At 28.8% G+C, this 115,343-nt stretch carries 116 protein-coding genes, 1 pseudogene and 1 riboswitch (1 of these 118 cut by a window edge); of the genes and pseudogenes, 114 read left to right on the top strand and 3 right to left on the bottom strand.

Annotation, left to right across the window (positions count from 1 at the left end; translation table 11 throughout):
* Positions 1 to 557 precede the first annotated feature (557 nt).
* From GXK56_RS28495 to GXK56_RS03020, 5 genes are all read left to right on the top strand, one after another.
* Entirely contained in the window at positions 558 to 680 is a 123-nt protein-coding gene (locus GXK56_RS28495) for a hypothetical protein (protein WP_279283039.1), read from the top strand.
* A gap of 637 nt (positions 681 to 1,317) precedes the next feature.
* Entirely contained in the window at positions 1,318 to 2,751 is a 1,434-nt protein-coding gene (locus GXK56_RS28030) for an HNH endonuclease (RefSeq protein ID WP_160684779.1), read from the top strand.
* A gap of 142 nt (positions 2,752 to 2,893) precedes the next feature.
* Positions 2,894 to 3,031 (top strand): hypothetical protein, encoded by a 138-nt coding sequence (locus GXK56_RS03030; protein ID WP_160684777.1) that lies wholly within the window; start codon positions 2,894 to 2,896, stop codon positions 3,029 to 3,031.
* Between the two features lie 115 nt (positions 3,032 to 3,146).
* A complete protein-coding gene (locus GXK56_RS03025) occupies positions 3,147 to 3,341 on the top strand; it encodes a hypothetical protein (protein ID WP_160684775.1) in 195 nt (64 codons plus the stop codon).
* Positions 3,342 to 3,352: 11 nt separating this feature from the next.
* Positions 3,353 to 3,556, top strand: coding sequence for a hypothetical protein (locus GXK56_RS03020; protein WP_160684773.1), 204 nt, complete (start codon positions 3,353 to 3,355; stop codon positions 3,554 to 3,556).
* Between the two features lie 76 nt (positions 3,557 to 3,632).
* Here GXK56_RS03020 and GXK56_RS03015 read toward each other — a convergent pair whose 3' ends face one another.
* Positions 3,633 to 3,848: a helix-turn-helix transcriptional regulator gene (locus GXK56_RS03015; RefSeq protein WP_160684771.1), complete on the bottom strand. Its 216-nt coding sequence runs from the start codon at positions 3,846 to 3,848 to the stop codon at positions 3,633 to 3,635.
* A gap of 237 nt (positions 3,849 to 4,085) precedes the next feature.
* Here GXK56_RS03015 and GXK56_RS03010 point away from each other — a divergent pair, with 237 nt between their 5' ends.
* The 10 genes from GXK56_RS03010 to GXK56_RS02965 all read left to right on the top strand — a co-directional run bounded on the left by GXK56_RS03010 (position 4,086) and on the right by GXK56_RS02965 (position 14,869).
* Positions 4,086 to 4,424, top strand: coding sequence for a hypothetical protein (locus tag GXK56_RS03010; RefSeq protein ID WP_160684769.1), 339 nt, complete (start codon positions 4,086 to 4,088; stop codon positions 4,422 to 4,424).
* A gap of 395 nt (positions 4,425 to 4,819) precedes the next feature.
* Positions 4,820 to 4,963: a hypothetical protein gene (locus GXK56_RS03005; RefSeq protein WP_160684767.1), complete on the top strand. Its 144-nt coding sequence runs from the start codon at positions 4,820 to 4,822 to the stop codon at positions 4,961 to 4,963.
* A 458-nt stretch (positions 4,964 to 5,421) separates the two neighbouring features.
* Positions 5,422 to 6,072 (top strand): hypothetical protein, encoded by a 651-nt coding sequence (locus GXK56_RS03000; protein WP_160684765.1) that lies wholly within the window; start codon positions 5,422 to 5,424, stop codon positions 6,070 to 6,072.
* Positions 6,073 to 6,088: 16 nt separating this feature from the next.
* Complete coding sequence (locus tag GXK56_RS02995; protein WP_160684762.1) at positions 6,089 to 6,487, top strand: hypothetical protein; 399 nt, start codon at positions 6,089 to 6,091, stop codon at positions 6,485 to 6,487.
* A 145-nt stretch (positions 6,488 to 6,632) separates the two neighbouring features.
* The gene (locus GXK56_RS02990) at positions 6,633 to 7,586 is read left to right on the top strand and encodes a hypothetical protein (RefSeq protein WP_160684759.1); all 954 of its coding nucleotides are present in this window, start codon (positions 6,633 to 6,635) and stop codon (positions 7,584 to 7,586) included.
* Between the two features lie 86 nt (positions 7,587 to 7,672).
* On the top strand, positions 7,673 to 10,960 hold the full coding sequence (locus tag GXK56_RS02985; protein WP_207710252.1) for a hypothetical protein: 3,288 nt from the start codon (positions 7,673 to 7,675) through the stop codon (positions 10,958 to 10,960).
* Between the two features lie 74 nt (positions 10,961 to 11,034).
* The gene (locus GXK56_RS02980) at positions 11,035 to 11,247 is read left to right on the top strand and encodes a hypothetical protein (RefSeq protein WP_160684753.1); all 213 of its coding nucleotides are present in this window, start codon (positions 11,035 to 11,037) and stop codon (positions 11,245 to 11,247) included.
* A gap of 27 nt (positions 11,248 to 11,274) precedes the next feature.
* Entirely contained in the window at positions 11,275 to 13,191 is a 1,917-nt protein-coding gene (locus tag GXK56_RS02975) for a hypothetical protein (RefSeq protein ID WP_160684750.1), read from the top strand.
* A 641-nt stretch (positions 13,192 to 13,832) separates the two neighbouring features.
* On the top strand, positions 13,833 to 14,540 hold the full coding sequence (locus GXK56_RS02970; protein ID WP_160684747.1) for a hypothetical protein: 708 nt from the start codon (positions 13,833 to 13,835) through the stop codon (positions 14,538 to 14,540).
* A 2-nt stretch (positions 14,541 to 14,542) separates the two neighbouring features.
* A complete protein-coding gene (locus GXK56_RS02965; RefSeq protein ID WP_160684744.1) occupies positions 14,543 to 14,869 on the top strand; it encodes a hypothetical protein in 327 nt (108 codons plus the stop codon).
* A gap of 152 nt (positions 14,870 to 15,021) precedes the next feature.
* Here GXK56_RS02965 and GXK56_RS02960 read toward each other — a convergent pair whose 3' ends face one another.
* Positions 15,022 to 15,174 (bottom strand): hypothetical protein, encoded by a 153-nt coding sequence (locus tag GXK56_RS02960; protein WP_160684741.1) that lies wholly within the window; start codon positions 15,172 to 15,174, stop codon positions 15,022 to 15,024.
* Positions 15,175 to 15,545: 371 nt separating this feature from the next.
* Between GXK56_RS02960 and GXK56_RS02955 the strand changes: the two genes are divergently transcribed.
* From GXK56_RS02955 to GXK56_RS02635, 66 genes and pseudogenes are all read left to right on the top strand, one after another.
* Positions 15,546 to 16,316, top strand: coding sequence for a Bro-N domain-containing protein (locus GXK56_RS02955; RefSeq protein WP_160684738.1), 771 nt, complete (start codon positions 15,546 to 15,548; stop codon positions 16,314 to 16,316).
* A gap of 172 nt (positions 16,317 to 16,488) precedes the next feature.
* Entirely contained in the window at positions 16,489 to 17,052 is a 564-nt protein-coding gene (locus GXK56_RS28025) for a GIY-YIG nuclease family protein (protein WP_243155994.1), read from the top strand.
* A gap of 13 nt (positions 17,053 to 17,065) precedes the next feature.
* Positions 17,066 to 17,302 carry a hypothetical protein gene (locus GXK56_RS02945; RefSeq protein ID WP_160684735.1) on the top strand — a complete coding sequence of 79 codons (237 nt, stop codon included), beginning with the start codon at positions 17,066 to 17,068 and terminating at the stop codon, positions 17,300 to 17,302.
* Positions 17,295 to 17,495, top strand: coding sequence for a hypothetical protein (locus GXK56_RS02940; protein WP_160684732.1), 201 nt, complete (start codon positions 17,295 to 17,297; stop codon positions 17,493 to 17,495). Before GXK56_RS02945 ends, GXK56_RS02940 begins: the two co-directional genes overlap by 8 nt.
* Complete coding sequence (locus GXK56_RS02935) at positions 17,476 to 17,859, top strand: DUF1064 domain-containing protein (RefSeq protein WP_160684729.1); 384 nt, start codon at positions 17,476 to 17,478, stop codon at positions 17,857 to 17,859. The genes GXK56_RS02940 and GXK56_RS02935 overlap by 20 nt, the downstream gene beginning before the upstream one ends.
* 190 nt (positions 17,860 to 18,049) lie before the next feature.
* Complete coding sequence (locus tag GXK56_RS02930; RefSeq protein WP_160684726.1) at positions 18,050 to 18,343, top strand: hypothetical protein; 294 nt, start codon at positions 18,050 to 18,052, stop codon at positions 18,341 to 18,343.
* Between the two features lie 40 nt (positions 18,344 to 18,383).
* Positions 18,384 to 18,581 (top strand): hypothetical protein, encoded by a 198-nt coding sequence (locus tag GXK56_RS02925; protein WP_207710251.1) that lies wholly within the window; start codon positions 18,384 to 18,386, stop codon positions 18,579 to 18,581.
* A 122-nt stretch (positions 18,582 to 18,703) separates the two neighbouring features.
* On the top strand, positions 18,704 to 19,240 hold the full coding sequence (locus GXK56_RS02920) for a hypothetical protein (RefSeq protein WP_160684720.1): 537 nt from the start codon (positions 18,704 to 18,706) through the stop codon (positions 19,238 to 19,240).
* A 66-nt stretch (positions 19,241 to 19,306) separates the two neighbouring features.
* Entirely contained in the window at positions 19,307 to 19,489 is a 183-nt protein-coding gene (locus GXK56_RS02915; RefSeq protein ID WP_160684717.1) for a hypothetical protein, read from the top strand.
* Between the two features lie 10 nt (positions 19,490 to 19,499).
* Complete coding sequence (locus GXK56_RS02910) at positions 19,500 to 19,964, top strand: hypothetical protein (RefSeq protein ID WP_160684714.1); 465 nt, start codon at positions 19,500 to 19,502, stop codon at positions 19,962 to 19,964.
* 188 nt (positions 19,965 to 20,152) lie between these two features.
* Positions 20,153 to 20,533: a phage terminase small subunit P27 family gene (locus tag GXK56_RS02905; RefSeq protein ID WP_160684711.1), complete on the top strand. Its 381-nt coding sequence runs from the start codon at positions 20,153 to 20,155 to the stop codon at positions 20,531 to 20,533.
* Positions 20,530 to 22,188: a terminase TerL endonuclease subunit gene (locus GXK56_RS02900; RefSeq protein WP_160684708.1), complete on the top strand. Its 1,659-nt coding sequence runs from the start codon at positions 20,530 to 20,532 to the stop codon at positions 22,186 to 22,188. The genes GXK56_RS02905 and GXK56_RS02900 overlap by 4 nt, the downstream gene beginning before the upstream one ends.
* A gap of 238 nt (positions 22,189 to 22,426) precedes the next feature.
* Positions 22,427 to 23,674 carry a phage portal protein gene (locus GXK56_RS02895; protein ID WP_160684705.1) on the top strand — a complete coding sequence of 416 codons (1,248 nt, stop codon included), beginning with the start codon at positions 22,427 to 22,429 and terminating at the stop codon, positions 23,672 to 23,674.
* On the top strand, positions 23,664 to 24,260 hold the full coding sequence (locus GXK56_RS02890; protein ID WP_160684702.1) for an HK97 family phage prohead protease: 597 nt from the start codon (positions 23,664 to 23,666) through the stop codon (positions 24,258 to 24,260). Before GXK56_RS02895 ends, GXK56_RS02890 begins: the two co-directional genes overlap by 11 nt.
* A gap of 53 nt (positions 24,261 to 24,313) precedes the next feature.
* On the top strand, positions 24,314 to 25,408 hold the full coding sequence (locus tag GXK56_RS02885; RefSeq protein WP_160684699.1) for a phage major capsid protein: 1,095 nt from the start codon (positions 24,314 to 24,316) through the stop codon (positions 25,406 to 25,408).
* Positions 25,409 to 25,469: 61 nt separating this feature from the next.
* A complete protein-coding gene (locus tag GXK56_RS02880; RefSeq protein ID WP_160684696.1) occupies positions 25,470 to 25,751 on the top strand; it encodes a head-tail connector protein in 282 nt (93 codons plus the stop codon).
* A complete protein-coding gene (locus GXK56_RS02875) occupies positions 25,748 to 26,074 on the top strand; it encodes a phage head closure protein (RefSeq protein ID WP_160684694.1) in 327 nt (108 codons plus the stop codon). The genes GXK56_RS02880 and GXK56_RS02875 overlap by 4 nt, the downstream gene beginning before the upstream one ends.
* Positions 26,075 to 26,425 carry a hypothetical protein gene (locus GXK56_RS02870; RefSeq protein WP_160684691.1) on the top strand — a complete coding sequence of 117 codons (351 nt, stop codon included), beginning with the start codon at positions 26,075 to 26,077 and terminating at the stop codon, positions 26,423 to 26,425. It begins immediately after the preceding gene.
* A complete protein-coding gene (locus GXK56_RS02865) occupies positions 26,422 to 26,814 on the top strand; it encodes an HK97-gp10 family putative phage morphogenesis protein (RefSeq protein ID WP_160684688.1) in 393 nt (130 codons plus the stop codon). The genes GXK56_RS02870 and GXK56_RS02865 overlap by 4 nt, the downstream gene beginning before the upstream one ends.
* Before the next feature lie 18 nt (positions 26,815 to 26,832).
* On the top strand, positions 26,833 to 27,408 hold the full coding sequence (locus tag GXK56_RS02860; RefSeq protein ID WP_160684684.1) for a major tail protein: 576 nt from the start codon (positions 26,833 to 26,835) through the stop codon (positions 27,406 to 27,408).
* Between the two features lie 59 nt (positions 27,409 to 27,467).
* Entirely contained in the window at positions 27,468 to 27,821 is a 354-nt protein-coding gene (locus GXK56_RS02855; protein ID WP_160684681.1) for a hypothetical protein, read from the top strand.
* 59 nt (positions 27,822 to 27,880) lie between these two features.
* Entirely contained in the window at positions 27,881 to 28,024 is a 144-nt protein-coding gene (locus GXK56_RS27945) for a hypothetical protein (protein WP_207710254.1), read from the top strand.
* A 20-nt stretch (positions 28,025 to 28,044) separates the two neighbouring features.
* A complete protein-coding gene (locus tag GXK56_RS02850; protein WP_160684678.1) occupies positions 28,045 to 31,266 on the top strand; it encodes a phage tail tape measure protein in 3,222 nt (1,073 codons plus the stop codon).
* Entirely contained in the window at positions 31,259 to 31,957 is a 699-nt protein-coding gene (locus GXK56_RS02845; RefSeq protein ID WP_160684675.1) for a distal tail protein Dit, read from the top strand. The genes GXK56_RS02850 and GXK56_RS02845 overlap by 8 nt, the downstream gene beginning before the upstream one ends.
* A 60-nt stretch (positions 31,958 to 32,017) precedes the next feature.
* A complete protein-coding gene (locus GXK56_RS02840) occupies positions 32,018 to 34,081 on the top strand; it encodes a phage tail spike protein (RefSeq protein ID WP_160684672.1) in 2,064 nt (687 codons plus the stop codon).
* 17 nt (positions 34,082 to 34,098) lie between these two features.
* Positions 34,099 to 34,311, top strand: coding sequence for a hypothetical protein (locus GXK56_RS02835; protein ID WP_160684669.1), 213 nt, complete (start codon positions 34,099 to 34,101; stop codon positions 34,309 to 34,311).
* Positions 34,312 to 34,351: 40 nt separating this feature from the next.
* On the top strand, positions 34,352 to 35,383 hold the full coding sequence (locus tag GXK56_RS02830) for a hypothetical protein (RefSeq protein ID WP_160684666.1): 1,032 nt from the start codon (positions 34,352 to 34,354) through the stop codon (positions 35,381 to 35,383).
* A 13-nt stretch (positions 35,384 to 35,396) separates the two neighbouring features.
* The gene (locus tag GXK56_RS02825; protein WP_160684663.1) at positions 35,397 to 36,326 is read left to right on the top strand and encodes a hypothetical protein; all 930 of its coding nucleotides are present in this window, start codon (positions 35,397 to 35,399) and stop codon (positions 36,324 to 36,326) included.
* Between the two features lies 1 nt (position 36,327).
* A complete protein-coding gene (locus GXK56_RS02820) occupies positions 36,328 to 36,594 on the top strand; it encodes a hypothetical protein (protein WP_160684660.1) in 267 nt (88 codons plus the stop codon).
* A gap of 3 nt (positions 36,595 to 36,597) precedes the next feature.
* Positions 36,598 to 36,738 carry a hypothetical protein gene (locus GXK56_RS02815; RefSeq protein WP_160684657.1) on the top strand — a complete coding sequence of 47 codons (141 nt, stop codon included), beginning with the start codon at positions 36,598 to 36,600 and terminating at the stop codon, positions 36,736 to 36,738.
* 125 nt (positions 36,739 to 36,863) lie between these two features.
* Positions 36,864 to 37,559 carry a peptidoglycan recognition family protein gene (locus GXK56_RS02810; RefSeq protein WP_160684654.1) on the top strand — a complete coding sequence of 232 codons (696 nt, stop codon included), beginning with the start codon at positions 36,864 to 36,866 and terminating at the stop codon, positions 37,557 to 37,559.
* Positions 37,553 to 37,759, top strand: a complete 207-nt coding sequence (locus GXK56_RS02805) for a hypothetical protein (RefSeq protein WP_160684651.1) — start codon at positions 37,553 to 37,555, stop codon at positions 37,757 to 37,759. The genes GXK56_RS02810 and GXK56_RS02805 overlap by 7 nt, the downstream gene beginning before the upstream one ends.
* An 11-nt stretch (positions 37,760 to 37,770) precedes the next feature.
* Positions 37,771 to 38,043, top strand: a complete 273-nt coding sequence (locus GXK56_RS02800) for a hypothetical protein (RefSeq protein WP_160684648.1) — start codon at positions 37,771 to 37,773, stop codon at positions 38,041 to 38,043.
* Between the two features lie 231 nt (positions 38,044 to 38,274).
* Positions 38,275 to 38,487 (top strand): hypothetical protein, encoded by a 213-nt coding sequence (locus GXK56_RS02795; RefSeq protein ID WP_160684645.1) that lies wholly within the window; start codon positions 38,275 to 38,277, stop codon positions 38,485 to 38,487.
* 773 nt (positions 38,488 to 39,260) lie between these two features.
* Entirely contained in the window at positions 39,261 to 40,652 is a 1,392-nt protein-coding gene (trpE, locus tag GXK56_RS02790; RefSeq protein ID WP_160684642.1) for an anthranilate synthase component I, read from the top strand.
* The gene (locus tag GXK56_RS02785) at positions 40,649 to 41,236 is read left to right on the top strand and encodes an aminodeoxychorismate/anthranilate synthase component II (RefSeq protein ID WP_160684639.1); all 588 of its coding nucleotides are present in this window, start codon (positions 40,649 to 40,651) and stop codon (positions 41,234 to 41,236) included. Before trpE ends, GXK56_RS02785 begins: the two co-directional genes overlap by 4 nt.
* Positions 41,237 to 41,385: 149 nt before the next feature.
* Positions 41,386 to 42,396, top strand: a complete 1,011-nt coding sequence (gene trpD, locus GXK56_RS02780) for an anthranilate phosphoribosyltransferase (RefSeq protein WP_160684636.1) — start codon at positions 41,386 to 41,388, stop codon at positions 42,394 to 42,396.
* 14 nt (positions 42,397 to 42,410) lie between these two features.
* The gene (gene trpC, locus GXK56_RS02775; protein WP_160684633.1) at positions 42,411 to 43,214 is read left to right on the top strand and encodes an indole-3-glycerol phosphate synthase TrpC; all 804 of its coding nucleotides are present in this window, start codon (positions 42,411 to 42,413) and stop codon (positions 43,212 to 43,214) included.
* Between the two features lie 43 nt (positions 43,215 to 43,257).
* Entirely contained in the window at positions 43,258 to 43,956 is a 699-nt protein-coding gene (locus GXK56_RS02770) for a phosphoribosylanthranilate isomerase (protein WP_160684630.1), read from the top strand.
* A gap of 22 nt (positions 43,957 to 43,978) precedes the next feature.
* The gene (gene trpB, locus GXK56_RS02765; protein ID WP_160684627.1) at positions 43,979 to 45,154 is read left to right on the top strand and encodes a tryptophan synthase subunit beta; all 1,176 of its coding nucleotides are present in this window, start codon (positions 43,979 to 43,981) and stop codon (positions 45,152 to 45,154) included.
* Entirely contained in the window at positions 45,154 to 45,930 is a 777-nt protein-coding gene (trpA, locus tag GXK56_RS02760; RefSeq protein ID WP_160684624.1) for a tryptophan synthase subunit alpha, read from the top strand. The genes trpB (GXK56_RS02765) and trpA overlap by 1 nt, the downstream gene beginning before the upstream one ends.
* A 54-nt stretch (positions 45,931 to 45,984) precedes the next feature.
* Positions 45,985 to 46,461: a GNAT family N-acetyltransferase gene (locus GXK56_RS02755; protein ID WP_202127811.1), complete on the top strand. Its 477-nt coding sequence runs from the start codon at positions 45,985 to 45,987 to the stop codon at positions 46,459 to 46,461.
* A gap of 38 nt (positions 46,462 to 46,499) precedes the next feature.
* The gene (gene trpB, locus GXK56_RS02750; RefSeq protein WP_160684621.1) at positions 46,500 to 47,681 is read left to right on the top strand and encodes a tryptophan synthase subunit beta; all 1,182 of its coding nucleotides are present in this window, start codon (positions 46,500 to 46,502) and stop codon (positions 47,679 to 47,681) included.
* A gap of 439 nt (positions 47,682 to 48,120) precedes the next feature.
* A complete protein-coding gene (locus tag GXK56_RS02745) occupies positions 48,121 to 49,464 on the top strand; it encodes an ABC transporter substrate-binding protein (protein ID WP_160684618.1) in 1,344 nt (447 codons plus the stop codon).
* A gap of 198 nt (positions 49,465 to 49,662) precedes the next feature.
* A complete protein-coding gene (locus tag GXK56_RS02740; RefSeq protein WP_160684615.1) occupies positions 49,663 to 50,631 on the top strand; it encodes a sugar ABC transporter permease in 969 nt (322 codons plus the stop codon).
* Positions 50,631 to 51,458, top strand: a complete 828-nt coding sequence (locus tag GXK56_RS02735) for a carbohydrate ABC transporter permease (protein ID WP_160684612.1) — start codon at positions 50,631 to 50,633, stop codon at positions 51,456 to 51,458. Before GXK56_RS02740 ends, GXK56_RS02735 begins: the two co-directional genes overlap by 1 nt.
* Before the next feature lie 32 nt (positions 51,459 to 51,490).
* Positions 51,491 to 54,649: a hypothetical protein gene (locus tag GXK56_RS02730; RefSeq protein WP_160684609.1), complete on the top strand. Its 3,159-nt coding sequence runs from the start codon at positions 51,491 to 51,493 to the stop codon at positions 54,647 to 54,649.
* 16 nt (positions 54,650 to 54,665) lie between these two features.
* Positions 54,666 to 56,009 (top strand): glycoside hydrolase family 30 beta sandwich domain-containing protein, encoded by a 1,344-nt coding sequence (locus GXK56_RS02725; protein WP_160684606.1) that lies wholly within the window; start codon positions 54,666 to 54,668, stop codon positions 56,007 to 56,009.
* Between the two features lie 35 nt (positions 56,010 to 56,044).
* A complete protein-coding gene (locus GXK56_RS02720) occupies positions 56,045 to 57,061 on the top strand; it encodes a LacI family DNA-binding transcriptional regulator (protein WP_160684603.1) in 1,017 nt (338 codons plus the stop codon).
* 157 nt (positions 57,062 to 57,218) lie between these two features.
* Positions 57,219 to 59,921 carry a cellobiose phosphorylase gene (locus GXK56_RS02715; RefSeq protein ID WP_160684600.1) on the top strand — a complete coding sequence of 901 codons (2,703 nt, stop codon included), beginning with the start codon at positions 57,219 to 57,221 and terminating at the stop codon, positions 59,919 to 59,921.
* 32 nt (positions 59,922 to 59,953) lie between these two features.
* The gene (locus GXK56_RS02710; protein WP_243155993.1) at positions 59,954 to 61,687 is read left to right on the top strand and encodes a methyl-accepting chemotaxis protein; all 1,734 of its coding nucleotides are present in this window, start codon (positions 59,954 to 59,956) and stop codon (positions 61,685 to 61,687) included.
* Positions 61,688 to 62,198: 511 nt separating this feature from the next.
* Positions 62,199 to 62,915 (top strand): NAD(P)H-dependent oxidoreductase, encoded by a 717-nt coding sequence (locus tag GXK56_RS02705; protein WP_160684597.1) that lies wholly within the window; start codon positions 62,199 to 62,201, stop codon positions 62,913 to 62,915.
* A 124-nt stretch (positions 62,916 to 63,039) separates the two neighbouring features.
* Positions 63,040 to 63,915, top strand: a pseudogene (locus tag GXK56_RS28020) (ABC transporter ATP-binding protein); the annotation flags it as partial.
* The gene (locus tag GXK56_RS02695; RefSeq protein ID WP_243155998.1) at positions 63,907 to 64,824 is read left to right on the top strand and encodes an ATP-binding cassette domain-containing protein; all 918 of its coding nucleotides are present in this window, start codon (positions 63,907 to 63,909) and stop codon (positions 64,822 to 64,824) included. The pseudogene GXK56_RS28020 and the gene GXK56_RS02695, both read left to right, overlap by 9 nt.
* Complete coding sequence (locus GXK56_RS27660) at positions 64,817 to 66,550, top strand: ABC transporter ATP-binding protein (RefSeq protein WP_202127810.1); 1,734 nt, start codon at positions 64,817 to 64,819, stop codon at positions 66,548 to 66,550. The genes GXK56_RS02695 and GXK56_RS27660 overlap by 8 nt, the downstream gene beginning before the upstream one ends.
* Positions 66,551 to 66,650: 100 nt before the next feature.
* Positions 66,651 to 67,301 (top strand): DUF1905 domain-containing protein, encoded by a 651-nt coding sequence (locus GXK56_RS02685; protein WP_160684590.1) that lies wholly within the window; start codon positions 66,651 to 66,653, stop codon positions 67,299 to 67,301.
* A 31-nt stretch (positions 67,302 to 67,332) separates the two neighbouring features.
* Positions 67,333 to 67,980 carry a cyclase family protein gene (locus tag GXK56_RS02680; protein WP_160684588.1) on the top strand — a complete coding sequence of 216 codons (648 nt, stop codon included), beginning with the start codon at positions 67,333 to 67,335 and terminating at the stop codon, positions 67,978 to 67,980.
* A gap of 693 nt (positions 67,981 to 68,673) precedes the next feature.
* Entirely contained in the window at positions 68,674 to 70,380 is a 1,707-nt protein-coding gene (locus tag GXK56_RS02675; RefSeq protein WP_202127809.1) for a methyl-accepting chemotaxis protein, read from the top strand.
* Between the two features lie 63 nt (positions 70,381 to 70,443).
* Positions 70,444 to 70,743 carry a hypothetical protein gene (locus GXK56_RS02670; RefSeq protein WP_160684586.1) on the top strand — a complete coding sequence of 100 codons (300 nt, stop codon included), beginning with the start codon at positions 70,444 to 70,446 and terminating at the stop codon, positions 70,741 to 70,743.
* Positions 70,744 to 71,188: 445 nt separating this feature from the next.
* Complete coding sequence (locus GXK56_RS02665; protein ID WP_160684584.1) at positions 71,189 to 72,862, top strand: peptide-binding protein; 1,674 nt, start codon at positions 71,189 to 71,191, stop codon at positions 72,860 to 72,862.
* Positions 72,863 to 72,932: 70 nt separating this feature from the next.
* The gene (locus GXK56_RS02660; protein WP_160684582.1) at positions 72,933 to 73,895 is read left to right on the top strand and encodes an ABC transporter permease; all 963 of its coding nucleotides are present in this window, start codon (positions 72,933 to 72,935) and stop codon (positions 73,893 to 73,895) included.
* A 14-nt stretch (positions 73,896 to 73,909) separates the two neighbouring features.
* The gene (gene opp4C / locus GXK56_RS02655; RefSeq protein WP_160684580.1) at positions 73,910 to 74,749 is read left to right on the top strand and encodes an oligopeptide ABC transporter permease; all 840 of its coding nucleotides are present in this window, start codon (positions 73,910 to 73,912) and stop codon (positions 74,747 to 74,749) included.
* A gap of 12 nt (positions 74,750 to 74,761) precedes the next feature.
* The gene (locus GXK56_RS02650; protein WP_160684578.1) at positions 74,762 to 75,754 is read left to right on the top strand and encodes an ABC transporter ATP-binding protein; all 993 of its coding nucleotides are present in this window, start codon (positions 74,762 to 74,764) and stop codon (positions 75,752 to 75,754) included.
* Positions 75,747 to 76,733, top strand: coding sequence for an ABC transporter ATP-binding protein (locus tag GXK56_RS02645; RefSeq protein ID WP_160684577.1), 987 nt, complete (start codon positions 75,747 to 75,749; stop codon positions 76,731 to 76,733). The genes GXK56_RS02650 and GXK56_RS02645 overlap by 8 nt, the downstream gene beginning before the upstream one ends.
* 23 nt (positions 76,734 to 76,756) lie before the next feature.
* Positions 76,757 to 77,470, top strand: coding sequence for a gamma-glutamyl-gamma-aminobutyrate hydrolase family protein (locus GXK56_RS02640; protein ID WP_160684575.1), 714 nt, complete (start codon positions 76,757 to 76,759; stop codon positions 77,468 to 77,470).
* A 184-nt stretch (positions 77,471 to 77,654) separates the two neighbouring features.
* Positions 77,655 to 78,074, top strand: a complete 420-nt coding sequence (locus tag GXK56_RS02635) for a hypothetical protein (protein ID WP_160684573.1) — start codon at positions 77,655 to 77,657, stop codon at positions 78,072 to 78,074.
* A 46-nt stretch (positions 78,075 to 78,120) separates the two neighbouring features.
* Here the strand turns inward: GXK56_RS02635 and GXK56_RS02630 are convergent, their stop codons facing one another.
* Positions 78,121 to 79,002 (bottom strand): LysR family transcriptional regulator, encoded by an 882-nt coding sequence (locus GXK56_RS02630; RefSeq protein ID WP_160684571.1) that lies wholly within the window; start codon positions 79,000 to 79,002, stop codon positions 78,121 to 78,123.
* 114 nt (positions 79,003 to 79,116) lie between these two features.
* On the opposite strand from GXK56_RS02630, the gene GXK56_RS02625 reads away from it, so the two are divergent.
* The 33 genes from GXK56_RS02625 to moaA all read left to right on the top strand — a co-directional run.
* Positions 79,117 to 79,680, top strand: coding sequence for a 2-dehydropantoate 2-reductase (locus tag GXK56_RS02625; protein WP_160684568.1), 564 nt, complete (start codon positions 79,117 to 79,119; stop codon positions 79,678 to 79,680).
* A gap of 167 nt (positions 79,681 to 79,847) precedes the next feature.
* Positions 79,848 to 81,755, top strand: coding sequence for a sigma 54-interacting transcriptional regulator (locus GXK56_RS02620; RefSeq protein WP_160684565.1), 1,908 nt, complete (start codon positions 79,848 to 79,850; stop codon positions 81,753 to 81,755).
* A 220-nt stretch (positions 81,756 to 81,975) separates the two neighbouring features.
* The gene (locus tag GXK56_RS02615) at positions 81,976 to 83,142 is read left to right on the top strand and encodes an iron-containing alcohol dehydrogenase (protein WP_160684562.1); all 1,167 of its coding nucleotides are present in this window, start codon (positions 81,976 to 81,978) and stop codon (positions 83,140 to 83,142) included.
* Positions 83,143 to 83,370: 228 nt separating this feature from the next.
* Positions 83,371 to 84,261: a sulfide/dihydroorotate dehydrogenase-like FAD/NAD-binding protein gene (locus GXK56_RS02610; RefSeq protein WP_160684559.1), complete on the top strand. Its 891-nt coding sequence runs from the start codon at positions 83,371 to 83,373 to the stop codon at positions 84,259 to 84,261.
* Between the two features lie 2 nt (positions 84,262 to 84,263).
* Positions 84,264 to 85,649 (top strand): NADPH-dependent glutamate synthase, encoded by a 1,386-nt coding sequence (gltA, locus tag GXK56_RS02605; RefSeq protein WP_160684556.1) that lies wholly within the window; start codon positions 84,264 to 84,266, stop codon positions 85,647 to 85,649.
* A 326-nt stretch (positions 85,650 to 85,975) separates the two neighbouring features.
* The gene (locus tag GXK56_RS02600) at positions 85,976 to 86,923 is read left to right on the top strand and encodes a MoxR family ATPase (protein WP_160684553.1); all 948 of its coding nucleotides are present in this window, start codon (positions 85,976 to 85,978) and stop codon (positions 86,921 to 86,923) included.
* Positions 86,924 to 87,003: 80 nt separating this feature from the next.
* Positions 87,004 to 88,119 carry a DUF58 domain-containing protein gene (locus GXK56_RS02595; protein ID WP_160684550.1) on the top strand — a complete coding sequence of 372 codons (1,116 nt, stop codon included), beginning with the start codon at positions 87,004 to 87,006 and terminating at the stop codon, positions 88,117 to 88,119.
* Positions 88,119 to 89,378, top strand: a complete 1,260-nt coding sequence (locus GXK56_RS02590; protein ID WP_207710250.1) for a hypothetical protein — start codon at positions 88,119 to 88,121, stop codon at positions 89,376 to 89,378. The genes GXK56_RS02595 and GXK56_RS02590 overlap by 1 nt, the downstream gene beginning before the upstream one ends.
* 84 nt (positions 89,379 to 89,462) lie before the next feature.
* A complete protein-coding gene (locus tag GXK56_RS02585) occupies positions 89,463 to 89,831 on the top strand; it encodes a desulfoferrodoxin (RefSeq protein ID WP_160684544.1) in 369 nt (122 codons plus the stop codon).
* Between the two features lie 175 nt (positions 89,832 to 90,006).
* On the top strand, positions 90,007 to 90,459 hold the full coding sequence (locus tag GXK56_RS02580) for a MarR family transcriptional regulator (protein WP_160684541.1): 453 nt from the start codon (positions 90,007 to 90,009) through the stop codon (positions 90,457 to 90,459).
* Positions 90,460 to 90,593: 134 nt separating this feature from the next.
* Positions 90,594 to 91,295, top strand: coding sequence for a pirin family protein (locus GXK56_RS02575; RefSeq protein ID WP_160684538.1), 702 nt, complete (start codon positions 90,594 to 90,596; stop codon positions 91,293 to 91,295).
* Positions 91,296 to 91,589: 294 nt separating this feature from the next.
* Complete coding sequence (locus tag GXK56_RS02570) at positions 91,590 to 91,769, top strand: hypothetical protein (protein WP_160684535.1); 180 nt, start codon at positions 91,590 to 91,592, stop codon at positions 91,767 to 91,769.
* A 75-nt stretch (positions 91,770 to 91,844) separates the two neighbouring features.
* Positions 91,845 to 91,982 (top strand): hypothetical protein, encoded by a 138-nt coding sequence (locus tag GXK56_RS27655; protein ID WP_202127808.1) that lies wholly within the window; start codon positions 91,845 to 91,847, stop codon positions 91,980 to 91,982.
* 53 nt (positions 91,983 to 92,035) lie between these two features.
* Complete coding sequence (locus tag GXK56_RS02565; RefSeq protein ID WP_160684532.1) at positions 92,036 to 92,959, top strand: ribonuclease Z; 924 nt, start codon at positions 92,036 to 92,038, stop codon at positions 92,957 to 92,959.
* 560 nt (positions 92,960 to 93,519) lie between these two features.
* A complete protein-coding gene (gene cplR, locus GXK56_RS02560) occupies positions 93,520 to 95,169 on the top strand; it encodes an ABC-F type ribosomal protection protein CplR (protein ID WP_160684529.1) in 1,650 nt (549 codons plus the stop codon).
* 59 nt (positions 95,170 to 95,228) lie between these two features.
* On the top strand, positions 95,229 to 96,083 hold the full coding sequence (locus tag GXK56_RS02555; protein ID WP_160684526.1) for an AAA family ATPase: 855 nt from the start codon (positions 95,229 to 95,231) through the stop codon (positions 96,081 to 96,083).
* 337 nt (positions 96,084 to 96,420) lie between these two features.
* Positions 96,421 to 97,827: an amino acid permease gene (locus GXK56_RS02550; protein ID WP_160684523.1), complete on the top strand. Its 1,407-nt coding sequence runs from the start codon at positions 96,421 to 96,423 to the stop codon at positions 97,825 to 97,827.
* 430 nt (positions 97,828 to 98,257) lie between these two features.
* Positions 98,258 to 99,322, top strand: a complete 1,065-nt coding sequence (locus GXK56_RS02545; protein WP_160684520.1) for a CAP domain-containing protein — start codon at positions 98,258 to 98,260, stop codon at positions 99,320 to 99,322.
* A 303-nt stretch (positions 99,323 to 99,625) separates the two neighbouring features.
* On the top strand, positions 99,626 to 100,441 hold the full coding sequence (locus GXK56_RS02540; RefSeq protein ID WP_160684517.1) for a hypothetical protein: 816 nt from the start codon (positions 99,626 to 99,628) through the stop codon (positions 100,439 to 100,441).
* Between the two features lie 227 nt (positions 100,442 to 100,668).
* A complete protein-coding gene (locus GXK56_RS02535) occupies positions 100,669 to 101,346 on the top strand; it encodes a response regulator transcription factor (RefSeq protein ID WP_160684514.1) in 678 nt (225 codons plus the stop codon).
* Positions 101,343 to 102,848, top strand: a complete 1,506-nt coding sequence (locus GXK56_RS02530; RefSeq protein WP_160684511.1) for a HAMP domain-containing sensor histidine kinase — start codon at positions 101,343 to 101,345, stop codon at positions 102,846 to 102,848. The genes GXK56_RS02535 and GXK56_RS02530 overlap by 4 nt, the downstream gene beginning before the upstream one ends.
* Positions 102,849 to 103,397: 549 nt before the next feature.
* Entirely contained in the window at positions 103,398 to 104,030 is a 633-nt protein-coding gene (gene spoIIM / locus GXK56_RS02525) for a stage II sporulation protein M (protein WP_160684508.1), read from the top strand.
* A gap of 208 nt (positions 104,031 to 104,238) precedes the next feature.
* Complete coding sequence (locus GXK56_RS02520) at positions 104,239 to 105,117, top strand: tyrosine-type recombinase/integrase (protein ID WP_160684505.1); 879 nt, start codon at positions 104,239 to 104,241, stop codon at positions 105,115 to 105,117.
* Between the two features lie 318 nt (positions 105,118 to 105,435).
* Positions 105,436 to 107,520: a molybdopterin oxidoreductase family protein gene (locus GXK56_RS02515; protein WP_160684502.1), complete on the top strand. Its 2,085-nt coding sequence runs from the start codon at positions 105,436 to 105,438 to the stop codon at positions 107,518 to 107,520.
* Between the two features lie 3 nt (positions 107,521 to 107,523).
* Positions 107,524 to 107,940: a 4Fe-4S dicluster domain-containing protein gene (locus GXK56_RS02510; protein WP_160684499.1), complete on the top strand. Its 417-nt coding sequence runs from the start codon at positions 107,524 to 107,526 to the stop codon at positions 107,938 to 107,940.
* Positions 107,941 to 107,944: 4 nt separating this feature from the next.
* Positions 107,945 to 109,177, top strand: a complete 1,233-nt coding sequence (locus GXK56_RS02505; protein WP_160684496.1) for an FAD-dependent oxidoreductase — start codon at positions 107,945 to 107,947, stop codon at positions 109,175 to 109,177.
* A 35-nt stretch (positions 109,178 to 109,212) separates the two neighbouring features.
* A complete protein-coding gene (locus GXK56_RS02500; RefSeq protein WP_160684493.1) occupies positions 109,213 to 110,163 on the top strand; it encodes a TDT family transporter in 951 nt (316 codons plus the stop codon).
* 18 nt (positions 110,164 to 110,181) lie between these two features.
* Entirely contained in the window at positions 110,182 to 110,754 is a 573-nt protein-coding gene (locus tag GXK56_RS02495) for a molybdenum cofactor guanylyltransferase (protein WP_160684490.1), read from the top strand.
* Positions 110,754 to 110,891: riboswitch (molybdenum cofactor riboswitch) on the top strand. Its footprint overlaps the gene before it by 1 nt.
* Positions 110,892 to 111,208: 317 nt before the next feature.
* Entirely contained in the window at positions 111,209 to 112,234 is a 1,026-nt protein-coding gene (locus GXK56_RS02490) for a molybdopterin-binding protein (protein ID WP_160684487.1), read from the top strand.
* Between the two features lie 3 nt (positions 112,235 to 112,237).
* Positions 112,238 to 113,443 carry a gephyrin-like molybdotransferase Glp gene (gene glp, locus GXK56_RS02485; protein ID WP_160684484.1) on the top strand — a complete coding sequence of 402 codons (1,206 nt, stop codon included), beginning with the start codon at positions 112,238 to 112,240 and terminating at the stop codon, positions 113,441 to 113,443.
* 265 nt (positions 113,444 to 113,708) lie between these two features.
* Positions 113,709 to 114,191 (top strand): cyclic pyranopterin monophosphate synthase MoaC, encoded by a 483-nt coding sequence (gene moaC / locus GXK56_RS02480; RefSeq protein ID WP_160684481.1) that lies wholly within the window; start codon positions 113,709 to 113,711, stop codon positions 114,189 to 114,191.
* Entirely contained in the window at positions 114,181 to 114,693 is a 513-nt protein-coding gene (mobB, locus tag GXK56_RS02475) for a molybdopterin-guanine dinucleotide biosynthesis protein B (RefSeq protein WP_160684478.1), read from the top strand. Before moaC ends, mobB begins: the two co-directional genes overlap by 11 nt.
* Positions 114,686 to 115,343 carry the 5' portion of a GTP 3',8-cyclase MoaA gene (gene moaA / locus GXK56_RS02470; RefSeq protein ID WP_160684475.1) on the top strand. Its footprint extends 323 nt past the window's final position, so 658 of the gene's 981 nt are visible here — the first part of the coding sequence; it begins with the start codon at positions 114,686 to 114,688; its stop codon lies beyond the right edge, outside the window. Before mobB ends, moaA begins: the two co-directional genes overlap by 8 nt.

Below are 115,343 nucleotides of genomic sequence, written 5' to 3'. Positions count from 1 at the left end.
CTTGAAAAAATAGGGAATTGCAATAGTTTTATTTGCTATACACTTTTTTTGTATGGTTTACTTGCTATGCACTTGGACAAGTATAATAATCCTAGTAAGTTTGGTTAGCTGATGCATAAAATAACCATGTCATATAAGGCTAGTATTAATTATCTTTGTTATAAATGCTAGGAAGGTGTTTATATGACGTAGGTGAGTGCCAACCAATACCCTTATAAATAAATAGGCATGGTGGTTACTTGGTGTCTAAAGGCAGGTAAAGAGTAGTAATTCAACAACTAGGACAAGTATTGGTTGGTAAAACTGCTTATACAGAAATGTAATTAATAACAAAGATTTAAAGCGATTCCTATTCAACTCAAAACATTAGCTTTAGAGTTAATTTACTTATGAGCTATCAAGAATTGATTTTTTTGGTAGCTTATAGGTAAATTAATTTTTTGCTCAAACCTTTCAATCTAAAACATTGTTTCCTTGGCAATAACCAAAGTCAAGTAGAAAATTAGAATATAACAATTCTAATATGTAAATACTTAAACTAAAGCGAGGTGTTTGATATGAGAGCGATAGAATTAGGATGTATTTTTACCATGGGAATAATATCTGGATGTGTTATAGTTCAAATGATTAAGATATGGGCTAATAGAAATAATAAAAAGGATAAACTTACTAGGGAGTAATAAGCTTATCCTGAATACTGGGTTATATTTAAGGGGTAAATAATAATGCTTTAACTACTTTATGTTTTTATTATAAAAGTCTTTTGTGACAGTATTATGGCAAGAATCTTAACTTAATATAAATGTTTTCTTAAAATATAATTAATAGTTTAGACTGAGGAGATAAATTTCTTGGTCTTTTTTGTTTTGTTTGAATTTTTGAACTTAATTATATTTTGTTTATATTCTTTTGGATGATACACATTAGTAAAACACAGGAATGCGGTTTTAGGGTGCGTCAAAATTAATAAATGATGCAAATAAAATATAATTAAGTTTGAAAAATTACTTTATGAACTTGAAACTGGCATAAATACTAGCGTTACAGGCAATTTTACTGGGTTTTTAGTACAAAAATTAAGATTGTGTTAATGATCTCTGATACTTGTAATAATCAACAATGGCTAAAATAGAGAAATTGTTTAAGAAAAGATAAAATATAATGTGATAAAATGAAAATCGAAGATATATTGAGCAAATAAAATATATAACGATTATAATGGAGTTAAAATTATTAAATGAAACTAAATGTATAAATATGATGGGATTTCATAATATATAGCTATAAAATTAAAAAAGTACTCGGAGGTTATATGTTATGGAAATTTTCTCATTTGATGAAATTAATAAAAGAATGGAATCACTTTATGGAAAGGAATATTCTTTACTTAAATATTTTGATGATACTAATAAGATAAAACTTAGACATAATGTTTGTAAGAGTATTTGGATTATGAATTCTAATAATTTTTTTACGAGGAATATATGCCATTGCCCAACTTGTAAAAAGAATAATAAAAATATAGAATTTAAAGAAAAAATAAATTTATTAGTTGGGGATGAATATAAAGTATTATCTGATTATTATTCATTAACATCATATGTTAAATTTTACCACAAAAAATGTAATTTGATTTTATATATTAAACCAAAAGATTTTTTTGATGGTAAACGTTGTGGAACATGTTTTAAGGATATTAATAAAAAAGATATTATATTAAAGAGAAAATGTAAAATATGTAATTCGGAATTTTGGATATCAGATAAGGAAATAAAAAGTTCAAATATGGAAATAACATGGTGTTCAAAAGAATGTAAAAAAAATATGAAAGAAAATGTCTGCAAAACATGTGGAAAGAAATTCATGAGTAAGGGATATCAAGCCTATTGCAGTAAAGAATGCAAAAAAGATATTTGTAAAGTTTGTGGAAAAATTTTTTTTAGGAAAGGCAACGAAGGTTATTGTAGTGATGAATGTAAGAATATTTTATATAGACGTGTTTGTAAAAGTTGTGGAAAAAATTTTATATCAAAAAACAGTAGGCAGTTTTGTTCTCCTGAATGTAGAATTGCTTATGGGTCAGTAAAGAGTGAAGTAAGTATTTGTAAGAATTGCAAGATGCCTTTTAAATATAAAGGAATGAAAGAATATTTTTGTAGTTTAGATTGTAGAACAGAATATCATAGTAGACAAAAAATATATAAAAAAGACAAAATCGATGAAAAAAATCTTAAAGATATAATATCAGATAGAGTAAGTGTATTGGTAAATAAGAGGAAAGAAGCAGTTGCAAATCTTGATAATACGATTGATTACAGACTCGTTAATGGATTTACTGATTCACTTAAAGAAAAAGTTAAGAATAGAGATAATAGAAAATGTTTTGTTTGTGAATATGATGTAAATCTTGATGTTCATCATATTATTCCACAAAGAATGGGAGGTTCACATAAAGAAGAAAATTTAATAACTTTATGTAAAAAGTGTCACATGTATATAGAAACTGGAAATGAAGTGTATGCAACATTTAAATGTTTAAAAAACGCTAAAGAACATTTTGGATTCATTGAGTTTGATTCTAAGTCTTTTGAAAAAAAGCCAATAAAAACACAATTAGCTATGATAGAACAAGAATTATCGGATTTTTGGTATAAGTTTGAAGCAATAGAAATTGATGATTCGTTAGAATTAAGAGAAAAACTTGCAGATATTATTGATGATATCTCTAGTTGTATTAAAGACTGTAAATAGAATGTTAAAAGCAATCAAAACTATAATATTCTAAATACTTCTATAGAAAATAAAGGGATTTTAGTAATTATGTTGAATTTATAAAGTGTAAAAAGTGATAAATTGTCATTGATCAATATTTATATGGGGAGGTATGAGATATATGGCTGGTAATCCGTGGGATTTTGGTAGTTATGAAAAAGAAATAATAAATAAACAACCTAAAAAAGCTAAGGTGATAGATTTTTCTAAAGCTAAAGAAATTGAAGCTGAAAAGAAAAAGAATGAAGAGAAAATATAATATAATCAATAAAATATTCTGATGTTAATACTTTATAAGAGAGAAGGTGAGAATATGATAGGTTCAGGTAGAGGATAATAACATAATTAATATTATATGAGAGGTGGTGAGGATTATGAAATATAGTAAAGAAGTTATGGATTTAGTTATAGCTACTATAAACAACAACTCAGTATCCATAGAACATAATACCAATAACGGCAATTTAATGTATGTATTTCAAGGTTTTTCTTTTCCTAAAGATCAACGCAAGACTGGATGGGAATTTGAAAGTTTATGTGAATTTTATAAAAAGAAAATTGAAGGGTAGGTTTTGCTGATATGCAACGAGTATTTGAATTAAAGGATGGTACATTTATTTATTGTAAAGATGTGAAAAAATTAATTATAAATGGGAAAGAAGAAGTCTACGATAGTCATAAAAAGCTGTTAGATGCGGTTAAACAAACACAAACAGTAGGAGCGATACTTATTGATGATACTGAGATTACTCCAGGAGATATAAAAAGATTTATTATTGAATAATTAAAAAAAATAAAGTACTTCTCTATGAGTTGTCCTTTTTCTGTGTAAGAAAATAGGAGCCTCGATCTCAAGGCTTCTATTTTTCATTTTCATCGTTTATATATTCGATTATACCATCAAGCCCACAATCAAAATATTCACAGAACTTATTCAAATGCTCTATAGGAATATGTTTAGCTTTGTTATTTATATATGCACTTATAGTAGGAAGTCTTATATCTAATGCCTCAGACAATTCTTTTTGACTCATTCTTTTTTCAGCTAATCTGATATGCAATTTAAAGTTTATCATATTAATTACCACCTCATAAGTTATTATATACCATTTGCAAAATAAAATCAATAGAAAACGAAAAGATATTTTAAATAAAACGTAAAAAGTATTGACTTATAACGATATTCGTTATAAAATAATGAATGTAGACAAGGTAAAATAAAAAAGGCAGTAACAAAATTGCTACCGCCATCCCTCAACAAGATGATTGTAGCATAGTTATTACTTAAAATCAATATTTAGGAGGATGATATTATGTTAAAAGAATTAAGTGAAATAACAAAGCAAAGAAAAGAACGTAGGTGGATGGAGTTAACTAGTCTAATTGTTAACGAAATTGAGTGGGAAAATGATATGGCTTTTTGTAAGTTGGAGCACTATAAAAGTGGAGAGTGCTTTAGTGAAGATGATGATTCTAAAATTTTATATGGATTTTCTGAAGAAGAAATTTGGGATAGGTTGTTTGAAGTGAGTGGAACAAATGACTATGATGATCTATATAACAAATTTAAAAATGCAAAGTGGTGTGACCATGAAAATTTAATGCTTTTTGAATTAGTAGACGGTGCCAAGTTATGTGCTTTAAGATTGTAAAAAATAGTCTGAAATAGCAATTAAACAGTATTTTATAAAATATTTTTCATTTTATGTAAAAAAATTGTTGACTTATTTAAATTATTGTAATACAATAAATCCATAGTGATGTTACAGAAATTAAGTGTAACAACGATTTGCATTAATTTGCATACATAGAAGAAAAATTTTAGTTTAATATTATACATTATTGTTTATTTAAAATTTAACAGGTATAACTCTATATTTAAAGCTATAGGTGTATTACGTTTAAAATTGCGTTATGCTCTATCTATGTTATAGCTAGGAGTCTATACAAAAATAAACTTTAAGGTTAATATTATATGTCTATGTAAAGTGTTGTTGTTATTAAATTTTTGTAGCTTTTTTTGTTGCTTAAAATAGGAGGTGAGAATATGTTGTTAAAAATTTTAGATAATATGATTTTTCTCTTGGGCAGTATTAGAAATAATATAGTAGACAAGTATTATTCATCAGAAGAAGATGATTCTTGGATGGATGAATTAGCAGAAGCTTATGAAAAATATGGTATGCTATAGTCGTAAAAAGTACCCAAATGGAAGTTTGAATTTGTATTATATATGTGGAGTAGACATAACAAAAAAGCTAACGATATAATTAAAATTAGCTTAGGTTTATTTCTTATAGACTTTTTTAAGAAATGTTAATTATTCGCACTAATTAACATGACATAACGATCTTGGAAAATTGAATATTGTGACATTAAATACTTTGTTATCTGTATGCAGTTCCGATACAAAGTAAGAAAAGTGGATAAAATGTTTATTTGATAATCAAATTATACATCTAAAGGTATACTGAGTCAACACTTTTTGGGCAATATTATTTCTTTAATATGCGTCTTAAGTCTTGAAATAACAAAGATAAGAGAATCGCATGTGCTAAAAATGGGTTGTTTTCAGTGTTTTAAGAAAATTATTTCCCAAGATATTTACCAAAAAAAATTAAAAAATAATTAGAAAGAAGGAAATATAAAATGAAAGATTTATTAATAAATGATCTAATGAACAATATAAAAGGATATAAACTATTATTTAACAATGAAACAAAGGAAAATTCAGTGAAACTTGAAGATGGAGAAACTATTAATGATTTAGTAGTGGAATTAATTCATAGCTGCAGTGATCCATCTATTGTATTAGTTATAGATAAGGATAGAAAATTTATAACATATACAGTATATAGTGAAGAAGAAAAAGATTTTTTAAAGTTTAGAAATGTAGAAGCTTTTGAACATAAAAATGATGAAGAAATGATAGATGAATTAAATGGATTTGTAACAGAAGCATTGGATGCATATGAGCCAGTATGTGTTGGTATATTCCAAGAAATTGATAATGACAATTATAAATTATTAAGTGTTAAGAAAGATCCTACAGATGATGAAGTGTGGGAAGCATTGTTGTCAAAAGAAATAAGATGCAGATATTGTGAAGAACTTATGGACAAGGATAGAGGGGTTACTTGTATAAATGGTGATGGCTACAGAGAACAAGATTGGTATGTTAAATTCAAGAATGGTGAAATTATGAACTTGTGGGATTACTTTGAGTTTAATATAAATTGTAAAGAAATAAGCAATTATCAAGCAATAAGAATTTTAAAATATGAATTAATGGATAGATAAAAGGGAGAGATTAGAAATGATAAATAAAATATTAAATAATTTAGAAAAACAACTTGAAGAAGTACAAAAGGGTGCTAGAGAGAGAATATTATCCAAAGAAGATATAATAGATACCGTTTCACAAGCTGAATTTATAACAAAAAAATTAAAGGGATGTGGTCTGGAATTTGAATATATCTATCAATCTGGAGATAAATGTGGCGGATATGCTTACGTAGGAACTTGTTTTAAAGCTAATTTTAATAAAAATGGTGAATGTAACAAAATTGAAATATCAAGAGATAAGCATAGCTGGAATATAGATACTTTAGAATATAAAAAAGAAGATGGTTCTAAATTTACAAAATTAGAAGAAAAGTTATTAAGAGAATGTTTTGGAGCAGATACTGGTCATAATAGAATAAATATCAGATAGGAAAGAGTAGGACAAGTTCCTACTCCACACCACTTAAAACATAAATTTTATCGAGACATTATATAGTTCGCTACGTTCCACTACGCTTCACTGCTTTTGGTGGAAGCAATAAAAATAATATGAATGAAGAAAGAAGGAAATAACTATGACAAAAAATGAACTGATAAAAGTAATATTAAATGATAAGGTATATTACAAATTAAATGATATTTTAAAATTGGAAGAATTAAAACAATTAAAGGTTAAAAAAACAGAAGCGAAGGGGATTTTAAAACCTTTAGCAATTAAAATAGCAGGACTTGGAGCATCATTTTGGATATTGGAAGAAGAATTAGAAAAAGTTAAAATCCTTAGAAAGACAATCACATATGAGGTTATGGATAACATAAGAAACAGTGTCTCAAGTGCTAGTTTTGCAATAGCATTAGCAACGGCAGGAAAGCAAGATCGATTACCAAAAGATTTTATTAAAGAACAAAAAGAAAAAGCAATCAATGATGCTATAAAGGCTGCTGAAAATAAGGAACAAAGAGTTATAGAAGATATAGATAAGGTTATAACAGATATAGAAGACATTGAGCAATTGAACCAGAAAATAAAGGACTATAATGCAGAAATAAAATATGAAATAATTCAAAAATGGAGTGGATTCGCTTTAGATTGTAAAGTGATAGCTCCTAATTATATTAGAGATATAAGCACATTCGGAAAAGATAAATATTCTAGAAACTTTGAAATATTAGAAAATGGAGATTTGTCATATTATGATAGCGGATTTGAAGAAGAAATTATATTCAAAAAGGGTCAAATAGGAGAAATGATTTGGGATCAAAGCAAACCATTTATAGAAAATAAATTAACCTTACTACAGGATAAAAGTAGATTTAAATTGGATTGTAGCGATTATGAATGGATTGGTGTTCAAAGTAGAGAGAATAACAATCTAGATATAAATATAGACATTAAAACGGATGATATATTCAGTTTAATAGAGGATAAGGAAATTATAACATTCAGCGTGGATGATTTAAAAAAGGTAAAAGAAAAGTTGTTAATTTTAAAAGAACAGAGTCAAGAATTTATTAAAAAATTAAAATAGTGTGTCAGTTATGGACATACTGTCACTATCAAATAGAAAATTACTTGCAGATTTAAAATAGAATGAATAGAAAGAAGGAATTATTAATGCAAATAAAATTATTAAAATTAGAACAAAAAAATATAAATGAGATGACTAATATCGTTATAGAGAAAACTCTAACTGATGATAACTATATAAAACAAGACAAATACACATTTTTAATAAAAGCATTAGAAACATATAAAAACAAGACATTTGAAGAAGATGAATTTGTGAGCGACATTATAAAAGTAACACTTAATAGCGATGAAAACACAGCAAAATCACAGTGGTTTGATGGAATAGAATTAGAAGAAGAAAAATATCTAGGTTGGTTTGCAACTCCTTCGGGAATGAAACAAGAAGATGAAAAAGAAAACCAAAAATGTGAAGCTTTCTTTATTAGAGAAGATCTAAAAGGTTTTGTAGAATGGTTTGAGAACATAGTGTCTTTAGAACAATTTAATATATTAAATGATAAAAAAATATATGTAAATAAGCAAGTTTTAAGTAGATTAGGATTAACAACAAGCACGCTCATAACTCAGATTGATATGCCTAATGTAATCATATTACCTAGTGCTAGTATTAAATTTGCTAGAACCTATAAAACTGTTATTCCTAAAGAAATTGAAGTTGAAATAACAAACGAAAAAACAGGTGAAATTACTAAAGAACCTACTATAGAATATGACCTAGAAGACTATGATTTTAATGGTGATATAGACGTATTTGATGGCGGTGGAATAGCTACCCCATCAGTATTTGAACAAATAGGACAATCCTTAAACAGAACCGACATAGATTTTGCAATAATAAGAGGTTATGGTATTGGAATAAAAGGACTTATAACTCGATTTGATATTATAAAATACTTAGACGTATTCTATAAGGAAGATACAACAATTGCTGATGAAAATAAATATTGCAAAAAAGTTGATGGGCATTATGAATTAAAAGATATGTACGGGAAATGGAGAGAAGTTACAGACAACACACTCCTATTAAATGAATCTATGGTTAAACTAGCTGATTTATTTGCAGAAGAAGTAAAGGATGCTAAGAAAGATATAATAGTTAAAAATGACACATATGGTATGGAACTTATAGAGGAAAAACTAGAAAAATATAATACTGAGATAGACATAAATACATACAATCTATTAAATAAATTATACATAACTAAAGTGAATAAGCCAGAAGCAGATTTAACAGACTATAGAACATTATGTTATCAATTATTCAATGTATTAGCACTAACCGATAAAGAATATCATCAATTAGCAAACCAAGACTATATATTGTATAGAAAATTAGTTAAACCTTATTCTGTTAAAGACGCAGATGCAGAGAAGAAAGAATTTAAAATAAATGCCGACTATGTAAATCTATTCTTTAGAAACATAACTAAAAATAAAGTTGAATATGACGAGGAAAATCCAGCAGAGTATGATGTGGATTTCAATGAAAATGAACTAAATCATACGGATAAAACAGCTATGTTAATACAATTAGATGAAAATAATGTAGAACTTAAAACAACAAAAATGCAAATAAAAAGGATGATAGAAAAGAAAGTAAGAAGTCTTGCGGCTGGAAAAGTAACAACAAAAGCACAATATTGTTACGTTGCAATAGATCCAATTTCCTATATGAATTTTGCTATGACTCGAGAACTTGGTACAAATGGACTAGCAGAAGGACAATTCTATAATAGAAAATGTGAAAATGGAGATGTTAGAACAATTTATAGAAATCCATTAATGGCATTTTCAGAAGTTCATAACATAGAATTTGTTAGAAATAATTTCTATGATAACTACTTTTGTAAATCTAGCGAATTAATTTACTTTAACCAAAAAAGTGATATATACAGCCTATGCGGGTCTATGGATTCAGATGGTGACTCTGTAACAGTTATAGACAATGAGATTATACAACGAGGTGTTGTAGAAACAGACAAACCATTCTTCTTTAGTTCTGATGGTGTAAAAGTACCTTATGTTTATAATGATGAAGCAAAATTCTATTGTAGTTGGAAACCAAGTGGTAATCTAATCGGTAGTGTATCTATGCTGGCATCAACCGTAAATACTAATAGCCAATGGTTACCTAAATACTATAGTCCTGATAGCAACAAATTTTATTATTATAACCAAGTATTAGAAATATTAGCTGAAAACAATTTTGAAGGAATTACTAAAGATTCTACCGATACAGAAATTAAAGAAGCAATTAAGAAATTAATAGAAGCAGGACATTTAATGTATTCTACTAATAGAGAGATAGATGATGAAATAGTTAGAGAGCAAATAAAGAAACAATTCTTAGAAGATATTGTGTATATTTATCCATTGCTACATACATCTTCGCTAGTTATAGACACACCCAAGACTATGAACATTATTGATAGAGATATGTACATTAAACCAATTGAAAGAGTATTCCAGAACTCTGAAACAGATACTAGAATATACAAACCCATGTTTTTAAAATATAGAAAATATAAATGGGAAATTGGTAAAAGGGAAACTTATTCATCATTCTCAAAAAATTTCATGGATAGAACAGCAGAACTAATACAAAAAAATATATTAAATTACTTAGAAAACTATAATAAAGAGTTAAGTGATAAAGGAAAACAACTTAAAAAATTATTAGAAAATAACAAATATGATGCAGATAAATTAGAAGAATGTAAAGAAAAAATGATTATATGTTATAACGATTATTCAGAGAAATCTAGCAAAATTAGAGAAAAGCATAAAAATGATAGAGCAGAAAAATCTAAATTATTTAAAGAATTAGATGCAGAATACTTACTAATTGCAGATGATGCAAGAAAACAATATGACACTTATACAATAGCACAAGTTTTAGCTACAATGGATAACTGCTCAGAAAGCTTTTTAATTAACTTATTCTTCCCACATTTCTTAGATATAGATAATATTAAGCCAAGCCTTAAAATTGTATTTATAGAAGATGAGAATGGGACATTAGAGTATTTATATAAAAAGTACAGTAAGATTGAAAAGTTAACAAATTATAATGAAAATACTGCTAAGAATGTGCATCTAAGAGATTTAAAAGACAAAGATATAATTAAAGAAATTAGATTCGATTGTAGAGAAAATCCAGATATAGTTAAAGAAATTACAGATAAAATTCAAGCTGGTTTAGATAAAAATGGATTTTATGAACTAGATTTAACTGACATGAAAGTGTTCGATGATTATGAAGAATTAATAGTAGGAAAAGATAAAATTAAAATTGATGGATTTATGTTAAATAAAAATAATAAAGTAGCAATTACAGCAAAATCATTTGGTTGTTATTACTATGCTATGTAGTAAGGGTTCGTGGCACTGCCACTCTCCCTTCTGTTTATGACAATATAATGAATTTAGAAAGGATTTGATTAATAATGGAAAATGTCAATGACAATAATAATGATTTTAAAGTAATAAGAAGTAAGAATTTAGCAGTAACAGTTAGTTATATTTCACATGAAGACTTTTTTACATATGAAGATAAATTTGATGATAGTAAGAAAGTATATAGCTTTAGAAATACAGAAAAATTTCAAAAAGCATTAGATTTAGTATTAAAACTTAGAAATAAAGAAATAGAACTATAGAATAGTACATAGAAAGGATGAAGCAGAATGAATAACAGCATTAAAGAATTTAAAATAAATAGAACGGTAAGAAAATATAAGGAAACAATACAAAATGTACATGAAAAGCAAGTAAAGTTCGCTGAGGATTTAACTAAAATAGTTTATAATGATGATAATTTTGAAAAAGTAAATATTTATCCTGCCCGTTGTGGTATGGGTAAATCAGTAATTATAAAAGCATTATTAGATAATTTAGTAAATAATTATGGATTTATTGGAAAAGTTAAAAGAGAAGATATGCTAGAACCATATGGAGCAATTGTGATAACAGACATTATTGATAGATTAAAAGAAATAATGGATTCAGAAGGATTACAAGATAGATGTTATTTATTTCAAGGTGTTAGCGAAGAAGAATTAGAAACAAATTGTGTAAAAGAATTTAAAGAAAAAGTTCAAGAACAATTCAAATACCCAATATTATTAATATCTACTCAAAAGTATTTTAAAATGAGTAAAGAAGAAAGAGAATTTATGTATAAATGGGCAGAAGGAAAAAGAGAAGTTGCATTTATAGATGAAAAACCAATCCTTACAAATGAAGATATAATAAACGAAAAATTCTTATCTGAAATTAATATTGCATTAGATGGTTGTCGTGAAGGTGATGATAAAGATTATTTACTTAAAACATTTAAGAGAATAAAAGATAATTTAGATGATATTAGAACAGATTATTCAAAACAATATGATACTATGTGGATTAAAAAATCTAAAGAAACATTATTGATTAATGCTGATGCAGACAAAAAATTCTATGAAGTATTGGAAAATAATGTTAGTAGATATATATTTGAGAAAGTTAAAATATTACAAAGAATCTATTCAGAAGGTTGTTTATTTGTAAATAAGAAAGATGAAGACCAAGATAATAGCAGACAATTTATGTTATTAAATGATAATTCAGATAAATTTGATACAGACAAATGTAAATATCATATATTAGATGCTACGGCTTATTTTGACATTGATTATACTATAGATAAAGAATTATTTAAATACATTGAAATTGATGATAAAAAAGAAAAATCAGATATTAATATACATCATATTCCATTTAGTGCTAGTCAAAGAACATTTAAAAAGAATCCACAAGCTATTGAAGCAACTTGCAAATGGATAAATAATACTTGTGGTGATGATGTATTTGTATCTACTTATGGAAAAAAGAAAGGTCTATTTCAAAAGTTTGAAAAACAATTGGATACTAAAGATGTTGCATACTATGGAGCAATTAAAGGTAGAAATGATTGGAATAATAAAAGTACAATGGTTCATGTTGGATTTAATAGACAATCAGACATAGTTTATTTATTAACTTATTTGTATATAAATATGAAACAAGCAAAAAAACACAAGTTTAATTGGAATGAAGAACCCGAAGAAAAAATAAAGGAAATGATAGATACATTATTAAAAGTTCATTCAGAAGGTTCTCAGAAAGGTATGTTTGAAGATATATTAATGGGTTATATTATGAGAAGTAAAATAGTAGTAGATGCAGAACAAAATATTATGAGAATTAAATGTAGACATTTTGCTAATGAAGATATTTGTAATGTATTTATTATCGCAGGAAAAACATATACAAGCTATGTACAAATGTTATGTGAAAGATTAAATGCTACTCCTATGTATTATGATACTTTACCTATTGAATTTGAAGAATATAAATTAGAAAGTAGAAAATCTAATGTTGAAGGAAAAGAAAAAACTAATCCACAGATATTAAAAGAATGTTTAGAGAAATTAGAAATAGGTAAGTCAGTTAAAATGAAAGATATAATAGAATTAAGTGGACTTAGTAGAGATCAAATAAAAGGATGTATAAAGAAAAATACATATATTAAGACTTGGTTTGATGAACATAAGGGAGAAAAAAATGGACAGTATGTTGCTTAGTAATATAAAAATGGGTTACTTTCTCTAATACAATTCTATTAGAAGATGTACCCCAAAAAAATAAAATATAAAATAAAATTAATTAATAATTAGTTAGTTGAAAAAAGAGATAAAAAATCAATTGCCCTTGGGGTTTTGCCTAGTGGCTTAGGGGTAGTAGGGTGAATTATTTCTTAGGCTGTTAGTGGAATAGGTGAACGAATGTGAACCGTTATGACACTTACAAATAAAAATAAGAGGGCTACCCCTAAAAGAACGTATTATATTAGTCATAAAATATATTATATTATATTTTTGTTTAATCTATTTATTAACTTAATTAGAACAGGTAAGGTCGTTTCGGCTCTGCCTGCACGCCCTCTTTTTGTGGAAAGTGATAAATAAAAAATATGAACAAGTGAAATTTACAAAAAGGAAAAATATATAATTATTTATTATTTTCTAACTGGATAAATTAAATAGGCAGTAAATCTGTCTAATTCCTTCTTTTATTAATTTATTTTTAGATGGATAGATTACTTTATGTAGTCTGTCTTTTTAATTTATCCAAGTGAAGATATTTGGAAACTCTTGTACGGAATTACTAAATAAAAAAATATTATGGGTTATGCTTTATCTTAAAAGCAGGAAGGAGAATTATTATGAGTAAATTAGCAAAGGTATTAACAAACAAAGAAATTAAGGAACTATTAACTGACATTAGCAAAGTTATGAATGACTATGATCAATTTGAAATTGACAACGGGGATGCTTGGACTTACAAATTCAACTTGAAGAAAAATGGGGATATTGAATGTAGAATTTATGATGGCGAATGGTGTGAGTATTCTATGGCAATTCCCAAAGATGTTACCTGTGTAAAAGATGTGTTAAAGGGATACATTAATTTTTTATATGAAAATGAGATCAATTTTAGACAATCTTATCTTAAAGCCAATAAAGGCTGGTACTCTAGGAAGCACAAAAGTTTGAATTTACATTTTCAAAAACAAAATCAGACTAAAATAGATGCTATAGTTGAGGATATTTCTGAAAGATATAGTACCACTAAAAGATTAGAGAATGAGGTTGAACATTACAAGATTTTTATAAGTAGGCTCTACTGGGCATTAAATTGTATCGTGCCTAGCTGGAAAATCGAAGATATAAAAGAAGCTGCATTCAAAAGATGCGAGGAATTTGGTATTAGTAATGTAGGAATTAGTTACATAGATAATACTTTAATTGTGATGAAATCTGATGATAAAGCTACAAAAATACTGGATAAATTTGATATAGAAATTGATTCATATTCAAATATCAGTATGGTTGCAAATCAAATTGTCAGCAGATTAAGAAAGGTGGCTTAGTTATGAGTAATAGAGAAGAAATAAATAAAATGGTTCGTGGAGAATTAACATATAAAGAAGCTGAAGAATTAGAAAATAAGCTACATAGTAGATCCGATTTGGAAATTATTCAGGACTTGAAATCATTAGAATTCAAATCTCTCTTAAATACAGAGCAAGAATTGGAGAATTTCATTGATACTATGAGTGAATTGGAAGACAATGAACAAAATAGAAATACTATTAAGCAATGTAAGAAATCACTTGAACTTATAGAAATATCTATTTCTGAAAGAATTGATGATATGCTTCAAGCTGAGAAAAAGTTAAAAAATATAATTTTTGATTAAAATATTGTAAAATTGAAATAATAACTATATAATAAAAATAAGAAAAGCCTAGTGGTGGAACACTAGACTCGTCCTATAAAGTACTACGTTTTTACTTTTTTCAAAGGACTATTGAATTGATATGTAAGTTAATACTAAATCACTGAAAGGCACTACTTGGTTGGGGTGCTTTTTTCAGTTGTCTCGAAGCTAAAATCTTTGTAATGTATCTTTACTAGGTTTTTTGAATTTAAAGCTGTAAATAAAACAAGTACAACACCTAGTACTATAACTATATTAATAACAACATTTCTTGACATTTTCAATAGCAACACCTCCTTCGGACTGTATTTTCAACAATCCTTTGAAGGTGGAAAACGTAATCAACCACCGATCCCACCATATCGGCAAAATAAAATATAATTAAGTTGCACTACTAAAGAAGATTATAAAAATATAATCTTTTTATTTCATCTCGTTTGTGCAATTACAATTATACCATATAATCCTATAAATGGATATGCAATAATTTTAATTATACATTGTAATGGGTATTCACAACCCAATAGTAGTATATATAGAGCCACTTGTTTAATTACAGGTGGTTTTATTATGTACTATTTTATTGATTGTGAAAGCTGATTAGAGTGTATAAGAGATTATATACTACTATAAACTGTGAAAGGGGCATGATTATATGTCAAAACAAGTTGTAAAAATTATTAATGAACAAAAAATACTAGGAAAGGATTTTAGAGTTTATAGGTCTATAGAAGAACCTTTATTTCTTGCAAAAGATGTGGCTGAATGGTTGAATAACAAAAATACTAGTCAAATGATTAAAGATGCTGAAATTGATGAAGATGAAAAAGGTATATTTTTAACTGATACCCTTGGAGGAATTCAAAAACAACTATTTGTTACAGAAGATGGATTATATGAATTGCTTATGCAGTCAAGAAAACCTGTAGCAAAACCTTTAAAAAAAGAAATAAAATCTATTTTAAAGCAACTTAGAAAAACAGGAGCTGTAATATTGGAATATGCTTCGGAAGAATCAATTGATTTTGAAAAGAGATTTGGTAAGTACAGAATCAGAAAAACTTTCATGAATTCAAAAAGCATTGAAGCTGATTACAAGGAATTTAAAGAATTATCGCAAGGAGAATGGAAAGCTAAAAGATTGGATAACAATGATAGAATTAAACTGTGTAATATTATTTGTAGTGCTTTGGAAGAAAGATTAAAAATAAATATGGCTGATATGAAAGGTTCAGAAATGTTGTCTTTAAGAGAAGCTATAACAGATATTAAGGACGATATTATAAAATTAGCCAATAAAAAGCATGGTGGAATTAAAGCAGGACAAACAAAAGAAATCAATAGGTTAGAAGAGCAGAATGATAAATTAATTGATAGGTATGTTAAATTTGTACATAAAGAAATTGACAAAATGAAATCTAGATAGGATACATAGGGATATAAAATATTTTTACTTGACAGTTTTATATTTTATATCCATCTTCTATTAAATTATAACACAATGCAAGTAAAATGCAATAGAAATATTAAAAAAACCAAAATAAATTATTAAGTGGACAACCGACTAAACAGGTTGTTGAAAAAGAAGGGAATTAATAATGTGTAAAATTAACGGTGTATATTTAATTAAAAACTCAATCACAAAAAGAATACGTATAGGGTCTGCAACAGATATTGATAAGAGATTTAGTCACTACAAAAGCTCATTAAAAGCAGGAAAAGGCAATGCTAAAATGGTTGAAGATGTTGTGAATTATGGATTAGATTCATTTGAATTTATTATTTTAGAAGAATGCAGTATTGAAGATTTATTTATAACTGAACAAAAGTATATGAATTTATATTCTGATTGCTTTAAAAAGGATTATGGATATAACAGTAATAGAGTTAGAAAAAGAGAAAAATATATTAGGGATTTAGAGGAAGCAAGAGAATACAAAGAAAAAAGAAGCAAGGTAACTTCAGGGGAATTAAATGGACATTGTACTTGCTTGGATCAGCAAAAAGCAAATGAGATTTTATGGTTAAAGCTGAATACAAATATTAAATATAAAGATATAGCTGAATTGTATGGTTGTAGTTCTAATATGGTTAGTAGAATTATGAAGGACAGATGGATGAATAGTATTCCTGTAGCTCCAAAAGGTTATGGAAGAGTGTAGGAGGTGTATGTTAATGATAGATTTAATATTAATATTAGTTTTAGGTGGTATAGCGTTATTTCTTAATGTAAAAAATGATGTGCTGAATCAACAAAATAAAAATTTAAGAGACAGAATTGAATTCGATAAAAAGTGGTATGAGATGGATAAAAAGACAAGTGTTAATTTAGCTAGAGCGGAAGAACGTTTGAAAATAAGTAGAGAACGATATATGAAGTTTTGTGAAGGAGGAGAAAGGGTAGATGGATAAAAAAGCATTAGCAAAGCATATAAATATTGCAACTTTTATTTTAATGCTAGGTGTATTAGTAAAAGTAGTTGCTATTACAGATATTGGTGAATTAAGGCTTAGTTGTATTCTTTGTATATTTATGATATTGATAGGTTTATTAAATGACATATGGGATAGTAAAGGTAAAAATAATGGGAAAGAGATTTTATAGTAAGAAGTTTACTGATTCAGAAGGGAATAAATGGGATTCGGAAACAGAATATAACTATAATCAATACATAATTGCTAATAAGGATAAGCTTGGAATTAAATCTATTAGTAGACAAGTCAAATACATAATTCAGAATAAATTTAGAGATAAGAATAATAGGGCAGTAAGGGAAATAACTCTTACTGTCGATTTTGTTTTACTGCTTAATTCAGGAGAAATAATTATAGTGGATTGCAAAGGCTGTAAAGAGACAGTTGAAGAAACTTTTAAAATTAAATGGAAGATGATGAGGTTAAAATATCCAGAGTATGATTATAAAGTTGTGGTTTGGGATAAGAAAGCGAAGGAGTTCGTGGAAATATAAAAATAAGAGTGGCTTTTCGCTACTCTTTTATAATCAAAGTTAATTATATTTTATCTTTATTTTTATCTATATTTGTCTTTTGATAATACAAAATTATAGCATAAAAAAACAGAGTTGTAATCATTTATTTTTACTGTATTATTAGTAATGGAAGTAGCTACTCCAATAAAGAAATTTGGAGGATAAAAAAATGGAAAAACAAAAGATTACACCAAAACAAATAAGTGAAACATTAGGATTAGTAGACAATGCAATAGAGGGAATAAATAACTGCATTAGATATGTAACTAGATATAAGCATAATGTTGAAGGTGCTGAATTTGGTATACTAGCATTAGAAAAAGAAAAAAAGAGATTAGAAGAGCAGTTAGAGACTTTTGAGAATACAGATGTAGAAATAATAAAAAATACTGTATATGATAAAGAATTCGCAACTATGATTCAAGATACTTTATACGGTAGAAATGAAATTGTTGAAGAATAAATAGAAGGATTTACCACTTTACCGTAGAATAATATATTTTATGGAAGGCGGTAAATATATGGAAGAAGATAAAAATGTAAAAAAATTAAGAAAATATTTGAAAACAATAGAAGAAAGCTATATAAAACTTTTAAATGATGGAGCAGAGATACCTGAAAAAGAAAGAGATAATTTGCAATTTAAAATTGAAATTAATTTAGAAAGAGCAGAAACTCTGACGAAAGAAATATTTATGTAAGAATCCTATTAATTTAGGGTTCTTTTATCATGCAACAAAAATGTTATCAATTCTAACTAATTTACATTTATTGCATTTTTAAGCCACCTTTTATATAATTTGTATGAAGGATGGTGAGGTTTATGAAAATTATAGGCTCTTCAATTGATGTTAGATATCTTGAAGATAAAAAAAACTTTAATTTAGAAATAGATAAAAGAATGAAAATAATATCTCAAAATTTGAATGAATTTAAAAGCAAAGAAGAAAAATTATTATACATAAAAAATGAAAAAGATAGGTATGGTATTTTAAAAGAATGTAATAATATATCATGGTTGTCAGCAGGGATAAGTGTAATAACATTATTAACTTCTGCATTAGCTAGCTTTGTCAACAAAGATGATTTTGTTGAAAAGGTAATTTACTCTTTCATGTCTTGTTCATTTGGGGTATTAATATTTGGAGTATTAATACCTTGGCAACGTAGAAATACAGAATACGCTTTATATGCACAGGCGTTAAAATACGTGGAAATAGAGTTAAATGATATAAAAGATGAAAAAGATGAATTATATTATTCGTTAGAAGAATTAAAAAATAGTTTAGATATTATTAATGATGGGACAAACTACTTAAAAGGACAAATGGATACGCTTGTGATATTACATAAAAAGTAATTTATTGAGAACAGTTGAAATATACTGTTCTTTTATTATGCTCAAAAATAGATTGGAGGATTAATTATGGATAAGTTTTTAGCTATATTAAATGTAATTGTTTTTGGAATATTATTTGTACAGGCAGTAAATATTGTATTTATAAAGAAGAGTTTTAAAGTTGATAAGGAAGTAAGTAATAGCGATTTGATTGGATTGTTTGTGCTGTTTGCTTTACCTGTGATGCTTGGATTAAGTTCATTGGTATAGGTTAATAGTAATGGCTATATTAAAGCAATGTAGTTGGCATGGATGTACTAAGATTATTGCTGATGGCATTAGTTATTGTGATTATCATGCCAGTAAATATGATAAGGAACAGAAGGAAAGATATAAGGAATATAGCAATAGACGTAGACGTGATGCAGAGCAAAAGAAGTATCAAGACTTTTATAGTAGCAATGATTGGGAAAGAGTTAGGCAAGCTGTTATAAGTGATTGCCTTGGTATGGATATATTAGAATTTTATAGGACAGGACGAATTGTTGAAGGTGAGAGAGTTCATCATATAATTTGTTTGGAAGATGATTTTAATTGTAGGCTTGATATTGGTAATCTAATTCACTTAACGGAGCAGAACCATAGACGAGTTCATGCTGAATACGATAGATCAGACAAGGATAAATTGAATATGCAAAAGATTTTATTTGAATTGTTGGATAGGTTCAATAAAGAGTTTAAATAATTTTTTTATTAAAGTCAAAGTTAAATTTATCATGGTGATTATTGAATTGAAAATATGGGGGGAGTCAGAAATTAAAAAAATGAGTTGAGGGAAGTCACGTTGGGTAAGGTTACTTAAGAATTTGCACAGTTTTTTACATAGGGTGGTTTAGTATTTCAAAATATGAACATAGAGAGGAGATGATATGAGTGGTTCAAAAAGTACCTGCAAGTTTGGGGAATATAGGAAAAAAAGAGTGGAAAAGAATGTATGAAATTATTAATAATGAAAATGTAGATTTTACTGACAAAGATTTGGCTATGTTAGAAATTTACTGTAAGAATTATGAAAAGTGGATTAAGGCTGAGAAGTTCTTGGATAAGAATGGCATAAGTTATGTTTGTTCAACTGGATATCCTTCGCAGTATCCAGAAGTTACAGTTTCAAATAATGCTCAAAAACAAATGATGAGTGCTATGCGTGAATTAGGATTTAGTCCAGCATCAAGATCAAAAATATTTAAGCAAGTATCATCTTCCGAGGAATTATCAGAAGAAGATTCCGAAATGAATGAGATGATTAGCAAGTGATAGATTTAAAATTAATTGAAGAAAACAAAATATATCAAACTAATTATAAGCTTGAAGAAGTTATAAAAGAACAACAGAAGAAATACGACAATGATAAATATTATTTTGATGTTGAAGAGGCACAAAAACTTTATAAATTCATAAGTATGCTGACCCTTGATAAGGGGAAAAAAGGACAAAAAGTAAAATTACTTAGGTTTCAATTCAAAATATTAAGTGGAATATTATGCGTTAAAAATAGAGAAACTGCCTTCAGAAGATTTAAAGAAGCACACTTAAATATTGGGCGTAAAAATGGAAAGGGAAGTCTAGTTTCATGGATTATAATCTACTTATTCTTTACAGAATCCGTTTATGGTGCTGAATACATAATTGTTGCGAATACAAGAGATCAAGCTACTAACCTATATAACAGTATTCTTATAACAATTAAGAATAACAAGATGTTGAAGAAGTATGTAAAAATTACTGAATCAAAAAAGATGATAGAACGTAAGAAATTTAATACAACGTTAAGAGTATTATCTAATGAGGGCGGTAATTTAGATTCATACGCAAGCTACATAGTGGTTTTGGATGAGTGTCATGAATATAAATCAGATGAATCATATTCAAAATTAATTACAGGAATGGGACTTTGGGACGAGCCTATCATGTTCACAACTACAACTGCTTCAAGTGGAGAAGATAATACTAATTTAGAATATCAAATGTATTCTTATGCTAAATCCATAGAAGAAGGTAAAGTAGAAGATGATACATTTTTCTATGATATTTATGAAGCAGATAAAGGCTGTGAGATAATGGATACAAAACAATGGATAAAAGCAAATCCAGCATTATCAGTATTTAAAAAGCTTGATGATTTCATAAAATTAGCTAAGAAAGCTGAAGTGATGAAAACATTTGAAGCTAAATTTAGGAGATTATATCTCAATCAACACGTAGCGACAGATGATATTAAGAACGCTATCAACATGGAGTTATGGAATAGATGCTTGCAAGACATAGATTTAAATACATTAAAAGGTATGAAATCTTGGTGTGGTCTAGATTTATCTAGTAAAAATGACATAACTGCTTTTGTTCAAGTGTTCTATAATGAAATATCAGACAAATTTATTGTAGTTCCGCATCTATTTACAGCTAAAGATACCATGATAGAACGTGAAGAACAAGATAAAAATCCTTATTCTATGTGGGTTAAGCAAGGATTAGTAAATGGATTTGAAGGTAGATATGTAAAATTCAATGAGTTATTAGAGTTTATTCAGAATAAAGACAATGACTATCCTATAGAAAAATTAGGATTTGACAGATGGGGGAGTCCAACTATATTAAATGTACTTGAAAATGAATGGGACATTGTACCACTTGGACAAGGAGCAGTTACAATGACTACTGCTATAAATAGCTTTGAAAATTTATTAAATGATAATAGATTGATAATAGCTAATAATGAAGTATTTAATTTTATGGCACAAAATTGTATAGCAATAGTAAGTGAAAGTGGAGTTAAATATAGTAAGCTTAAATCTAAATTTAAAATTGATGGAATTATAGCTATGTTAATGGGATTACTGTTGGCAGTAGAAGAAAATGATGTAGAACATTATAGTGCAACAAAAGCATTAGATGCTTTAGACTGGGATTAATGAATAAAAAGAGGTGAAATAATTGAAAAATAGACTAGAAAAATTAAATAAATGGGTTAAAAAAGCTGTTTCTTATAAGTACTTTATTGAAGAAATGGCTCTTTTTATTGGGATATTTTTATTCATTATCACCAACTTTTTAATAAATTTTTATTTTGGAATGTATTCTTTAAGCATTTTATTAATTGTTTTTAGTATATTTTCCTTTAAATTTAGTAGAAAGTGAGGTGAAAAATAGATGATATTCAATAAAATTGAGAAGAGAGAAACTGTAGGTGATGCATTCGACTGGTCTGCATGGGTTAAAGGTGATGACTATATAATAGAAAATGCTTTAAATGAGCAGAATTACTTGGCTGGATTGAATATTTTAGGCAATACAATAGCAAAATTGCCTTTGGTAGTAAAACAAACAACAGATAAAGGGGAGATTGAAGCTGAAAACTATTATTTGTATGATTTATTAAGATTAAGACCGAATCCAAGTATGAATACATTTCAGTGTTTAAAATCTTTAATTATGTTATATAAGCATCAAGGAGCTAGTGGGCTTTTTATTGACAGAGATATTAAAGGAAAGGTTATAGGGTTGTATCCTTGCAAGATTTTACAATTTACTATTGATAATATTGGACTTATTAAGTCAAGTAAAGAAAATAAAGTTTTAATTGATTTTGATTGTGCAGGAGTGCAAGGCAGTTGCTTCGATAAAGATATGATTATTCTAAGAGATAATAGTTTTGATGGTATTAATTGCAAATCTACTAAGTCATATATTAAGGATACATTTGATACTAATTTACAGGCACAAGCATATCAAAAAGATTTATTTGCTAATGGTTTGACTAATAAAGCTGTAGTTCAATTTGTTACAGATGAAAGAGATGAAAAAGAACTAAAAAAAGCACAAGAAAAATTTAATAGGTTATATTCATCAAAAGGAAGAATATTTACTGTCCCTGTAGGATTCAATGTACAACCATTAAATTTAAGCCTAGTTGACTCTCAGTTTGCTGAATTAAAATTAGATGGGAAAAAATCAATTGCTACAGCTTTAGGAATTCCATTTGGGTTATTAGATAATGGCAGCATTACCGAAGCAGAAAATATATCATTTCTGACTAATACTATTAGTCCGATTTTAACTCAATTAGAACAAGAATTTGATTATAAAGTATTAGGTATGGATAGAAAAAAAGGATATAAAGTAAGAGCAAATGTTAATGCGATGCTTAGAACATCTGCTGAAAATCAATCTGTAATATTAGATAGATATGTTCGTGATGGTATTTATACTTTAAATGATGCAAAACGAATACTTGGTATGCCAACTGTAGAAGGTGGTGATGAAACAACGCTTCCAAGTGGTCAAATAAGTTTATCTGATTTAATATTAGGGAATGCAACTTGGCAAAAGGCATCGAATAGCAATAATAAAAACAATGATTTTAATGGCGAAGGGGGTGATAATAACAATGGAAAATAGAGAATTTAGGCAAGTTAAAGATTATGAAATAAGGCAAATTAAAGATACAAATACAACTGAAATTGATGGATATATAGCTAAATTTGACAGTCAAACAGAATTATTTGAAGGATTCTATGAAAAAATTGATAGAAGTGCATTCGATAATACTTTAAAAGATGGACATAACATATTTTTGCTATATCATCATCAGTGGTATAAGCCTTTAGCGTCAACTCAAACTGGAACATTAACATTATCTGTAGATAACATTGGCTTAAGATTTAATGCAGTTATTAATGATAATTTATCATATGGTAAAGATGCGATTGAATTAATAAAGCAAGGGTTAATCCAAGGTTGTTCATTTGGATTTTCATGTGTCCGAGAAAGTAATGAATATAATTCTAACGATGATAGTATTATGAGGACTTTATTAGAGGTGGAATTATATGAGGGGAGCATATTATGCATACCCCAATATCAAGATACTTCAGTATTTGCTAGAGCAAAAGAAATAGCTGAAGAAGAAAGAAATAAATTACAACAGCAAAAAGATTTAGAAATTAGAAAAAGAAAATTAGAAATTGAACTAGAGTTACTTTAATTAGTAGCTCTTTTATTATGCAAAAAATTATTAAGAAATGGAGTGTAAATGATATGAAAATAGAAGAATTAAGACAACAAAAAGCTGAAAAGGTGGAAGAAGTTAGAAAGTTAAATCAAGAAAATAAGATTGAGGAAGCTGAGAAAATTTTAGAAGAAGTTAGAAATTTAGACAAGCAAATTAAAATTTCTGAAGAACTGGAAGCAGAGGAAATGAGAGATTTACAAAATCAAAAAGCTAAAAAAGAAGAAAGAGGAGATGTTAATAATATGGAAAAAGTCAATGAAATAAGAGCGTTTGTAAAATCAGTTTTAGGGAATAAAATGACTGAGGAAGAGAGAGCTGTTGTAAAAACTACAGATAATTCAGCAGTACTACCACCACAATACATAAATAAATTACAAGAACTTAAAAAAGGATTTGGTTCATTAAAACAATATTGTGATGTGATTCCTGTAACAAAAAATGAAGGCTCTATGCCTATATTTGATCCAGAACAAAATGGAATGTTAAAAGATATAGCAGAAGGTGATGTTATACCTGATGGTAAATTAGTTACTACTGATATGCAATTCAAGTGTAAGAAAGTAGGTATAAAAGTACCGTTATCTTCAGAATTAATTGATGATGCGGAAATTGATATTGAAAACGCAGTTAATTCAACTTTTGCAGAATCTACAACATTAACAGAAAATTATTCTATTGTACAGGCTGTTAATACAAATGCAACAGAAGTTACAGCAATAGATTATACTACATTAGAAGATATAATGGCTAAAGCTTTGCCTACAGTAAAAGCTGGATTAATTACACTAACAAATGTTGAAGGTTATGCTTTATTAAAGAATATGAAAGATAAACAAGGTAGAAATATGAACTTAATTACAGTTGGGGTAGATGGAAGAGAGTATTTTAATGGCAAAGAAATTGTTACTTTTGATTCATCTTTAGTTACATTACAAGAAGGAAAAACAATAGTATTCTATTCTTTAAATATGAAGGAAGCTATTAAGTTCTTTGATAGAAGCAATGGAACAACAGTAAATAGATGGAACGACTACGATACAGATACAAAGAAAGCATCTATTTTAGAAAGATTAGATATAAAAGCTGGTGCTACAAGAAGTATTAAGAAAATTCAACTTTAGGAATTGGATAGGAGTTTTCTCCTGTCCTTTTTAATATTGAAGAACAGGAGATGATAAAAAAATGACATTAGAAGAAGCAAAGAATTATCTTAGAATAGACGATACATTTGATGACAATTACATACAAAGCATTATTGATACAACTCAAATATACATAGATTCGTGTGTTGGAGAGGCTTATAAAACAGATGAAAAATTAGTGAAATTAGCTACTTTAGTTCAATATAAGTTGATAAATGATTTATATGACAGTAAAAGTTCTTATGTTCAGAATAATATGGTTAGAGATAGAATTGTTGAGACTATATTTGAGAAATTATCTAATGCAGGTGATGAAATATGAATATAGATAATTTTAATCAAAGAATTACAATACAAAAAAGAACAATAACAAAGGTAAAAGGTATTCAGACAGATAAATGGGATATCTTTTATTCATGTTATTGTTCAGTTAATAGTTTATATGGGACTGAATTATATAAAGCATTAGAAATTTCTCAAGAAAATGTATTAAATTTTACTGTTAGATATACAAAAATTTTAGAGAATTTAAATACTAAAGATTTTAGAGTTGTATGGAAAGATAGAAATTTTAATATGATTGCTACAGATTACTTTGGATTCTCAAAAGAAAAGATAATAATCAAGGCGAAGGAGGTTTTGTAGTTGGATATTATAGAAAAGATTGATGCTGTATTATCTAATGTTTTAGAACCTTTAGGTATTTCAAGTTTTTATGGTTGGTATGATGAGGAAATTGATAAAACTCATGTGACTTTTACATTAATTAGTGATAATGAAGATGATTATTCTGATGATGAAGCTGAGTCAGTGGATTACCTTGTACAAGTTGATATTTGGAGTAAAGAAAACATGGAGGACTTGAAGAAAACAATTAAATTTACTATGAAAACTATAGAGAATTGTACTTATAGTGATGGTGCAGATTTATACGAAGATGATGTAAAAATATATCACAAAGCTTTACGTTTTAATGTACTGGAGGCTATAGAATGAGTGATTTTGAAGTGACTGGATTAGATAGTCTATTAAGGAAATTAGAGAATATGGGTAAAGAAGGTGCTTTAATACAAGATAAATCTTTAATTGAAGCAGTGCAACCTATATTAGAAGATGAAAAAGATGCAACTTTATTTAAAGACAGAAGTGGAAAGCTAAGAAAATCATTGAAGATAAGTAAAGTTAAAAAATCTAAAAATGGAAAAGTAGTATGGGTTGGAGATGTAGATAAAATAGCACAACATGGATGGTACGTTGAGTATGGATCTACCAAATCAAAACCACGTAAATCTAGACCATTTATGAAACAAGCTTATAACAAAAATAAAGATGAGGTTTATAAGAATTTAAAAGAAGCAATAGAAAATAATATAAAAAATATTTAAGAAAGAGAGTGATAATTAATGAGTAGAACAGTAGGACTAAGAGACATAAGTTTTGCACCACTATTAACAGATACAAAAGAAGGTGCAACATATGGAGCAGTTAAAAAATATGAAAGGTCAGTAGGTGCTAAACTTACACCTAAAACTAACAGTGACACAAGTTATTCTGATGATACGGTAGAAGATATTATAACAACATTTAGTCAGATTGATGTTGAAATTGAATTAAATCAATTATCTGTTCCAACTAGAGCATTTTTACAAGGTTCTAAGGTGGTAAATGGAATATTAATTGAGAATAAAAATGACCAAGCACCTTATGTATATATGGCTTTCAAGAGTAAAAAGGCAAATGGAGCTTATAGATATATTTGCTTGTATAAAGGAAAATTTGAACTTGTATCTGATGAATACCAAACTCAAGAAGATAAGGTTAAGCAAGGAACAGCAAAACTTAAAGGAACTTTTATATGTAGAGATTTTGACGAAAACTATAGATTGATTGGTGATAGTGATGATGAATCACATACAGTTACAGAATTAGAATCATGGCTAAAAACTGTTCCACCTGTACCAGTAGAATCAACACCTTAATTAATAGAGTAGGTTAAATGCCTACTCTTAAATTTATGAATAGAAAGAGAGGAAATAATATGGCAAAGAAAGTAACAGCAAAGCAATTAAAGAGTAATAAAAAAGAGCAAACTATAAAAGTTGATGGTAGAGAATATGTAATATCATTTAACTTCGGTGTAATGGGAGAATTAGAGGATATTTATGGAGATATAAACACAGCATTAAACGAATTACAAAAAGGTAAAGTAAAGGCTTTAACAAATTTAATGTATGCAGTTATGGTTCAAGAAGAAGGGAATGAAGATTTAACACCTAGAAAAGTAGGAAAAATGTTAGATATGGATTTTATTAATGAATTGACTGGTAAAATGGGAAAAGCTATGGTTGACGGATTTGGAGAAACAGAAGAAACTGAAGATTTGGGGGAATAGAAAGCCAAACTGGTTCTAACAATGGTTGGGATTGGGGATGGCTTTTTTATTTAGGAACTGTGATTTTAAGAATGACAGAAGAACAATTTTGGAAAAGTACACCACTTAAACTTAATGAATTATTTAGGATTCATAAGCAAGTTGAGGGTGTTGATAGTGAAAGTGAAAATAATAAAGGTTATATAGATAACATAATGTTTTAGCAGAAGGGAGGTAATAGTAAATGAGTGATGATATACAGGGATTAACCATCAAGGTGGGGATAACTGATGAACAGTTTACAGGTGGAGTTACTAAAATAAATAAGGCTATGTCTTTACTGCAAAGTGAATTTAAAGCTTCCAGTGAGAGTTTAAAAGCATTTGGTGATGGTAGTCAACAATTAAGTAATAAATCTGAGTACTTAAATAAGGCTATTGAATTACAACAACAAAAAGTCAAGGCATTGCAGGAAGCTTATGCTAAAAGTAAGCAAGAAACAGGAGAATTTTCTAATTCAACTATGAGTGCTGGAACTAAAGTAAACAATGCTGTTGCACAATTATCACGTCTGCAAAATGAATTAAAACAAGTAGATCAAGCATTACAAAATGATGGAAAAGAAATTGAAGAAGAAGGCAATGCTTGGACTAAGTTGGGTGATAAAATAAAATCTGCTACATCAGGAATGGGAGAATACATTAAGAAAGGTGTAGGATTAGCCATAGGTGGAGACATATGGAATAGTGCAAAAGAAGGATTCACTAGCATGATAACTTTTGGTTCAGACTTGCAAAAATCTTTAAATGGTGTTCAAGCCGCAACAGGCTATAACGAAAATGCAATGTCTAGCATGAGAGATGTAATGGTAGGAATCTATAATGATAATTTTGGTGAAAATTTTGAAGATATCGGAGAAGCAATTAAAACTATAGGACAACAAACTGGTGCTACTGGGGACGAATTGAAAGCATTAACTGAAGATGGGCTATTACTAAGAGATACATTTGGATTTGAAGTTAATGAATCTGTTAGAAGTGCAAATATGATGATGCAACAATTTGGGATGACTGGAGATGAAGCATACAATCTTATAGCTCAAGGTGCTCAATATGGTTTGGATAAAAATGGTGACTTGCTTGATAGTATAAATGAGTATTCGGTGCAATTTAAACAAGCTGGATTTAGTGCGGATGAAATGTTTAATATGTTAGTAAATGGTTCTGCTGGAGGTACTTTTTCAGTTGATAAATTAGGAGATTCTATTAAAGAATTCGGTATTAGGTCAAAAGATGGAAGCAAATCAACAATGCAAGCATTTACTGATTTAGGATTTAACGCTGATGAGATGTCAGCTAAATTCGCCCAAGGTGGGGACGTTGGAAAGCAAGCATTTGAAGAAGTTAATACTAAATTGTTATCTATGCAAGACCCTTTAAAACAAAATCAAATTGGAGTATCACTATGGGGAACTATGTGGGAAGATTTGGGTGTTAAAGGTATTGCTTCATTAACAAATACTCAAGGAGAAATAAGTAATACTAATAATGCTTTACAAACTATAAATCAAGTGAAATACAACGATTTAGGTAGTGCTTTTGAAGGTATCAAACGTAATATTGAAACTGGTATATTATTGCCAATTAGTGACAACGTATTACCTAAATTATCTGAATTCAGTAACTGGTTTGTATCTAATATGCCAAATATAAAAGATTCGATAAGTGGTTTAGCAGATAAATTATCTCCAGTATTTGACGTTATAGGTCAAGTATTTGCAGGTTTAGTAAGTAATTTAGATACAATAATTCCACTTGTAATTACATTTGGGGCAACGTTTGGAGCGTTGCAAATAGCTGGAGTTATAACTGCGGCAGTAGTAGCGTTCAATACTTTTAAAACAGCAATTATAGCTGGTCAAGGTGTTATGGCTGCTTTCAATTTGGTTTGTAGTGCAAATCCTATTTCATTAGTGATTATAGCTATAGGTGCATTAGTTGCTGGAATAATACTTATGTATAACAAAGTGGAATGGTTTAGAAATGGAGTAAATGCAGTAGGTGCATGGTTGAAAACATTCTTTACAAATACTTTACCTCAAGCTTTTAATTCTGTAGTAGGATGGTTTAAATCTTTACCGACCAAAGCAAGTTCTTTATGGGAAAATATAAAGGGTAAATTTAATCAAGTAATTAATTTCTTCGTAAATAACTGGAAACAAATATTGTTGTTTATTTATAATCCCTTCGCTGGGGCATTTGCATTACTATATAAAAACAATGATACATTTAGACAAAAAACGAATGAGTTTATAGAAGCGATAAAAAGCTTTTTCATTAATGGCTGGAATGCAATTGCTAATTTCTTTACATCAACAATTCCAAATTTTATCAATTCAGTGGGTCAATGGTTTGCTGAATTACCTAATAAGATTATGTTTGGATTAGGTCAATTAGTTGGAATGTTAGCTACTTGGGGAGTTGAAGTTTGGAATTATTTTTCTACGAATGTACCAATGTGGATTAATAATGTTACAACGTTCTTTAGTCAGTTACCTACAAATATTTGGAACTTTCTTGTAGATATTGTGACCAAGATAGGAGAATGGGGAAGTAATGTATTAAATTATATTACAACAAATGTTCCTGTTTGGATTTCATCTATTACAACTTTCTTTTCAGAACTTCCAAATAAAATATGGGAGTTTTTAGTTTCTGTGGTAACTAAACTAGGAGAATGGGGCGGTAATGTTGTAAGTTGGATAAGTACAAATGTATCACAATGGATAGAGAGTATCGTAAAATTCTTTTCAGAACTTCCTAATAAGATATGGACTTGGTTAGTAAATGTAGTTACTAAAGTGACTGAATGGGGAGGTAATATGCTCACAGAAGCCAAGAATGGTATGGAAAAGGTCGTAACTGGTATTGAAGATACCTTTAAAAACTTACCAAGTAAAATGATGGATATAGGTAAAAATATAGTCCTTGGAATTAAAGATGGTATTAAAAATGCTTGGGATTCTATGACAGGATGGATTGGAGGACTTTGTGAGAGTTTTACGAAAGGTGTTAAGGATAAATTTGAAATACATAGTCCAAGCCATATTTTTAGAGATGAAATTGGTAAAATGTTGGCTCAAGGTATTGGTGTTGGTTTTGAAACTGAAATGCCACAGATTAACACTAATATTTCTAAAACATTAAGCGGAACTGTAAGTATAGCTAATTTAGATAATTTGAAAAATGTAAATAGTGCTTATTCTAATAGTTCTAAAGAATCTTCAAACGGTAATTTATTAGGGCAAATATTAGATAAAATGGATAGACTTGAAAAAGCATTAGATATAAGCATAGATGGTAAATCTATTGTAAAAGCAACTGCTAGAGATATGAATAAAGAACTTGGAAAAATGACTAAGAATAATAATACAAGCAAAGGAAGGAGTAATTTAGCTTATGTTTAAAATGTATTTTAATGAAAAACATAATACAGATTTAAAATTTGTAATAGTAAAAAGACCTTCCATTCCTTCGGCCATAAGAAATTATAAAGAGATCTCCATGAAAGGGCATGATGGTAAGCTGTATAAAGAAGAAAATTATAATGACATAGAATTTTCAGTTCAATGCAGTTTTATATCTAAAGATGCTAATACATGGCAAGAAGAATATCGAAAGATAAAACGCTGGATAAATAATATTAAGAATAATAAATTAAGCTTCAGTGATGATAAAGGCTATTACTATAAAGTTTGTAAAGTTAATATTGATTCTATAGAACGTATTTATAAAAGGTTGGGTAAGTTTAATATTAAATTTACAGTAGAACCATACCAATATATTGAGGAAAATGAAGAGGCTGTATTAACTACAGTAATCAATAATAATTGGGATGTATGTCAGCCTATTTATAGGATTGTAGGTAATGGAGCTTGTGTATTTAACATAAATGGAAATACGGTTAATTGTACTGTAGAGGGTCAATTAACAATTGATACTGCAAATGATAAGATATTAAATTCTTCTGGAGCTTTAGCAGTTGGTAAAACTGATATTAAAAAGATGCAAAACTTATATTTGAAGGAAGATGAAAACACATTTAGCTGGAGCAATGGCTTTACAATATATATTACTCCGAATTGGAGAACTATTTAGACTAGCAAATACTAGTCTTTTATTATATCCAATTTTATGTTTTGGCAGAATGGGGGTGATATGATGATACAAATTTATACTGGTAATAAACCTGATATAAGTAAAAATGGAATAATAATAAATCCTATAAGCTGTGAAATTAATCCCATACTGAATGGAGAAAATGAGTTAGTAATGGAGTTTGCAATAGATGATTATGGGCTACATAAATATGTAAAAGATAATAATTTTATATCTGTTCCTACACCAGACTTTGAAGAAAATCAATTATATAGAATTTATAATACTAAAAAGAGTATGAGCAATGATAGTATTACTGCTTATGCAAGACATATTCAATTTGATTTAGCTAAAAAGGTTATTTTTAATAAAACTTTGAATAATGCCAATGGTCAACAAGCTTTAGTCACAATATTAGCCGATACAGGTTTTACAGGATCAAGTAATATAACAATACAAAATACACTTCAATATAAATTAAGGAATGCAATGAATGCTGTAAATGGATCTGAAGCAGATAGCTTTACAAGGTGCTATGGTGGAGAAATAGTTTGCAATAATTATAATCTTACCATTAATACAAAGCGTGGATCTGATAAAGGTGTTAGAGTAACTTTTGGATATAACCTTGAAGACGTAGAAGAGGACTTGAATTTTGATGATGTTGTAACAAGGCTTTATCCATATGCCGGTGACATAACATTGAGCACTGATAAGCCATATGTAGACAGCCCATTAATAAATGCTCTTGGAATAATCGAAAATACAATAGAATTTAGAGATATTAAAGTTAAAGGAAGTCCAGATGATACAGAAGGATATAATACTATTGCTGAAGCTCAAGCTGAAATGGTTAGGCGTTGTAATAAGATGTTTGAAAAAGGTTTAGATAAAATAACTGCAAACTACGTTGTAAAAATGCAAGAATTATCTAAAACAACTAAATATAAGAGCCTTGGATATGATGTATTAGAAAAAATATGTTTAGGAGATACAGTTCATTGTTATAACAAAAACATTGATATTGAAGTTGAAGTAAGATGTATAAGTTATAAATGGGATTGTATTGAAGAAGAATATATTGAAATAGAGCTGGGGCAATTTACATCTAATTATGTAGAGCTACAAAATAGTAAATTAGATAATTTAGATAAAAACATTAAAGATACAGATCAAAAAGTTGATGATAATAAAAAGGAAGCAGATAAAAAATTTGATGACCAAGATTCAAAAATCGAGAGCAAAGTATCAAATAGTGACTTTACATCATATAGAACTCAAACAGACAAAGAGATTTCTGATAGAGTCTTAAGCAGTGAATTTTCTTCATATAGAACTCAAACAGATAGAGAAATTTCTGATAGGGTATTAAGTAGTGATTTTGCTTCGTATAGGACTCAAACAGATAAAGAAATTTCTGATAGAGTATCAAAAGGTGATGATTTTTATGCAGAAATGAAAATGCATCCAGATGCAATAATTCAAACTATTCATGCTGCAACAGATAATAAAACTATATTAAATTCAAGTGGATTTAGAGTAGTAAGAGGTGGATTTACATTTGAAGATGATAAAGGAGATGAAATATTAAGTGCCTACAGTGGTGGTGGAGTAAGAATAGGTGATGATTCTTGGGACATGCAAAAATGCAAGGAACGTGTATATCTTGGTGGGAAGCAGCTAGCAAGTTACCTTCAATTGTCTCATATTTTGATTAATACAGAGCTGCAAATGGATGGATATAACATATATACGGATGGAACTATTTATACAGCAGATCTAGAGGCAAGTGGATCAAAAAACTGTGTTCAAGATACTCAAAATTATGGGAAAAGATTAATAAATGCATATGAAACAGCAGATTATTATTTCGGTGATATTGGAAGTGGAATTATAGAAAATGGAGAATGTTTAGTTTTAATAGATACTATTTTTCAAGAGTGTGTAAATACAGAAGTTGAATATCATGTTTTTACACAGGTTTACAATGGTGCAATAACTAGGATAGAAAGATATAAAAATTATTTCGTTGTATATGGTGAAAGTAATACTAAATTTAGTTGGGAATTAAAAGCAAAAAGAAGAGGATTTGAAAAAAGTAGATTAGAAATGAGTAAAAATTAGAGAAAGAAGGGCTAAAGATGTTAAACACAAATTTATTAACTCAAATTGCAATTGTAAATGATACAACAGGAAAGAAAAGAATAGCTTTTTCATATGACGTAGTAGATGAAACTGGAGAAACTGCTAAGAGTAATCAAAGAAAAAGTTTTCTTGTGATGGATTCTGAAACTCAAGAATTGGTTGATAAATTGGAAGAAAAAGTTCTAAGTATAATGAATTCTAATAGTTAATTATAACTAATTTATTAATAGATAAAAGGTGGTGATTAACGTGAGAAAACCTATTTTAGTTAGATTAGATACAATAACAAATTTAAGTGAAACTCTGTATAGCAATATAGTTTATTCAGATACATTACAAATTCGGTTCAAGCTGTTTGAAAATGGTTCTGCTTTAAATTTAGCCAATCAAACTATAACAGTTGTAATAGAGAAGCCGAATGGTCATGGTATAGAAAAAAGTATTGATTCTATAACAGGCAATGAATTTACACTTAATTTTGATGCACAGGCTACATGTGTGTGTGGCGAGGTATTTGGACAGGTTATATTAACAGATGGAACTGGAATATCAATATCAAATGAATTTAGCTATTTTGTCAAAAAGGGAAGGCAAGACAATCTTATTAAAAGTACAGATGATGTACAAACTTTGGTAAACCTAAGGCAATTAGTTGTAGATTCTCAAAATACTTTAGATAAGTATAAAGATACTGTATTTAAGGTTGCTGGGACTACAGATACACTGCAAGCCTTGATTAATATTAAATCTTATATAGATACTTACTTAACACAAATAAAGGATCAAAATGCAGATGCTATTATAAAAATAGATGGTTTAAAAAGTGCTAAAGTTGATGTAAATGCAGTAATAAATAATGCAAATTTAACTAAGCAAGATATGCTAAATGTAATAGATCTATCTGATGCAACAAAAGCAAATCTTAATTCAAAAATAAATTTAGCGACAAGCAAAGAAGGTGATTTAAATAATGCTGTAAATAATGCGAATTCTGCTAAAGAGTCCTTATTATTGGCTAAACAGGAAACAGAGCAGTTAATACAACAGATACAGCCTATATCATCTAAGATTGCTCAAATAGATAAAAACACACAGGATATAAGTAATCATGTTCAGGATAATATAAGGCATTTTAATGTTGGTGAAAAAGAGGCATTACAATTACAGCTTAATCAAATGAAAGATCTATTAAATTTAGTATTCAATGCAAATGCATTCTATTGGATATTAGAACCAGGGGTTTATGTTACTGATGATTCAGGAAATAGAATAATTCTATAAAGGAGATGATAAAATGCCAGAAGTAAAACTTCCACAATTCCCAATGGGCGTACAAGTTTCAGGAGAAGATATGATCCCAGCAGCTCAAAATGGAGTTAGTGGACTTGTAAAAGTTAAAGATGTGAGGAATATAGGTTCAACAATAGAAGAAGGTGGAACTGAAAAAACTGCAAGTAATGAAAATTTAAAAAGTGTAAATAAAAAAGTAAATGATCTAGCAACACATGTGGATGATAGTTTTAATGCTGTAAACCAGAATTTTACTAATTTAGAAAATGAAATTTCAAGTGCCAATACTGCAATTGGGACAGCAAATCAAAATATAAATAATCATCAGGGAGATGCAGATATTCATGTGACAAAAGAAAAGCAAGCTAAATGGGATGGATATGGTACGCAATTGTCAGAAAAGGCGAACAACACAGATAATTCAAGAACAACAACAGCGAAAACTGTTACTGGAGCAATAAATGAACTAAATAGTAATAAGGTTAATCAATCTAGCTTAGATGATATATCTGGTTACTATATGCTTGGATATAAATCTGTAGCTTTATCTGTACCTTCAGGAAGTGAAACGATAATTGCTTTTGATCAAGTGATTGGAACAAAAACATCTTTACTTACTGATAGTGGGAAAACAATAACATTGCCAGCAGGCACATATTTAATAAATGCAAAAGTAACACTAGAATCGAATGCAACAGGATATAGAAAACTTAGATTATGTGGTACTGATGGGACATTTGTTGCTGGGTGGCAACAAGCAGTAGATAATAAAAATGCAGTATCTGGAAGTGAGTCTGTATTAGAGATAAATAGGATTGTAAGTATTACTAATACATCGAAATTTGCATTGTATGCTTTTCAAAATAGTGGTGTTGCATTAAATTTATATAGTGGTGATAACTTATGCTCAGTAACAGTTAGGAGGATTGTATAAAATGAAAAATAATTATATTAATGTGAATCCAAGTAAAATACATGATGAATTATTAACAGTTGGGATTGTACCAATATCGGTAGAAAGTGATGTGAAAATAGGAGAATATATTGCAGAAAACACATGGATAACATTTGAAGAAGATGTTGATATCACTAAAGTTGATGAAATTGTTACGAATCATAATCCAATACCAGTAGCATTGCCAACTTTAGAAGAAAGACTTGCTAGTGCAGAAGAAATTCTGACAATGTTAATGGGGGTGTAGAGTATGAATTTTATATTAAATCGATGGATAATGAGAAAATATGATGCGACTAATATAGCTAACTGTGTAACTAAAAAGTATATAACACAAGCACAAGCAGATGAAATATTAGCCACACCACAAATAAAATTGTCTACACAATAGGAATAATTGGCGAAGGATTACAGATAATTGGAAATAGAAATAGAATAAATAATTAGGGCAATATTAGATAGAACTTATGAGGTTCTTTTTTATTGCCCTTTTTTAATAGGAGAGTGATAAATAAAATGAATATAATTGAAACAAATTTAAGTTTTGGCTCAATGAATATGAGTAACAATCCCAATATGTTAATAGTTCATCATTTAGAAGCTGAAGGTTCAAATTGGACAGTGGAACAAATACATAACATGCATAAGAATGAAAATGGTTGGGCAGGTATAGGATATCATTACTACATAAGAATTGATGGTTCTGTATATAAAGGCAGACCAGATTTAGCAATAGGTGCTCATTGTCAAGGTTGTAATAGTAACACATTAGGAATATCGTTTGAAGGTAATTATGATAATAGAACTGAGATGCCAATTAAGCAATACAATTCTTGGTGTGAACTAAAAGCTTACTTATGCAATAAGCATGGGGATATGCCTGTTTATGGACATAGGGAAAAAGGCAGTTCAGAATGCCCAGGCAAAAATTTTCCATTAGATAAAGTTAAAAGTGCTACTAATTCAAATGCTGAGTGGAAACAAGATGATAAAGGCTTTTGGTATGTTAATAGTGATGGAACATATCCTCAAAACAAATGGTTTCAAGTAGAAAATTATTGGTTTTATGCTGATGAGCAAGGTTATTGCTATCAAAATAGATGGCTAAAATACAAGGATAAATGGTATTACTTTAAGAATGATTGCAAGATGGCAACAAATGAAACATTAATATATAAATTTAATGAACAAGGGGAGTGGATAGAATGTTAGATAGAATAGTAAATAAATTAACTTCAGGAAGATTTTTAATAACTGTTATACTTACCATAGTATTTGCAGTATTAGCAATTAACAATAGATTGAGTACAGAATTTCTTACAATTTATACAATGTTAGTTGCTTTTTACTTTGGGAAAGAAAGACAAGATAGTCCAATAAATAAAACAAAAGAAATTGATATAACAGAATAGGGGTGACAACAATGGATTTAACAACTATGGGTAGTTTAATAGGAAGTGTTGGATTTCCAGTTGGATTAGTATTAATAATTATTTATGGAGTTTATAGAGGCTTTAAAACTTTATGTGATAAATTCTTTAAACCAATATTAGATGAGTTTTTACAATCATTAAGGACTATAACAGAAAATAATAAGGTATTAGTAGAAACTAATGCAAGTTTTGTGGGTAATGTAAATACTAAGATGGAAGACATAGAACAAAAAGTTGATAGGATAATGGAAAAGTTAGTATAGTATGCAAAAGAAATATTTTTAAATTGATATAACATAATGATTATTTAATATGCTATAATGTTTAAGGCTAAATTGCACAGCTAGCCAATACATAAGGGTAATAGAGAGATTAAAATCTTTTTATTACCCTTTTTTTTGTTCTTATATAGATTAATTTTCTACAAAATATTTACTACACGTTTAAAAGGTTGTAAAATGTTAGTAGTTTGTATTTTGTGGGAGGAATTAATAATGGATGAATTAAGTAAAGACTTAGAAAAATTATCAAGCGTAGATATGAAAGAAGACAGGGAACATTTTAATAAATTAATTGTAGAGATAGCAGAAAAACATAATATGACTCCTGATGAAATTGCAGAAATGGTAATTACAGATAACAAAGAAGACAATTCTATGGAACGTAATAAAAATTCTTTTGGTGAAGGCTATAAAATTACTTTTTAATAATATTATAGTTAAATAAAGGGAAAGTAATTTATTACCTATGAAAAATATATCTGCTATATGAAGTGAGATAAATATTAACTAGATTGATAAAATTTAAGGACTTAGTAAAAGCGTACAAGCTTTGCTGGGTTCCTTTTTGTTTTTTATTTGAAAAATATTCAAAAAAACTATTGTAAAAAGTAATGGAATATGTTAATATTTTTATAATTTAAGAAGAAGTTATATATTAAATAAAGCCAGTGATAAGAATAGTAGATAATATAGCTTAGTGTAAAGAGAGTTCGAGAATGGTGAGATTCGAATACTGTAGATATTATTGAATGGGTCTTTGAGGTGACATTTTGAAATAATTAAGAGTAGGAATGTACGGGGAGTCAGCCGTTAAAATGACAGGATATAAATTATGAGATTATTTATAATAGGATCTTATTATTAGTATCTGAATAGAGTATATACATTAGGTGGTATAGCGAATTTGTAACATTTCGTCCTATTTGGGATTAAATGTTTTTTTATTATAATTTTATATTTATTTATATAATTATATTGTAGTAATTTCTTAAATTTAGTAGGTAAAAATATTTCACTATAATATTTTTTATTTAATTATCTACATATAATATAATTAAAATATAGAATTATACTTAAAAAGTATCACTTGATTTGTATTAATTTGGGTGGCATAGCGAGTCACTTCGTCCCAAACTTTAGGACGGAGTGGCTTTTTTTGTATATAAAATTTAGAGTAGTACTTAAGGGGGCTTGTATAAATGATAAATATATCAAAAGAGGTTTTTAAGGAAAAGAAAAAATCAGGGAAGGTATTTTCTTTGATTAGTGAATTTAGAGGAGATGAAATCACTCCCATAAAAATTTTTGGAGGTTTTAAAGGACGTAGAAGATTTATATTTGAAAGTGGAACTAAGGAAGACTTTTTTGGAAGATATTCTTTTTTAGGTGAAAATCCATATAAGGAGATTTCAGGTGAGGGACAGGCCGAAATTGATGAACTTAAAAAAGAAAGCAGAATTAAATTTGATGTAAATACAAATTCGTTTTCTTTTAAAGGTGGAGCTATAGGATATATGGGGTATGATTCAATACAGCTGTATGAAAAAAAGCTTAATTTCCAAAATGAAGATGAGTTAAAGGTTCCAACAATAAGATTTAATTTTTATAACAGATATCTTTGCTATGACCATTTTATACACAAAGTTTATGTTATAGATAATATTTTAGAAGATGATGTAAGAGAATATGATGAAATAATTTCTTCACAAAATGAATATATAAATAGTCTTCTTTATAAACCAACCTTAACAGAACCTTCAGAACCTAAAAAGGACATAACTTTTACATTTCATACTTCGGAAAAGGAATATGTTGAAAAAGTTAAAAAAGCAAAAGAGCATATTTTAGCTGGTGATATTTTTCAAGTTGTAATATCCCAAAGGATGACTTGTAAAACAGAAAAAACTCCCTTAGAAATATATAGAAGACTCAGAGAAGAAAATCCTTCTCCATATATGTTTTTAATTGATTATGATGAATACCAAGTTGTGGGGTCATCGCCAGAAAGTCTTGTTTCTGTTATGAATGGAAAAGTAATTACTAATCCAATAGCAGGTACGAGAAAAAGAGGTGAGACACCAGAGGCAGATATTGCTCTTGAAAAAGAACTTATGGAGGATAAAAAAGAACTTGCAGAACATATTATGCTTGTTGATCTTGGAAGAAATGATATAGGAAAAGTAAGTAAAATAGGTACAGTTAATGTAAGTGAATTTATGAAGGTAGAAAGATTTTCTCACCTAATGCATATAACAACTAAGGTTGTCGGTGAAATAAGAGATGAACTGGATAGCTTTGATGCTTTAGCAGCCTGTCTTCCAGCAGGAACAGTATCTGGAGCACCTAAAATAAGAGCAATGGAAATCATTGAAGATTTAGAAGACTATAAAAGAGGAATTTATTCTGGAGCAATTGGATTTTTTTCATATGGAGGGAATATGGAAATGGCAATAGCAATAAGAACAGTTATTTTGCAAGGTGAAATAGCATACCTTCAAGCAGGTGCAGGAATTGTTTATGATTCAGTACCAGAAAAGGAGTTTGAAGAGGTTCAAACTAAATTAATGGCATTAAAGGAGGCTTTAAGATGATAGCTTTAATAGATAATTACGATTCATTTACATTTAATTTATATCAATATTTAAGTGAGTTTGCAGAAACCAAAGTGTTTAGAAATGATGAAATAACTATAGAAGAATTAAAAGCACTTAATCCTAAGGGAATAGTTATTTCACCAGGACCTGGAGTACCAGAAGATGCTGGTATTTCAATTGAAGTAATAAAAAAATTAGGAGATCAAATACCAATTCTAGGTATATGCCTTGGTCATCAAAGCATTGCAGCAGCTTATGGAGGAAAAGTAATAAGAGCAAATGAAATTTTTCATGGAAAAACTTCGAAAATTCAAGTTAAAGGTAAGGATATATTTGAAGGAGTGCCAAGGAAATTAGAGGTAATGAGATACCATTCCTTAATTGTTGAAAATAACTCTCTTCCAAGTTGCCTTGAAGTAATAGCTTTCACTGTTGAAAATAATGATATTATGGCACTAAAACATAAAGAATATGACGTATTTGGCCTTCAATTCCATCCAGAGTCCATATATACACCAAATGGAAAGCATATGATAGGAAATTTTGTTATTAATATATGTAATGATGACCTTGAAGCGTAAAGAATTAAATTGAAAGTGGTGACAGCCACCAAAATTCGTAACTAAAACAATAATAGCAAAAAGCAAATAAATAAAAAAAATAAATTAAGAACTCAAAATGGTTTCAATCAAAAATATTAACTGTTAACTGAAATAAAGGGGGCATTAAAATGACTATCGATAATGCAATAAAAAAATTATCATTAAGAGAACCACTAACTGAAGATGAAGTAAGAACTGTAATTAATCAAATAATGAGAGGAGAAGCTACTTCAGCTCAAATTGGAGGATTTTTAATAGGTCTTAGAGTAAATGGAGAAACACCAGATCAAATTTTAGGTGCAGTTAAGGCACTAAGAGATAATTTAACTCCTGTTGAAATTGAAGACAAAGCAAATTTAATAGATACCTGTGGAACTGGTGGAGATGGTTCTAAGACCTTCAACATATCTACAGCAGTAGCAATTGTTGCAGCTAGTGGAGGAGCAAAAGTTGCAAAGCATGGCAATCGTGCGGTATCAAGCAAAAGTGGAAGTGCAGATGTACTTACTGAACTTGGAATTAAAATTGATTTTGATAAAAATGAAAGTAAAAAAATCATCGAAGAAAATGGAATGGCATTTTTATTTGCTCCTAAATACAATGGTGCTATGAAAAATGTAGCTAGTGAAAGAAAAGAACTTGGTACAAGAACAATCTTTAATTTAATTGGGCCTCTTTCAAATCCTGCACCACTTACAGGACAATTAATGGGAGTATATGATGGTTCCTTAATTAAAATTGCCGGAGAAGTTTTATTAAATCTTGGATTAGAAAGAGCAATGGTTGTACATGGTGATGATGGTTTAGATGAAATAACAACCACAACTACTACAGAGGTATGCGAAGTGAAAGAAGGAAAGCTTATAACTTATAAATTAGATCCAGAAAAATTAGGATTTAGAAAAGCAGCCTTAGAAGAAATTAAAGGTGGCGAGGCAAAAGAAAATGCAGAAATAATTTTAAGAGTTTTAAAAGGTGAAAAGGGTGCACCAAGAGATATAGTAGTCTTAAATAGCGGAGCAGCACTATATGTTGCCAAAATTACGGATTCCTTAGAAGATGGAATAAAAAAAGCTATTGAACTTATAGATTCAGGAGCTGCCTTTAAAAAATATGAAGAACTTGCAAATTTAAAATAATGGGGTGATAGTTTTTGATTTTAGATGATATTGTAGCAAAGAAAAAAGTAAGAGTAGATAAAAGAAAAAAAGAAATTCCTATTAAGGAATTAGAAAAGCAAGCATTGGCAAAAGTAAAATTTGAAAGAGAATCTAATTATACAAATCCTTTTAAAGCTGCATTAAGAAAGAAGGGTATATCTGTAATTGGTGAATTTAAAAAGGCTTCTCCTTCAAAAGGTGTTATTGTTGAGGATTTTAATATAAAAGAAATTTTAAATTATTACACATATCTTGGAGTTGACGTATTTTCAATTTTAACTGAAGAAGATTTCTTTTTAGGTTCTGATGAATATTTAAAAGAAATAAGAAGGATTTCACATACACCAATTTTAAGAAAAGATTTTGTAATAGATTTTTATCAAATTTATGAAGCAAAAATTTTAGGGGCAGATGGAATTTTACTTATTGTAAGTGTTTTGGGAGAATCCTTAGGCGAATTTTATAATGAAGCTAAACGATTTGGTTTGGAGGCTTTAGTTGAAGTTCACAATAAAGAAGAACTTGATATTGCATTAAAATATGACTGTGAAATTATTGGAATCAATAATAGAAACTTAAAAACCTTTGATGTAGCTTTAGATACAACTAAAGAATTAATTGAAAGTATTCCCAAAGATAAAGTTATTGTAGCAGAAAGTGGAATGATGAAAATTGAGGATTTGACATTTATGAAGGAAATTGGCGCAAATGCTGCATTGATTGGAGAATTATTCATGAGAAATATAAAAAATGCTGACTTTAAAGCTAAATTTAAGGAATTTAGAAGTCAGCAATAAATCTATAAGGCACAGATAACATTTCTATAAATGAGGAAGTAATATGATTAAAGTTAAAATATGTGGAATTACTAATAGTAGAGAAATAGAATATTTAAATATCCTAAAACCCGAATACATTGGATTTGTTTTTACAAAAAGCAAAAGACAAATATCTGGGAAAGAAGCAAATAAATTATGCTTAAAATTAAATAAAGAAATAAAAATAGTTGGGGTTTTTAGAGATAATTCATTAAAAGAGATTTTAGCTATCTTAGAAGAAGTAAAGTTAGATGTAATACAGCTTCATGGAAGTGAAGATGAAAAGTTTATATCTTTATTAAGAAATAATATTGGTAAATCTATGGAAATATGGAAAGCAGTTTCAATAACAGACGGTGACAATCTAAAAAAATATATAGCAGGCAATAAGGCAGATAGTAAAGGGGATAAGTTAATAGATAATATTCTCATAGATGGAGAAAATCCAGGCAGTGGAGAAACCTTTTCTTTAAAAAATATTGGGGAATATTTTAAGGATAATGATGAAATAGAAAATGAAGAAAAGTCATTTAATCAAAATAATTTCTTTTTAGCAGGTGGAATAACAGTGGAAAATGTTTTAGTTAGGATAGCTGAAGCAAATCCAACAGGTGTTGACGTTTCATCAGGCGTTGAAATTATGGATGAAAATGGAATAAGAACAAAGTCATTTGAAAAGATGAAAAGTTTAATTGAAGGGATTAGATCAGTTAATAACTGAATTACATTTGGAGGTAGAAGAAATGGAAGGTAGATTTAATGAATTTGGGGGACAATATGTTCCAGAAACCGTAATGAATGCTTTAATAGAGCTTGAAGATGCTTATAACAAAGTTAAAGATGATAAAGATTTTATGGAAGAGTATATGTATTATTTACAATACTATACAGGAAGACCAAGCCCTCTTTATTATGCTGAAAATATGACTAAGGACTTAGGTGGGGCAAAAATTTATTTAAAGAGAGAAGATTTAAATCACACAGGAGCTCATAAAATCAACAATGCTTTAGGACAAATACTTTTAGCAAAGAGAATGGGTAAGAAAAAGGTAATAGCTGAAACTGGTGCAGGACAACATGGTGTTGCAACAGCTACAATAGCAGCAAAGTTTGGATTAGAATGTAAGGTATTCATGGGAGAGGAAGATATAAAAAGACAAGCAATGAATGTTAAAAAGATGGAGCTTTTAGGGACAGAAGTTGTTCCAGTTTTAAACGGAGTTAGAACTTTAAATGATGCTGTAACAGAAGCAATAAGATATTGGGCTGCAAATGTAGAAGATACATTTTATGTTTTAGGAACAGCAGCAGGCCCACACCCATATCCAACTATGGTTAGAAATTTCCAAAGAGTTATAGGTGATGAAGCAAGAAAGCAGATCTTAGAGCAAGAAGGAAGGCTTCCAGACTACATTTTAGCACCAATAGGTGGTGGAAGTAATGCAATAGGAATTTTTTATCCATTTATTGAAGATAAAGAAGTTGGTCTTATTGGAGTTGAAGCAGGTGGTAAAGGTATAGAAACAGGGGAGCACGCAGCAACTATTACAATGAAGGATAAGGGAATCCTACATGGAATGTTAAGTTATGTTCTTCAAGATAATGATGGTGGTGTACTTGAAGCATATTCCATATCAGCAGGTCTTGATTATCCAGGTGTTGGACCAGAACATGCATATCTAGCAGATACTAATAGAGCTGAATATGTAAGCATAACAGATGAAGAAGCGGTGAGAGATGGATTTATGTATTTAACAAGAATTGAAGGAATAGTGCCTGCACTTGAATCCTCACATGCTGTAGCTTATGCTAAAAAATTGGCACCAATGCTTGGAAATGATAAAATTATAATAATTAATATTTCAGGGAGAGGAGATAAAGATATGGATGCTGTGCTTACATATCTTGGTGAAAAATAATGAATAGAATTGATGTATATTTTAATAAAGTTAAAGAGAATAATAAAAAGGCTCTTATACCCTTTGTAACCTGTGGAGCAGATTTTACTGTTGAAGAAACTGCTAATTTAGTAGTTGAATTAGAAAAAGAGGGAGCAACAGTAGTAGAAATTGGAGTTCCATTTAGAGATCCTCTTGCAGATGGGCCTATAATACAAAATGCGTATACAAAAGCTCTTACTAATGGAACAAAGGTAAAGGATGTATTTAGATGTGTAGAATTAATAAGAGAAAAGTCTGAAGTTCCTGTAGTATTAATGGTTTATTTTAATGTTATATATTTTAGAGGTATAGAAAACTTTATTAAAGAGGCAGCTGAAAGTGGTGTTGATGGTCTTATAGTTCCAGATGTTCCGTTAGAAGAAAGAGATGAATTAATTAAACCTTGTGAAGAAAATGGATTATACTTGATTCCATTAGTTGCAAGAACATCAAAAGATAGAATAGCAGCTATAACTAAAGATGCAAAAGGCTTTGTGTATTGTGTATCTACTAATGGAACAACAGGCGAAAGATCGGCATTGGACAGTGGTACACATGAATATTTAGCTGAGGTAAGAAAAATAGTAGATATTCCAATGTGTATTGGGTTTGGTATTTCTTCAAAAGAAGTTGTTAAAGAGGTTAAAGATTACTGTGATGGAGTAATTGTAGGAAGTGCAATAGTTAAGAGAATGGCTAATGGAAAGAAAGAAGTGGTTGATTTTGTAAGAGATTTAAAAGAAGGATTTAATTAGTACAATAGAATTCATTTCAATTTAATATTAAAAATAGATAACGAGGAAATTTATATGAATTTTATAATACGAAAAGCAAATAGTAATGATTATATGGAAGTATGTAAACTTACAATAGAGGTGCATAAGTTACATCTTAAAAATAGACCTGATGTTTATTTAGATATTGAAAATCCATTAGAAACAAATCATTTTTATGATTTGTTAAATTCTGACAATACAAAACTATTTGTAGTTGAAAATAAAGATAATAAAGAATTAGTTGCATATAGCATAATACAAGTAATGAATACCAAAAGCCCAATATATATACCGAAAAGATTTATATATATAGATGATTTTTGTGTTAAGTCAAACTATAAGAGAAATGGAATTGGAAGATTATTATTTAACTATATTATTGATTATTCGAAATCAGAAAAGGCTACATCACTACAGCTGAATGTATGGGAATTTAATCAAGAAGCAATTAAATTTTATGAGAATATGGGAATGTCTACAAGAAATAGGAGAATGGAATTTGATATATAAATAAACTAAATACAAAGGTTTTCGAGAGGAGAAAAATTATGAGTTGTAGATTCAATGAATTTGGGGGACAATATGTTCCGGAACATGTATTAAAGGCATTAGAGGAACTTGAAAGGGAATATGAAAAAGCAAAAAATGATGAAGAGTTTAAAGAGCAATATAATTACTATTTAAAATATTATACTGGAAGACCTAGTCCATTGTATTTTGCTGAAAATATGACAGAAAAATTGGGTGGAGCTAAGATTTATTTAAAGAGAGAAGATTTAAATCATACAGGAGCTCATAAAATTAATAATGCAATTGGTCAAGTTTTATTAGCTAAGAGAATGGGAAAGAAAAAAGTTATAGCTGAAACTGGTGCAGGACAACATGGTGTTGCTACAGCTACAGTTGCTGCAAAGTTCGGAATGGAATGCAAAGTCTTCATGGGTGAAGAAGATATGAAGAGACAAGCTTTAAATGTTAAAAAGATGGAGCTTTTAGGGGCAGAAGTAGTACCAGTTTTAAGTGGAATGAAAACTTTAAATGATGCAGTTAATGAAGCTATTGATTACTGGGCAAATAATGTAGAGGACACATTTTATCTTTTAGGCTCAGCTGTTGGTCCACATCCATATCCAACAATAGTTAAAGACTTCCAAAGTGTTATTGGCTGTGAAGCAAAAGAACAAATTGTAGAATTAGAAGGAAGACTTCCTGATTACATTATAGCAGCTGTTGGAGGAGGAAGTAATGCAATTGGAATCTTTGCACCATTTATTGAAAATGAAGAGGTTAAACTTATAGGTGTTGAGGCTTCTGGAAAAGGTGTTGACACTGATCTTACTGCTGCTACAATAACAAAAGGTGTAAAAGGAATTATTCATGGAATGATGACATATGTTCTTCAAGATAAAGATGGAAATGTTGCCGAAGCTTATTCAATTTCAGCAGGACTTGATTATCCAGGCGTTGGGCCAGAACATGCATATTTAGCAGATGTTAAGAGAGCTACATATGAATGTATTAATGATGAAGAAGCAATTGAGGCATTTTTAGATTTAACAAAAACAGAAGGGATTGTGCCTGCCATAGAATCTTCTCATGCTCTTGCATATGCTAAAAAATTAGCTCCAAACTTAGATAAGCATAAAATAATAATTGTTAACTTATCAGGTAGAGGAGATAAGGATATGGATGCTATAATTTCATATCTTGAAAATGAAAAGAAACAATAAAATTCATACCAAAACTAGGGAATGAAGATAAAGAAACCTATGGAGAAAGGTAAATCTCTATAGGTTTCTTTTTAATTTTCGGTTAAAAGATATATATTATTGAATTGATTTTTGTATTAAATCTAAAAAATAATTTTAAATTTTTTCAAAAAACCTTTACAAAATAAAAAAAAGAGTATAAACTATGTTTGTAAACAGTTACTAAAAGTTAACCACAAATACAAAACCGGTTTCGAATTTGAATAAAGTATTAGGCTTTTTTATTTAGCGAAATACAAAACCGGTTTCGAAATTTAGTCATTAGCAAGAATAGCTGAGAATTATTTTTTTGACATATTTCGAAACTGGTTTCGAAAAGATGTAAATTATTCAAAAGACAAAACTATTTTGTAAATGTAGCTTTTAAGTAAAAAATATTCATTACAGGGGGAATTATATTATGAGACTAAAAAAAGTAATGTCACTTGTTTTATCTGGAGTAGTAGCAGCATCTTTAGTTGCTTGTGGATCTGCAAGTAAAACAGCTGAGGCAGGAAAAAAAGATGATGGGAATGGAAAAATAGTAGTATGGACATTGTCAGATGATTTAAAAGCTTTTGCTGAACATTACAAAGAACAAAATCCAGGGAAAGAAGTTGAAGTTACAGTAATAGCTCCAGCAGATTATCCAACAAAAGTTACAACAGCACTTCGTGGAAAAGCAGATGTACCAGATGTTATAGTTGGTGAACCTCAAATGCTTCCAAATTATTTTGAAGCAGGTTTTTGCGAGGACTTAACAAAAGAACCATATAATGTTGAACAATACAAAGATAAAATGGTTAATTATGTATATGAAGCTGGTAAAGATTCAGTAGATGGAAAAGTAAAAGCACTAAGTTATCAAATGACTCCAGGTGGAATAACTTATCGTAGAGACATTGCTAAAAAGGTTTGGGGAAATGACGATCCTGCTTTTATTGCAGAAAAGTTTAAGGATGTAAATACAATAACAAAAACAGGTAAAGAGTTATTAGATAAAGGATATAGAATTTTCTCAGACACAGGAAATTTAAGATGGTTTGTTTATGGTAAAAATCCTCAACCATGGGTTAAAGATAAGAAATTAATGATGACAGAAGACAGATTAGCCTATGTGGATGCAGCTGTAAATCTATATCAACAAAAATTAGTTGCATTTGCGCCAGAATGGTCAGCAGCATGGTATGCTTCAATGGCTGGTCCAATTCCAGTAGATGCTGGTAATAAAGAATTAAAAGATATAGATGCAAATGCAGCTAAAACTGAAGTATTTGCATATGCATTACCAACATGGGGAAGCTTAATTGTAAGAGATAATGCAAAAGATAACATAGGTAAATTTGGAGTTACAACAGGTCCTAACTCATACTTTGCTGGTGGAACTTTTATGGGAATCAGCAGCTACAGTAAAAATAAGCAAGCAGCTTGGGATTTCATTAAATATTGTACACTTAATGAGGATACAGCTAAGTGGTGGATTGAAAAATCAAAAGGCGATGTTGTTTCAAATATTCCAGCTTTAGAAGCTAATAAAGATATGAGCAATGAAGCTTTTGGTGGACAAAAGACTTATGCATTCTGGTTAGAACAAGCTAAGAAAGTAGATTATTCATTAGTTACTAAGTATGATGATCAAATTGGAAAATTCTTTGGACAAGCAATTGAATCAATTCAAAAAGGTGAAATGTCAAAAGAAGATGCTTTAAAAGATTTCTATAAAAATATTAAGACTATATATCCAGATATAGAAGTCCCAAATTAATGATTTAAAGGTGAGAAAATTCTCACCTTTAAATAAAGTGAAACTTAGCTTCAGAGGGAATTTAAATCTCTATATGAAGGTTAGCAGAACTTATCTAGGGTCGTGTCACTGTTAGATCTCAACTTAGAGGGGGAAGGGTTACAGTGGTTAGACATAAGATAAAAATTATAGGTAGAAATTTTATTAGAGGTGAGAAAGTTGAATTTAGATATAAATAGTACAAAAAAGACCATTGAAATTACTGAATCCAAACCTAAAAGAAAAAAAAGTGTAAATGATGTAAATAGACTTGGGTATTTATTTATACTACCTTTTTTAGTGATTTTTATAATATTTAGTATTTACCCAATTTTTAGAACATTATATTTAAGCTTTACAAATTTTAATGGCTTTGGAGAAATAAAATTTATTGGAGCGGAGAATTATACTCGTGTTATGAGTGACAAAATGTTTTGGGGTTCATTTGTAAATACCCTAAAAATTTGGGGTATTAATATTGTGCTTCAACTTGGATTGGCATTTTTGTTAACTATAATATTTAGCGATATAAAATATAAATTTAAGGGATTAAGTGTTTTTAGAGCACTATTTTATTTACCTAATTTAATAGCAGCAACTTCAGTATCATTTTTATTTGCAGCTTTATTAGATTGGAAGTTTGGTTCATTAAATCAGATTTTGGTTAATTTTGGAATAATAAATACTAAAATAAATTGGTTAGGCCAGCCAGGAACAGCAACTATTATGGTTGGAGTAATTGGGGCTTGGATGTGGTTTGGTAACTCATTTATAGTTCTAATGGCTGGTGTTCAGGGAATATCAAAAGATTATTTTGAAGCAGCAACTATTGATGGCGCTGGAAGATGGACAGTATTTGGAAAGATAACTTTACCTCTTTTAAAACCAATATTATTATATGTTGCAATAACATCACTTATTGGAGGACTTCAGATATTTGATATTCCATTTTTAATTACAGATGGTTTAGGTGCACCATCAGGAGCATTGAACACAGTAGTTATGTATTTGTATAATACAGCATTTAAATTTAATAATGTAGGTTATGCAGGTTCTATTGCTTACGTATTGTTCTTTATAATAGCAATATGTTCAGGATTTACATTTAAATCAATGTATGGTTCAAGTAAAAGTAAGGAGGCAAAATAATGGGTACTAAGGTTAAAAAAGTTATAGTTTATACAGCATTAATTATTTTAAGCATTTTGTGTTTATGCCCATTTTTGATAATGTTGGTAAATGCAACTCGTAGTAGTCAAGAAATAATGTTTGGATTTACATTAATTCCAGGTAGTTCTATATTGAGTAATTGGAAAACAATGAGCAGCTACTTTAATATATTTAGAGGACTTGGAAATAGTTTATTTGTCTCGGTATGCGTTACATTTTTATCTGGATATTTTTCAGCATTAACTGCATATGGTTTTGCAATATATAAATTTAAAGGTAAAAATTTAATCTTTACTGTAATATTAGTTTTAATGATGGTACCAGCACAATTAGGATTGTTAGGATTTTATGATTTGATAAATGGGATGGGGTTAATGGATAGTTATATTCCATTAATAATACCAGCAATAGCAAGTCCGTTTATAGTATTTTTCTTAAGACAATATTTAACTTCAGTTTTACCAATGTCAATTGTAGAAGCTGCAAGAATTGATGGATCTACAGAACTAGGTATCTTCCATAAAATTGGAATTCCTATAATGATGCCTGGTATTGCAACAATGTCAATTGGTACCTTTATTGGAGCATGGAATAATTATTTGATGCCATTAGTATTATTACTTACACCTGATAAATTTACATTGCCTGTAATGATGGCTTCATTAAGAGCATCAAAAGATATAAGTGCCAATGTAGGAGCAACATATTTAACTGTTGCAATATCAGTTTTGCCTATAATGGTAGCATTTGTATTCTTCTCAAAATATATAATTAGCAGCATATCAGCTGGCGGGGTTAAAGAATAAATTGTGGTTTTAAATTAAGTAAGAGGTGTTTTATGAAAGCAGAAAAAATAATTAAAAATGATTATATAGATGAATTGGGATTTTATGTTATAGAAAATTATGATAAAAAAGCTCCTTTTGCTAGTTTTCTATCAGGAATAGCTGGACTCGAAGGTATTCCAATGTGGTCTTTTTACGTTAATAGAGGACAAGCAATAAGCAGTATTGGCATAAGGGATAAAGATAATTGTATAATGGAGTTTTTTCCAGCAAATGAAGCATACAAAATGGTATATAGTAATGGTTTTAGAACTTTCATTAAAATTAAAAATTGTGGTGAAGAAGTTATTTACGAACCATTTTCTATAGCTACTAGTGAGAACGTAAATAGAACAATTAAGATAAAGAACAATGAAATTAGATTAATAGAAATTAATGATAACTTGGGGATTAATATTGAAATTTGCTATTTTACTTTACCTAAAGAAGACTTTGCTGCATTAGGTAGAAGAGTTGAAATAATTAATAAGTCTAATAAAAAAATTGAAATAGAATTTTTAGATGGGTTAGCGGCTATTTTACCATATGGATCTACAAATGAATCCTATAAAGTATTTGGTAATACCTTAAGAAGCTGGATGCAGGGAGAAGTTAAAGAAGATAACACTGCAATATATAAGGTTAGAGCTTCTACTGGAGATACGGCAAAAGTTGATAAAGTTGAAAATAGTTATTTTTACGTTGCTTTTGATGATGAAAAAAATATTTTGACACCAATTGTGGACACAGATAAAATATTTGGATATGATACTTCGTTAAAAAAGCCAGTAAATTTTGAAAATAATAAGGTTGAAGATTTATTAAATAGTGAGAAGATTTGTTACAATAAAGTTCCTTGTGCATTTACTGGTAAAGTAAGTTCATTAACACCTAATTTATCGACTAAAATCTATAGTTATATTGGTTACATGAGTAATAGTGAAGATGTCAATAAATCATTAAATAAAATATGTAATAAAGAATACTTTGAGGAAAAGATAATTGAAGGAAATGAAATAATTGATGGAATTGGTAAGAGTGTAGAAACTAAGACTTCAAATTCGTTATTTGACAACTATATTAAACAATGTTATATAGATAATGTTTTAAGAGGAGGATATCCTTTAGAAGTTGGAAATGAAAATAAGAAGGTTTATTACGTTTATTCGAGAAAACATGGAGATCTGGAAAGAGATTATAATTTCTTTAGCATAGAGCCAAACTATTATTCTCAAGGTAATGGAAATTTTAGAGATGTAAATCAAAACAGAAGAATGGATGTTTTTATTCATCCTTTTACAAGGAAAGAAAATATTAAATTATTTATGGATTTAATACAACTAGATGGTTATAATCCTTTAGTTATTAAAGGAAAGCAGTTTTATATAGATAAAAATCAAAGAGAAACATTATTAAAATTAGAAGAAAAGTACAAAGGCAAAGAGTTATTAAAAACTCTTGAAGATAAATTTACTTTAGGTGAACTATATGCTTCAATAAAAAAAATAAGAGGTATTGAAGAAGACAAAATTAAGGAAATTATGAATGATATCTTGGAAATATGTTTTGAAAATGTAGAAGCTGATTTTGGAGAAGGTTTCTGGACAGACCATTGGACATATAACCTTGATTTAGTAGAAGAGTATTTAAATATTTATCCTGATAAAATAAATGAATTATTAATTGAAGATATTGATTATAAATTCTACAATTCACCAGAATATGTACTGCCAAGAAGTGAAAAGTATATTATAGATGATGGTAAAGTAAGACAATATGTAGCTCTTAGAAAAAAAGAAGAATTTAAAGATAAATGGGTTTGTGATAAAGAAGGCAATCTATACAAAACTAATTTATTTACAAAGCTGTTAATTCTTGCTGGAGTTAAGTTTATGACAATAGATCCTATGGGCTTTGGTATAGAAATGGAGGCTGGAAAGCCAGGCTGGAATGACGCAATGAATGGACTACCTGGTTTATTAGGTTCAAGTTTTGCAGAAATGGCAGAATTAAAGCGGTTACTATTATTTTTAAATAAAAACTTAGATATAATAGAAGATTCTATAAACTTACCTGAAGAATTTTATAGTTCAATTATAGATTTAAATGAAAGTCTTACTTTAGCTATAAATGAAAAAATAACACAAGTAGATTATTGGGATAAGGTTTCTGCCATAAGAGAAGAATACAGAGATACGATCAAGTACTCAGTAAGTGGAATTGAATTTAGCATAGGAAAAAACAAAGTTAAAGATTTAATAAGTAAAATGCTTATTAAGATAGATTTAGGGATAAAAGAGCTTAAAAACATAAATAAAGAAAAGATTCCTACATTTATGCATTATGAAGTTACTGAATACGAAATAGAAGAAAATAAAAGTATAAAGCCTTTAGAATTCAAAGTTAATTTTTTACCTTTATTTTTAGAAGGCCCAGCAAGATATCTTAAGACAAATGTGAATATGGAAGAAAAGAAAGAGTTATATAAAGAAATTAAAGCTAGTGAAGTTTATGATAAAAAATTGAAAATGTATAAGACTTCTGAATCTCTTGAAGAAGTGTCATTTGAAATCGGACGTGCAAGAAGTTTTACAGCAGGATGGCTTGAAAGAGAATCTATATTTATGCATATGGAATTTAAATATCTCCTTGAATTGATAAAGAATGGATTATATGAAGAATTTTTTGAAGATATTAAAACAGCAATGCCTCCATTTATGGATCCTAACATATATGGAAGAAGTATACTTGAAAATTCTTCTTTTATTGCAAGTAGCAGTAATCCTGATGAAAGAAATCATGGAAGAGGATTTGTAGCAAGACTAAGTGGAACAACTGTTGAAATGCTTAATATATGGAAGCTTATGATGGTAGGAGAAAAGCTTTTTGTTAGTGAAGATGGAATTCTTAAGTTCAGGCTAAATCCAATTTTAACTAAAGACTTCTTTAAAGATGGTGTTATAGTTACAACACTTTTTGGAAAAGTGAAACTTGTATATATTAATAATGACAATAAGGATACTTTTGGTGCAGATAAAGGAAGTATAGGAGAAATTTCTTTGAAAGATATAAATGGCAGTGAAATTACATTTAAAGGAAATGAAATATGTAACGAATATGCTGAAAAGATTAGAGCAGGAGAGATAGCAGAAATAATGGCTATTATTGTGTAGTGCAGGAGGTTAAATAATGAATAAATATAAAGTATATGTAACAACTAAAAATACAGAAGATAGATTAAAAGAACATGAATTAAAAAAATTTGAAATACAGGGAGACAAAAATATTCAAAATAGTGTTAAAATAGATACAGCTAAGAAATATCAAAAGATACTTGGATTTGGAGGCGCATTAACGGAAGCAAGTGCTTATGCTCTTTCAAAAATAGACGAAAATGAACAAAGAAAAATATTAGAGGCTTATTATGACCAAGAAAAAGGCATAGGTTATAATTTTGCTAGAGTCCACATTAATAGCTGCGATTTTTCTTTAGAGAATTACAGCTATGTAGAAGAAGGAGACAAAACTTTAGAAACCTTTACTTTGGATAGAGATGAAAAATATGTGCTTCCACTTGTAAGAAAAGTTAAAGAAATAACTAATAAAGATTTTAATATTTTAGCAAGCCCATGGAGTCCTCCAAGTTATATGAAGACAAATGGAGAAATGAACAATGGGGGAAAACTTAAAGAAGATTGTAAACAATTGTGGGCAGATTATTATGTGAAATACATTAATAAGATGAAAGAAAAAGATATTGATATTTGGGCAGTTACAGTTCAAAATGAACCGGCTGCATGTCAAATATGGGATTCCTGCCTATATACAGCAGAGGAAGAAAGGGATTTTGTGAAAGATTTCCTAGGACCAACAATGTTTAAAAATGGATTGAAAGATAAGAAAATAATAATTTGGGATCATAATAGAGATATAGTATATGATAGAGTAAAAACTGTACTTAAAGACAAAGAGGCTGCTAAATATGTATGGGGAACTGGAATACATTGGTATATGTCTGAAGAATTCACTAATACTTCGAGGGTCCATGAGGAGTTTCCAGATAAACATATCATATTTACAGAAGGTTGTCAGGAAGGCGGAGTAAAATTAGGTTCTTGGGATACTGGTGAAAGATATGGAAGAAATATAATTGGAGATTTAAATAATTATATAGAAGCATGGATAGATTGGAATATTGTACTTGATGAAACAGGTGGACCAAATCATGTTAACAATTTATGTGATGCTCCAGTAATAGTTGATAGTAAAACAAAAGAGGTTCATTATAACAGCTCATTTTTTTACATTGCTCATTTTAGTAAATTTATTAAGAGGAATGCAAAGAGAGTTTATAGTGAGGTCAGTGGAGAAAACATATATTCAGTAAGTTGTTTAAACGAAAATAATACATTATGTACAGTAATTATGAATGAAAATAGTGAAGATAAATTAATTAATTTAGAAATAAATAATACAAATATGATTATTCAATTAAAAGCAAACTCTATTTATACTATTGTTGAAGAAAAATAAACATAATATTTGAAAAGAAAGGGGCATTTATTTTAATGAGCACAATATACGAAATAGCAAAACTTGCAGGGGTTTCTCCAACTACAGTATCGAAAGTAATAAATAATTATCCAGATGTAAGTGATAAAACAAGAGCCAAAATAAAAAAAATTCTTGATGAGGAGAATTTTTTGCCAAATTCTCAAGCTCAATTTCTATCGACAAAAAGAACTTGGACATTAGGGATTGTATATTTTGAAAATCTTGGAGTTGGACTTAACCATCCTTTCTTTTCAGGCGTAATTGAAGCATTTAAAAGACAAGCAGATAAACATGGATATTCCTTGTTATTTGGTTCTAAAAATGATAGATTGAAAAACGATACTTTTTTAGAATATTTTAAATATAGATGTGTAGACGGAATTGCTATAATTTGTACTGACCCTAACGATAAAGAGACTTTAGAACTTATTAAGAGCGATTTTCCAATTGTTGTTATAGATATGCTTAACAAAAATACTTCAACAGTATCTTCAGATAGTATAGAAGGATGTAATCTTGCAGTAAAATACTTATATGATCTAGGACATAGAAAAATAGCACATATAACCGGAGCAACTAATAAGGATAATTGGCAGAGTGCCATAAGAAAAAAAGGTTATGAAAAAGCTATGAAAAAATTAAATTTGGAAGTACCTGATGGATATATTGCAGATGGTGTAAACTTTGATGTTTCTGGGGGCTATAAAGCAATGAAAGAATTATTAAGGCTTAAGGATAGACCAACAGCAGTATTTGCAGCCTGTGACAAAATTGCTTTTGGTGCAATTGATGCAATGAAAGAAGAAGGAGTAAATATACCAGAGGATATTTCTATAATAGGTTATGATGACATAGAAATTGCTAAATATATCACTCCTAAGTTAACAACTATTAGGCAAAATCGAGAAGAAATTGGGAAAACGGCAGTTGATTTATTAGTAAAACAAATCAATGAAAAAGCTAAACTAAAAATCAATAAAATAATACCTGTAGAACTTGTAGTTAGGGATTCATGCAAAAAAATAGAATAGTCAATATTAAGAATATTTATATTTATAACAAGAATTATTTATGTAAATCAACGCTTTTAAGTCAAAGTTCTTAATAAAAAATAGATCTAAGATTCGAATGTTATATAACTAATAGAATCAAGTTTGATTTAATAATATTGTAAGGGTGGTTTACAGAATGGTAAATTATAAATATATAGATAATAAAGGAACATTTAAGCTTAAAAATCCAGAACAAAATAGTTATTTATATTTTCCACTTGCTAATGAAGCAGGAGTCATGTCTAGCATAACTCCTACTTTGAATGGTGATTGCAAAATGGGGCAAAATACTTTTTTGCTTTCACCGGTAAGTAGTGAAGAACTTCATAATAATAAATCCTCAAGGAATTTTTGGGTTTATATTCAAGGAATTGGTGCTTGGTCAGCAACAGGTGTTTCAGCAGTTCAGCAAGCTGATATTTTTAGTGAAGATAAGGAAGAAACGGAATTAGAAGCAGGAATAATGTGGCATAAGATAACAAGAAATTCTAAAAAACTTGGGATAAAGAGTGAGATAATTTCTTTTGTGCCATCAACAGAAGACAAAGTTGAATTAATGAAAGTAATAATTACTAATACAGGTACTGAACCTAAAAAGATAACTTCTACAGCTGCAGTACCATTATATTGTCGTTCAGCAGACAACATTAGAGATCATAGACATGTAACTTCTCTTTTACACAGAATAAAAACTAGTGAATATGGTGTTGTTGTAAATCCAACTTTAACCTTTGATGAGAGAGGTCATAAAAGGAATTCTGTAGTTTATGGAGCAGCAGCTTCTAAAGGAAATGGTGAAAAACCAATAGGTTTTTGCCCCATCGTAGAAGAATATATTGGAGAAGGTGGATCTTTTGAGATTCCTAGAAGTATATCATTAAATGAGGAATTTAAGATTAAAGCTAATGAAAAATTAGAGGGGTATGAAGCTATTGGAGCAATGCGTTTTGAAGAGGAAGTAATTGAAGCAAACACTTCTAAAACTTATATAATTGCAATTGGCTTTGAAAATTCTGAAGCTGACTTTAATAATACTATAATAAAGCATTTAACGGAAACCGCTTTCGATAAATCTCTTGAAAACACAAAAGCATGTTGGGATAAAAAAATAAATATATCATATGCTACAAAGGATAGCCAATTTGATAATTGGATGTATTGGGTTAATTTTCAACCAATGCTTAGAAGAATATATGGATGTTCTTTTATGCCTCATCATGACTATGGAAAAGGCGGAAGAGGCTGGCGAGATTTATGGCAAGATTGTTTAGCACTACTTGCTATGGATCCAGCAAATGTTAGGGGAATGCTTTATGATAATTTTGGAGGAGTGCGTTTTGATGGTACCAATGCTACAATTATCGGTACAAAGCAAGGAGAATTCGTAGCTGATAGAAATAATATTACTAGGGTTTGGATGGATCATGGAGCATGGCCTTTTTTAACCACAAAACTTTATATAGATCAAACTGGTGATATTGAATTTCTTTTAGAAAAACAAAGCTATTTTAAAGACCTTCAAGAGGGAAGAGGCACAGAAAAAGATTTTCTATGGAATATAGACCAAGGAAATAAGATGCTTTCAGGTAATTCAGAAGAATATAAAGGAACAATTTTAGAACATCTACTAATTCAGCATTTGACTGCTTTTTATGATGTTGGAGAACATAACAATCTAAAGCTTCATGGTGCTGATTGGAATGATGGACTTGACATGGCGGATGAAAAAGGAGAAAGTGTTGCATTTAGTGCTCTTTATGGAGGAAATCTCAAAAATATCGCTAATTTGTTAGAAAATCTAAGAGATGTAAAGAATATAAAAGAATTAGAAGTAGCTGAAGAATTATTAATACTATTAGATTCTAAGAAGGAAATATATGATAACCCAGTTAAAAAACAAAGAGTTTTAAAAGAGTATTGCAATAGATGCAGACATAATATTAGCGGGAAAGTAATTAAAATTGATTCCGATAAATTAATTATTAGCATTAAAGAAAAAGCAAACTGGCTTAAAAATCATATACAAAATAATGAATGGATTACCAATTCGGAGGGATATAGCTGGTACAATGGTTATTACGATAACAATGCTAGAAGAGTTGAAGGCGATGGAGAAAATGGAACTCGTATGATGCTGACTGGTCAGGTATTTACTATTATGAGTGGTACGGCCACAGAAGATCAAGTAAAGAACATAATAAAAGCAGCAGATAATTATCTTTATGATGAAAATATAGGAGGTTATAGGTTAAATAGTAATTTCAATGAAATCAAAACCGATTTCGGAAGAATGTTTGGTTTTGCATATGGACATAAAGAAAATGGAGCAGTATTTAGCCATATGGCTATTATGTATGCTAATGCATTGTATCAAAGAGGATTTGCAAAAGAGGGATTTAAAGTTATAGACACTCTTTACAATCACTGTAATAACTTCGAATCAAGCAGAATTTATCCAGGTGTTCCTGAGTATATAAATGAAAAAGGCAGAGGAATGTATCATTATCTAACAGGATCAGCAAGCTGGTTAATACTTACAATATTATCTGAAATGTTTGGTGTTAAAGGTGAAATGGGTAATTTAGTATTTGAGCCTAAATTACTGTTAAAGCAATTTGATGCTGAAAATAAAGCTTCAATTGAAATGTGCTTTGCTGAAAGAAAACTTAAGGTTGAATACATTAATGGAAATAAAAGAGAATATGGACAATATAAAGTAGCCAAGGTTTATATAAATGACGAAGAATATGAATTTATAGATAAAGCTATAATTGATAGAGGTATTATAGCTTCCCTTGATAAAAATCAAAAACACTCAATAAAAATTATTCTTATTTAAATGTAATACAAAAGCTTAAGGAGCAGATAATTATGAAAAAACCTATAAATTTGAATATGAAACATTTGCCTTTAAGAAAAAAGCTATTTAAATCATTTATGGTAATAGCTATTATAGGTAGTTTTACTTCGGTTATCAGTCTGGTATTTTTACAAATAATAACTAATAAATATAACTATGCTATAAATAATTATGGATTTTCTCAAGGAGAGGTAGGTAAACTTGGAATTAAAATAGATAATTCATATTCTATTGTAAGAGATATTGCAATGCTGGAAGATGAGAACTTTGACGAAACAAGGAAGACTAATTATAGAGATTCGATTAATTCTTATTCAGAAGAAATAAAACAGTTATTAATATCAATAGAAAAAACAAATACTACAGAATTTGAAGAAAAAGAATTTGGAAAAATTAAAGATGATATTAATGAATTTGAACCTTTAAGAAATAGAGTTTTGGAATTGGGCTTAGAAAAGAAAAATAAGCAAGCCGCCCAAATTATGAAAACTCAAGCAAGTCCTATACTTGAGGTATTGACTGTAGATATTTCAGAGTTACTAGAAATAAAAATTGATAATTGTAATAACTTAGTTGAAAGATTAGCTATTTTGAAAATAATATCAATAATTATGATTTTAGTGTGTATAGGATTTACCTTAAGTTTAACAGTGTTTTTATCAAAATATATTTCTAATTTTATCAGTGAACCAATAGAAAACATGAATAAAATGGCAAAACAAATGGCAATGGGAAATTTGGAAGTATCAATAGATATAGATTCTAAGGATGAAATAGGAGAATTAGCGAGTTCGTTTTCAGAAATGAGTATTATACTTAAGGGGTATATAACTGAAATAACATATATTTTAGGAAATATTTCTAAAGGAAATTTAAATATTTCTGCAGAAGAGCACTATAAAGGAAATTTTATAGAAATAGAAGAATCACTAAATAATATTTTGTTATCCTTAAATGAAGTTTTTTCAGATATAAATTCTGCAACCAATCAAGTTACCAGTAGTTCGGATCAAGTTTCAAGCATAGCAAGAGTGTTGTCTCAGGGGACAATTGAACAAGCTACTTCAATTCAGCAGCTTTCTGCATCTATGGCTGAAATTAATGAAAAGGTTCAAAGCACTGCCCAAAATGCTATTAATACAAATTCTATAACCGATTTATTAGTTAAGAATATTGAAAAAAGTAATCTTCAAATGAATGAGATGCTTAAATCCATGAATGAAATTGAAAAATCATCTAAGGACATTAAAAATATAATAAAAGCAATTGATTATATTTCTGAGCAAACTAATTTACTTGCACTTAATGCTGCAATAGAAGCTGCAAGAGCAGGAGAAGCGGGAAAAGGTTTTTCAGTTGTAGCTGATGAGGTGAGAAATCTAGCAAATCAAAGTGCAAATGCTGCCAAACAGACTACTAAACTAATTGAAGATGCAATTAGTGTAGTTAATACAGGAAAAACATTAGCTGAAAATACAGCTGAAACATTAACTGGAGTTGTAGAAAATGTAAATAAAGCTACAGAATTAGTTGCAGATATTGCATTAGCATCTGAAAACCAAGCCCAATCAATTAAGCAGGTTAATGATGGAATATTGCAAATAGCTGGTGTAGTGCAAACGACATCATCAATAGCAGAACAAAGTGCTGCAGCAAGTGATCAATTAATAAATCAAGCAAATGTATTGGAAAGTATGATGGCCAAATTTAATAGGAATTATGAAAAATTTCAAGTTGAAGGCTAAATAAAATGAGGTGTTATATAACATAGAAATGCAAATTGATCATATTAATTTAGAATTTCTTATAGAAATTTTAGATATTAGTATATATAACTTATAGTCTAAATGATATTTATATAAAGGAGGATTTTTATCCTTCTTTTTATTATGTATTAAATCAGATATATTTCTATTAAATATAATTTATTAAGAATAAAAAACTAAGTTAAAGTTAAATTTATATATACTATTTTTAACTTAAATTGTATAATATTTCTATAAATTGTAAAGAAGTTAATATATAAGTTAGAAATAAAAAATAATTAAGATGTAAATTTTGAAATTTATAAATGATAATATAAATTTGATAATTTTATGGTTTGTTATTGTGACGAATTAACATTATTGTCATCACCTTTTGGAATACTTTTCTTAAATGATATTCCATTATAAAAGAAATCAAAAATAGTTGGTATTGGATATGAAAAACAATAAATGGATAGATGCCTATAATGTATGAATGGAAGTGAAAGGATTGAAAATTACTATAGTACATGGAAGTCAAAGAAAGGGGAATACAGAAAAGACCATTGAAATAGTTAAAGAAAGGCTCAACACATTGGAAGAAAATGAATTTTTTGATTTCTATTTACCTAAAGATTTACCTATGTTTTGCGCTGGTTGTTTTAGATGTTTAGATAAAGGAGTGTTTGGTGGTGAATTTTGTCCTCATAGTAAATATACTCACCCGTTATTAAATGCTATGAAACTTTCCGATGGAATAATTATAACTTCACCTGTTTATACACTAGCTGAAAGTGGACAAGTTAAAGTTTTTCTTGATCATTTTGGGTGCATATTTATGAGTCACAGACCAGTGGAAGAAATGTTTTCTAAAACTGCTCTTATAATATCTACAACAGCTGGAACTGGTACAAAGCATGTTAATAAAACTATAGAAAGAAGTTTGACTTATTGGGGAGTTCCAAAGATATATAAATGTGGTTTGACTCTTTGGGCAAAGAATTGGAGTGATATGCCAGCAAAAAAGCAGGAAAAATACGAAAAATCTTTAAAAGAAAAAGCTTCTTCTTTTTATATTTCAATGAAAAGAAAAAATGTACATATACCATTAAAAACTAAATTTTTATTTAATGTGTTTAGAAGACTTATGAATAGTTATTCTGATGGTCATCAAGATAAGGAATATTGGAGAAGTAAAGGATGGCTGAAAAGTAAAAGACCCTGGTAAGTTGTGCGTTAACAAAATTAAGAGATAAGTCAAGATCATCGAGTGTATGAAAATAAATATTAAATATAAGAAATACAAAAGAGAAAATTTAAGAATAATATTTAACAGAAAGCTGGGAGAGTAAATGACAGATAAAAATAAATACACCTTTAAAGAAGTAATGAGGAAGATGTACAGATTCATAAATAAATGTAAATTGTTGATATTTACGTATATTACTTTATCTATATTAAGTATAGGAATAAATCTAGCATTAGCTAATTTAATTAATAAATCTATAAATTCAGCAATAGATCTTAATCACAATGAGTTGTATAGTTATCTAATTCAAATGGGTGCAGTTATTATAATTGGTATAGCCATAACTTATTTTTCAACTCTTGTATATGGCATTTTTAGAGCGAAAGTTATGTTGGATATCAGGAGGACGGCTACAGAACATCTTGAAAAACTACCTCTTTCTTTTATAGAAGATAACCATACTGGGGACATAATTTCAAGGCTTACAAATGACCTTTCTTCAGTTCAAAATTTTATAGGAGATAGCTTATTTAAAACACTGATTCAATTTGTATCGGTTATTATAACATCAATTTATTTAATAGAAATTAATTGGAAGTTGTAAATTGTTACTTTTATTGTAATACCTCCAGGACTTTTTGCCATTGATAGAATTTCAAAGCCTATGAAAAAGTATTTTAAGGAAGCTTCAAAAAATTTAGGGAAGGCAAATTCAATAGCACAGGATTCCTATGGAGGAATACCTATAATCAAAGCATTTAATTTAGAGGAATTTTTTCAAAATAAATTTAATGAAAACATTAGAAATGGTTTAAAATCCAATATTCAAGGCGTACATAGATTAAAATATATACCACCATTTAATATTATTCTTAGATCAACTCCATTTTCAATTTGCTTGATTTATGGAGCTTATCTATCAATCAATAATGAAATATCTCCAGGGCAATTACTTTCTTTTACATATTTAATGGGAGGAATAGTCTGGACTTTTGCCTTTTTACCAGGAATTATAAGCAACTTAACTAATGCGTTAGGAACTACAGAACGTTTTTTTGAAATTCTTGATACTCAAATTGAAAGAGAAGATGGTAATTGTTTTGAGAATTTAGATTCACAAAAGGTTGTTTCTTTTGATAAGGTTTCCTTTGCTTATAATGGAGAAAAAAATATTTTAAAGGATTTAAGTTTTCAAGTTAATAAAGGAAGTAAAATTGCATTAGTTGGAGCTAGTGGCTGTGGGAAAAGTACTGTTTTAAAGCTTATAGCTGGTTTTTATAATCATCAAAAAGGTAATATTGAAGTGTTTGGTTATAATTCAAAGGATTGGAGTATAAAACATTTACGATCAAAAATATCTTATGTATCTCAAGATACATATCTTTTTCCAGGAACAGTAATGGAAAATATATTACTAGGAAATTTAAGTGCAAAAAGAGAAGACGTTATAAATGCAGCAAAGGCAGCAGATGCACATGAATTTATATTAGAACTTCCGGATGGATATGATACTTTAGTAGGAGAAAGAGGAATAAAACTTTCTGGAGGTCAAAGACAGAGAATATCTATAGCACGTGCATTTTTGAAAAATGCACCTATAATTTTGCTTGATGAAGCCACTTCAGCCTTAGATACATTATCAGAATCGGCAATTCAAAATTCTTTAGAAAAGGTTATGGAGGGAAAAACATCAATTATCGTAGCTCATAGATTATCAACAATAAAAAATGTAGATGAAATTTATGTAATGGACAGTGGTAGTATTGTGGATAGAGGAAAGCATGAAGAACTAATAAAAGTGGACAACATATATTCTAAATTATACTCAAAACAATTTGATATTTACGATACTGAAGAAACAGCAATAGGAGAAGTAAAGTATGTTTAATAAGATAAAAATAAATGAATATTTAGAGATTTTAAATAATATAAAACCTAAAAGATTATTGTATTCTTTTGTTCTAATAAGCGATTGTATAGTTGAAACAAGTTTTTATTTACTTACTCCTATTGTTATGAAGTTAATGATAGATGCTTCAGTTAATACGAATACAAATGGGCTTAAAAATGGAATTTTAGTAGCAGCAGTAGTTTGTATTTTAGGAATGATCCTTTTTGGAACTTTTGAATTCTTCTTTTTCAGTATTATGCATAAGACAACTGCAAAAGTAAGAAATGAGCTTTTTGGTCACATTTTGCACCTTCCTTTATCCTATGTAGAAGAAAATCATAGTGGAGATACCTTATCAAGACTTACTAATGATGTTAATACTATGGAAGCCTCATATGGATGGCCTTTAAGAAATGTAATTGTATCTATGTTTGTTGGAATTTCATCTGCAGCAGTTATGATGCTTTTAGATTGGAGAGCAAGTATACTTTTAATTGGAGTTGGTATTGTATCTGTTTTTATTAATTCAAGACAAAAAGATACAATAAGAATAATAAACAAGCATATTCAAGAAAGAACTAGTAAATATACAGAAAATATTTCCAATATTTTAAATGGTTTCTTTACAATTAAAAATTATCAGCTTGAAAAAATGGTACTTAATAAAGCTGATCATATTAATGATGAAATACTTAAAAGTACTATCCAGTTAACAAAGAAGGAAGCTATTATGTCATCTCGTAATTTCTTTTTTGAATCTATTAATTTTGTAGGTATTATAGCTTTAGCAGCTTTTCTTTCAACTAAGGGAAATAATCTTGGGTCAATTGTATCATTAGTTTTTTTAGTTGGTAATGTAAATAGAATGTTTAGTGATACTAACAGTATGATCTTACAGCTTCAAAAATATTTATCTGGTTCTAATAGGGTTATGGAACTTATAAAAATACCTGTTGAAAATCATGAATACAGTGATAACTTAAATTACAAAGAAAATATAATGATAAAATTAGAAGCGGCGGCTTTTTCATATGACAGTAAAAATAATGTCTTAGATAATGTTAATTTAATAGTAAAGAAAGGACAAGTAGCTGCATTAGTAGGACCAAGTGGAGGCGGCAAAAGTACAATAATGAAACTCCTTCTAGGGTATTATCCATTAATCGCTGGAAACATTATAATTAATGAAAAATCAATTAATAACTATACTATGGGGCAATTAAGGGAACAAATTGCTTATGTACCTCAAGATTCATATATTTTTGATGGTACAATTGAAGAAAATATTAGATTTGGAAGACAAGATGCTTCAAGGAAGGAGGTAATAGAGGCAGCAAAAAATGCATATGCTGATGAATTTATTAAAGAGCTAGATGATGGATATAATACTAAGGTAGGGGAAAGAGGTATAAAGCTGTCAGGAGGTCAAAAACAAAGAATTGCAATAGCTCGTGCTTTCTTAAAAAATGCGCCTATACTTTTGTTAGATGAAGCCACTTCTTCGCTAGATTCAGAAAGTGAACAATATGTGCAAGAAGCTTTAAATAAGCTTATGGACAACAGAACTGTTCTTATTATTGCCCATAGATTATCAACAGTTAAAAATGCTGATGTTATTTACGTTATTAAAGAAGGTAAAAACATGGAACAAGGAAATCATGAGGAATTATTATTTAAGGACAGTTTATATAAGGAACTTTATGAACTTCAATTTAATAATTAATATTGTGGTGACAGTCACCAATTTTAAGATAGGTGACTGTCACAGAGGTAAGTGATCGTAACCAAGGTTACTAAATTTTAAATTGGAAGGTGAGATATTTATGAATTATAGATTCAATGGAAAAATCTTTTTAGAAGGAAATAAAGCTTTTATTGAGATTCCATTTAATGTATGGGAAGAGTGTAATCAAAAAGGAAATATACCAGTAAAGGTGTGCTTAAATGAGCTTGAGTTTGAATGCAAACTAGTTCCAAAGGGAAAAGGAAATTATTATATTCCAGTTAAACAAGAGTATATAAAAGATTTTGATATAGAAAAGGAACTAGAAATATCTTTTGAATTAATAAGTGGACTAACTCGAATTAATAATAATAGTCCATACAGTTTAGAAAATCCAATAAGAAAAATAGATAGTATTGAATTTGTGGCTCAAAACAAAAAAGGATTATGCGGACAAACTATCGTTTCAATGCTTTCAGGAGCTAAAATGGAGGAAGTAATAGAGTTGATGGGTACACAAAGCTCTATGAGTAAGGTAATTGAAGCTTTAGATTACTTTGGAATAAATCATTCAGGTAAAATGATTTATAATATTAAAGAAAATAATACACTACCAAAATGCTGCATTATAAATTCAAAAGGTCATTTAATTGTATTTTATGAGGGCAAATATTATGATTCCTATGCAGGAATATTAAGTTCATTTGATATTAATAATATTACTGGCTTTTTAGAAATACTAACGGATTAAAATTTAAAGTTATTAGAAGTGAGGAGTTTTTATGAAAGTAATTGATTTAACACATACTATTTCAGAGAATATGCCAGTATATCCAGGCACTGATGGACCAAAACTAGAATTAGCAAATACATACGAGAAAAATGGTTTTAAAGAAACTTTAATAACTATGTTTTCGCATACGGGAACTCATATGGATTCTCCTGCACATTTATTTCCGCAAAGAACTACCTTAGATTCATTTAAGGTAGAGCAATTTTTTGGGAAAGCTATAGTTATTAATTGTAGTGATTTGCAATCAGGTCAAAGAATATCAATGAAATATATTGAAGCAGTAAAAGAAAATGCTGATCAATCAGAATTTATTTTGTTTTATACAGGCTGGGATAAGTATTGGGGAACAAATACTTACTTTGGAGATTATCCATATATTACGGAAGAAGTTGCAGAATATATAAAAAGCAGTAGGAAAAAAGGTGTTGGCTTAGATGTTATGGGAATTGATCCTATTTCAGATGAAAACTTAACTATTCATAAAAAGCTTCTTGGTGAAACTGATATAGTAATTATTGAAAATCTTACGGATCTAGATAAAATAGGAAATGATTTGTTTACCTTTTGTGCATTACCTATAAAATTTGAAAATTCTGATGGAGCTCCGATTCGCGCAATTGCTATTTTACAGGAATAGGTCTATATAAATAATAGTAAAGCATATTTTATGATAGAATTTTATAAGCACTTGCTATGGATACTAAGGGGAATTAGAATAAAGATTGCAATGCTCTCAGGAGTTTCTTTACTATATTAAATTAAAAAATAGAAGGTTTTTCTGCAACTACTCAACAACTTTCGGTTACTATGGAGGAAACAGCAGCTTCTGCACAGGAAATGTCAGCGACATCTCAGGAAATAGAAAGAGCTGTCAATTCAATAGTAGATAAATCTGAAGAAGGATAGGTTCAAGCTGGAGAAATAAATAAAAGGACAGATGATACTAAAGAAAGTGCAAAAAGCTTAAAAATAAAATTATAAAATTTGAAATTTAATAGGATAATTTTATCATAAAACATAGAGAAATTTAATAATCTATGTTTTTTTTGCTTATAATTAACAAATAGTATAAAAGTGTTGAATAAAATATAGTTCATCTTATTTTGCACATTGCAAAATATAAAATCTAGTAATATAATCAATGTTGGCAAAAGATAGAAAATTGTCAGTTAAAACAAAAAAATGTAGATAAAAAGTTTTTGTTAAGTTCATAGAGGTGGTCAAACTAGATTGTTTTATGTTTTGTAAAAAAAATTTAAGAACTTTTGATATTGCATGAACGTAGAGTTGATAATTTTTAGTATGTGACGGGAAAGGTAAGGAAATAAAAGTGTTGAAAAATGTAAAAGTAAGAATCAAATTAATTGCGGCCTTTTTAATTATGGCGTGTATGATCGGAATTGTAGGAGGAATAGGAGTTTTTTCACTTAACAATATAGGTAGAGGTGCAGAAAAAATTTATGCTCAAAATGTACGTGGTGTTTATATATTAACGGATATGAAGCAAAATTTAACTGAAATAAAAAGTAATGTGCTTTCACTAATTTATGTACGAGATTCATCTAAAAGAGTTGAATTAGAGAAAATTATTAAAGCTAATCAAGATGAAGATAATGAATATATTAGTGAATTTGAAAAATTACCAATTGGAGATGATGAAAAAAAGGTATATGACGTATTCATTAATTTATTGAAGCAATACAGACCTTTAAGAGAGGAAGTAATTAAATTTATAGATGAAGGAAAGTTTGCAGAAGCAGAGGAAAAATATTCAGAGCTGTCAAAAGTTAGAGAAGCAATGTTTAATGATTTAGATTTATTAATTCAAAATAAGTTAAATGACGCTAAATTAGCAAATGATGAAATTCATTCAATAAATAAAAAGTTGAATGTAACAATATGCATAATAACAATTTTGGGATTTGTAATTGCAATTTTTCTTGGAATACTTATGACCAATGATATAAGTAAACCACTTGAAAAGATAAAAGAGTATGCAATGAGATTAGCTTCATATGATTTTTCGACTCCAATTTCAATTACAAGAAAAGATGAATTTGGAAAAACAGGTATTCAGTTAAATAAAGCTCAAGAAAACGTAAATAATTTAGTTAAGATAATTCAAGAAAAATCCCAAGATATAGGTTCATCTAGTGAGGAGCTTTCTGCAACCGTTGAGGAATTATCCTCTAAGGCGATGAGTATAGATGAAGCGGTAAATAATATTGCTAGTAGTATGCAGGAATCAAGTGCAGGAACAGAAGAAATAAGTGCTTCAATTCAAGAAGTTGATTCAAGTATAAATTTACTTTCACAAAAAGCTATGGATGGAAGTACAAATTCAAATGCTGCGAAACAAAGAGCTGTTGAAGTTAAAGGTAATAGCCAAAGAGCATTGAAGGAAGCTAAAGCAATAGCTTATGAAAAAGAACAAAAAATGGCAAAGGTTATTGAAGAGGGAAAGATAGTAACTAATATTAAAGTTATGGCAGATACCATAGCAGATATATCAGATCAGACAAATTTACTTGCACTAAATGCAGCAATAGAAGCTGCAAGAGCAGGAGATATGGGAAAGGGATTCGCAGTTGTAGCAGAACAAGTTAAAATGCTTGCGGAACAATCATCAGAGGCTGTAAAAAATATTCAAGAAACTATAAATAAAGTACAAGAAACATTTATGAATAGTATTGATACAGGAAATGAGATAGTAGAATTTATTAATAAAGATATAAGTTTACAATTTGAGGCATATGAACAAACAGGAAATCAATATTATAAGGATTCTGATTATGTAAGCAATATGTCAGAAGAAATTGCTGCTATGTCAGAAGAAGTAACTGCAACTATTGGACAAGTAAGTGAAGCTGTACAAAATATGGCTGGAGTATCACAAAAATCTAGTGAAAATGCAGAAGTAATAAGAGAAAGCATGAATGAAACTACAAGAGCATTAGAACAAGTTGCATTAACTGCTCAAAGTCAAGCAGAGCTCGCTCAAAATCTTAACGAAATAATTCAAAAATTTAAGGTATAAAAAACATTTGATACATATTATTTTTATGATATAATCGTCTTTGAAATGAGGTGTGTGAATCTTATGGCAAAAAGAACTAGTAGAAATACGGACATATTAAAAGAAACTAAAAATACGACAACACCTAAGATATATTCTTTACTGGTTAAGTTAGTGAATGAAGATAGGGAAGATTTAGCAGAAGATGTATTAAAAATAGATTATTTATTAGCTTACGCCAATACCTGTATTAAGGATAGGGATTTTAAGCAGGCAAAAGAAACAATGGAAATGGCTAAGAACAGAATTGATAAATTAATAAATAATGGTGTTGATGTGGAATATTTAGTATATATATATGATGGAATTAAATCAAAATTATAATAATACTAATGTTTGCGTGGTAATTTTAAATTATTTATGCCAGTAGTAAAAAAACAAAATAAGAAATGAAGAAAAGCACAATCTATTTATATTGAATAGATTGTGCTTATTTTATTTTTCTCATATAATCATAAAAACCAATTAAGGAAAATATTTTCTATATATATAGTTGGTATTATTGACATTTAATTACTTGTGACTTATACTAAACATATAGAAATACTCTGAATTAAATTTATGAAATAATAATTGTAATTAACTTGTACAAGGGGAAATATTAATAAATGCAATAATTCAGTTTGTTTAAAAAAATAATATATAAGTTTTATATAAATAACCTACTTTAAAACTAATTAAATCAAATAAGTTTAAGTGGTTTATTTGTTGAAACATATTATTAGTTTTATTTCAATAAGCAATATATTTTATGAAAAGGGGAATACTTATGATTTATAGGAAAAATAAAATTTTAGCGGGGATAATATCAACATTATTATCATTATCATTATTAAATGGTTGTGGTTCCACATCTGCAGAAATACCAACAAATGCTTCTTCAAGCAAAGCATCAGGAGAAGGTTCTGTACTTAGATATGCAGTAGAATCTTCGCCAAAAGGATTATTTAGTCCTTTGTTATCAAATACAACGTATGATAATAATGTAAATAACTTAGTATATTCACCATTGATTTTGTTAGATGAAAATAACGAATTCAAACCAGGCCTTGCAGAGAAATATGAATTTTCAGAGGATAAGCTTACATTAACATTTAATTTAAGAAAAGATGTTAAGTGGCATGATGGGGAAGATTTTACAGCAGATGACGTTGCCTTTACATTTACTAGTATAGCTGATCCAAAGTATACAGGATCAAGATTTAATGAAATTTCTAAAATAGTTGGTGCACAAGATTATCATGATGGTAAGTCAAGTTCCATTAGTGGAATTAAAGTTATAGATAAAAATACAATAAGTTTTACATATACTAAAGTATATGCGCCTGCATTATCTAATTTCTCACAACGTGGTATTATTCCAAAGCATATTTGGAGTAAAGTAAATATTGCTGAATGGGACAAGCAAAGCGATTTGCTTAATAAGCCAATAGGAACAGGTCCTTTTAAACTTACAGAATTTAAGGCAGATCAATATGTAGAATTAGCAAAAAATGATACTTATTTTGGTGGAACACCAAAGATTGATAAGTTTATCTTCAAAGTAACAAATACTGAAACAGAACTTTCTGAATTAGCTAAGGGAGATCTTGACGTTGTAGAACTTTCAAGTACCAAGGCAGAAGATTTACAAACATTGAAAAATGCAGGTATAAAGATTGAAGAAAAGCCAAGTGCAAATTATCAATTTATGACTATGAATAGTAATCGTGAATTTTTTAAGGATAAAAAAGTTCGTCAAGCAATTACTTATGCTATAAACAGAAAAGGAATAGTTGATAGCTTATTGACTGATCATGGACAGGTTATAAATACACCAATATCATTAGCAGGATGGGCTTATCCACAATCAGGTCTTAATAGTTATGATTACAGCACTGATAAAGCAAAACAGTTACTAAAAGAAGCTGGATGGAGCGATAATAATGGTGTTCTTGAAAAAGATGGCAAGAAATTTGAAGTAGATTTAATGGTACCAACAGGAAATAAAGTTCGCGAACAAAGTGCTCCTATTATTCAACAAAATTTAAAGGATGTAGGTATTAAAGTAAATATAAGTACAATGGACATTGCATCTGCTATGGCAAAGACTAAAGGAGAAGGAGATTATGATATGGGACTACTTGGATTTACACTTGAAGTAGATCCAGGAGATGCTGATAGATATTGGTCTTCAAAAATTGCAAATGGATCACAATTTAATTTTTCAAACTTTATTAATGCTCAAAGTGATGAATTAATTGAAAAAGGTGCAACTACAATCGATCGTAATGAGCGTAAAGAAATTTATGCAAAGTGGGGGCAAATACTAAATGAAGAAGCACCATATGTGTTCTTATATTCACAAAATGCTATTCGTGCACATAATCCAAAATTAGAAGGATACAAATATTCAGCATATTCTGTATTCCCTAATATTCAAAATTGGACAATTTCAAAATAAGAATAATATGTATCGGTTAAAGCTTATGGCTTTAATCGATATAATTTTTTATAGGAAGGACTGAGAGTTCTTGAAAAAATATGTTTTTAAGCGTTTAATACAAACTATTCCGGTATTGATAGGAATATCTATTATTGTGTTTATACTTGTTAAATTACAACCAGGAGATCCTTTTTCATCTATGATGGATCCTAATCTTTCAAAAGAAATGCAAGAAAAAATGTTAGAAAAACTAGGATATAATGATCCAATTATTGTTCAATACTTTAAATGGCTATTACGTGCTATACAAGGAGATCTTGGATATTCTATTCAATTTAAACAGCCAGTATTAAGTGTAATTTCAAGTCGATTAGGAAATACAGTGATTTTATCATTATGCTCCATGATAATTAGTATTTTAATAGCAATTCCTTGCGGCGTAATAAGTGCCACAAAACAACGTACAAGAACTGACTATATTGTTACAGTTTTTGCTTTCATGGGATTGTCAATTCCTTCATTTTTCTTTGGAATGCTTTTGATTAAAGTATTTTCAGTAGATCTTGGATGGTTTCCGATTTCAGGAATGATAAGTACTGGTGTTAATTTAAGTGGATGGGCGTATGCATTTGACATTGCTAAGCATATGGTATTACCAATGGTAGTTCTTGCTCTAATGAATACAGCTAGTTTAATGCGTTATACTCGTTCTGATATGATTGAAATATTAAAAACTGACTATATACGAACAGCACATTCAAAAGGAGTAAGAAAAAGAAATATTATTTACCAACATGCTTTAAAGAATGAATTACTGCCATTAATTACAGTAGTAACTATGCAGATACCGTCACTATTATCAGGTGCATTATTAACAGAAACAATTTTTGTTTGGCCAGGGATTGGAAGATTAAATTATAATGCAGTTATGAGTCGTGATTATCCACTTATTATGGGAATAGTAATGATGGTTGCTGTAATAAGTTTACTTACTAATTTACTAGCAGATATTCTTTATTCTGTTGTAGATAAGCGTGTTGAATATGAATAGAGGGGGAGACATAGTTGAAACATTCGATTTTACATAGATTTCTAAAAAATAAGCTGGCTATGATTGGTTTTATTCTTTTGACTTTATTTGTTTTGGCAGCAGTTTTAGCACCTATCTTAACAAATTATTTAAGAGATACTATCGATTTAATGAGTATAGAAAGTCGCCCTAGTTTAAAGCATTTACTTGGAACTGATGAACTTGGTAGAGATGTTTTTACAAGGCTGCTATATGGGGGGCGTGTTTCACTAGGTGTTGCTCTTACTGCAACTATATTACAATTACTTATTGGTGTTACTCTTGGATCAATTAGTGGATTTTATGGAAAATGGATAGATAATGTTATTATGCGTATTGTAGACACTGTTATGTGTTTTCCCTTTTTTGTAATTGCAATTACAATTGCTGCACTCATTGGACCTAGTGCATGGAATGTAATTTTGATTATTGGCTTGCTACAATGGACGGGAGTGGCTAGAATTGTACGTGCTGAGATTTTATCACTTAAGCATAGTGAGTTTATTGAAGCTGCACGTGCTATGGGATTTAGCAATTTTAAAATAATTTTTAATCATTTGCTGCCTAATATATTATCACCAGTTATTGTAAATGCTACATTAAGCGTTGCTCAAGGAATATTAATGGAAGCCGGATTAAGTTTCTTAGGGCTTGGAGTAAAACAACCAGAACCAAGTTGGGGAAATATATTATCAGCAGCTCAAAGTATGCGTGTATTACAAAATGAATGGTGGTTATGGATTCCAGCAGGATTATTAGTTTTTTTATCAGTCTTATCAATAAATTTTGTTGGTGATGGGTTGCGAGATGCACTTGATCCAAAAATGAAAATTTAGGAGGTGCAATACATGAAAACTCAAAATTTATCTGTTAATAATCTTTCAGTTAGTTTTACTGGAGATAATGGAAAAGTAATTGCTATAGATGATGTGAGTTTTAATCTGGAAAAAGGAAAAATATTAGGGGTAATTGGAGAATCAGGTTGCGGTAAAAGCACATTAGCTTTATCTATTATGAAGCTTTTGCCAGAAAAAATAAGTAAAATTGAACAAGGGGAAATTCTGTTTAATGGAAAGGATTTAAGCAAGTTTACAGAAGAAAAACTTGAAAATCTTAGAGGAAATGAAATTTCAATGATTTTTCAAGAACCAATGACTTCATTAAATCCACTATTTAAAGTGGGAAGGCAAATCGGAGAGCCTCTAAAAATACATAAACAGTTGGGAGGACGTGAACTTAAGAATAAAGTAATCGAACTTCTTAAAACTGTACATATTCCAAATCCAGAAAAAATTTATGATGCATATCCACATAGTTTAAGTGGAGGGATGCGTCAGCGTGTAATGATTGCAATGGCTTTAAGCTGTGAACCAGAAATTTTAATAGCAGATGAACCCACAACAGCCTTAGATGTTACCATTCAATCTCAAATTTTGTATTTATTAAAAAAGTTAAATGAGAAAGTTAATACTTCAATTATATTTATTACTCATGATTTATCAGTTGTTGCAGAAGTATGTGATGAAGTAATGGTGTTATATGCAGGAAAATTAGTAGAACAAACCAATGTTTATGAATTATTTGATAATCCTAAGCATCCATATACAATTGGGCTTTTAGAATCTCAACCTCATAGGTGTGAACGTGGGAAACCATTGCCAAGTATTAAAGGTATGGTTCCAGCGTTACTAGATATGCCTTCAGGATGTCGCTTTAGCACAAGATGTTCTAAAAAGTTTTGTGAAAAATGTGTAAAGGAGCAACCGCCTTTATTTGAGGTAGATCAAAATCATAAAGTAGCATGTTGGCTATATGATGAGGAGGCAAAGAATTTTGAGTGATACAATTTTAAAAGTAGAACATCTTAAGAAAAAATATGTACTTGAAAAAAATATTTTTGGAAAAGAAAAGGCTGTTTTAAATGCAGTAAATGATATTTCATTTTCTATTAATAGAGGAGAAAGTTTTGCCTTGGTAGGTGAATCGGGATGTGGTAAATCCACAACTGCCAGGAGTATTTTGAAATTAATAGATGCTGATGGTGGAAGTGTGGTATTTGAAGATAAAACACTATTTGATATTGAAAATAAAAAATCAATTAATAAGAAGGAAATGTTAAAACTCAGAAAAGATATGCAAATTATTTTTCAAGATCCATATGCAAGCTTAGACAAGAAAATGAAAATTGGACAGATTGTAGCGGAAGGAATCGAAAAACATAAATTGGCACACGGAAAAGATGCACTTAAGATGGCAGAAGAATATTTACAAATCTGTGGCTTAGAGAAAGAAGCAGCAAATCGATATCCTCATGAGTTTAGTGGTGGGCAGCGCCAACGTATTGGAATTGCAAGAGCTTTAGCTGTGAAGCCTAAATTTGCGGTGGCAGATGAGCCGGTAGCTGCTTTAGATGTTTCGATTCAAGCACAAATTATTAATTTGCTAAATGAATTAAAAGAAAAATATTCATTGACTTTTTTATTTATCTCACATGATTTAGGTGTGGTAAAATACTTCTGTGACAAAATTGCAGTTATGTATTTAGGAAGTATTGTTGAACTTACAACTGGTAAAGAGTTATTTGAGAATCCAAAACATCCATATACAAAAATGCTAATAGAATCTATACCAGTAAGTCATCCCAAATTAAGAAAACAGAGAATTAATATAGAAGAGTCAGAAATAACTTATGAAGATAAAGGTACAGGGTGTCAATTCTGCAATCGTTGCTCATATGCTACAGAACGCTGCAAGAATGAAGCGCCAGTTATTAAAGAAATTAGTAGTGGGCATTTCCTAAAATGTCATTTATTTGAGTAACTTAAGAAAAGGAGATTTTTATTATGAAACCTATCATTGGTATTACAACCTATATAAAAAAAGGGTCATTTAGGAGTTATTCACAAGTTGGATATGAATATATAGATAAAGTAGAAAGGGCTGGAGGAATTCCATTAGAAATTCCTGTTTTGCAGCATTTTACAACGGAAATTTTAATTAATTTGATTAATTCTTTTGATGGTATAATTTTTTCTGGTGGTGCCAATGTAGATTCTAAATGGTATGGTGAGCAGCCTTTGGAAAAACAAAGTACAGAAGCTGATTTGCGTAATAAATTTGAGAAAGCCTTATTTTTAGTTGCTAAGGAAAAGAAAATACCTATTTTAGGAATTTGTAGAGGAAGCCAGCTTATTAATGTTTTGCAAGGAGGAAGTCTATTTCAAAATATTGATATGCAAATGAATACAGAAATTAATCATGAAGGTATAGATAAAAAAATAGCAGAAAAGCAGCATAGTGTTTCTTTGGAAAAAGGTTCATTTCTTGCAAAGATTTCTGGTAAAAAGAAGATCTCAGTAAATTCATTTCATGTTCAGTGTATAAAAGAGTTAGGTGATAATTTAGAAATCACAGCTAAAAGCGAAGATGGTGTTCCAGAAGCAATAGAATATAGAGGCGATTTTTTTATGAAGGGTGTACAATGGCATCCAGAAGCTTTAGATGATCAATTGCAACTCTTTAGTGAATTTATTAATGTTTGTTCATCAAAAAAATAATAGAGGAAGTTGTATTTCTAAGTATAAAACTAAAGATGATATATTTTTTGCTGCTTATTTTGTAGATTTATATATTTATAACAACAATTAGTGTTATAATAAAGTAATCTTTATTAAAGTGCATTGAGTTATTTATATGCACTTTAATAAGTAATAAAATAAATATGTAAAGTGAGACACATAAATGAGATTTGAAAAACTAGAAAAAACAATAAATAAATTAGATAATGATATTGAAGCTTTAGGAAGAGCTAAAAACTATTTATCTAATAAAGATGAAATTAATGAAATAATTGATTTATTAAATCAGGAAAGACAAGTATATGCGGACGAATTATATTTGGGAGATGCAGCTATATATCCTGAATGTATAGAAATTATAAAAGGCCTTTTAGATAAAGAAGTAGGTAGAGAAGAACAAATAGAATTATTAGAAAATATAAAAGAAATACATGGAAGAAAATCACCTAATGTATCTAAAAAAAGTCATGGACTTAACGCTTGGCTTAAATTCCTTGATGTTGAATGTGAGTGGATAGAAAATCCTAATAGTGAATGGGCAACTTTAATCATTAAAGGTTATGTTCCAAGGGTTAACAATTAAATATAAGATTATAATATGAGTTTTTGCCTAGGCAAAAACTCAATTTTTATTTCTTTAAAAAATCTATAAGTGTTTTTGCTGCTATAGAAAGACTAGAAGAATTTTTATAAATGCCGCCAATATATCTAGGTGGAATAGAAGTTTCCAAAGGAATTTCAACAAGAGTTTTATTTTCTAAGTCCTGGTGAAGAAATTCTTTTACAACAGAAGTAATACCTAGACCCATTTTTGCACATTCAATTAAGAAATCCATATTACTTGCTTCAATATCTGGAATAATATTTAAATCATTTTTTGTGAAATAATTGTCAAGAAATTCTCTTGTAGCATTAGGTTTTTCTAAAAACATAAAGGAGCCTTTTGAGAAAACATCTTCTACAGATTTTATATTTAAGTTTTCTAAATAATCTGGACTTGCCACTAAAATATCATGCATTTGGAAGAATTCAATATATTCAAGATCTTCCTCCATTGAGTTTATTGCAATAATTCCTAAATCTAATTTTTCCTCTTGAACTAGCTTTATTGTATCAAAAGTAGGCTTATTTATTATTTTTATTTTAAAATTGGGATATTCTTTTATGAATTCCTGGAATTTAGGCAAAAAATAACTTTTTCCTATGGTTGTACTGACTCCCAAATTTATATTTCCGATTTCTTTATTTTTTAATTTTTCTAATATATTCTCACCTAAACTAAATTCATTAAAGGCATTTTTTATATGAGTAAATAAAATTTCTCCTTCTGGAGTTAAGGTCACTCCTTTAGAACTTCGTGAAAATAATGTAACATTAAGTGAATTTTCCAAGGTTTTTATAGATTTACTTACAGCAGGCTGAGAAACAAATAGTATTTCAGCAGCACGCGATATATTTTTGCAGCTTGCAACAGTGAAAAAAGCTTTATAAAGATTTAAATCAATATTCATAGTATAACTCCTGTTTATAGTATTCATAACTAATATATATTTTTATTATACAACAAGAAAGAGTAAAATAAAAATATAGTAAGGACGAATACACTAGGAAAGGAAGAAAATATTATGAAAATTGGAATAGTTGGAATTGGTGCAGTTGGTGGATATATTAGTGCTATGCTTTGTAAAAGCAGCGAAAATGTTTATGTTATAGGAAACGGTGAAAGAATAGACACAATAAAAAATAATGGGATTTCTTTAAAAAGCGAAACAGTTGGTAACTTTGTAGCATTTCCAACTATTGTAACGGAAGTTCCTAAAAAGAAGATTGAACTTATGGATATTGTTTTTGTATGCGTTAAAGGACATTCTTTAAAGGAAGCAGCTAAAGTTATTTCACCTATGGTAGATAATCATACCTTAATTATTCCTATTATTAATGATGAACATGGTGGAACAGAATTATATTCTTATTTAGGGAAAGGTAAAGTAGCAGAAGGAACAATGTATATTACATCAAAATTTGAAGATGAAGGAATAATTAATCATACCAGTAAAGATACAAGAATTGTAATATATTCAAACAAAAACCGTCCAATACATAAAAGATATTTGGACAGAGTTTATAATGTACTAGCTAAAGCTGATATTATGTGTGAAGTTAGAAAAGAAGCAGAAGCAGCTGCATAAGTAATTTACCCTTCATCAAAGAAAAAATTAATATAGCATTTATAAAAAAATCAATATATACTAAAAGAAAGTCGTATTTTAATATGGCTTTCTTTTAGTATATGGAACTTATGATGTATAATAATTTATTCAAAGATAAACTTTACTAAAAAGGATGGAGATGCCTTGTGGATAGCAAACAAATTTTAATTGAAAATTCTCATAAAAGAAGTGAAAGTTATGGTGTAGAGAAAAAATCAAACTGTTCTAAAAAAATTCTTTATGGAGAAGAATTAGAAAAAATATTAAATGATAATAAAGAATTGATTGAAATATCAAAATTATATATTGATATGGTTTTTTCAGCTGTTAGCGATAATGAATTTATCATTGTATTGACAGATAATAATGGGTGTATTTTATATATAAAAGGTGCAGAAGAAAATAGTATTAAGCTTGATTGTGACAATCTTACAGTTGGAGCTTATATGGATGAACAAAATATAGGTACTAATGCTATGGGAACTGCAATTAAAGAAGATAAATGCGTTCAAATTACTGCTAAAGAACATTATATAGCTGGACTTCAGGGACTAACTTGTTCAGCGGCACCTATACATAATACGAATAATGAAATAATAGGAACTTTAAATTTAACTGGTAGAAGCATAATGAAGCATCCTCATACTTTAGGTTTAGTAGTTTTTGGTGTTAAAGCAATTGAAAATGAGATGGATAATAGAAAAATAAGCAATATATTAACTCAAACTTATAATTATATGGAAAGTGTTATAGATAATTTAGATAAGGGAATTATGATTTTAGATAAGGATGGGAAAATAACTAATATAAATAAATTAGGAGCAGAAATATTTAATAGAGATAAAGAAGCTTTATTAAAGGAAGAAGTTCATTATATTTTGCCTGATTTAGGGAATATATTTGAAGAGTTAGATACAGAGAAAAAAACAGTTATTAAGGAAGTGAAATTTAAACATACAAGCAGATACAAAACTAAATTATCCTTTAAGGGTATTGAGCATAAGGAAAAAATAATTGGAATGGTTGTGACCATGAGCAATGAAAAGGAAGAAACGGATATTAATAATGGAACAGGGGCCTTTTTAACCTTTAATGATATTATTGGAGAAAGTGCTGCAATTATTAATGTAATAACAAATAGTAAAATTATTTCAAACAGTCCTTCAACAGTTTTAATTGAAGGAGAAAGCGGAACGGGGAAAGAAGTTTTAGCCCAAGCTATGCATAATTACAGCTTAAGAAGAAACAATAAGTTTGTTGCAATAAATTGTGGAGCAATACCTGAAAATATAATTGAAAGTGAATTGTTTGGTTATGAAGATGGTACTTTTACTGGTGGTAAAAAAGGAGGAAAACCAGGTAAGTTTGAAGTAGCTAATGGTGGGACTTTGTTTTTAGATGAAATAGGAGAAATGCCTTTAGATATGCAGGTTAATTTACTGCGTGTACTTCAGGAGGGAAGAGTAACAAGACTTGGAGGAAGTACAGAAATCCCTATAGATGTAAGGGTTATAGCAGCTACAAATAAAAACTTAAAGAAGGAAGTTAAAAAAGGAACTTTTAGAGAGGATTTATATTATAGATTATGTGTAATTCCTATAAAGTTACCCCCTTTAAGAGAAAGAAAAGGGGATGTGGAAAAGCTTATTGAATATTTTTTAAGAATAAAATCCTTTAAGCTTAACAAACAAATGCCACAAATAAAAAAAGAGCTATATGAGAATTTAGTATCTTATAGCTGGCCTGGAAACATTAGACAACTGGAAAATTATATTGAAAATATAGTGAATTTAGATGGTAATTTTTCATTTGATTTACTTGAAGATGGCGATGAAAAGACAAATTTAATATTAACAAAAGAAAATGTTTTAATTAATTTATATGAAAAATATGATGAGGATAAGAAAAGCTTTGATTTAGAAGGTTTAGAAAGCAAAACAATAAAAGAAGCAATAAAATCCTATGATAAAAATATGACGAAAATTGCTAAGGCTTTAGGCATAAGTAGAAACACATTATATTTAAAAATTAAAAAATATGGAATAGAAGTGTAATAAAATAAGACACTGTCCTAAAATGAGACATATAAAAATGATGAAAATGTCTTATTTTAGGACACTTTTTGTCAATTGGAATATTATTCTTTTTATAAATGGCTTATTTAAAGTAATTGATAAAATAATAACAAGTTGGCACACTTCTTGCTTTGTTATATTTATGACATTGTAAATGCAAAATATAAATTATGAGGAAAACATTAGGAGGACTTAATTTATGGCACGTTTTACTTTACCAAGAGATTTATATCATGGAAAAGGATCATTAGAAGCGCTTAAAACTTTAAAAGGAAAGAAAGCTTTTGTAGTTGTTGGTGGTGGATCAATGAAGAGATTTGGTTTTCTTGATCAAGTTGAAAACTACTTAAAAGAAGCAGGAATGGAAGTTGAATTATTTGAAGGAGTGGAACCAGACCCATCAGTGGAAACTGTTATGAAGGGCGCAGAAGCAATGAGAAAATTCGAGCCTGACTGGATAGTTGCTATAGGTGGAGGATCTCCAATAGATGCAGCTAAAGCTATGTGGATTTTCTATGAATACCCAGAATTCACATTTGAACAAGCAGTTGTTCCATTTGGATTACCTGAACTTAGACAAAAGGCTAAATTTGTAGCTATTCCATCAACAAGTGGTACAGCTACAGAAGTTACAGCGTTTTCAGTAATAACAAATTATACTGAAAAGATTAAATATCCTTTAGCTGACTTTAACATCACTCCAGATATTGCAATAGTTGATCCAGCTTTAGCTCAAACTATGCCAGCTACATTAACAGCACATACTGGAATGGATGCATTAACACATGCTATAGAAGCATATACTGCATCACTTAGATCAAACTTCTCAGATCCATTAGCTATAAAAGCAATAGAAATGGTTAATGAAAATTTAGTTAAATCTTATGCAGGTGATGAAGAAGCTAGAAACTTAATGCATGAAGCTCAATGTTTAGCAGGAATGGCATTCTCAAATGCATTACTTGGAATAGTTCACTCAATGGCTCATAAAGTTGGAGCTGTATTCCACATACCTCATGGATGTGCAAATGCGATCTTCTTACCATATGTTATTCAATATAACAGATCAAAATGTGAAGATAGATATGCAGATATAGCTAGAACACTTAAATTAGAAGGCAATACAGATGCTGAATTAACTGATTCGTTAATTAAATTAATCGATGGATTAAATGACAAATTAAGTATTCCTCATTCAATGAAGGAATATGGAGTTGAAGAAGCTGATTTTAAAGCTAACTTAGAGTTTATTGCTCATAATGCAGTATTAGATGCATGTACAGGATCAAATCCTAGGGAAATAGATGATGCTACAATGGAAAAATTATTTGAATGCACATATTATGGAACTAAAGTAAATCTATAATAAATTAATTTTCTCACAAGCTAAATATTATAAAATTGAAACCACATAATCTCACATAATATATATTAACCAATAAGGGCTCTCAACCTCAGAGGGCTCTTGTTATTGGAATGAGAAATAGGAATAACATGAGAAAACAGTTAACAGTTTACAATTAACAGTTTACAGTTGAGGATAAAAAGCCTATGGCTTTTTTAAATAAATACATAAATACAGGGGGTACAAAAAGTGTACAAAATAGCAAGTAAAAAAGCGCTTACAGAAAGCATATTCTTAATGGAAATAGAAGCACCTAGAGTTGCTAAATCTGCAAAGCCAGGTCAATTTATAATTATTAAGAATGATGAAAAAGGTGAAAGAATACCTTTAACAATAGCAGATTATGATGCAGAAAAAGGAACAGTAACTATAGTTTTTGCAGCTATAGGAAAAGGAACTAAGCAATTAGCTGCTTTTAATGAAGGAGATTCAGTTTCTGATTTTGTTGGACCACTTGGAGTTCCTAGTGAGTTCATTCACGAAGACTTAGAAGAATTAAAGAAAAAGAAATTTATATTTATTGCAGGTGGAGTTGGTGCAGCTCCAGTTTACCCTCAAGTAAAATGGATGCATGAAAATGGAATTGAAGTAGATGTTATTTTAGGAAGCAGAAACAAAGATTTATTAATATATGAAGAAGAATTAAAGGCAACTTCTGGCAATCTTTATGTAACTACTGATGATGGTTCATATGGAGCTAAAGGAACTGGTTCAGATATGCTTAAAGAATTAGTTAATAATCAAGGTAAGAAATATGATCATGCAATTATAATTGGACCAATGATAATGATGAAATTTACTTCTATGTTAACTAAAGAACTAGAAATTCCTACTACAGTAAGTTTAAACCCTATAATGGTTGATGGTACTGGTATGTGTGGAGCTTGTAGAGTTACAGTTGGAGGAGAAGTTAAATTTGCTTGCGTTGATGGACCAGAATTTGATGGACATTTAGTAAATTATGATGAGTCAATGAGAAGACAAGCTATGTATAAGACAGAAGAAGGAAGAGCAATATTACAAATTGAAGAAGGAGATAATCATAACCATGGTGGTTGTGGATGCAAGGAGGACAAATAATAATGAATATGGCAGATAGAATGAAAAGAACACCTGTTACAGAACAGGCACCAGAAGTGAGAGCAAAAAACTTTGAAGAAGTTTGCTTAGGATATGATGATGAAAAAGCTGTAAAAGAAGCAAGTAGATGTTTAAATTGTAAAAATCCAAAATGTGTTGAAGGATGTCCAGTATCAATTGATATTCCAGGATTTATTTCAAAAGCAAAAGATGGAGATTTTGAAGGCGCAGCTAAGGAAATAGCAAAGTATAGCTCATTACCAGCTGTTTGTGGTAGAGTATGTCCACAAGAAAGTCAATGTGAAGGTAACTGTGTACTTGGGATTAAAGGAGAAGCTGTAGCAATAGGTAAATTAGAAAAATTTACTGCTGACTGGGCAAGAAAAAATAATGTGGATTTATCTGAAAGAGAACCATCTAAAGGTAAAAAGGTTGCTGTAATAGGAAGTGGCCCAGCAGGGCTTACTTGTGCAGGGGATTTAGCTAAAAAAGGTTATGAAGTAACTATATTTGAAGCTTTACATGAAGCAGGTGGAGTTTTAGTTTATGGAATTCCTGAATTTAGATTACCTAAAGAAGATGTTGTTAAGGCTGAAATTGAAAATATAAAAAAATTAGGAGTAAAGATTGAAACTAATGTAATCATAGGTAGAACAATAACTATAGATGAATTAATAGAAGATGAAAAATTTGAAGCAGTATTTATTGGATCTGGAGCTGGACTTCCAAGATTCATGGGAATACCAGGAGAAAATGCAAATGGAGTATTTTCTGCTAATGAATTTTTAACAAGAGTTAACTTAATGAAAGCATTTAAAGATGAATATGAAACTCCAGTTAGAGCAGGTAAGAAGGTTGCTATAGTTGGTGGTGGAAATGTTGCTATGGATGCAGCAAGAACTGCTTTAAGATTAGGAGCAGAAGCTCACATAGTTTATAGAAGAGGTGAATCAGAACTTCCAGCAAGAGCAGAAGAAGTACATCATGCAAAAGAAGAAGGCGTAATCTTTGATGTTTTAACAAATCCAACAGAAATTTTAACAGATGAAAATGGATGGGTTAAAGGAATGAAGTGCATAAAAATGGAACTTGGTGAACCAGATGCATCAGGTAGAAGAAAACCAGTTGAAGTAGCGAATTCTGAATTTGTTTTAGATGTAGATACAGTAATCATGTCTCTTGGAACATCACCAAATCCATTAATTTCATCAACAACTAAGGGCTTAGAAATAAATAAGAGAGCATGTTTAGTTGCAAATGAAGATGGATTAACTACAAAAGAAGGTGTTTACGCTGGTGGAGATGCAGTTACAGGAGCTGCAACTGTTATTTTAGCTATGGGAGCTGGTAAAAAAGCAGCAGCAGCAATTGATGAATATTTAAGTTAATTTATTTAGCAATTTTTTTGCAATTAGGAACTTAAATTTATTAGAACATATATAACTAAATTATTTTGCGGTTAATAAAATAAATATTTTATTTAAGGGCTGGAAGTTTTGTATAAGATTCTTCCGGCCTTTATTTATGTTTGTATAATTTTACAAATTTAATTTATAAAGGTGAAAACCCTTACAAGTTATATGTAACTGTTCTATAATACTAATATAAGGAAATTCTATAATAAATTCATTTAGTATATTTATTACTATATAATAAGTGAGTTTTAAAGAAATTAAGTAATAATATAAATTGGTTTAACAGGAGAGGAGAAAAAATGGACGTAAAAATATTAGCAGATAGCATAAAAGAAAATATACAAAGGGTTATAATTGGAAAGGATCAAGTAATAGATATTGTAATTACAGCTTTAATTTCTGGAGGTCATGTACTTTTAGAGGATGTTCCTGGGACAGGAAAGACAGTCCTTGCAAGGAGCTTGGCCAAATCAGTTAATTGTGATTTTAAAAGGGTTCAATTTACGCCTGATTTAATGCCTTCAGATTTGACAGGTATAAATTACTATAATCAAAAGTTTGGAGAATTTACCTTAAGAAAAGGACCTGTTTTTACAAACATATTATTAGCAGATGAAATTAATAGAGCTACTCCAAGAACTCAATCAAGTCTCTTAGAATCCATGGAAGAAAAGCAGGTTTCTATAGATGGAACCACTTATATATTAGATAAACCTTTCTTTGTAATAGCATCACAAAATCCAGTTGAATCTCAAGGAACATTTCCACTTCCAGAAGCTCAATTAGATAGATTTTTAATAAAAATAAATATGGGACATCCAACCATAGAAGAAGGAAAACAAATCTTTAAAAGATTCATTGAAGACAATCCTTTAGAGGAATTAAAAAGTGTATGTGAAAAAGAAGATATTTTAAAAGCAAGAGACATTTCTAAAAAGATATTTGTAAGTGATGATATTCAGGAATACATATTAAAAATCGTAAACGAAACCTTAAACAATGAAAAGATAATATTAGGAGTAAGTCCAAGAGGAGCTTTGGCAATGCTTAAAGCTTGTCAGGTGTATGCAGCCATACAAGGTAGAAGTTTTGTTAATCCAGATGATGTAAAGATATTAGCGCCTTTTATATTTTCACATAGACTTATTATTAAAAATAGTTTAAGGATAAAAGGAATATCAAATGAAGATGTAATTTGTGAACTTTTAGAAAAAGTTGAAGTCCCAATAGAAGCGTGGAATAAATAAATTAATCAATTAGATATTGAAGCTAATAAGTGGCTTTAAGTTATTAATATACTTAATTAAGAAAAGATTTGGGTGATTATATGGAAATAGTATTAATAATAGTCCTTATTCTATTTTTCTATGAGTTTCAACATAAGTTATATGCAAAATACTGCTTTAAAAATTTATTTTTAGAATTTAAATTTGAAGATGAAGCTATATTTGAAGGAGAAAAGACAAAACTCAAACAAACTTTTATTAATAGGAAATGGCTCCCTCTATGGTGGCTTCGAATTCAATATATGATGTCTGCAAAAATCTCTTTTGATCAAATTGAGGAAAAAAAGATATCTAATTTAGAACGTAGAAGTGAGGAATTATCATTATTAGGATATGAAAAACTAGAAAGGGAAGTAGTTATAATAGGAAAAAAACGAGGATGTTTTAAATTAGAAAACATGGACGTAATATGTTCAGATTTATTTGTTACAGATAAATTTGTGAAAAAGCATGATGTTAATGAAGTTTTATTTATTTTTCCTAAAATTTTGTCCGAATTAAAATATGATGTTCAATTCAAAAAACTACTTGGTGATATTATTACAAAAAAGCATTTGATTTATGATCCTTATGAGAGAAGAGGTATAAGAGATTATGTTACCTCAGATAGCATGAAGGATGTGAATTGGTCTGCAAGTGCAAGAAGTAATGAACTTAAGGTAAATGTATATAACTATACAGCAAGTCAGGAAATTCTCATTTTTTTAAGCTGCCAAAAGGAAAATGAATGGGTTTTAGATCAAGTTGTTGAAGAAGGAATAAGTATAGCAGCAACAATATATGAGGAATTTTCAAAACAAGGAATAAAAGTTGGATTAATAACAGATAGCATTGATTTAGATACTGATTCTAATATAGAAGTATATAGTGGATGCGAACAAGATCATGGAATTTTGTTTAATGAAGGTCTTGCCAAGATAAATATAACTTCATGTAACGAAAATAATATTTCTAATTTTATAAATGAGCATGTTATTAAGGATAATAGAGAACCTTTATGGATAGTAATATCAAATGCAACTAGAAATGGTATGAGAGAAGCAGTTAATAACGCAAAAGAAAATGATTTTGATGTTAAATGGATTATTCCTAAAGAAAAAAATACTGAAATATTATTAGAAAATTTAAATGAAGTAATAATATGGGATGTGGAATGATGGAAAATGAAGTACAAGTTTATTCAATAACAGATGAATATATGAAAAGTCATCATGTAAAAACTTTATGGTATCAATTAGTAGAAAATTTAATTTATTTTTTGTGCATATATCCAATAGTTGCAATTGTAAATTACATAGTTAATGAAAACGAAAATATGTTATATTTAAATCTTTTATCAATTTTACCAGTATTTTTTATGACTTATTTAAGGCATAAAATAAAAACATTAAGTAAATTTATTTTATTTATAGTATTAGTTTCTGCCATGTGGTTAACTATATTAGTTCATTTTAATCAATATGTTTTTATACTAGTTCCTATTATTTGGACAATTATTAGTATGAGAAGAAGTATTGTAGTCCAAAGATTTGACTTTAATAAATATAAACTTTTACTAGCTGAAACATTATTAATACCTCAAATAATTTTTGCAGCTGGTCTTCAACTTAATAAGTTTCAAATATTTATATGTTTCATTTCTATTTTTATAATGTGTATATCAATAGCATATATTTGTAAAGCAAGAAATAAGCGATTATCTTTAGATGATATTGAAAATGAAAGTTTTAATAGAAAGGATAGTAATATATTTATAGGTGGAACTATATTATTGATTTGCATAATTTTATTTGTGTTATATAAAAGTGGAGTTTTTGACTGGGCTAATTATGTAACAAATAAAATTTCAAGAAGCCTGCCTCATACTGCAAAAGAGAGTATAGATAGTCAAAATAATAATTTTCAAATATCATCTGGTGGAAACTACATGAATGGGCTTTATAAACTAGGCAATGGAAATAATGAACCACCTGGAATATTGGCTAAAGCTATTTTTCTATTATTAGATATAATTGGAGCCATAATTATTATATCTGCAAGCTATTTAGCTTTAAATAGATTATTAATATATATAAAAATGTTAAAAAATAAAGATAAAGTGACATTTGTATTTACTAATAAAAATGAAGGTGAACTTAAAGAAAAGATTAATAAAATAAAAAGAGAAATTAGAAAGAGCTTATTTTTAACTGATAGAGAAAAAATAAGAAGATTTTATAAGAATAAAATATTAAAGTATAAAAGAAACAATATTATTATTAATAACTCTTCTAGTACGTGTGAAATACAAAAAGAAGTGCTTCATAAAGCTTCAGAAAATATAGCTGACATAACTAAAGTGTATGAAAAAGCAAGGTATTCAAATGAAGAAATTACTGAAAAAGATATGGATGTAATAAAAAAATATAAGAAATAATGTAAGCTTTTGCAATATAATTGATGAAGCTTATAGGAAAATATGTTATAATATATTCATAATATGGTGAAAGGTGGTTAAATTATGGTTTCATTTTATCGTTGTGAATTATGTGGGAATATTGTAGGAGTTATAAAAAATGGTGGAGGTCAATTGGTGTGTTGTGGTAAACCTATGACTAAGCTAGACGCTAATTCTACAGATGCAGCACAAGAAAAACATGTTCCAGTAGTAGAAAGAAAAGATGGAAAATTACATGTAAAAGTAGGATCAGCTGAACATCCTATGACAGAAGAACATTATATAGAATGGATTGCAGTATGTTCAGATAAGAGTACTGAAAGAATTACATTATCACCAGGCGAAAAGCCAGAAGCAGTTTTTGTAGATAAAGGAAAAGCAGTAGTTTATGCATATTGTAATTTGCATGGATTATGGAAAGCTGAAATATAATTATTAGGGTTATTAAAGCACTTAAGTTTAAAAGCTTAAGTGTTTTTATTTATGTAAAAGCAATTTTTACATAATCTTTGGAAAGACATAAATATGTAACAGAAGTTTTTATAGTTCTTGCTAAATCGAAACTTATTATGTTGACATTGTCACTAATTAGTGATAAATTTTAAACATGGATAAGAAATATGATTTAGATAATAACTATGAAACAAATTTAAATTTATCTACTTTGGTGGTTTTTACAAGGGCAGAACAAAAGATTCATAAGATGGAATACGAAACCATGAAGGCTGGAGGATTAACTAGTTCTCAATTTGCAGTTTTAGAAGCCCTTTATAATAAAGGTGATTTAAGAATCTGCGAAATAATAGAAAAAATATTAACTACTTCAGGAAATATTACTGTTGTTATAAAAAATTTAGAAAAGGATGAGTTTATAAGTAAATACCCAGATCCAGATGATAAAAGATCAATGATAATCTCATTGACGGATAAGGGAAGAAAAATTATGGAGGATATTTTTCCAAAACATGTTGAAAATATTAACGAGATTTTTAGTATTTTAACTATTGAAGAAAAATTAGAGTTAAAAAAAATATTGAAGAAGTTTAAAGATTTAAAATAACTTGAAATTATATAGAAATTTTTCATGAGTTATAGATTGAGTTTGGAAAATAATTATATCAAATTATAAAATATATAATTTGATATAAAATTTATTTAAATGTCACTAATTAGTGATAAATGGAGGCGCATATTATGTTAAAAAAAATAGATAATAAAAATATGGGGAAAAGTAACTTGGGATGGTTAAAAAGTTCCTTTCACTTTTCTTTTTCAGAATACTATAATCCTTTAAATATTAATTTTGGAAAGCTTAGAGTTATAAATGACGATGTAATAGAGCCTAAAACTGGCTTTTCTATGCATCCTCATAATGACATGGAGATTTTTACTTATGTTGTAAACGGGAAGTTAACTCATAAAGATAGCATGGGTAATTCACATGAATTGAGCAGAGGCGAAGTGCAGTATATGAGTGCTGGTACAGGTGTTTATCATAGCGAATATAATCTTGGTGATGAAGAGCTACGATTACTTCAAATATGGATTTTCCCTGATAAAAAGGATTATGAACCTAACTACGGAGAAAAGAAATTTAACTGGAGAGATAGAGAAAATAAATGGCTCCATATGGTTTCCAGTACTGAAGGAAATGCACCAATTAAAATTCATCAAGATGTTAATATATATTCCATTTATTTAGATGAAGGTAAAGAAGAAGGATTAATAATAGGAGATAACAGGCAGGCATACTTAGTTCAAATTGAGGGAAATTCTATAATTAATAATATAGAATTAAATGAAAAAGATGCTTTAGAAATTGTAGAAGAAAATATTCAAGTTAAAGCAAAGGAAAATTCACATTTCCTAGTGTTGGAGATGAAAAAAGAGATATAATAATTATTAACATTTAATATATGTTGCAAATTTTATTTCTGCTAAGCTAAGTATAATGGTTAATTTTGCAGAAATTATTTGCAACATATATTTTTTATTAATTAATTCGAGTAATCTATCCTTTTTGATGAGTTGAAATTTTTAATCTTATGAAGTTTGAACTAATAAAAAGTATATATCATTTTAATAAATATTATGCTTAGTATAGGTTTTTGTGTATAATAAGGTAAGTGATTATGATAAGCACAAAATATTCATTATCTATGAGTAGAAAAATCAAGTGAGGTAATGCCAATGAACGAAAAGAATATAGAAATGATGAAAAAATTAATAGAGGAAAAAAAGCAAAAAGGAAATAGCTCGAAGGCAAATAAAAGAGCTAACAAAGTATCAGGAAGTGCAGGAAATATCATGGGAAGAAGTGCATCGAAAGGTGTCAAGGTTGGAAATGGCGGAGGATTATTTGATAAATAGAATATGGAATAAGATAAATTGTTTTATTTATAAAAGAGGTTATAATAATAATATAATTTAATTGGAGGAAGAAAAATGAACGAAAAAAATATAGAAATGATGAAAAAAATAATCGAGGAGAAGAAACAAAAAGGAAAAAATACTAAGAATAATGAAAAGCCAAAAAAGGTAATAGGTAGAATGTTGCTTCATAGTGGTAGAACTTCATTATAATAAGATATGTAAATGTGAAAAAATATTTAAAATACTAGGAAAGGAGTCCTAATATGATTGATTTACTGTTACTGGGCTGCGGTGGTGGAATGCCTATGCCAAATAGATTTTTATCAGCCTTGTTGCTTAATTATAAAGGAAGGAAAATTCTTGTTGACTGCGGTGAAGGAACTCAAGTATCAATGAGAATTTCAAATGCAGGCTTTAAGTCTATAGATATTATATGCATTACACATATTCATGGAGATCATATTGTAGGACTTCCAGGACTACTTGGAACTATTGGAAACAGCGGGAGAACTGAACCGCTTACCATAATAGGTCCAGAAGGAATAACAGATACAGTTAATAAATTAAGGGTAATAGCAAATTGGCTTCCTTATGAAATTAATATAATAGAAAATCCTAAAGAAACTATAGAGATATATAATGAATTCATCACAGGTGAAATTAAAATATCATCTTTAGAACTTGATCATTCATCACCCTGTATAGGTTATAGTTTTTACTTTGCTAGGCAGCCTAAATTTGAGGTAGAAAAAGCAATTAAGAATAATGTACCTAAAACACTATGGAATAAGTTACAAAAAAAAGATGAACAAATTATTGTTGATGGGGTAATATATACAAGTGATATGGTTTTAGGTAGAGGACGAAATGGTATAAAAATAAGTATAATAACTGATACTAGACCTACAAAAGAAATTCCTAGCTTTGTTGAAAATAGTGATTATTTTGTATGTGAAGGAACTTATGGAAGTGATGAGGATTTACACAAAGCAATAAAAAATAAGCATATGACATTTTCAGAAGCAGCTAAATTAGCTAAAGAGGGAAAGGCTAAGCATTTATTATTAACCCATTTTAGTACAGCTATGAATGAACCGGAAATGTATTTAAATAATGCAAAAAATATTTTTGATAACACCATAATTGGTTATGATAGATATAATGTGACTTTGAATTTTGAGAACTAAACTGAAAAAATATATAAAAATTAGAAAGAAATTTTATAAAATATGGAATTTTTATAAAATTGATGATATAATCAAAATATATTAAAGAAAGGTAAAGGTAATTTCAACAATGAGAATGTAATCTATAATCAAAGTTTTACAGTATAACAAATAAATAAATTTACATGTTGTTTTTAAAACAGTGTTTTAAGAATTTATTTAATGTAAATTAAAAATCTTTATAAAGGTTTTATTGTTATGCATAAATTTCAGGAGAGTAGATTATATAACTTAGTTAGTGATGATTTTACCAAGTATCAATAAAAGAGAAATTTTATTATTGAGCTTTTATTAAAGCTTAAATTAATTTTATTTTGATTTTTTGATATAATTTCTTATAGAAAAATATGTTGTGTTTATTGTTGAATAAAAATCTCTAATTATGATTTTTATTTACCATGTTTCTTTTTAGAACATATTATAAGATTTGGTTTAAATATATTCACTGTTAAAAGCAGTGGATTTTTATTTAGTATAAACTAAGTATATACTCTCTCCTATTAATTAGGAGGGATTTTTTTATGCAATTAGGAAAATTAGATAAGATAAAAAAATATTATGGAGATAAATTAATTTTAGATATTAATAATTTTGAAATATTTAATGAAGATAGGATTGGAATAGTTGGAAAAAATGGAGCAGGAAAAACAACCATGCTTAATATATTAATGGAGAAAATTGAACCTGATGAAGGTCAATGTTTTTTAACAGATAGCTATTCATATATAAGTCAAACTGCTGAAGAAGAAAGAGAATGTGAGGATAATAAGGTAAAAAAATTATTTGAAGCACCAGATAAATATGAAGAGTTCTTATCTGGAGGGGAAAAAGTAAAATTAAAAATATCTAAAGCTTTAAGTGAAAATAAAAAGCTTATTATTGCAGATGAACCAACTTCAAACTTAGATAGCAAAAGCATTAAAGTTCTAGAAGAGATGCTGAAAAATTATAATGGAGCATTGTTACTCGTATCTCATGATAGAGAGTTTTTAGATTCACTTTGTAATAATATACTAGAAATCGAAGATGGAAAAATAAAAGTCTATAAAGGAAATTATTCCACCTATTTAAAATTAAAAGAAGAGGAGCGTAAACGAAAAGAATTCGAGTATGATGAATATTTAAATGAAAAGAAGAAAATTGAAAAGGCAATTGTATCTAAGACTGACCACAGAGACAGTATAAGAAAAACTCCCAAAAGAATGGGGAATTCTGAAGCAAGGCTTCATAGTAAAATGGGAAATCAAAGAGCTAAAAAGAATCTTGACAATAATATAAAAGCATTAAAGAGTAGAATAAATCACCTAGAAGTTAAGGAAAAACCAAAGAATATAAGTGAACTAAAAGTAAATATACAAGCTGGTATGGAGATAATATCTAAGAATCTTATAGAAGCCAGCAAATTAAATTTATCTGTAGGAAATAAGTTATTATTAAGAAATGCTGATTTCAAAATCAAAAGAGAAAGAAAAGTAGGAATAATTGGTGATAATGGATGTGGAAAAACTACTTTGTTAAGAGAAATATTAAAAGGAAAAAATGAAAATATAAAAATAGCTAATAGAGTGAGTATTGGTTATTTTGATCAAAGTCAAAAAATATTAAGAGATGAAAAAAGCATTTTAGAAAATGTAACAGAAAATTCTTCTTTTGATCAAAGTTTTATAAGAATTAATTTAGATAACTTTGGTTTTAAAGGGGAGGAAGTTTACAAGCTTGTGGGGACCTTAAGTGGTGGAGAAAAGGTGAAAATAGCTCTTTGTAAAGTATTGCTTAGCGATAATAACCTTTTAATATTAGATGAACCTACAAATTATTTAGATATAAAAGCAGTTGAAGCCTTAGAAAAAGCATTAATAAGTACAGAAAAAACTGTAATTATTGTATGTCACGATAGAAAATTTATTGAAAATGTATGTGACTATATTATTGAAATAGGTAATAATACTTGTACAACTTTTGATGGAAGTTATATTGATTATATTGCACAAAAGAATAAGCCTAAAATAAATAAGGAAGAGAGAAATAATAAAGAAAAATTAATGATGATGGAAATAAAACTTTCAGAAATAATTTCATTATTAGCTACGGAATCAGATATGTCTAAAAAAGAAATATTAGAAACTAGGTATAATCAATTACTAAGGGATATAAAAGTATTAAAATTGTAAGGGTGGTGGTTGTCACCAGATTTGTGGTGTCAGTCAACATTGAAAAGGTGGGATAATATATGAAAAATAGACTTATATTAATAGAAGGAATACCAGGCTCCGGAAAATCAACAATTTCTAAAAAAATAAGAGATTATCTTATAAATAAAGGTTTAGATGTTGACTTATATAATGAAGGAGATCTGCATCCTGTTGATATGGCATGGAATGCACTTTTATCTCAAGGAGAATATGAAGATTTAATTAGAGAAAACAAAGAGTATGAAAAAGTAATAAAAGAAAACAGTGTACTTGAAGGCGATTATGTTATAGTAGCCTACACTAAATTGGGTTTATATAAAGATCAAAATAATCTTATGAAAAAGTTTGAAGCGCACGAAGTGTATGATGGAAGAGTATCATTAGATATGTTTAAGGATATTCATCTTAAAAGATGGAGAAAGTTTGGAGAAGAGACGAAAAAAACACAAGATAAAATTATCTTATTTGAATGTGCTTTTTTACAAAATCATATTAATGAGTTGCTGGCAGTGCATGAAAAAGATGATCACTATATAATACAATACTTAAAGGAATTAATAGAAACAGTTATGGACCTCAATCCAAAACTTATATATCTTAAGCAAAATTCTGTAAGTAATACGTTAGGAAGGGTTGCAAAAGAAAGAGTGAGTGAAAATAAAGAGGAATATCCTGATTGGATAGATTTGATTAAAGAGTATTTGAAAAGCTCAAATTATGGAAAAAGCAAAAATATAAATGATTTTAATGATATTGTGAAATATTTTGAGAAAAGACAAGAAATGGAATTAAAGGCTATAGAAAATTTATCAATAGATAGTTTTATCGTTAATAATTCTGATTATAATTGGGATAATATTATTAAAATAATAATTGAAGATTTACTTGTATAAAATTAAATTAATATATACCGTAATATGAAAGCTAGCGGCTTAGTATAAAATACTTAGCAGTTAGCTTTCTTGATTTTAATTATTGTCAGTTCTTTTAGAATGTTTAGCGACAATTTTCGTGCATATAATGTTACCTGTGAATATTAATAATAAATTTTATATATAATAAATTAAATTATCAGACTGTTAACATCTTGCTAAATATAATCAAAATGTGATAATATATTATATGGTTTGTTGTATTTTTAAAATTTTATGGTAAAAATATTAAAAGACTGAGATATATAAATATTTAAAGAAGAAAATTGACGAAAGCTAAATAAAGAGGAGGACCTTTATGAACATTTTCAAGAAAAAATCGTTAGAGCAAATGCTAGAAGGTGCACATAGGACAGAGTTAAAGAAAAATCTAAAAGCAAAAGATATAGCTGCCTTTGGAATTGGTGCAGTTGTGGGAGTTGGTATATTTGTTGCAACAGGAACAGGTGCACATTTAGCTGGACCGGCTGTTATAATATCATTTATATTAGCTGGCATAGTTGCGTGTCTTTGCGCATTATGTTACTGTGAATTATCAACTATGTTTCCAGTTGCAGGAAGCACATATTCGTATTCATATATTGTATTTGGAGAAATAGTTGCAATGATAATAGGCTGGTGTTTAACAGCAGAATACTTAGTTGCATGTAGTGCTGTAGCATCAGGATGGTCAGGTACATTTGTAGGTATATTAAAGTCCTTTGGACTTACAATTCCAGCAGCATTTACTTCATCACCAAGTAAGGGTGGAATAGTAGATTTACCAGCAATACTTATAATTGCAGTAATAACTTATATATTATTTTATGGTATGAAGGAAAGTGCTAGAGTAAATAACATTATAGTTGGAATAAAGATAGCTATTATTCTTATATTTATTGCCCTTGGAGTAGGACATATTAACCCTTCAAACTATCAACCATTTGCGCCATTTGGATTTGGAGGAATTTTTGCTGCAACAGCTACTATTTTCTTTTCATTTATAGGATTTGATGCAATATCTACAGCAGCAGAAGAAGCAGAAAATCCCAAAAGAGATATACCACTTGGACTTATTATTTGTTTAATAGCTGTTACAGTGCTTTATGTTGGAGTTGCAGTTGTACTTACTGGAATGGTTCCATTCAGTGAAATAATTTCAGAAAATGCAGTACCAGGAGCTTTAGCAAGAGTTGGTATTACATGGGGAGCAGCTTTAGTTGGAACAGGAGCTATACTTGGAATGATTTCTACTATAATGGTAGTGCTTTATGGTCAAGTTAGAATATTTATGGTTATGTCAAGAGATGGACTTTTACCAAAATTATTTTCTAAGGTTCATTCAACTCATAAAACACCACATATAGCAACAATAATAACTGGAACAATAGCTGCTATAATAGCAGGATTTTTACCATTAGATATAATTGTAGAATTTTTAAGCACAGGAACATTATTAAGTTTTATTGCTGTTTCTCTAGCAGTTATAGTTCTTAGAATAACTAAACCAAACTATAATAGAGTATTTAAAGTGCCTGGAGCACCATTTACGCCTATAATATCAATATTATGCTGTGCGTTTTTATTATATGGATTAAAGCTAATAACTTGGATAGGATTTGGAGTTTGGCTTGCTATAGGACTTTTAGTTTATTTCTTTTATGGAAGAAAGCATAGTGTTCTTCAAAATGGTGAGTCGGTAGAAAAGTCGGAAAATGTTGCTTAAATTGGATTTAATTAAGAAAAAAGAATATAATTATATAAAAACTAAACGGAATTGGTAAATATTAGAAAAAGACATAGTTAGATATAATTTATAAAATAGAAAATAACTTTGTATAAATTATTGAAAACTAACAAAAAGAACTGCATTACTTAGCGATGCAGTTCTTTTTTTGTTAGAGGAAACCCCTTTAATACCAATGGATAAGAGCCTGTCTTATAGGATGAAGCAGTAAATGAAAGAATATTAAAGCTTTTCAGAGTTAATGGCTTATAGTCCAAGTATCTATATAAAAGTGATGTTGAATAATGTCGAAAGTATGGTAACATAGAGACATAGGTTTGCTTGAAACAATTAAATATATATTAAAATTTTTCTAAACAAATTAGAAAATATCAAGTAACCAAATAAAAAAATCAAAGGAGAAAAACTAATGAAGAAAGCGTTCTTAAAAAAGCTAGTTGTAGGAGTAATTACTGCAACAACAATGACTACTTTAACACCATTAGGAGTATCTGCAGCGACTAATAATACAATAGATACTAACAGCTACACATTTAATTTAGACAAGGTATTAAAAGCAGGCTGGTTAAACGAAAATGGCGCATGGTACTATTTAGACAAAATGGGCAATGCAAAAACTGGATGGATAAAAGATAATGGTAAATGGTACTACTGTGATAATACTGGAGAAATGCAAACAGGTGTAATCAAAGTTAATGGAAAAACATATTGTTTGAATAACTCAGGTGCAATGGAAACTGGAAAAGTTAAGGTTGATAATACTACTTACAAATGTTCTACTAATGGACAAGTTGTAGGGGATAAAGCTCCAACAGTTGATAAGGTTTTCAATAACAGCAATGTAGTTGTTAAGGATAATAATCAAAATTCTAAAGTAACAAATTTAAATGATAATCAAACTACTAAAAATATTGAAAATACAGTAACAAATTTAAATGATAATCAAACTACAAATAATATTCAAAATACAAGTAAATCAAATAATTCTACAGATACAGTGACTAGTAATACTAATACAGGAACAGCTACAAATATAACAAATGTGGATGTTCAAGGATTACCTAAATTGCCACAAAATTATCCAATAAGCGTACAAGCCTCAGCAGAAAGTCAAATTCTTCAATTAATGAATGCAAAAAGAACTGAGGCAGGATTACAACCTCTAGCACTAGATAATACATTAGTACAAGTAGCTAGATACAAGAGTAACGATATGATACAAAATAACTTTTTTGATCATACAAATCCAGATGGGACTAAATGGACAAACTGGTTACAAGCAATTGGATATAAATATACTACAACTGGAGAAAATATAGCATATAATACTTATGATGCAGTTGAATTATTTAATCAATGGTGGAATTCTCCAGGTCATAGAGCAAATATGATGAATGCATCATATACTAAAGTTGGTATAGGTGTTATAAAAGGTAATAATAAATATATGGGTACTCAAGAATTTTCTAACTAATAATATGAATATCAAATGATTTTGTAAAATTAGTATAAGAAATTTAGAGGTTAGAGTATTTATATTCCATATTAGATAATTGAAAAATATATAAACATAAATAATCAACTTATAGGGCAGTAAATAGAAATACATTCTATTTATTGTCTTTTTTTTATTTTAGTCTAAAATTCATATTACAATAATTTAAGCATCGTAACAATATATATAAATACTTGTAACAAAACTGTAAAAAAGCATTTATATAATTAAATAAAAAATTAAATAAAATACTTGAGAAATTCGAAAAGGATGGGATTAGAAATGAAAAATATGAGTTTAAAAAGTAAAGTTATTTCAGGAGTTGTCATTGCAAGTATGATGGTATCAACAGGCACAATTGCATTTGCTGCTGATGGAGCAAGTACAGCTAATGGTAAAACTTCAATCCATAATCAATTTAAACATAAATTTGGGCAAGGTAAAAACAATGGTATAGAAAACAAACTAAATGCTTTAGTAACAGCAGGTACAATAACAGCAGAACAAGAAACATCAATAAAAACAGCTCTTACACCTCAAGGCTTTGCTAAAGGTGGAAAGTTTGCAGAAGCATTTAAAACTAAGCTTGAAGGGCTAGTAACAGCAGGAACAATAACAGCAGATGAAAAGGCAGCAATAGAAACAGCTCTTACAAGTGAAAAAGGAAATTTCAAAAAAGTACTTGATAATTTAGTATCTTCAGGAACATTAACTGCTGAAAAACAAAAAGCAATAGAAGCAGCATTAAAACCACAAAAAGAAGCTAAAGGTGAAAAACATATGGATATGTTAAAAACCAAAATTGAAGAGTTAGTAACAGCAGGAACAATAACAACAGATGAAAAGGCAGCAATAGAAACAGCTCTTACAAGTGAAAAAGGAAATTTCAAAAAAGTACTTGATAATTTAGTATCTTCAGGAACAATAACTGCTGAAAAACAAAAAGCAATAGAAGCTGCGTTGAAACCACAAAAAGAAGTAAAAGGTGAAAAACATGAAAATGTGTTAAAAACAAAGCTTGGAGCTTTAGTAACTGCAGGAACTATAACTGCAGAACAAGAAGCTGCAGTAGAAAGCGCTCTTAAACCAGTAAAATAATAGTTTATTCACAGGCATTTTGGATTGAATAAAAATTTAAGTTAACTAGCAATAGTAAATAATATAGAAACATATGATTTAGAGATATCCTTTATATTAAACGATAGAAATAGTTTGTTTAATATAAAGGATTTTTTTATAATAGTATATGCTGAATAATTTGTGACGAAATTGTAACAAGAATGAGCTATACTTAATTTAAGTAGTAACTTTTAGGAGGAGCATATATGAAAGGTAAAAAGGTATTAGTAGTTGATGATGAGCAACTAATAAGAAAACTTGTGACTGATTTTCTTAAAAAAGAAGGGTATCTTACTATTGAAGCAGAAGATGGTAGAAAAGCTATGGATATATTTTTTGCTGAAAATGATATAGATTTGATAATTCTCGATGTGATGTTACCAGAATATGATGGATTTACAGTTTGCAGAGAGATTAGAAAAAAGTCAAGGGTTCCAATTATTATGCTTACAGCTAGAGGAGAGGAATTTGATGAAATATTCGGATTAGATATTGGAGCAGACGAATATATATCAAAACCTTTTAGCCCTAAAATATTAATTGCTAGAGTGAATGCTGTATTAAGGAGAACAATACCTGAAGAAAAAGAATTTAAAGAATTTAATGGATTAACAATAGATTATAATGGTCATCAAGTTATAAGTGAAGGAACTGTTATTGATTTAAGCCCTAAAGAATATGAATTATTAATTTATCTTGCAGATAATTACGGAAGAGCATTAAGTAGAGAGCAAATACTTGATAAGGTTTGGGGTTATGATTATTATGGAGATTTAAGAACAGTTGATACTCATATAAACAGATTGAGAATAAAATTAAATTCCCAAAGTGATTTTGTTCAGACTGTACGAGGATATGGATATAAATTTGAGGCACTAAGATGAATAGATCCATAAAGTCAAAACTTTTCATATCCATAACAGCTTTACTGGCGTTTTTTGTGATTATATTGTGTTTATTAAATAGTTTTTATTTACAACAATATTACGTTGAAAAGAAGAAAAATATCCTTATTAAAAATGCAAAGGAATTAACTAATATTTATAATGGTAATCCTCAAGAAATTATTGATGAGTTGGATAGAAGAGCAAAAATAACTGGAAGTACAATTGATATTCGAGATAGTAACGGAAAAATACTTTTCACCTCTTCTAGAAGGCTGCCTAATGAAAATAATATTACTGAGAATAGCAACAAATCAAATAATGTTCCATCACCCATTGAGTTTAATCCTAATAATGAAAAATTTAAAAAGCGCATAGAGGAAACATATAAAGAGGGAGTGTATACTTTTGAAAATAGAAGGGATGTACAATTAAAAATAGACCTTTTAACTTTAGTAACTAAATTAAGCAATGGTGATATACTCTCTATAAAAGTTCCGTTGATTTCAATAAAAGAAAGTGTTAATATTGCAAATAAATTTATTATTATCACAGGAATTGTAATAATAATTTTAGGAAGTATATGGGCCTATTGGTTTTCAAAGAAATTTACCAAACCTATATTAGAAGTAAATGATATTGCAAATAACATGGCTAAATTTGATTTTACTCAAAAGTGCAACGTAAATGGAAAAGATGAGATTGGTCAGCTTAGTGAGAGTATTAATTATTTATCTTGTGAATTGAATAGAGCAATTACAGAGTTAAATATAAAAAACAAAAAACTTGAAGAAGATATAGAAAAAGAAAGAAAAATAGATGAAATGAGAAAAGAATTCATTTCAAGTGTATCTCATGAATTAAGAACACCATTATCAGTAATACATGGTTATGCAGAGGGTCTTGTCAGTAATGTAGCGGAAAATGAAGAAGACAGGAAATTTTATTGTGATGTAATTATAAAAGAAACAAACAAGATGAATAAATTAGTTAGAGATCTATTAAATTTATCTCAAATTGAGTCAGGATATTTTAATATTGAAAAAAGTGAATTTAACTTAACTTCCTTAATTATTTATATTCTCGATAAATATAAGGCTGTTTTTTTAGAAAAAAATATCAAAATAGAATTTGAGGTTATTGAAGAATTATATGTTTGTGCAGATATGGTTAGAGTTGAACAAATAATCACTAATTATCTTAATAATGCTATTAATCACTTAGATGATAATAAAATCATTAAATTAAGTACAAAGATTATTGATGACAAAATAAAAATATATGTATTTAATTCAGGAAAACATATACTAGAAGAAAGTTTAGATAAGATATGGAAAAGTTTTTATAAAGTAGACAAGGCAAGGACAAGAGCGTATGGAGGATATGGGTTAGGATTATCAATAGTAAAAGCAATTGTTGAACTTCATGGTACAGAATGTGGTGTAGATAATACTGAAGGTGGAGTAGTCTTTTGGTTTGAACTAGTTAGAATGAAGGTATAGCAGCTCTTTTCAGTAGTGAAAAGAGCTGTATTGCCAATAAGTTCCTTATTGTGGCATAGCCATTTTTTTCAGAAGTGCAAAGTTACGGATTGTAGGGAAGTACGCATTGTAGCATAGCTAATCTTTTAAGCGGTGCATAGCTACTCTTTTAAAAAGTGAAAAGTTCTATATTCAGCATAGCTGCTCTTTTAATAAGTGCATGTTTTAATATTTATGACATGTACTATATTTTATTTTAGACAACCTCCATTTTCGGTTTTAGTGTGCATATGAGAAAAAGTATTGTTAACTAATAAAAAGCAATAAGTTTAAAATTATAATTTATGATATGTTATTATGCTAAAAATATCTTAAAGATAATTTGATAAAAATAGTTATGTAAAAAAGCTGTCAATACCTAATTCATAAAAGGTGAGATGAAATATTAAAAGCTCTAATTATGTATTTATATTTTTATTAAATTATTTTACATATTTATGGTTAAGTGGAGGAATATAATTGAAATATTAAACATAGTATAAAGTAGAGTAACTAAAGGAGGAATAAGAGATGAATTATTTAATTGCTAAATTTAATGATACGTTTAAAGATAAAAAGGCTTATTTTTTCATTGTATTAATAATGTTTTGTCTAGGTATATCCTTTGGACTTTATACTGTTAAATATATGGGCGCAAGCGATAGAAATGACTTGACAAATTATTTTTCTAGTTTCACAAATAGTGTTGGGAATGAACCTATAGATTATGGAAAGTTATTATTTGAAGTTATTAAGAAAAATATTATTATCATTATACCTATATTTATTTTGGGTTTTACTTTTTTTGGTGCGCCAATAATTTCAATTTTAGATTTATTAAAGGGTTATACTCTAGGTTATACTTTTTCTTTTATGGTAACTACTTTTGAAGGCAAAGGACTTGGACTAGCATTAGTAGCTATTATTCCTCAAAATATAATTTATATTCCATGCTTTATTGCATTAAGTGTTATTAGTTTATCCATGTCTACAGAAAAGTTTAAAATGAAATATTTTAAAAATTGTAACATTAAAACTTTATTTTTCTATGATTTTTTAAACAGGTTAGCTATAATTATAATATTATTGGCAATGGGTATGCTAATAGAAACTTATTTATCACCATCTCTGATAAAATTCGTGGCTAAAAAATTCTATTTATAAGAGTGAGGGTTCATGATTCTGAAATATTTTAGAGTATGAAGTTTAGTAGTAGAAATAATTATTAGATTATATAATCATGAAATTATCACTAGTTTAAAATTTACTCATGCAAATAATGTAAATATATACACTGATGAAAAGCTAAAAAGAAGGAAAGTTGACAATTTTGTCGAATACTAATCATAATCAATGGTATAGGAGATAGTTAATGATTAATTGCATAAATAATTATAAAGAATATTTATTAGAGAGTGGTAAAAGTGAAAATACCATATATGCATATGTAACAGATGTTAGTTTATATCTTAAGTTTCTAGATAGAAAAAAAATAGATATATATAAAAGTGATAAATTAACAATTATGTCATATATACAAAATCTAATAAATTTAGGAAAATCAGAAAGATCTATAAATAGAATAGTAATAAGCCTAAGAAATTTTTATTCATATTTAAAAAGTGAAGCTTTAGTGAAGGATGTACCTAAAATAGAATATAAAAGCTCTAAGAATAATAGGAAGTTACCGCAAATTTTAACAATTGAAGAAGTAGACAAAATTATAAGAATAGTTGAAAAGGATTGTACCAAAGGAATTCGAGATAATGCTTTATTAGAATTAATGTATGCTACAGGAATGAAGGTGTCAGAATTAATAGGGCTAAATGTAGAGGATGTAAACCTTGATTTGAACTTTGTAAGATGTACAGATAATAAGCATTTTGAAAGATTGATTCCTATAGGAAGAAGTGCAAGTAAAGCAATTTCAGAATATTTAGGTATTAGATATAAAATTGCGCAATGTGGAGTTCCTAATTTATTTGTAAATTTAAATGGAAATAAGCTTACTAGACAAGGAATTTGGAGGATTGTTAAGGAGTATGCAAGACAAGCTTCTATTGATAAAGACGTTAATTTAAATACTTTTAGACATTCTTTTGCTGTGCATTTACTTCAAAATGGTGCAAATGTAAGAGCAGTACAAAAATTGCTTGGAAATCAGGTTTTAACATATATGGATACCTATTATGAGATCATAAATAATGATAAAATTAATTATATTTATATGCACACACATCCAAGAGCTTGAATATTAATTTGATCATTTATAAAATATTTTTAGATATAAGGAAATGCTATCATATAAAAATGATGGCATTTTCTTTATGTACAAATATATTCAAAGCATAATCAAATAGAAATACTAAATAATTTTGGGGTATAAATTTAAATAAACAAAGTATACAAACCGTGATTGAAATCACGGTTTGTGTACTTTGCATAGAATATAATGGAAAGGATGTATGATCTAATTAAATGCACGAGAGGTTTGTAAATTTTAAAGTGAAAAAATTCACAAACTATACAATTAAAAAAGTCTTTAAAATTTTTAGAAAAGAGGGATAAAATGAAAAAAGTACAATCAACTTGTAATTATTGCGCGTTGGATTGTAACCTTGACTTTTATGTTGAAGACAACAAAATTGTAAAGGTTATACCTACAAAAGGATATCCAGTTAACAATGGATTTTCATGTATCAAAGGTCTTTCTTTAGACAAGCAACAGACAGTTGTAAAAGATTCATCACTTCCAAGAATAAGAGAAAAAGATGGTTCATTTAAAAGGATTCCATGGGAGGATGCTTATAAAATTGTAGCTGATAAATTTTTAGGATTGCAAGAAAAGTACGGAACTGAAAGTGTTGCAGGTATTAGTACAGGACAATTGACTTTAGAAGAATTTGCACTATTAGGACATGTAATGAGAAATCATTTAAAAACAAATTTAGATGGAAATACAAGATTATGTATGTCTACCGCTGTAGTTGCTCATAAGCAAAGTTTTGGCTTTGATTCACCACCTTATACATTAAAGGATGCTGAATTGTCAGATACTATAATATTAATTGGAGCAAATCCTATTGTAGCCCATCCAATATTTTGGGATAGAATCAGAAACAATAAGGATAAAAAATTAATAGTTATTGATCCAAGAAGATCAGAAACAGCAGAGCATGCTGATTTTTGGTATGGACTAAAGGGTAAAACAGATTTGATTTTACTTTACGCTGTAGCCAACAAGCTTATAGAACAAGGTTACATAAATGAAGAATATATATTAAATTATACAGAAGGTTTTGATGATTTTAAAGAATTTGTAAAGCAATATACCTTAGAGAAAGCAGCAAAGGCAACAGGTCTTAATGAAGCAGCAATTTTAGAGTTAGTAGAACTAATTCATAATGGAAAAAGAGTTTCTTTCTGGTGGACAATGGGTGTAAATCAAGGATATGAAGCTGTTAGAACAGCCCAAGCCATTATAAATATAGCACTTATGACAGGAAATATAGGTAAGCCAGGTACAGGAGCTAACTCTTTAACAGGTCAATGTAATGCTATGGGATCTCGTGCATATAGTAACACTGCTGGTTTGTTTGGTGGTGGAGATTTTGATAATCAAGCTAGACGTAAGAGAGTTGCTGAAGTTCTTGAAGTTTCTGAAGATGTACTTGCAACTAAACCTACCTTAACCTATGACGGAATTATTGAAAAAATAATTTCAGGTGAAATTAAAGGTTTATGGGTAATATGTACAAACCCACGTCATTCATGGACTAATAATAAAACCTTTAAAGAAGCTATTAAAAAGCTAGAGTTTTTTGTGGTTCAAGATATTTATGGAGACACTGACAGCTCAAAGGACTGTGATTTATATCTTCCAGTAGTTCCAGGAATTAAAAAGGAAGGAAGCTTAATAAATACTGAAAGACGTATTTCAGCATTAAGACCAGCACTTGAAAAGACAGCTGATGAAAGAAATGACTATGAAGTAATTTATGGTATTGGTGAAGCATTAGGTATGGGAAGTTTGTTGGATAAATGGAAGACTCCAAAAGATGCATTTAATTTAATGAAGGAATGTTCTAGAAATATGCCTTGCGACATGACAGGAGTTTCTTACGATGAATTAGAAAATTCAAAGGGAATACAATGGCCTTTCAGAGAAGGAGAAGTACTTAAAGATAATGAAAGAAGACTATTTGAGGATAATATATACTACACTCCATCAAAGAAGGCTAAATTCATATTTGAAGAAGTTCGTGAAAATCCACTACCAAATACAAAAGAATTTCCTTATACCTTAAATACTGGAAGAGGAACAGTTGGACAATGGCATACTCAAACTCGTACAAGAGAAATTAATTTTGTTGATGATGTTACTGTAAAAACTGCTTATATTTATATGAATAATAAATTAGCTGAAGAGTTTAAGGTAAAAGAAAATGATATGATTAAAGTTTCATCTATAAATGGTAATTCTTCAAACTTTAAAGTTAAGCTTACAGACAATGTTAGATATGATGAACTTTATGCTCCAATGCATTATTTAGAATGTAATAATTTAACACCATCTTTATACGATCCATATTCTAAAGAGCCTTCATATAAAACTACTCCAATTAATGTTGAAAAGATTGAAATGGAGGTATAAATCATGAAGAGAATAAAAATAGATAGAAGCAAATGTGTAGGATGTTTAACTTGTGTAACTGCATGTGTTGTAGCACATGAAAGCAGTGATTCAAGAAACAGAGTTACAATAGATAGCAGCTCAAAACCAGCACCTATTTTCTGCAGACATTGTGATAAGCCAGAATGTGTTTATACTTGTATGACAGGGGCAATGTCTAAAAATAGAGAAACAGGTTATGTTGAATATGATAAAAATCGTTGTGCAAGCTGTTATATGTGTATAATGGCATGTCCATATGGAGTTTTAAAAAGTGATAGAATTGCACACAAGGAAATTATGAAATGCAATATGTGCGCTCACAGAAGTGAAGATAACGAACCAAATCCTATGTGCGTTGAAAAATGTCCAATGGGCGCAATTACTTTAGAGGAGGTATAATATTATGAAATATGTTGTACTTGGTGCTTCAGCAGCAGGAATTAATGGAGTACGTGAACTTAGGGCATTAGATAAAGATGCAGATATCACTCTTATATCAAAAGATGATAAAATTTATTCTAGATGTATACTTCATCATTATATGGAAGGCATTAGAGATGTGAAGAAGTTAGAATTTGTTGAAGATGATTTTATTAATAAAAACAATATAAATTGGATCAAAGGAACTGAAGTAGTTGGAGTAGATCCAAAAGCTAAGAAAGTTATGATTTCAAATGGAGAAGCAGTAGAATTTGACAAACTTCTTATAGCGACAGGTTCAAATACGTTTTTTCCACCAATACCAAATTTAAGAGAAGCACCTAATGCTATTGGATTTAGAAATTTTGATGATTGTGAAAAAATAATGGAGAGATCAAAAACATGTAATAACATTGTAGTAATGGGAGCTGGATTAGTTGGGATTGATGTAATTTCAGGGTTAAGTCATACTGGTAAAAATGTAGCACTTGTTGAAATGAAAGATCACATGCTTTCAATTCAGCTTGATAAAAAAGCTGCTTCAGCATATGAAAAGGGCTTTGAAGCTAAGGGTGTAAAACAATATTATGAAAAAGGAATTAAGGAGCTTATTGTTGATGAACAAGGAAATATTACAGATATACTTTTAACAAGTGGAGAAACAATTCCTTGTGATTTATTAATAGTAGCTGCTGGAGTTCGTTCAAATGTGAACTTTTTAGAAGGTTCAGGAATTGAAACAGATAGATTTGGCCTTCTTATAGATACCTTTGGTAAAACAAATTGTGAAGATATTTATGGTGCTGGAGATGTTACAGGAAGAAATCCAATTTGGCCAACTGCTGCAAAAGAAGCAATAATTGCTGCAAGTAATATGGCAGGAGTAAAATGTGAAATGACAGACTTTTTTGCCAGCAAATCAACTATGAATTTTTTAGAAATTCCAACAATGTCACTTGGGATAAATGAACCAACTGATGACACTTTTAAAGTTGAAATTCAAAGTGATGATAATGGTAACTATAAAAAGATAATACATAAGGAAGGCAAGATTTATGGTGCGATTATTCAAGGGGATTTATCTTACACAGGTGTTTTAACTCAATTAATTAAAAATAATATTGATATTTCAAAAGTAAAGAAACCTATATTTAAAATAGATTACTCTGACTTTTTCAACATCAATGAAAATTTTGAGTTTACTTATGAAGAATAATTCACTATAAAGTAATAAAATGGAGAGAAAATATTATGCAAAATAGATCAATTTTTCAAAAGGTAGAAAATTTACCTTTTACTATCCTTACTACAATGGTAGGAGCCTGCTCGCTTTCTAATATGTACTTAAATATTGGATTTACTTATATAAGACATATTACTATGTGGTGTGCTACAATCATCTTATTAGCATATATAATGAAAATTGTATTATATCCTAATACATGTAAAAAGGAATATTCAAATACTGTACCAGCAAGTATTTATGCTGGATTCTCAATGGTTACAATGATGATAGGAAGTTACTTTTTTGATTATAACCAAGCTATTGGAAAAGGTTTGTGGCTTGCAGGAGTAATTATTCATGCTGTTCAAATTTTAGTATTCACCTATAGAAATGTGCTAAAAGGAATAAATATGGAAACTTTTGTACCAAGCTGGTTTGTGACTTATAATGGTATAATGGTTGCGGTTGTAGTTGGTGGAGCAATGAATGAACCAGTAATATCAAAGATGATTTTATGTTATGGTATCTTCATATATGCACTTATAATTCCATTCATGGTGTATAGAATAGCTACTAAACCTATTAAGGATGCTTTTTACCATACTCAAGCAATTGTACTTGCGCCAGCAAGCTTATGTGTTGTTTGTTATATAAATGTAGTTAAAGAACCGAATATGGTTGTAATAAATGTATTATATGCAGCTGTTATTGTTTCCTTATTATTTGTAATTTATAAATTACCAAAGTTTTTTTCTTATTCATTTACACCAGCATTTGCAGCCCTTACCTTCCCAATGGCTATTGGAATAGCTGCATCTGTTAAAATGTCAGGATTACTAATAGCTCAAGGACAAAATTTTGCAGGAAGTATAATAAAAGAAGTATCAGGAATTCAAATATACTTAACTACAGGGATAATAGCTTTTGTACTTTACAATTTTTTAATGATGTTTATAAAATCATATTCAAAAGAATAAATTGAAAAGGATGGTTATATGAAAATAGCAGCACTAGTTTTAGCTGGTGGAAAAAGCAAAAGAATGAATGGAAATAACAAAGCTTTTCTACAATATAAAAATAAGAGTTTTATTGAAAATATAACTAGTCAATTAATTGAATTTAACAATATTTATATTTCAGTTGATAATAAAGAAAACTATAAAGAATTAAAGTTTGATTTAGTTGAAGATCTATATAAAGATATTGGCCCAATTGGAGGAATATATTCAGCATTAAAAAATATTAATGAAGATTATGTATTTGTAGTTGCTTGTGATATGCCTAAAATTACAAAGCAGTTTACAAAATATCTGTGTGAGTTTATAACAGGGGAAGAAAAAATATTAGTTACAAAAGATGGGAAGGGTAAAATTCATCCATTAGGTGGAATTTATTCAAAAAAGATAATCCCAGAAATTGAAGAAATGATATTTCAAAAGGATTATAAATTATTAAATTTAATATCTAAAGTCAATGCTAAGATAGTATCTTTATCAGATACTGAATTTGATATAGATATTCTAGACAATATAAATAATATTAAAGATTATGAAACATTAAATAAATAAAATTAAATAAGCTCCAAGCAAAAATATCTAAGGATTAAAATCTATGATATTGCGCCAAAGTGAAATAGTCACTTTCAGGGTTATGTGGGAAACTGTCTAGCCTTCCGTTTTTGAAAAGGAGCATTATTTACAAAAAGCATAAACTATGATTTTTTGATGTTGACTATGCTTTGTAAATAATGGCGAGAATTGTTAAAATTCTTTTGTGTAGAGCTGTATTTTTTGCGTCCTTTTTGGCGAAATAATACGGTTTTTTTGATTTTAAAACTTAGAAATTTTATTTCTAAATAAGTAGGAATTGTTAAGTTTTAAAATTAATTTTAAATTATTCCATATAAATTGTTAATTAAACAATGTACGTTGTAAATTATAACATGGACCAGTTACTTTCTTCAGAATAATGAAAAGTAAGAATCTAAATTAAGATAAATATAATTAATTAGGAGTTGTTAAAATGAAAAAAATAGAAACAATAAATGCAGTAGGGCATATTTTATGTCATGATATAACAAGAATTATAAAAGATGTTGTAAAAGATACGGCATTTAAAAAAGGACATATAGTTAAAGAAGAAGATATTCCAGTGCTTTTATCCTTAGGTAAAGAGCATCTATATATTTGGGAGAAAAAAGAAGGAACACTTCATGAAAATGAAGCAGCAGAAGTATTATATGATATTTGTAAAAATGAAAATATGAAGCCATCAGAAGTAAAAGAAGGAAAAATTGATCTAATTGCAGAGACAGATGGGCTGTTTAGAATTGATGTTAAAAGATTAGATGAAATTAATGAATTAGAAGAAATAATGATTGCTGCAAGACATAATAATTTTCCAGTTAAAAAAGGAGATAAATTAGCTGGTACAAGAGTTATACCACTTGTTATCGAAGAAGAAAAATTAAATGAAGCAAAAAAAATTGCAGGTAATACTCCTCTTTTAGAGCTTATACCATATAAAAAGATGAAAGCGGGAATAGTTACTACTGGAAGTGAAGTTTATTATGGGAGAATTAAAGATACCTTTACTCCGGTTGTTGTAAATAAACTTAATGAATATGGAATTACTGTTTGTGGTCATAAAATAGTAAATGATGAAAGTGAAATGATAGTAAATGCTATTAAGGATTTAAAAGCTAATGGAGCTGATCTTATTATTTGCACAGGTGGAATGAGTGTCGATCCAGATGATTTAACACCTAGTTCAATAAGGGAAAGCGGAGCTGAAATTATATCTTATGGTGCACCAGTGCTCCCAGGTGCCATGTTTTTGCTTGGATATTTTGAAGATGAAACTCCTATAATGGGGTTACCAGGCTGTGTTATGTATTCAAAAGCTACAATATTTGATTTAGTCCTTCCAAGGATAGCAGCAGGGGTTAAAGTGACTAAAAAAGATATTGCAAAATTGGGCAATGGAGGATTATGTTTGGGCTGTAGTCCATGCCATTATCCTAATTGCAGTTTTGGAAAGGGAGTATAGATATTGGAAAATATAGAACTTGAAAAAGCTATTGAAATAATGCTGGATAAAGTCAATCAGATAAAGGAATGGGAAGAAATAAATTTAATAGAAGCTACAGGCAGAATTATAGAAGATGATATATATGCACCAATAAATAATCCTCCCTTTGATAGATCTCCCGTTGATGGGTATGCTCTTATGGCAGAAGATACTAAAGGTGCAACTAAGGAAAATCCAATTAAGTTAAAAGTTATAGATTCTGTATTTGCAGGTGGATATAGTGAAAAAGTTCTTGAAAAAGGGCAAGCCATAAGGATTATGACAGGAGCTAAAATTCCCAAAGAAGCTGATTGTGTAATAAGACAGGAAAATACCAATTATGATGAAAGTATAGTAGAAATCTATGAAGAGCTTTCTAAATATGATAATTATTGTTTTGCTGGTGAAGACATAAATAAAGGAAGTTTACTAATAAAAAAAGGTGAATTTTTAACCTATGTACATATAGGAATTATGGCAAGTATGGGAATTTCAAAGGTTAAAGTAAAGAATAATCCTAAAATTGCTTTATTAGTAACAGGTGATGAAGTTGGAATTCCTGGAGATCCTTTAAAAGAAGGGAAAATTTACGATAGTAATTTACATTTAATATATTCTAGATTAAATGAGCTTGGAATAAAACAAATTGTTTCAGAAATAATTGGAGATGAAGGTATTAAAGTTGCTAATAAAATAAGTGAAATAATAGATCAAGTTGATTTTATTGTAACTACAGGTGGAGTTTCTGTAGGGCAAAAAGATATTTTACATGAAGCATTACCTATTCTTAAAGCTGAAAGATTATTTTGGAAGGTAAATTTAAAACCTGGAACACCTGCAATGTTTTCGTTATATAAAAATAAACCAATACTTTCTCTTTCGGGAAATCCTTTTGCAGCACTTACCACCTTTGAGTTATTAGCAAGACCTATCTTAGCTAAATTAAGTGGTAATAAAACATTACAACCTACTAGAATTAGTGGGACTATGGATGAAGAATTTAATAAAGAAAGCAAAAGACGAAGATTTATAAGAGGCTTTTATAATGGAGGCATTGTAAAACTTCCACAAGGTAAGCATTCGTCAGGAATATTATCATCTATGATTGGGTGTAACTGTCTTATTGATATAAGAAAAGGAACATTAGGACTAAAAAAAGGCGATAAAGTAAATGTTATTTTGTTATGATATAAAATATATTAATTTATTGTTTGAATTAAGATATAAGTTCCTAAACCCGCATTATTAGCAAATATTCTGAAGAATATATATGGTAATATGGTTTAGAATATCTATTCTTCACAATATTTATGGTAAGCCATATTAGAATATGCTGACATTAAGAAGGTGTAAGTATATTTTTAACTTGTACAGCCAGTCATATTATGAAATTATAAATAAGGTTAAAAAGCAACATTATTTATAGAAAAAAATTAAGAAGGAAGTGTATGTCATGGAAAACAAACTAACTCATTTTGATTCAAAAGGAAATGCAGTTATGGTTGATGTATCGGAAAAGGAAATAACATCAAGAACAGCAATAGCCAAAGGTAAAATATATGTTAACAAGGAAATTATTGAGGCTGTTTTAAATGACAAAGTAGAAAAAGGTGATGTGCTTGGAGTAGCAAGGATTGCTGGCATAATGGCTTGTAAAAAGACTTTAGATTTAATTCCAATGTGTCATCCTTTAATGATTAATAAATGTACAATTGATTTTAGAGTAAATGAAGAAAATAACTATATAGAAGCAATTTGCACAGCTAAGATAGATGGGAAAACAGGAGTTGAAATGGAAGCACTAACAGGAGTAAATATTGCATTGTTAACTATTTATGATATGTGCAAAGCCATTGATAAAACTATGGAAATTTCGGAAATTCATTTGGTTAAGAAAACAGGTGGAAAAAGTGGAGAATTTATTAATGACAAATAAAAAGCAGCCTATTTTAATTGGAATAAGCGGCATAAAAAATTCGGGTAAAACAACCTTAATAACTAAAATAATACCGAGATTAGTAGGCTTGGGGTATAAAGTTGCCACTATTAAGCATGATGGACACGATTTTAAGGCAGATGTAGAAGGAACAGATTCCTATAAGCATAAAGATGCTGGTGCATATGGAACGGCTATATTTTCAAAAAATAAGTTTATGTTAGTTAAGGATGTAGAAGATATTTCGGAAAAAGATATTATTAAGTTATTTCCTGAGGCTCATATTATTTTGTTAGAAGGTTTTAAGCAATCAAAATATCCTAAATTTGAAATTGTAAGGAAGTCAGTTTCTTCTAATTATGTATGTGAAAAAGAAACATTAATAGCAATTATAACTGACATAGAAACAGAATTTGAAGATATAAAGAACATTAATATAAATAATATTGATGAAATCATAAGTACATTGCTTGAATACATAAAGGAGTTTATAAATGATTGATATATATAATAGAAAAATAGATTATATAAGAATTTCAGTTACAGATAGATGCAATTTAAGATGTGTTTATTGTATGCCTGAAGAAGGAATAACATGGGCAAACCACACGGAAATCTTATCTTATGAAGAAATAATCTTTTTATGTAAAGTTTTTTCTAAAATAGGAATAAGCAAAATTAAAATTACTGGTGGTGAACCTTTAGTTAGAAAGGATTTATCGTATTTAATTAAAGAAATAAAGAATATAAATGGAATTGATAATGTAACTTTAACAACCAATGGCATTTTATTAGAAGAGCAAATTGAATCTTTAGTCGAAGCAGGGTTAGATGCAATTAATATAAGTTTAGATACCTTAGATGAGAATAAATATAAAAAGCTAACTAGGGTTGGTCAATTAAAGAAAGTGATGAATGGAATTAATAAAGCACTTAAGTACGATAAATTGAATATAAAGATAAACTGTGTACCACTTGAAGCAGAAAATTATGAAGACATTTTAAATGTTATAAAATTAGCAGAAAATAATAATATTAGTGTACGATTTATAGAGCTTATGCCAATTGGCTTAGGGAAAGATATGAAAGGAATAAGTGAAGATAAGATAAAAGAAATTATTGAAGAAAAACTTGGGAAAATAACACCATATG

It is taken from the genome of Clostridium sp. C2-6-12 (genome assembly GCF_009928485.1).
Taxonomy (GTDB): domain Bacteria; phylum Bacillota; class Clostridia; order Clostridiales; family Clostridiaceae; genus Clostridium.
This window is presented reverse-complemented; position numbering and strand designations above follow the sequence as displayed.

Coding starts and splice junctions, on each gene's coding strand:
- GXK56_RS28495 (WP_279283039.1), top strand. CDS start 558: ATGAGAGCGATAGAATTAGGATGTATTTTTACCATGGGAATAATATCT.
- GXK56_RS28030 (WP_160684779.1), top strand. CDS start 1,318: ATGGAAATTTTCTCATTTGATGAAATTAATAAAAGAATGGAATCACTT.
- GXK56_RS03030 (WP_160684777.1), top strand. CDS start 2,894: ATGGCTGGTAATCCGTGGGATTTTGGTAGTTATGAAAAAGAAATAATA.
- GXK56_RS03025 (WP_160684775.1), top strand. CDS start 3,147: ATGAAATATAGTAAAGAAGTTATGGATTTAGTTATAGCTACTATAAAC.
- GXK56_RS03020 (WP_160684773.1), top strand. CDS start 3,353: ATGCAACGAGTATTTGAATTAAAGGATGGTACATTTATTTATTGTAAA.
- GXK56_RS03015 (WP_160684771.1), bottom strand. CDS start 3,848: ATGATAAACTTTAAATTGCATATCAGATTAGCTGAAAAAAGAATGAGT.
- GXK56_RS03010 (WP_160684769.1), top strand. CDS start 4,086: ATGTTAAAAGAATTAAGTGAAATAACAAAGCAAAGAAAAGAACGTAGG.
- GXK56_RS03005 (WP_160684767.1), top strand. CDS start 4,820: ATGTTGTTAAAAATTTTAGATAATATGATTTTTCTCTTGGGCAGTATT.
- GXK56_RS03000 (WP_160684765.1), top strand. CDS start 5,422: ATGAAAGATTTATTAATAAATGATCTAATGAACAATATAAAAGGATAT.
- GXK56_RS02995 (WP_160684762.1), top strand. CDS start 6,089: ATGATAAATAAAATATTAAATAATTTAGAAAAACAACTTGAAGAAGTA.
- GXK56_RS02990 (WP_160684759.1), top strand. CDS start 6,633: ATGACAAAAAATGAACTGATAAAAGTAATATTAAATGATAAGGTATAT.
- GXK56_RS02985 (WP_207710252.1), top strand. CDS start 7,673: ATGCAAATAAAATTATTAAAATTAGAACAAAAAAATATAAATGAGATG.
- GXK56_RS02980 (WP_160684753.1), top strand. CDS start 11,035: ATGGAAAATGTCAATGACAATAATAATGATTTTAAAGTAATAAGAAGT.
- GXK56_RS02975 (WP_160684750.1), top strand. CDS start 11,275: ATGAATAACAGCATTAAAGAATTTAAAATAAATAGAACGGTAAGAAAA.
- GXK56_RS02970 (WP_160684747.1), top strand. CDS start 13,833: ATGAGTAAATTAGCAAAGGTATTAACAAACAAAGAAATTAAGGAACTA.
- GXK56_RS02965 (WP_160684744.1), top strand. CDS start 14,543: ATGAGTAATAGAGAAGAAATAAATAAAATGGTTCGTGGAGAATTAACA.
- GXK56_RS02955 (WP_160684738.1), top strand. CDS start 15,546: ATGTCAAAACAAGTTGTAAAAATTATTAATGAACAAAAAATACTAGGA.
- GXK56_RS28025 (WP_243155994.1), top strand. CDS start 16,489: ATGTGTAAAATTAACGGTGTATATTTAATTAAAAACTCAATCACAAAA.
- GXK56_RS02945 (WP_160684735.1), top strand. CDS start 17,066: ATGATAGATTTAATATTAATATTAGTTTTAGGTGGTATAGCGTTATTT.
- GXK56_RS02940 (WP_160684732.1), top strand. CDS start 17,295: ATGGATAAAAAAGCATTAGCAAAGCATATAAATATTGCAACTTTTATT.
- GXK56_RS02935 (WP_160684729.1), top strand. CDS start 17,476: ATGGGAAAGAGATTTTATAGTAAGAAGTTTACTGATTCAGAAGGGAAT.
- GXK56_RS02930 (WP_160684726.1), top strand. CDS start 18,050: ATGGAAAAACAAAAGATTACACCAAAACAAATAAGTGAAACATTAGGA.
- GXK56_RS02925 (WP_207710251.1), top strand. CDS start 18,384: ATGGAAGGCGGTAAATATATGGAAGAAGATAAAAATGTAAAAAAATTA.
- GXK56_RS02920 (WP_160684720.1), top strand. CDS start 18,704: ATGAAAATTATAGGCTCTTCAATTGATGTTAGATATCTTGAAGATAAA.
- GXK56_RS02915 (WP_160684717.1), top strand. CDS start 19,307: ATGGATAAGTTTTTAGCTATATTAAATGTAATTGTTTTTGGAATATTA.
- GXK56_RS02910 (WP_160684714.1), top strand. CDS start 19,500: ATGGCTATATTAAAGCAATGTAGTTGGCATGGATGTACTAAGATTATT.
- GXK56_RS02895 (WP_160684705.1), top strand. CDS start 22,427: ATGATATTCAATAAAATTGAGAAGAGAGAAACTGTAGGTGATGCATTC.
- GXK56_RS02890 (WP_160684702.1), top strand. CDS start 23,664: ATGGAAAATAGAGAATTTAGGCAAGTTAAAGATTATGAAATAAGGCAA.
- GXK56_RS02885 (WP_160684699.1), top strand. CDS start 24,314: ATGAAAATAGAAGAATTAAGACAACAAAAAGCTGAAAAGGTGGAAGAA.
- GXK56_RS02880 (WP_160684696.1), top strand. CDS start 25,470: ATGACATTAGAAGAAGCAAAGAATTATCTTAGAATAGACGATACATTT.
- GXK56_RS02875 (WP_160684694.1), top strand. CDS start 25,748: ATGAATATAGATAATTTTAATCAAAGAATTACAATACAAAAAAGAACA.
- GXK56_RS02865 (WP_160684688.1), top strand. CDS start 26,422: ATGAGTGATTTTGAAGTGACTGGATTAGATAGTCTATTAAGGAAATTA.
- GXK56_RS02860 (WP_160684684.1), top strand. CDS start 26,833: ATGAGTAGAACAGTAGGACTAAGAGACATAAGTTTTGCACCACTATTA.
- GXK56_RS02855 (WP_160684681.1), top strand. CDS start 27,468: ATGGCAAAGAAAGTAACAGCAAAGCAATTAAAGAGTAATAAAAAAGAG.
- GXK56_RS02850 (WP_160684678.1), top strand. CDS start 28,045: ATGAGTGATGATATACAGGGATTAACCATCAAGGTGGGGATAACTGAT.
- GXK56_RS02845 (WP_160684675.1), top strand. CDS start 31,259: ATGTTTAAAATGTATTTTAATGAAAAACATAATACAGATTTAAAATTT.
- GXK56_RS02840 (WP_160684672.1), top strand. CDS start 32,018: ATGATGATACAAATTTATACTGGTAATAAACCTGATATAAGTAAAAAT.
- GXK56_RS02835 (WP_160684669.1), top strand. CDS start 34,099: ATGTTAAACACAAATTTATTAACTCAAATTGCAATTGTAAATGATACA.
- GXK56_RS02825 (WP_160684663.1), top strand. CDS start 35,397: ATGCCAGAAGTAAAACTTCCACAATTCCCAATGGGCGTACAAGTTTCA.
- GXK56_RS02820 (WP_160684660.1), top strand. CDS start 36,328: ATGAAAAATAATTATATTAATGTGAATCCAAGTAAAATACATGATGAA.
- GXK56_RS02815 (WP_160684657.1), top strand. CDS start 36,598: ATGAATTTTATATTAAATCGATGGATAATGAGAAAATATGATGCGACT.
- GXK56_RS02810 (WP_160684654.1), top strand. CDS start 36,864: ATGAATATAATTGAAACAAATTTAAGTTTTGGCTCAATGAATATGAGT.
- GXK56_RS02805 (WP_160684651.1), top strand. CDS start 37,553: ATGTTAGATAGAATAGTAAATAAATTAACTTCAGGAAGATTTTTAATA.
- GXK56_RS02800 (WP_160684648.1), top strand. CDS start 37,771: ATGGATTTAACAACTATGGGTAGTTTAATAGGAAGTGTTGGATTTCCA.
- GXK56_RS02795 (WP_160684645.1), top strand. CDS start 38,275: ATGGATGAATTAAGTAAAGACTTAGAAAAATTATCAAGCGTAGATATG.
- trpE (WP_160684642.1), top strand. CDS start 39,261: ATGATAAATATATCAAAAGAGGTTTTTAAGGAAAAGAAAAAATCAGGG.
- GXK56_RS02785 (WP_160684639.1), top strand. CDS start 40,649: ATGATAGCTTTAATAGATAATTACGATTCATTTACATTTAATTTATAT.
- trpD (WP_160684636.1), top strand. CDS start 41,386: ATGACTATCGATAATGCAATAAAAAAATTATCATTAAGAGAACCACTA.
- GXK56_RS02770 (WP_160684630.1), top strand. CDS start 43,258: ATGATTAAAGTTAAAATATGTGGAATTACTAATAGTAGAGAAATAGAA.
- trpB (WP_160684627.1), top strand. CDS start 43,979: ATGGAAGGTAGATTTAATGAATTTGGGGGACAATATGTTCCAGAAACC.
- trpA (WP_160684624.1), top strand. CDS start 45,154: ATGAATAGAATTGATGTATATTTTAATAAAGTTAAAGAGAATAATAAA.
- GXK56_RS02755 (WP_202127811.1), top strand. CDS start 45,985: ATGAATTTTATAATACGAAAAGCAAATAGTAATGATTATATGGAAGTA.
- trpB (WP_160684621.1), top strand. CDS start 46,500: ATGAGTTGTAGATTCAATGAATTTGGGGGACAATATGTTCCGGAACAT.
- GXK56_RS02745 (WP_160684618.1), top strand. CDS start 48,121: ATGAGACTAAAAAAAGTAATGTCACTTGTTTTATCTGGAGTAGTAGCA.
- GXK56_RS02735 (WP_160684612.1), top strand. CDS start 50,631: ATGGGTACTAAGGTTAAAAAAGTTATAGTTTATACAGCATTAATTATT.
- GXK56_RS02730 (WP_160684609.1), top strand. CDS start 51,491: ATGAAAGCAGAAAAAATAATTAAAAATGATTATATAGATGAATTGGGA.
- GXK56_RS02725 (WP_160684606.1), top strand. CDS start 54,666: ATGAATAAATATAAAGTATATGTAACAACTAAAAATACAGAAGATAGA.
- GXK56_RS02720 (WP_160684603.1), top strand. CDS start 56,045: ATGAGCACAATATACGAAATAGCAAAACTTGCAGGGGTTTCTCCAACT.
- GXK56_RS02715 (WP_160684600.1), top strand. CDS start 57,219: ATGGTAAATTATAAATATATAGATAATAAAGGAACATTTAAGCTTAAA.
- GXK56_RS02710 (WP_243155993.1), top strand. CDS start 59,954: ATGAAAAAACCTATAAATTTGAATATGAAACATTTGCCTTTAAGAAAA.
- GXK56_RS02695 (WP_243155998.1), top strand. CDS start 63,907: ATGGGAGGAATAGTCTGGACTTTTGCCTTTTTACCAGGAATTATAAGC.
- GXK56_RS27660 (WP_202127810.1), top strand. CDS start 64,817: ATGTTTAATAAGATAAAAATAAATGAATATTTAGAGATTTTAAATAAT.
- GXK56_RS02685 (WP_160684590.1), top strand. CDS start 66,651: ATGAATTATAGATTCAATGGAAAAATCTTTTTAGAAGGAAATAAAGCT.
- GXK56_RS02680 (WP_160684588.1), top strand. CDS start 67,333: ATGAAAGTAATTGATTTAACACATACTATTTCAGAGAATATGCCAGTA.
- GXK56_RS02670 (WP_160684586.1), top strand. CDS start 70,444: ATGGCAAAAAGAACTAGTAGAAATACGGACATATTAAAAGAAACTAAA.
- GXK56_RS02665 (WP_160684584.1), top strand. CDS start 71,189: ATGATTTATAGGAAAAATAAAATTTTAGCGGGGATAATATCAACATTA.
- GXK56_RS02650 (WP_160684578.1), top strand. CDS start 74,762: ATGAAAACTCAAAATTTATCTGTTAATAATCTTTCAGTTAGTTTTACT.
- GXK56_RS02640 (WP_160684575.1), top strand. CDS start 76,757: ATGAAACCTATCATTGGTATTACAACCTATATAAAAAAAGGGTCATTT.
- GXK56_RS02635 (WP_160684573.1), top strand. CDS start 77,655: ATGAGATTTGAAAAACTAGAAAAAACAATAAATAAATTAGATAATGAT.
- GXK56_RS02630 (WP_160684571.1), bottom strand. CDS start 79,002: ATGAATATTGATTTAAATCTTTATAAAGCTTTTTTCACTGTTGCAAGC.
- GXK56_RS02625 (WP_160684568.1), top strand. CDS start 79,117: ATGAAAATTGGAATAGTTGGAATTGGTGCAGTTGGTGGATATATTAGT.
- GXK56_RS02615 (WP_160684562.1), top strand. CDS start 81,976: ATGGCACGTTTTACTTTACCAAGAGATTTATATCATGGAAAAGGATCA.
- gltA (WP_160684556.1), top strand. CDS start 84,264: ATGAATATGGCAGATAGAATGAAAAGAACACCTGTTACAGAACAGGCA.
- GXK56_RS02600 (WP_160684553.1), top strand. CDS start 85,976: ATGGACGTAAAAATATTAGCAGATAGCATAAAAGAAAATATACAAAGG.
- GXK56_RS02595 (WP_160684550.1), top strand. CDS start 87,004: ATGGAAATAGTATTAATAATAGTCCTTATTCTATTTTTCTATGAGTTT.
- GXK56_RS02590 (WP_207710250.1), top strand. CDS start 88,119: ATGGAAAATGAAGTACAAGTTTATTCAATAACAGATGAATATATGAAA.
- GXK56_RS02585 (WP_160684544.1), top strand. CDS start 89,463: ATGGTTTCATTTTATCGTTGTGAATTATGTGGGAATATTGTAGGAGTT.
- GXK56_RS02580 (WP_160684541.1), top strand. CDS start 90,007: ATGGATAAGAAATATGATTTAGATAATAACTATGAAACAAATTTAAAT.
- GXK56_RS02575 (WP_160684538.1), top strand. CDS start 90,594: ATGTTAAAAAAAATAGATAATAAAAATATGGGGAAAAGTAACTTGGGA.
- GXK56_RS02570 (WP_160684535.1), top strand. CDS start 91,590: ATGAACGAAAAGAATATAGAAATGATGAAAAAATTAATAGAGGAAAAA.
- GXK56_RS27655 (WP_202127808.1), top strand. CDS start 91,845: ATGAACGAAAAAAATATAGAAATGATGAAAAAAATAATCGAGGAGAAG.
- GXK56_RS02565 (WP_160684532.1), top strand. CDS start 92,036: ATGATTGATTTACTGTTACTGGGCTGCGGTGGTGGAATGCCTATGCCA.
- cplR (WP_160684529.1), top strand. CDS start 93,520: ATGCAATTAGGAAAATTAGATAAGATAAAAAAATATTATGGAGATAAA.
- GXK56_RS02555 (WP_160684526.1), top strand. CDS start 95,229: ATGAAAAATAGACTTATATTAATAGAAGGAATACCAGGCTCCGGAAAA.
- GXK56_RS02550 (WP_160684523.1), top strand. CDS start 96,421: ATGAACATTTTCAAGAAAAAATCGTTAGAGCAAATGCTAGAAGGTGCA.
- GXK56_RS02545 (WP_160684520.1), top strand. CDS start 98,258: ATGAAGAAAGCGTTCTTAAAAAAGCTAGTTGTAGGAGTAATTACTGCA.
- GXK56_RS02540 (WP_160684517.1), top strand. CDS start 99,626: ATGAAAAATATGAGTTTAAAAAGTAAAGTTATTTCAGGAGTTGTCATT.
- GXK56_RS02535 (WP_160684514.1), top strand. CDS start 100,669: ATGAAAGGTAAAAAGGTATTAGTAGTTGATGATGAGCAACTAATAAGA.
- GXK56_RS02530 (WP_160684511.1), top strand. CDS start 101,343: ATGAATAGATCCATAAAGTCAAAACTTTTCATATCCATAACAGCTTTA.
- spoIIM (WP_160684508.1), top strand. CDS start 103,398: ATGAATTATTTAATTGCTAAATTTAATGATACGTTTAAAGATAAAAAG.
- GXK56_RS02520 (WP_160684505.1), top strand. CDS start 104,239: ATGATTAATTGCATAAATAATTATAAAGAATATTTATTAGAGAGTGGT.
- GXK56_RS02515 (WP_160684502.1), top strand. CDS start 105,436: ATGAAAAAAGTACAATCAACTTGTAATTATTGCGCGTTGGATTGTAAC.
- GXK56_RS02510 (WP_160684499.1), top strand. CDS start 107,524: ATGAAGAGAATAAAAATAGATAGAAGCAAATGTGTAGGATGTTTAACT.
- GXK56_RS02505 (WP_160684496.1), top strand. CDS start 107,945: ATGAAATATGTTGTACTTGGTGCTTCAGCAGCAGGAATTAATGGAGTA.
- GXK56_RS02500 (WP_160684493.1), top strand. CDS start 109,213: ATGCAAAATAGATCAATTTTTCAAAAGGTAGAAAATTTACCTTTTACT.
- GXK56_RS02495 (WP_160684490.1), top strand. CDS start 110,182: ATGAAAATAGCAGCACTAGTTTTAGCTGGTGGAAAAAGCAAAAGAATG.
- GXK56_RS02490 (WP_160684487.1), top strand. CDS start 111,209: ATGAAAAAAATAGAAACAATAAATGCAGTAGGGCATATTTTATGTCAT.
- moaC (WP_160684481.1), top strand. CDS start 113,709: ATGGAAAACAAACTAACTCATTTTGATTCAAAAGGAAATGCAGTTATG.
- mobB (WP_160684478.1), top strand. CDS start 114,181: ATGACAAATAAAAAGCAGCCTATTTTAATTGGAATAAGCGGCATAAAA.